At 57.4% G+C, this 115343-nt stretch carries 95 protein-coding genes (1 of these 95 cut by a window edge); 47 read left to right on the top strand and 48 right to left on the bottom strand.

Annotated features, from left to right (window positions below; genetic code table 11):
• Nucleotides 1–45, bottom strand: partial view of a DMT family transporter gene (locus tag BFG58_RS03750; protein ID WP_045910475.1) — the 5' end (the start) only. Its footprint begins 390 nt before the window's first position; only the first 45 of its 435 coding nucleotides appear in the window; its start codon is at nt 43–45; the stop codon falls past the left edge of the window.
• Nucleotides 46–140: 95 nt separating this feature from the next.
• On the opposite strand from BFG58_RS03750, the gene BFG58_RS03745 reads away from it, so the two are divergent.
• Complete coding sequence (locus tag BFG58_RS03745; protein ID WP_069719272.1) at nt 141–1073, top strand: LysR family transcriptional regulator; 933 nt, start codon at nt 141–143, stop codon at nt 1071–1073.
• 5 nt (nt 1074–1078) lie between these two features.
• On the opposite strand, the gene BFG58_RS03740 is transcribed toward BFG58_RS03745, so the two are convergent.
• The 4 genes from BFG58_RS03740 to BFG58_RS03725 form a co-directional block, all read right to left on the bottom strand.
• Nucleotides 1079–2107 carry a methionine synthase gene (locus BFG58_RS03740; protein ID WP_048030571.1) on the bottom strand — a complete coding sequence of 343 codons (1029 nt, stop codon included), beginning with the start codon at nt 2105–2107 and terminating at the stop codon, nt 1079–1081.
• A gap of 23 nt (nt 2108–2130) precedes the next feature.
• Nucleotides 2131–3105 carry a DUF1852 domain-containing protein gene (locus tag BFG58_RS03735; protein ID WP_023292484.1) on the bottom strand — a complete coding sequence of 325 codons (975 nt, stop codon included), beginning with the start codon at nt 3103–3105 and terminating at the stop codon, nt 2131–2133.
• Nucleotides 3106–3318: 213 nt separating this feature from the next.
• The gene (locus BFG58_RS03730; protein ID WP_069719271.1) at nt 3319–4002 is read right to left on the bottom strand and encodes a YrhA family protein; all 684 of its coding nucleotides are present in this window, start codon (nt 4000–4002) and stop codon (nt 3319–3321) included.
• A gap of 10 nt (nt 4003–4012) precedes the next feature.
• Complete coding sequence (locus BFG58_RS03725; RefSeq protein WP_069719270.1) at nt 4013–5128, bottom strand: DUF6883 domain-containing protein; 1116 nt, start codon at nt 5126–5128, stop codon at nt 4013–4015.
• Between the two features lie 389 nt (nt 5129–5517).
• Here BFG58_RS03725 and BFG58_RS03720 point away from each other — a divergent pair, with 389 nt between their 5' ends.
• Nucleotides 5518–6057 (top strand): DUF2058 domain-containing protein, encoded by a 540-nt coding sequence (locus tag BFG58_RS03720; RefSeq protein ID WP_008502315.1) that lies wholly within the window; start codon nt 5518–5520, stop codon nt 6055–6057.
• Nucleotides 6058–6064: 7 nt separating this feature from the next.
• Here the strand turns inward: BFG58_RS03720 and BFG58_RS03715 are convergent, their stop codons facing one another.
• Together BFG58_RS03715 and azoR are read right to left on the bottom strand one after the other, a co-directional pair.
• On the bottom strand, nt 6065–6751 hold the full coding sequence (locus tag BFG58_RS03715; protein ID WP_069719269.1) for an RluA family pseudouridine synthase: 687 nt from the start codon (nt 6749–6751) through the stop codon (nt 6065–6067).
• 90 nt (nt 6752–6841) lie between these two features.
• Nucleotides 6842–7447, bottom strand: coding sequence for an FMN-dependent NADH-azoreductase (azoR, locus tag BFG58_RS03710; protein WP_008502313.1), 606 nt, complete (start codon nt 7445–7447; stop codon nt 6842–6844).
• A 205-nt stretch (nt 7448–7652) separates the two neighbouring features.
• Between azoR and hrpA the strand changes: the two genes are divergently transcribed.
• On the top strand, nt 7653–11555 hold the full coding sequence (gene hrpA, locus BFG58_RS03705; RefSeq protein ID WP_048223098.1) for an ATP-dependent RNA helicase HrpA: 3903 nt from the start codon (nt 7653–7655) through the stop codon (nt 11553–11555).
• 81 nt (nt 11556–11636) lie between these two features.
• Here the strand turns inward: hrpA and BFG58_RS03700 are convergent, their stop codons facing one another.
• The 5 genes from BFG58_RS03700 to BFG58_RS03680 all read right to left on the bottom strand — a co-directional run bounded on the left by BFG58_RS03700 (nt 11637) and on the right by BFG58_RS03680 (nt 17976).
• Nucleotides 11637–12296 carry an O-methyltransferase gene (locus tag BFG58_RS03700; protein ID WP_069719268.1) on the bottom strand — a complete coding sequence of 220 codons (660 nt, stop codon included), beginning with the start codon at nt 12294–12296 and terminating at the stop codon, nt 11637–11639.
• 68 nt (nt 12297–12364) lie between these two features.
• Nucleotides 12365–13744: an efflux transporter outer membrane subunit gene (locus tag BFG58_RS03695; RefSeq protein WP_069719267.1), complete on the bottom strand. Its 1380-nt coding sequence runs from the start codon at nt 13742–13744 to the stop codon at nt 12365–12367.
• A complete protein-coding gene (locus BFG58_RS03690) occupies nt 13744–14823 on the bottom strand; it encodes an HlyD family secretion protein (protein WP_048223106.1) in 1080 nt (359 codons plus the stop codon). Before BFG58_RS03690 ends, BFG58_RS03695 begins: the two co-directional genes overlap by 1 nt.
• Nucleotides 14824–14845: 22 nt before the next feature.
• Nucleotides 14846–16498 carry an MFS transporter gene (locus tag BFG58_RS03685; protein ID WP_045910485.1) on the bottom strand — a complete coding sequence of 551 codons (1653 nt, stop codon included), beginning with the start codon at nt 16496–16498 and terminating at the stop codon, nt 14846–14848.
• A 158-nt stretch (nt 16499–16656) separates the two neighbouring features.
• The gene (locus tag BFG58_RS03680; RefSeq protein WP_046092563.1) at nt 16657–17976 is read right to left on the bottom strand and encodes an MFS transporter; all 1320 of its coding nucleotides are present in this window, start codon (nt 17974–17976) and stop codon (nt 16657–16659) included.
• A 327-nt stretch (nt 17977–18303) separates the two neighbouring features.
• Here BFG58_RS03680 and BFG58_RS03675 point away from each other — a divergent pair, with 327 nt between their 5' ends.
• The gene (locus tag BFG58_RS03675) at nt 18304–19098 is read left to right on the top strand and encodes a YdcF family protein (protein WP_069719266.1); all 795 of its coding nucleotides are present in this window, start codon (nt 18304–18306) and stop codon (nt 19096–19098) included.
• 62 nt (nt 19099–19160) lie between these two features.
• Here the strand turns inward: BFG58_RS03675 and gap are convergent, their stop codons facing one another.
• Nucleotides 19161–20162 carry a type I glyceraldehyde-3-phosphate dehydrogenase gene (gene gap / locus BFG58_RS03670; RefSeq protein WP_024908382.1) on the bottom strand — a complete coding sequence of 334 codons (1002 nt, stop codon included), beginning with the start codon at nt 20160–20162 and terminating at the stop codon, nt 19161–19163.
• Nucleotides 20163–20351: 189 nt separating this feature from the next.
• On the opposite strand from gap, the gene cybB reads away from it, so the two are divergent.
• Nucleotides 20352–20882 (top strand): cytochrome b561, encoded by a 531-nt coding sequence (cybB, locus tag BFG58_RS03665; RefSeq protein ID WP_045910487.1) that lies wholly within the window; start codon nt 20352–20354, stop codon nt 20880–20882.
• An 89-nt stretch (nt 20883–20971) separates the two neighbouring features.
• Here cybB and BFG58_RS03660 read toward each other — a convergent pair whose 3' ends face one another.
• Complete coding sequence (locus tag BFG58_RS03660; protein WP_069719265.1) at nt 20972–22039, bottom strand: oxidoreductase; 1068 nt, start codon at nt 22037–22039, stop codon at nt 20972–20974.
• A gap of 13 nt (nt 22040–22052) precedes the next feature.
• Nucleotides 22053–22796, bottom strand: a complete 744-nt coding sequence (locus BFG58_RS03655) for a DeoR/GlpR family DNA-binding transcription regulator (protein WP_023618764.1) — start codon at nt 22794–22796, stop codon at nt 22053–22055.
• Nucleotides 22797–23536: 740 nt separating this feature from the next.
• Between BFG58_RS03655 and BFG58_RS03650 the strand changes: the two genes are divergently transcribed.
• From BFG58_RS03650 to BFG58_RS03635, 4 genes are all read left to right on the top strand, one after another.
• Nucleotides 23537–24874, top strand: coding sequence for a TolC family outer membrane protein (locus BFG58_RS03650; protein WP_045910489.1), 1338 nt, complete (start codon nt 23537–23539; stop codon nt 24872–24874).
• A 121-nt stretch (nt 24875–24995) separates the two neighbouring features.
• The gene (locus BFG58_RS03645) at nt 24996–43001 is read left to right on the top strand and encodes an Ig-like domain-containing protein (RefSeq protein ID WP_069719264.1); all 18006 of its coding nucleotides are present in this window, start codon (nt 24996–24998) and stop codon (nt 42999–43001) included.
• A 72-nt stretch (nt 43002–43073) separates the two neighbouring features.
• A complete protein-coding gene (locus BFG58_RS03640) occupies nt 43074–45254 on the top strand; it encodes a type I secretion system permease/ATPase (protein WP_069719263.1) in 2181 nt (726 codons plus the stop codon).
• The gene (locus BFG58_RS03635) at nt 45251–46426 is read left to right on the top strand and encodes an HlyD family type I secretion periplasmic adaptor subunit (RefSeq protein ID WP_069719262.1); all 1176 of its coding nucleotides are present in this window, start codon (nt 45251–45253) and stop codon (nt 46424–46426) included. Before BFG58_RS03640 ends, BFG58_RS03635 begins: the two co-directional genes overlap by 4 nt.
• A 35-nt stretch (nt 46427–46461) precedes the next feature.
• On the opposite strand, the gene BFG58_RS03630 is transcribed toward BFG58_RS03635, so the two are convergent.
• Nucleotides 46462–47346 (bottom strand): hypothetical protein, encoded by an 885-nt coding sequence (locus BFG58_RS03630; protein WP_048223123.1) that lies wholly within the window; start codon nt 47344–47346, stop codon nt 46462–46464.
• Between the two features lie 276 nt (nt 47347–47622).
• Here BFG58_RS03630 and BFG58_RS03625 point away from each other — a divergent pair, with 276 nt between their 5' ends.
• Nucleotides 47623–49086 carry an EAL domain-containing protein gene (locus BFG58_RS03625; protein ID WP_069719261.1) on the top strand — a complete coding sequence of 488 codons (1464 nt, stop codon included), beginning with the start codon at nt 47623–47625 and terminating at the stop codon, nt 49084–49086.
• A gap of 31 nt (nt 49087–49117) precedes the next feature.
• Here BFG58_RS03625 and BFG58_RS03620 read toward each other — a convergent pair whose 3' ends face one another.
• From BFG58_RS03620 to BFG58_RS03610, 3 genes are all read right to left on the bottom strand, one after another.
• Complete coding sequence (locus BFG58_RS03620) at nt 49118–49390, bottom strand: YqjD family protein (protein ID WP_045910495.1); 273 nt, start codon at nt 49388–49390, stop codon at nt 49118–49120.
• Between the two features lie 119 nt (nt 49391–49509).
• The gene (locus BFG58_RS03615) at nt 49510–50178 is read right to left on the bottom strand and encodes an epoxyqueuosine reductase QueH (RefSeq protein WP_063621585.1); all 669 of its coding nucleotides are present in this window, start codon (nt 50176–50178) and stop codon (nt 49510–49512) included.
• Nucleotides 50179–50301: 123 nt separating this feature from the next.
• Nucleotides 50302–50778 (bottom strand): GNAT family N-acetyltransferase, encoded by a 477-nt coding sequence (locus tag BFG58_RS03610; RefSeq protein ID WP_048223127.1) that lies wholly within the window; start codon nt 50776–50778, stop codon nt 50302–50304.
• Nucleotides 50779–50868: 90 nt separating this feature from the next.
• On the opposite strand from BFG58_RS03610, the gene BFG58_RS03605 reads away from it, so the two are divergent.
• Nucleotides 50869–51867 carry a LysR family transcriptional regulator gene (locus tag BFG58_RS03605; protein ID WP_254665184.1) on the top strand — a complete coding sequence of 333 codons (999 nt, stop codon included), beginning with the start codon at nt 50869–50871 and terminating at the stop codon, nt 51865–51867.
• Here BFG58_RS03605 and BFG58_RS03600 read toward each other — a convergent pair.
• From BFG58_RS03600 to BFG58_RS22975, 3 genes are all read right to left on the bottom strand, one after another.
• On the bottom strand, nt 51849–52718 hold the full coding sequence (locus BFG58_RS03600) for a GyrI-like domain-containing protein (RefSeq protein ID WP_069719260.1): 870 nt from the start codon (nt 52716–52718) through the stop codon (nt 51849–51851). The two genes, BFG58_RS03605 and BFG58_RS03600, sit on opposite strands and share 19 nt — an antisense overlap.
• Nucleotides 52719–52781: 63 nt before the next feature.
• Nucleotides 52782–53285 (bottom strand): YbjP/YqhG family protein, encoded by a 504-nt coding sequence (locus BFG58_RS03595; protein ID WP_069719259.1) that lies wholly within the window; start codon nt 53283–53285, stop codon nt 52782–52784.
• Complete coding sequence (locus BFG58_RS22975; RefSeq protein WP_083261453.1) at nt 53285–53653, bottom strand: NlpC/P60 family protein; 369 nt, start codon at nt 53651–53653, stop codon at nt 53285–53287. The genes BFG58_RS03595 and BFG58_RS22975 overlap by 1 nt, the downstream gene beginning before the upstream one ends.
• A 230-nt stretch (nt 53654–53883) precedes the next feature.
• Here BFG58_RS22975 and BFG58_RS03590 point away from each other — a divergent pair, with 230 nt between their 5' ends.
• The 3 genes from BFG58_RS03590 (at nt 53884) to BFG58_RS03580 (ending at nt 57161) form a co-directional block, all read left to right on the top strand.
• The gene (locus BFG58_RS03590; RefSeq protein WP_008502288.1) at nt 53884–54159 is read left to right on the top strand and encodes a metal/formaldehyde-sensitive transcriptional repressor; all 276 of its coding nucleotides are present in this window, start codon (nt 53884–53886) and stop codon (nt 54157–54159) included.
• Between the two features lie 31 nt (nt 54160–54190).
• Nucleotides 54191–55309 carry an S-(hydroxymethyl)glutathione dehydrogenase/class III alcohol dehydrogenase gene (locus BFG58_RS03585; protein WP_069719258.1) on the top strand — a complete coding sequence of 373 codons (1119 nt, stop codon included), beginning with the start codon at nt 54191–54193 and terminating at the stop codon, nt 55307–55309.
• A gap of 160 nt (nt 55310–55469) precedes the next feature.
• Complete coding sequence (locus BFG58_RS03580) at nt 55470–57161, top strand: methyl-accepting chemotaxis protein (protein ID WP_069719257.1); 1692 nt, start codon at nt 55470–55472, stop codon at nt 57159–57161.
• 117 nt (nt 57162–57278) lie between these two features.
• Here BFG58_RS03580 and BFG58_RS03575 read toward each other — a convergent pair whose 3' ends face one another.
• From BFG58_RS03575 to BFG58_RS03560, 4 genes are all read right to left on the bottom strand, one after another.
• Nucleotides 57279–59660, bottom strand: coding sequence for a glucose/quinate/shikimate family membrane-bound PQQ-dependent dehydrogenase (locus BFG58_RS03575; protein ID WP_069719256.1), 2382 nt, complete (start codon nt 59658–59660; stop codon nt 57279–57281).
• A 255-nt stretch (nt 59661–59915) separates the two neighbouring features.
• Complete coding sequence (locus BFG58_RS03570) at nt 59916–60839, bottom strand: LysR substrate-binding domain-containing protein (RefSeq protein ID WP_045910501.1); 924 nt, start codon at nt 60837–60839, stop codon at nt 59916–59918.
• 180 nt (nt 60840–61019) lie between these two features.
• On the bottom strand, nt 61020–61904 hold the full coding sequence (locus BFG58_RS03565) for an SDR family oxidoreductase (protein ID WP_045910502.1): 885 nt from the start codon (nt 61902–61904) through the stop codon (nt 61020–61022).
• Between the two features lie 64 nt (nt 61905–61968).
• On the bottom strand, nt 61969–62358 hold the full coding sequence (locus tag BFG58_RS03560; RefSeq protein ID WP_045910503.1) for a YdeI family stress tolerance OB fold protein: 390 nt from the start codon (nt 62356–62358) through the stop codon (nt 61969–61971).
• Between the two features lie 138 nt (nt 62359–62496).
• On the opposite strand from BFG58_RS03560, the gene BFG58_RS03555 reads away from it, so the two are divergent.
• From BFG58_RS03555 to BFG58_RS03540, 4 genes are read left to right on the top strand one after another with little or no spacing between them, the layout of a single operon-like run.
• Nucleotides 62497–63000 carry a hypothetical protein gene (locus BFG58_RS03555; RefSeq protein ID WP_069719657.1) on the top strand — a complete coding sequence of 168 codons (504 nt, stop codon included), beginning with the start codon at nt 62497–62499 and terminating at the stop codon, nt 62998–63000.
• A 9-nt stretch (nt 63001–63009) separates the two neighbouring features.
• Nucleotides 63010–63456: a DUF421 domain-containing protein gene (locus tag BFG58_RS03550; protein ID WP_008502280.1), complete on the top strand. Its 447-nt coding sequence runs from the start codon at nt 63010–63012 to the stop codon at nt 63454–63456.
• Between the two features lie 11 nt (nt 63457–63467).
• Nucleotides 63468–63986 carry a 2-oxo-tetronate isomerase gene (locus BFG58_RS03545; protein WP_045910504.1) on the top strand — a complete coding sequence of 173 codons (519 nt, stop codon included), beginning with the start codon at nt 63468–63470 and terminating at the stop codon, nt 63984–63986.
• A gap of 17 nt (nt 63987–64003) precedes the next feature.
• Nucleotides 64004–64990, top strand: a complete 987-nt coding sequence (locus tag BFG58_RS03540) for an SDR family oxidoreductase (RefSeq protein WP_069719255.1) — start codon at nt 64004–64006, stop codon at nt 64988–64990.
• Here the strand turns inward: BFG58_RS03540 and BFG58_RS03535 are convergent, their stop codons facing one another.
• From BFG58_RS03535 to BFG58_RS03500, 8 genes are all read right to left on the bottom strand, one after another.
• On the bottom strand, nt 64991–66616 hold the full coding sequence (locus BFG58_RS03535; RefSeq protein ID WP_069719254.1) for an alpha-amylase family protein: 1626 nt from the start codon (nt 66614–66616) through the stop codon (nt 64991–64993). It abuts the gene before it with no gap.
• 8 nt (nt 66617–66624) lie between these two features.
• Entirely contained in the window at nt 66625–67635 is a 1011-nt protein-coding gene (gene cydB, locus BFG58_RS03530) for a cytochrome d ubiquinol oxidase subunit II (RefSeq protein WP_048030525.1), read from the bottom strand.
• Nucleotides 67635–69038, bottom strand: coding sequence for a cytochrome ubiquinol oxidase subunit I (locus BFG58_RS03525; protein WP_045910508.1), 1404 nt, complete (start codon nt 69036–69038; stop codon nt 67635–67637). Before BFG58_RS03525 ends, cydB begins: the two co-directional genes overlap by 1 nt.
• Nucleotides 69039–69105: 67 nt before the next feature.
• A complete protein-coding gene (locus BFG58_RS03520) occupies nt 69106–69978 on the bottom strand; it encodes a manganese catalase family protein (protein WP_008502274.1) in 873 nt (290 codons plus the stop codon).
• A 17-nt stretch (nt 69979–69995) separates the two neighbouring features.
• Nucleotides 69996–70502, bottom strand: coding sequence for a ferritin-like domain-containing protein (locus tag BFG58_RS03515; RefSeq protein WP_014883791.1), 507 nt, complete (start codon nt 70500–70502; stop codon nt 69996–69998).
• Nucleotides 70503–70527: 25 nt separating this feature from the next.
• Nucleotides 70528–70731, bottom strand: coding sequence for a hypothetical protein (locus BFG58_RS03510; protein WP_013096662.1), 204 nt, complete (start codon nt 70729–70731; stop codon nt 70528–70530).
• A 23-nt stretch (nt 70732–70754) separates the two neighbouring features.
• Nucleotides 70755–71249, bottom strand: a complete 495-nt coding sequence (locus BFG58_RS03505) for a ferritin-like domain-containing protein (protein ID WP_023311678.1) — start codon at nt 71247–71249, stop codon at nt 70755–70757.
• A gap of 94 nt (nt 71250–71343) precedes the next feature.
• Nucleotides 71344–71529, bottom strand: a complete 186-nt coding sequence (locus tag BFG58_RS03500) for a general stress protein (protein WP_004150795.1) — start codon at nt 71527–71529, stop codon at nt 71344–71346.
• 527 nt (nt 71530–72056) lie between these two features.
• Between BFG58_RS03500 and BFG58_RS03495 the strand changes: the two genes are divergently transcribed.
• A complete protein-coding gene (locus BFG58_RS03495) occupies nt 72057–73400 on the top strand; it encodes a VOC family protein (protein ID WP_045910509.1) in 1344 nt (447 codons plus the stop codon).
• A gap of 43 nt (nt 73401–73443) precedes the next feature.
• Nucleotides 73444–74949, top strand: a complete 1506-nt coding sequence (locus tag BFG58_RS03490) for a carboxylesterase/lipase family protein (protein WP_069719253.1) — start codon at nt 73444–73446, stop codon at nt 74947–74949.
• Here the strand turns inward: BFG58_RS03490 and BFG58_RS03485 are convergent.
• Nucleotides 74936–75778, bottom strand: a complete 843-nt coding sequence (locus tag BFG58_RS03485) for a LysR family transcriptional regulator (protein WP_069719252.1) — start codon at nt 75776–75778, stop codon at nt 74936–74938. The two genes, BFG58_RS03490 and BFG58_RS03485, sit on opposite strands and share 14 nt — an antisense overlap.
• A 114-nt stretch (nt 75779–75892) precedes the next feature.
• Here BFG58_RS03485 and BFG58_RS03480 point away from each other — a divergent pair, with 114 nt between their 5' ends.
• From BFG58_RS03480 to rimL, 4 genes are all read left to right on the top strand, one after another.
• A complete protein-coding gene (locus BFG58_RS03480; RefSeq protein WP_045910512.1) occupies nt 75893–77062 on the top strand; it encodes a pyridoxal phosphate-dependent aminotransferase in 1170 nt (389 codons plus the stop codon).
• A 22-nt stretch (nt 77063–77084) separates the two neighbouring features.
• Nucleotides 77085–77858 carry a transporter substrate-binding domain-containing protein gene (locus BFG58_RS03475; RefSeq protein WP_048030514.1) on the top strand — a complete coding sequence of 258 codons (774 nt, stop codon included), beginning with the start codon at nt 77085–77087 and terminating at the stop codon, nt 77856–77858.
• Nucleotides 77859–78100: 242 nt separating this feature from the next.
• Nucleotides 78101–79756, top strand: coding sequence for a glucan biosynthesis protein D (locus BFG58_RS03470; RefSeq protein ID WP_047075337.1), 1656 nt, complete (start codon nt 78101–78103; stop codon nt 79754–79756).
• 102 nt (nt 79757–79858) lie between these two features.
• Complete coding sequence (gene rimL / locus BFG58_RS03465; RefSeq protein ID WP_069719251.1) at nt 79859–80398, top strand: 50S ribosomal protein L7/L12-serine acetyltransferase; 540 nt, start codon at nt 79859–79861, stop codon at nt 80396–80398.
• On the opposite strand, the gene ydcK is transcribed toward rimL, so the two are convergent.
• Entirely contained in the window at nt 80393–81373 is a 981-nt protein-coding gene (ydcK, locus tag BFG58_RS03460) for a YdcK family protein (protein ID WP_069719250.1), read from the bottom strand. The genes rimL and ydcK overlap by 6 nt on opposite strands.
• A 135-nt stretch (nt 81374–81508) precedes the next feature.
• Here ydcK and tehB point away from each other — a divergent pair, with 135 nt between their 5' ends.
• Nucleotides 81509–82102: a tellurite resistance methyltransferase TehB gene (gene tehB / locus BFG58_RS03455; RefSeq protein ID WP_045910517.1), complete on the top strand. Its 594-nt coding sequence runs from the start codon at nt 81509–81511 to the stop codon at nt 82100–82102.
• Here the strand turns inward: tehB and pepT are convergent.
• The gene (gene pepT / locus BFG58_RS03450) at nt 82099–83328 is read right to left on the bottom strand and encodes a peptidase T (RefSeq protein ID WP_069719249.1); all 1230 of its coding nucleotides are present in this window, start codon (nt 83326–83328) and stop codon (nt 82099–82101) included. The two genes, tehB and pepT, sit on opposite strands and share 4 nt — an antisense overlap.
• A gap of 111 nt (nt 83329–83439) precedes the next feature.
• On the opposite strand from pepT, the gene BFG58_RS03445 reads away from it, so the two are divergent.
• The gene (locus BFG58_RS03445; protein WP_069719248.1) at nt 83440–85035 is read left to right on the top strand and encodes an ABC transporter substrate-binding protein; all 1596 of its coding nucleotides are present in this window, start codon (nt 83440–83442) and stop codon (nt 85033–85035) included.
• A 135-nt stretch (nt 85036–85170) separates the two neighbouring features.
• Nucleotides 85171–85845, top strand: a complete 675-nt coding sequence (locus tag BFG58_RS03440) for a DUF3313 domain-containing protein (protein ID WP_045910520.1) — start codon at nt 85171–85173, stop codon at nt 85843–85845.
• Nucleotides 85846–85879: 34 nt separating this feature from the next.
• On the opposite strand, the gene BFG58_RS03435 is transcribed toward BFG58_RS03440, so the two are convergent.
• Nucleotides 85880–86776 carry a DMT family transporter gene (locus BFG58_RS03435; RefSeq protein WP_008502257.1) on the bottom strand — a complete coding sequence of 299 codons (897 nt, stop codon included), beginning with the start codon at nt 86774–86776 and terminating at the stop codon, nt 85880–85882.
• 173 nt (nt 86777–86949) lie between these two features.
• On the opposite strand from BFG58_RS03435, the gene BFG58_RS03430 reads away from it, so the two are divergent.
• Nucleotides 86950–87822 carry a helix-turn-helix transcriptional regulator gene (locus BFG58_RS03430; protein ID WP_045910521.1) on the top strand — a complete coding sequence of 291 codons (873 nt, stop codon included), beginning with the start codon at nt 86950–86952 and terminating at the stop codon, nt 87820–87822.
• Here BFG58_RS03430 and BFG58_RS03425 read toward each other — a convergent pair.
• Entirely contained in the window at nt 87802–88968 is a 1167-nt protein-coding gene (locus tag BFG58_RS03425) for a benzoate/H(+) symporter BenE family transporter (RefSeq protein ID WP_069719247.1), read from the bottom strand. The genes BFG58_RS03430 and BFG58_RS03425 overlap by 21 nt on opposite strands.
• A gap of 92 nt (nt 88969–89060) precedes the next feature.
• Here BFG58_RS03425 and BFG58_RS03420 point away from each other — a divergent pair, with 92 nt between their 5' ends.
• On the top strand, nt 89061–89588 hold the full coding sequence (locus tag BFG58_RS03420; RefSeq protein WP_048030503.1) for a helix-turn-helix domain-containing protein: 528 nt from the start codon (nt 89061–89063) through the stop codon (nt 89586–89588).
• Between the two features lie 80 nt (nt 89589–89668).
• Entirely contained in the window at nt 89669–91633 is a 1965-nt protein-coding gene (locus BFG58_RS03415; RefSeq protein WP_023618976.1) for a U32 family peptidase, read from the top strand.
• Here the strand turns inward: BFG58_RS03415 and BFG58_RS03410 are convergent, their stop codons facing one another.
• The 3 genes from BFG58_RS03410 to ftrA form a co-directional block, all read right to left on the bottom strand.
• Nucleotides 91634–91864 carry a DUF2554 family protein gene (locus tag BFG58_RS03410; protein ID WP_045910627.1) on the bottom strand — a complete coding sequence of 77 codons (231 nt, stop codon included), beginning with the start codon at nt 91862–91864 and terminating at the stop codon, nt 91634–91636. It abuts the gene before it with no gap.
• 314 nt (nt 91865–92178) lie between these two features.
• Complete coding sequence (locus BFG58_RS03405; RefSeq protein ID WP_069719656.1) at nt 92179–92715, bottom strand: dihydrofolate reductase family protein; 537 nt, start codon at nt 92713–92715, stop codon at nt 92179–92181.
• A 33-nt stretch (nt 92716–92748) separates the two neighbouring features.
• Complete coding sequence (gene ftrA, locus BFG58_RS03400) at nt 92749–93756, bottom strand: transcriptional regulator FtrA (protein ID WP_045910525.1); 1008 nt, start codon at nt 93754–93756, stop codon at nt 92749–92751.
• Between the two features lie 73 nt (nt 93757–93829).
• Between ftrA and BFG58_RS03395 the strand changes: the two genes are divergently transcribed.
• The 8 genes from BFG58_RS03395 (at nt 93830) to zinT (ending at nt 101848) form a co-directional block, all read left to right on the top strand.
• A complete protein-coding gene (locus BFG58_RS03395) occupies nt 93830–94243 on the top strand; it encodes a rhodanese-like domain-containing protein (RefSeq protein ID WP_008502248.1) in 414 nt (137 codons plus the stop codon).
• Nucleotides 94244–94399: 156 nt separating this feature from the next.
• Nucleotides 94400–95503, top strand: coding sequence for a cobalamin-independent methionine synthase II family protein (locus tag BFG58_RS03390; protein ID WP_069719246.1), 1104 nt, complete (start codon nt 94400–94402; stop codon nt 95501–95503).
• A 202-nt stretch (nt 95504–95705) separates the two neighbouring features.
• Nucleotides 95706–96977 (top strand): urea ABC transporter substrate-binding protein, encoded by a 1272-nt coding sequence (gene urtA, locus BFG58_RS03385; RefSeq protein ID WP_023618714.1) that lies wholly within the window; start codon nt 95706–95708, stop codon nt 96975–96977.
• A gap of 24 nt (nt 96978–97001) precedes the next feature.
• Nucleotides 97002–98576, top strand: coding sequence for an urea ABC transporter permease subunit UrtB (gene urtB, locus BFG58_RS03380; RefSeq protein ID WP_069719245.1), 1575 nt, complete (start codon nt 97002–97004; stop codon nt 98574–98576).
• Nucleotides 98576–99649 carry an urea ABC transporter permease subunit UrtC gene (urtC, locus tag BFG58_RS03375; RefSeq protein WP_069719244.1) on the top strand — a complete coding sequence of 358 codons (1074 nt, stop codon included), beginning with the start codon at nt 98576–98578 and terminating at the stop codon, nt 99647–99649. The genes urtB and urtC overlap by 1 nt, the downstream gene beginning before the upstream one ends.
• The gene (gene urtD / locus BFG58_RS03370) at nt 99649–100446 is read left to right on the top strand and encodes an urea ABC transporter ATP-binding protein UrtD (protein WP_069719243.1); all 798 of its coding nucleotides are present in this window, start codon (nt 99649–99651) and stop codon (nt 100444–100446) included. Before urtC ends, urtD begins: the two co-directional genes overlap by 1 nt.
• A 9-nt stretch (nt 100447–100455) precedes the next feature.
• A complete protein-coding gene (gene urtE, locus BFG58_RS03365; RefSeq protein WP_048030494.1) occupies nt 100456–101154 on the top strand; it encodes an urea ABC transporter ATP-binding subunit UrtE in 699 nt (232 codons plus the stop codon).
• A 52-nt stretch (nt 101155–101206) separates the two neighbouring features.
• Entirely contained in the window at nt 101207–101848 is a 642-nt protein-coding gene (gene zinT / locus BFG58_RS03360) for a metal-binding protein ZinT (RefSeq protein ID WP_069719242.1), read from the top strand.
• Between the two features lie 46 nt (nt 101849–101894).
• Here the strand turns inward: zinT and ydeE are convergent, their stop codons facing one another.
• A complete protein-coding gene (gene ydeE, locus BFG58_RS03355; RefSeq protein WP_045910532.1) occupies nt 101895–103112 on the bottom strand; it encodes an efflux MFS transporter YdeE in 1218 nt (405 codons plus the stop codon).
• Nucleotides 103113–103306: 194 nt separating this feature from the next.
• Between ydeE and eamA the strand changes: the two genes are divergently transcribed.
• Nucleotides 103307–104212 carry an O-acetylserine/cysteine exporter gene (eamA, locus tag BFG58_RS03350; protein WP_069719241.1) on the top strand — a complete coding sequence of 302 codons (906 nt, stop codon included), beginning with the start codon at nt 103307–103309 and terminating at the stop codon, nt 104210–104212.
• 32 nt (nt 104213–104244) lie between these two features.
• On the opposite strand, the gene marB is transcribed toward eamA, so the two are convergent.
• From marB to marR, 3 genes are read right to left on the bottom strand one after another with little or no spacing between them, the layout of a single operon-like run.
• Nucleotides 104245–104463: a multiple antibiotic resistance protein MarB gene (marB, locus tag BFG58_RS03345; protein ID WP_008502238.1), complete on the bottom strand. Its 219-nt coding sequence runs from the start codon at nt 104461–104463 to the stop codon at nt 104245–104247.
• Between the two features lie 33 nt (nt 104464–104496).
• Nucleotides 104497–104877 (bottom strand): MDR efflux pump AcrAB transcriptional activator MarA, encoded by a 381-nt coding sequence (gene marA / locus BFG58_RS03340; protein ID WP_008502237.1) that lies wholly within the window; start codon nt 104875–104877, stop codon nt 104497–104499.
• 22 nt (nt 104878–104899) lie between these two features.
• Nucleotides 104900–105334: a multiple antibiotic resistance transcriptional regulator MarR gene (gene marR / locus BFG58_RS03335; protein ID WP_008502236.1), complete on the bottom strand. Its 435-nt coding sequence runs from the start codon at nt 105332–105334 to the stop codon at nt 104900–104902.
• Nucleotides 105335–105589: 255 nt separating this feature from the next.
• Between marR and BFG58_RS03330 the strand changes: the two genes are divergently transcribed.
• Complete coding sequence (locus tag BFG58_RS03330; protein ID WP_069719240.1) at nt 105590–106255, top strand: MarC family NAAT transporter; 666 nt, start codon at nt 105590–105592, stop codon at nt 106253–106255.
• Nucleotides 106256–106347: 92 nt separating this feature from the next.
• Here BFG58_RS03330 and BFG58_RS03325 read toward each other — a convergent pair whose 3' ends face one another.
• On the bottom strand, nt 106348–107544 hold the full coding sequence (locus BFG58_RS03325; protein ID WP_063621608.1) for a sugar transporter: 1197 nt from the start codon (nt 107542–107544) through the stop codon (nt 106348–106350).
• 177 nt (nt 107545–107721) lie between these two features.
• On the opposite strand from BFG58_RS03325, the gene BFG58_RS03320 reads away from it, so the two are divergent.
• From BFG58_RS03320 to BFG58_RS03310, 3 genes are all read left to right on the top strand, one after another.
• Complete coding sequence (locus tag BFG58_RS03320; protein WP_069719239.1) at nt 107722–108510, top strand: PhzF family phenazine biosynthesis protein; 789 nt, start codon at nt 107722–107724, stop codon at nt 108508–108510.
• A 27-nt stretch (nt 108511–108537) separates the two neighbouring features.
• Entirely contained in the window at nt 108538–109329 is a 792-nt protein-coding gene (locus BFG58_RS03315; RefSeq protein WP_069719238.1) for a PhzF family phenazine biosynthesis protein, read from the top strand.
• A 91-nt stretch (nt 109330–109420) separates the two neighbouring features.
• Nucleotides 109421–109903 (top strand): GNAT family N-acetyltransferase, encoded by a 483-nt coding sequence (locus BFG58_RS03310; protein ID WP_024908460.1) that lies wholly within the window; start codon nt 109421–109423, stop codon nt 109901–109903.
• Here the strand turns inward: BFG58_RS03310 and BFG58_RS03305 are convergent.
• Nucleotides 109857–110735: a LysR family transcriptional regulator gene (locus BFG58_RS03305; protein ID WP_032674777.1), complete on the bottom strand. Its 879-nt coding sequence runs from the start codon at nt 110733–110735 to the stop codon at nt 109857–109859. The genes BFG58_RS03310 and BFG58_RS03305 overlap by 47 nt on opposite strands.
• 98 nt (nt 110736–110833) lie before the next feature.
• Here BFG58_RS03305 and sad point away from each other — a divergent pair, with 98 nt between their 5' ends.
• The 4 genes from sad to BFG58_RS03285 all read left to right on the top strand — a co-directional run bounded on the left by sad (nt 110834) and on the right by BFG58_RS03285 (nt 115267).
• Nucleotides 110834–112222, top strand: coding sequence for a succinate-semialdehyde dehydrogenase (gene sad, locus BFG58_RS03300; RefSeq protein WP_069719237.1), 1389 nt, complete (start codon nt 110834–110836; stop codon nt 112220–112222).
• A 110-nt stretch (nt 112223–112332) separates the two neighbouring features.
• Nucleotides 112333–113922 (top strand): methyl-accepting chemotaxis protein, encoded by a 1590-nt coding sequence (locus BFG58_RS03295; protein WP_069719236.1) that lies wholly within the window; start codon nt 112333–112335, stop codon nt 113920–113922.
• Between the two features lie 62 nt (nt 113923–113984).
• On the top strand, nt 113985–114911 hold the full coding sequence (gene glsB, locus BFG58_RS03290; protein ID WP_045910537.1) for a glutaminase B: 927 nt from the start codon (nt 113985–113987) through the stop codon (nt 114909–114911).
• Entirely contained in the window at nt 114911–115267 is a 357-nt protein-coding gene (locus tag BFG58_RS03285) for a DUF4186 domain-containing protein (protein WP_069719235.1), read from the top strand. Before glsB ends, BFG58_RS03285 begins: the two co-directional genes overlap by 1 nt.
• Nucleotides 115268–115343: the final 76 nt, after the last annotated feature.

The following is a 115343-nucleotide window of genomic DNA, read 5'->3' as shown; positions in this document are numbered from 1 at the left end:
GCCCATCCCGCCAGCAATCACCAGTAAAATCAAAACAAACTGCATTCTTCTTCCTCCGTTTTCAGGCGAAGAAGATTACGTGGGTTGTTCAATGAGAAAAATGCCATAATGCAGTAAACACCTTTGCGAGAAATGCATTAATGGTTGACGCCAGCAACATCAACATCCGCGCGCTGCTGATCTTTATCGACGTGTATGAAGCGCAGAACTTCTCCGTCGTGGCGCGGCGGCAGGGGATATCGGCCTCGCAGATATCGCGCGTGATCCGCCAGCTTGAGGATGCGCTCGGGCAGCAGCTTTTCTATCGCAATACGCGGGCCGTCATTCCCACGGAAAGCGGTCATTTGTTTATTCGCTACGCCCGGTCAATGGCGGAAAACCTGGAAGAGGCGCGCCGGGAGCTGGACGCGCGGGCGGTGGAACCGTCCGGTGCGATCCGCATTAACGGACCGGTGTTTTTCGGCCAGAAACACATAGCCCCAGGTCTTCCCGGCCTGTCGGAACGCTATCCTCGCCTGAGCGTAGAGCTGACGCTGACCGATGATTTCATTGACCCCCACCGGGATGCGGCAGACCTTATCTTCCGCATTGGCGTACTGACGGACTCCTCGTTTCGGGCGCGGGTGTTCGGGCAGCAGGTGTATCATCTGGCCGCGTCGCCAGATTACGTGCGTAGACACGGTGCGCCTGAAGGGCCGGACGATCTGAATCGGCATCACTGTCTTGTCTATCGCGGATCGTCAGGGCCTAACCGCTGGCTGTTGCGCAGAGCGGGCGAGGCGTGGATACACTATCCCGTGACGCCATTGATGACCTCGAATAATGCGGAAGCGCTGCTGGCTGCGGCGCGGGGCGGGATGGGGATTGTGCTGTTCCCGGACTGGCTGGTGAGCGAGCCGCTTCAGCGCGGTGAGCTGATTCCGCTCCTGCCCACACTGGAGTGTGCCATCAATACGGAACAGCAGGCGATCGCGGCGATCTACCCTGATGCCCGACATCCGCCCCTGAACGTCAGGGCGGTGATTGATTATTACGTCGAGCGTTTTGGTACGCCGCTTTACTGGCAAAGGTAAGGGGATTACGCCCCAAGCTCTTTGCGGATAATCTCAGCGCCAGCGCTGAGTGCTCTCAGCTTGCCGTTGGCAACCTGACGGGAGAGGGGAGCCATGCCGCAGTTGGTTGACGGATACAGCTTGTCGGCATCGACAAACTGCAGCGCTTTACGCAGCGTATCGGCCACTTCCTCCGGCGTTTCAACCGTGTTGGTTGCTACGTCAATCGCGCCAACCATCACTTTTTTGCCGCGGATCAGCTCAAGCAGATCCATCGGCACGCGAGAGTTGTGGCACTCCAGGGAGATGATGTCGATGTTAGAGGTCTGCAGCTTAGGGAAGGCCTCTTCGTACTGGCGCCACTCGGATCCGAGCGTCTTTTTCCAGTCGGTATTGGCCTTGATGCCGTAGCCGTAGCAGATGTGGACCGCGGTCTCGCACTTCAGCCCTTCAATGGCGCGCTCCAGCGCGGCGATGCCCCAGTCATTGACCTCATCAAAAAAGACGTTAAACGCCGGTTCATCGAACTGGATAATATCCACGCCTGCGGCCTCTAGCTCTCGCGCTTCCTGGTTGAGGATTTTGGCGAATTCCCAGGCCAGCTTTTCTCGGCTTTTATAGTGCGCGTCGTACAGGGTGTCGATCATGGTCATTGGCCCCGGCAGAGCCCATTTGATCGGCTTGTCCGTGAGCTGGCGCAGGTACTTTGCATCGTCGACGAAGACCGGTTTCTGGCGCGCGACGGCGGAGACCACGGTTGGCACGCTCGCGTCATAGCGGTTACGAATGCGCACCGTCTGGCGGTTCTCAAAATCGACGCCGCTCAGGTGTTCAATAAAGGTGGTGACGAAATGCTGGCGGGTCTGTTCCCCGTCGCTGACGATATCGATTCCCGCACGGATCTGCTCATCCAGAGACAGGCGCAGCGCATCCTGCTTGCCCGCCAGCAGTTCCTGATCCTGCAATTTCCAGGGTGACCATAGCGTTTCAGGTTGCGCAAGCCAGGTCGGCTTTGGCAGGCTGCCAGCCGTTGAAGTCGGGAGCAATGTTTTCATAATAAAAGACCTTTTTTGATGTATTAAAGCGTGTAGTTATCAGACCACTGCTCAAGAATGTGTTTGTAAGGCTTAATGAAGTACTCTTCGGTAAATCTACCCTGTTCAATCGCCAGACGGCTTCGCTCTTCCCGGTCATACACAATTTTGGTTAATGAGTGATCCTGCTGGTTCAGATCCGGTCGGTAGCACAGTCCGGCCGCCGAGTTGGCGTTATAAATTTCCGGGCGATAGATCTTCTGGAACGTCTCCATCGTGCTGATGGTGGCGATCAGTTCGAGGTCGGTGTAATCACTCAGCAAATCCCCGGTAAAGAAGAACGCGAACGGCGCCACGCTGTGTTCCGGCATGAAGTAGCGCACGCTCAGGCCCATCTTCGCGAAGTACTGTTCCGTGAGCGATTCGCCATCCGGCTGATACTCAACGCCCAGCACGGGGTGCTGATTACCGGTGCGGCGATAGGTATCTTTGCTGGAGACGCTCAGGCAAATCACCGGTCCTTTTGTGAAGTTCTCTTTGTATTCCGGTGAACTCACAAAATGGCGGAAGATATTGCCGTGCAGTTCGCCAAATTTTTCCGGAATGCTGAAGTGCTGCTGGTTCTTGTTGTGCTCCAGCAGCAGGACGCTGAAATCATAATCCCGCACGTAAGACGAGAAGTTATTCCCGACGATGCCAGGGATACGCTGGTTGTTTTTCTTGTCGACAATGGTGGTTTGCAGTATCTCAATGGCCGGGAACGGTTTTTCCGCGCCAATATTCAAATCGACAGAGATGATTTCAAGCTCAACCGCATAGCGATCGGCGTTTGGGTTATCCCAGCGAGCTAAAGCGTTAAAGCGGTTGTTGATCATCACCAGGGTATTGCGCAGGTTCTCCTGACGCTTTTCCCCGCGCGCCAGGTTGGCGAAGTTGGTGGTCGTACGCGTATTTTCTGACGGGTTGTAATTCTCATCGAAGCAACTGCGCTTAAGGGTATATGTGAAAGCTTTGCTCATTGTGGTTATGCATCCTAAGTTCATGTTGCTAAGAAGTTACCAATGCATAATTTATGCCTGAGCCCGCGGCGCAGGGGAAGTGACTTAATTTCAATGCAACATGAGGGAAGTTCATGAACGGACTGCGATGGTTATCTGCTTCGTGATTGTTCGGGCGGCGCTGGGAAGAAATAGGCTGGTTGCAATTACAACCAGCAATGGATGTTGCGGATTTCAGTTCATTATATCAATCAGCGAGGACAACAATTCACTGAAGTTAACATGAGATTCAATGGCAAATTCGGTCGATGCCTTATCACGGATCTCGAAACAGTCATCTTTGAAGTTGTAGGCAAACACGGACATAGCATCTTCACCAATGAGTACCTTGTCAGTAAGGTTTGGATCAACATAGATGTCGTTGTCACGTATTTCAACGTTTCGAATGTAGATATTCGACCATACGGGTTCACCGTTTTTCGCCTGCGCCAGGCTGTACAGCGTCAAACCGTTATACTCAAGTCCATCCATGATTTCGAACATACCAGAGTAGTCAAGCCGGTTAATCATCAGGCGTTGGATATCCTCGTAAACTGTTCTCCTCTGAGCATCCCATTCAGCAGGGGCGGCGTTGCGCATCAAATCTGCTATTACGTCTGGATCTACTGGGTTGGCTACGGGGAAATTATTGTCAACCAGCAATGTTTTAAGGATATTTGGGGTGAAATAACTCTTCAACTGAGCGGGAAGCAAAGCAGGCATTGCTATTGTTCTTCCTTCTTCGTCGCAAAACTCGACAAGATAGGCCAGCGTCGGGGTATTGAACACCATAACAATCGTACCAATAGTCCCTTTTACCAGCCCTTCATTCGGTAAATCCTCTCCTAAAACCACAACGTCTAATTCGGCTCTTTTCATTTGTATTTTCTCATTTAACGAATAGGGTTGTCAGGCGAGGAACTAACGCGTCTGTTTCATACATCCAGCCAGTACGCACGATCGCTGTTTCACCGTTGACGCCTAAAATGGGCATTTCGACAGCCATTGTTTGACCGTAACTATTTGCCTGCAAAACTTTTGCTGGGGCCAATAATACGCCGTCCTGAATTCTTGCGGCTAAAACATCTGCATTAGTTGGGTTGTATCCCAGCGCTGACTCAAACACTCGGGCTTTGTGTCCTCCGGTAGGATGTGTTGAATCTAAAGCATAAGCCGCGAGTTTTTTCGGGTCGACAATCGCGTGTTCAGCATTCACTAGTGTGCCGCTCTGAGAGGTGAAACCTTTTACATATGGGCTCTCAAGTGCTGGTATTTTACTGAGCCCCGATATTTCATCTATTTCGCTTAAAGGATTTAACCTGCCCATTGTTAATCCTGCTGCAACGGAGGCGCTCGCAATGAATAACCCTTTCTTGTTCATGACTTGCTCATAACCTGCTGGAGCATCTCCGCCAAGCTGCAGCGCGGTTTCATGAAACCCTGTAATATTGCCGTTATAAATACCACCCGCGGCGAGCAGACGACCCACAGCTTTACTGTTCAGCGTTTTCTCCGACGGTGCAGTGGTTGGCGCGTAATAATCATAATGCATCCGTTGAGTAGGAGCGGGCTTCCTGCCTTGCCGATCGGCAATAACGTGCCGGTAGGCACTCAGGATTTCGTCCTTATACCATGCATGCCACGATGAGGAAGTAGGGGTGAAAATTAGCTCGCCGTTATTGTCGATATAAAACGGGTTCCGGTCACTGCTCCAGCGCCTGGAGGTATCCACACCAACAAGCCAACCAATTTTCAGCTCGTGTTTTACTTCGTCATAAATGGGATCTGCGCCGCTGCGATACCTGCGTTCATACGGTCTTTGATGTGGGGATACGCTATATTTTTTCTTGGGGAGACCAAAAGTAAGACTGTGACCGTTCGCTTCATAAGAGAGATCGTAATAAATACATGCCTCTCTCAGCGAGCCCGCAGGCGTCAGAATATATTGAAAATCTTCAGGGTCTAATCGCCGTGTTAATTCATGTGACCTGTAGAGTCGAAACATCTGAAATCCTTATCCTTTATTTTTGTGTGGATTCTCCGCCTCGACAGTTTAAAAATCAACCGATGAACACAGTGAATATTCAACAATTCAGTGCTGATCATGAATAGAAGCAGACAAAAAATGTAAATTACAGTCTCCTGAAATGCGCTATGAATATGCCAACGCCTGTAGTGGGTACAGATATAAACCTCACATCATATTTATGAACGGCTCATTTTTTAAGAAAATGACCTGGTGATTTTTAACCACTATTCACGCATTACCATTCGTAGAAGCTGCATGAAGAATGAACCAGACTCCGGCAGCAAAACGCCATGCCTACTTCTCTGGCACACGCTCTGCAATTCCCGCTATAATCCCCAAAATTTCCAACCGGTTTAGAAACAATCATGACAAAACTCACCTTACAAGAGCAGATGCTGAAAGCGGGCCTCGTCAGCAGCAAGAAAGCGGCGAAAGTGCAGCGTACGGCAAAGAAATCACGCGTTCAGGCGCGTGAGGCTCGGGAAGCGGTAGAAGAGAACAAGAAGGCGCAGATCGAGCGTGATAAGCTGCTGAGCGAGCAGCAGAAGCAGGCCGTGCTGGCGAAAGAGTTTAAGGCGCAGGTGAAGCAGCTGATTGAGATGAACCGCATCACCGTGGCGAAAGGTAACATCACCTTTAACTTTACCGACGGTACGCTGATTAAAAAGATTGAAGTCGATAAGCAAACGCAGACCCAGCTGATCAACGGCCGTCTGGCGATTGCGCGCCTGGTTCTCAATGCTAACGGTGACTGCGACTACGCGATCATTCCGGCAGTGGTGGCCGATAAAATTGCCCAGCGCGATGCCGACAGCATCGTGTTAAACAGCGCGCTCAGCCAGGAAGAGCAGGACGAAGACGATCCGTACGCGGACTTCAAAATCCCTGACGATTTGATGTGGTAAACCGCGTTCAGAACGGGGCGGCGTGACGGGCGTTAAACGGCTCGCCGCTCACGGGATGAATAAAATTCAGCTCGCAGGCATGCAGCATCAGCCGGGGCGTTTCCTCAGCACCCGGCACGTCAAGACCGCCATACAGATCGCAGCCCAGAATCGGGTGTCCCAGCTGCTGGCAGTGAATACGCAGCTGATGGGTTCGCCCGGTCTCCGGGATCAGTTTCACCCGCGTTAACGGTAATCCCGCCCCCTGATAAAACCGTTCCACAACCTGGTAGCGGGAGCGGGCGGGTTTACCGGTAATGGCGCAGATCGACATCAGCGGGAACAGCGCCGGGTCTTTGGCAATCGGCGCATCAATAACCCCTTCATCATTTTCCACGTGGCCGCAAAGCAGGGCGCTGTAGACTTTCTCCACGCTGCGCTGGCTAAACTGCTGGCACAGTGCCGCGTTAATGGCCTTATTGCGCGCAACTACCATCAGCCCGGACGTACCAAAATCCAGACGGTGCACCAGCGTGCAGCCCGGGAACGTCTGAACCAGACGATAATGGACGGAATCAAGGTTTTGCGGATTTTTGCCCGAGAGGCTGAGCAGGCCGGAAGGCTTATCGATCAGCAGCAGATGTTCATCCTGCCAGAGGACCTGAATGTCATCGTGACACGGTGGAGCAATAAAAGAATCAATGATCGCAGACATCAGGCCGCCCGGCTGGAGAGTGGGAGCGGATGATAGCGAAATGCGGGGGAAAAGAAAAACCCTCCCACCGGGCGGTGAGAGGGTGAAGTCTTACGCTGCAACCAGGCTGTCGATGGCGGCTTTCGCGTCGGTCTGCGCTTTGGTCGCCACTTCAGGACCGTAAGCGATACCTTCCGCGAACACGAAGTTCACGTCAGTGATGCCGATGAAGCCCAGGAACAGGCTCAGGTACGGCGCAACCAGGTCGGTTGGGGTGTCTTTATGGATACCGCCACGGCTGGTCAGTACGATCGCACGCTTGCCTTTCACCAGACCTTCAGGGCCGTTCTCGGTGTAACGGAAGGTTACGCCAGCGCGCGCCACCAGGTCGAAGTAGTTCTTCAGCTGGGTTGGGATGTTGAAGTTGTACATTGGGGCGTTGATGACGATAACGTCATGTGCCTGCAGTTCAGCAATCAGCTCGTCGGACAGGGCCAGGGCTTCCTGCTGGCGTGGAGACAGCGGTGCATCGCTTGGGCGCAGCGCGCCAACCAGCTCGCCATCCAGCACAGGAATTGGGTTTGCAGCAAGGTCACGCACGGTGATTTCGTCAGCAGAATGCTGTTCACGCCACTGTTCAACGAAGTAATCAGACAGCTGACCAGACTGAGAGTACCCTGCCAGAATACTGGATTTCAAAACTAATACTTTGCTCATGGGTGATTCCTGTTGTTGCATTTGATTGAAGGGGGTTGCCCCGTTGCTTGTTGACACTCTATTCACAATCCTGCCACAGAGATAGCGCAATATATCGAAGCCTATGTTCGAATTTTTTGAATAAGGCGCGAAAGGCGTCAGTGTGGTACTCTATAGCAATCATTAAAAAGAGAGTTTATCAGGGCGTGTACTGCCCTTTAACGCTATGACAGAACAACAAAAATTCACCTTCCCGATGCTCCTGCAACAGCTCGATTCTCTGACGCTGCGCGACAAACAGCGCTTCGCCCGCCGTCTGCACGGCGTCAAGAAGGTTAAAAATCCTGATGCACAACAGGCCATTTACCAGGAGATGGCGAAAGAGATTGAACAGGCAGCAGGGAAGGTTGTGCTGCGCGAAGCTGCGCGCCCGGCGATTACCTACCCGGAAAACCTGCCCGTCAGCCAGAAGAAACAGGACATTCTTGAGGCCGTCCGCGACCACCAGGTGGTGATTGTGGCGGGTGAAACCGGTTCGGGGAAAACCACCCAGCTGCCGAAAATCTGTATGGAGCTGGGACGCGGGATCAAAGGCCTGATTGGCCACACTCAGCCGCGTCGTCTGGCGGCGCGCACCGTTGCCAACCGTATTGCCGAAGAGCTGCAGACGGAGCCGGGCGGCTGCATCGGCTACAAGGTCCGTTTCAGCGATCACGTTAGCGACAACACCATGGTCAAACTGATGACCGACGGTATTCTGCTGGCGGAAATTCAGCAGGATCGTCTGCTGATGCAGTATGACACCATCATCATTGACGAAGCGCACGAGCGCAGCCTGAACATCGACTTCCTGCTCGGCTACCTGAAAGAACTGCTGCCGCGTCGCCCGGATCTGAAAGTGATCATCACCTCCGCGACCATCGATCCGGAGCGCTTCTCGAAGCACTTCAACAATGCGCCGATTATCGAGGTGTCAGGTCGCACGTATCCCGTGGAAGTGCGCTATCGCCCGATTGTGGAAGAGGCGGATGATACCGAGCGCGACCAGCTGCAGGCCATCTTCGATGCCGTTGACGAGCTGGGTAACGAAAGCGCGGGCGACATTCTGATCTTCATGAGCGGCGAACGCGAAATCCGCGATACCGCCGATGCGCTCAGTAAGCGCGACCTGCGCCACACCGAGATCCTGCCGCTGTACGCCCGCCTGTCCAACAGCGAACAGAACCGCGTCTTCCAGCCGCACAGCGGACGCCGTATCGTCCTGGCGACCAACGTGGCGGAAACCTCGCTCACCGTGCCGGGCATTAAATACGTGATCGATCCGGGTACGGCGCGCATCAGCCGCTACAGCTACCGTACCAAGGTTCAGCGGCTGCCGATTGAGCCCGTTTCGCAGGCGTCTGCTAACCAGCGTAAGGGCCGCTGTGGCCGCGTGTCGGAAGGGATCTGTATTCGTCTCTATTCCGAAGACGATTTCCTGTCGCGTCCGGAATTTACCGACCCGGAAATTCTGCGCACCAACCTGGCGTCCGTTATCCTGCAGATGACCGCCCTGGGGCTGGGCGACATCGCGGCGTTTCCGTTCGTCGAAGCGCCGGATAAACGCAACATCCAGGACGGCGTGCGTCTGCTGGAAGAGCTCGGGGCGATCACCACCGACGAGCAGGCGACGGTCTACAAACTGACGCCGCTGGGTCGCCAGCTCAGCCAGCTGCCGGTCGACCCGCGTCTGGCACGCATGGTGCTGGAAGCGCAAAAGCACGGCTGCGTGCGCGAGGCGATGATCATTACCTCGGCGCTCTCCATTCAGGATCCGCGCGAGCGTCCGATGGACAAACAGCAGGCGTCAGACGAAAAGCACCGCCGCTTCCACGACAAAGAGTCCGATTTCCTCGCCTTTGTGAACCTGTGGAACTACCTCGGAGAGCAGCAGAAGGCGCTCTCCTCGAATCAGTTTCGCCGCCAGTGCCGCGTAGATTTCCTCAACTACCTGCGCGTGCGCGAGTGGCAGGATATCTACACCCAGCTGCGCCAGGTGGTGAAAGAGCTGGGCATTCCGGTCAACAGCGAACCGGCGGAGTACCGCGAAATCCATATCGCGCTGCTGACCGGCCTGCTGTCGCACATCGGCATGAAGGACGCGGAGAAGCAGGAATATACCGGCGCACGTAATGCGCGTTTCTCTATCTTCCCCGGTTCCGGCCTGTTCAAGAAGCCGCCAAAGTGGACCATGGTCGCGGAGCTGGTGGAAACCAGCCGCCTGTGGGGACGCATTGCCGCGCGTATCGATCCGGAATGGGTGGAGCCGGTGGCGCAGCATCTGCTTAAGCGCTCGTACAGTGAACCGCACTGGGAGCGCGCGCAGGGCGCGGTGATGGCGACCGAAAAAGTGACCGTTTACGGCCTGCCGGTCGTCGCCGCGCGTAAGGTCAACTACAGTCAGATCGATCCGGCTCTGTGCCGCGAGCTGTTTATCCGCCACGCGCTGGTGGAGGGCGACTGGCAGACGCGCCACGCCTTCTTCCGTGAAAACCTGAAGCTGCGTGCTGAAGTGGAAGAGCTGGAGCATAAATCGCGCCGCCGCGACATTCTGGTGGATGATGAAGCGCTGTTCGAGTTTTATGACCAGCGCATCAGCCACGACGTCATCTCCGCTCGCCATTTCGACAGCTGGTGGAAGAAGGCCAGCAAAGAGACGCCGGACCTGCTCAACTTTGAAAAGAGCATGCTGATTAAAGAGGGCGCGGAGTCGGTCAGCAAACTCGACTACCCGAACTTCTGGCATCAGGGCAACCTCAAGCTGCGTCTGACCTATCAGTTTGAGCCGGGGGCCGACGCGGACGGCGTGACCGTCCACATTCCGCTGCCGCTGTTAAACCAGGTGGATGAGAGCGGGTTCGAGTGGCAAATCCCCGGCCTGCGTCGCGAGCTGGTGATTGCGCTGATCAAATCCCTGCCGAAACCGGTTCGCCGCAACTTTGTGCCTGCGCCAAACTACGCGGAAGCGTTTTTGGGCCGCGTCACACCGCTGGAGCTGCCGCTGCTGGACGCGCTGGAGCGTGAGTTCCGCCGCATGACCGGAACGACCATCGACCGCGACGACTGGAACTGGGATCAGGTGCCCGATCACCTGAAAATCAGCTTCCGCGTGGTGGACGATAAAAATAAAAAGCTGCTGGAAGGGCGTTCCCTGAGCGAGCTGAAAGAGGCGCTGAAAGGCAAAGTCCAGGAGACGCTGTCTGCGGTGGCCGACGACGGCATCGAGCAGAGCGGGCTGCACATCTGGAGCTTTGGCCAGCTTCCGGAAAGCTACGAGCAGAAGCGCGGTAACTATAAGGTGAAAGCCTGGCCTGCGCTGGTTGACGAGCGCGACAGCGTGGCGATCAAACTGTTTGATAACCCGCAGGAACAGCAGCAGATGATGTGGCGCGGGCTGCGTCGTCTGCTGTTGCTCAACATCCCGTCGCCGATCAAGTATCTGCACGAGAAGCTGCCGAACAAGGCCAAGCTGGGGCTCTACTTTAACCCGTACGGCAAAGTGCTGGATCTGATTGACGACTGCATCTCCTGTGGCGTGGACAAACTGATCCACGAGGCGGGCGGTCCGGTCTGGACGGAAGAGGGCTTTGCTCAGCTGCATGAAAAGGTGCGCGCGGAGCTGAACGACACCGTGGTGGAGATTGCCAAACAGGTCGAGCAGATCCTCACCACCGTGTTCAATATCAACAAGCGTCTGAAAGGGCGCGTGGATATGACCATGGCGTTGGGGCTGTCTGACGTGAAGGCGCAGATGGCGGGGCTGGTTTACCGCGGCTTCGTTACCGGCAACGGCTTCAACCGTCTTGGCGATACGCTGCGCTATCTGCAGGCGATTGAAAAACGGCTGGAGAAAATGGCTATCGACCCGCACCGCGACCGCGCGCAGATGCTGAAAGTGGAGAGCGTGCAGCAGGCGTGGCAGCAGTGGCTGAACAAGCTGCCGCCAGCGCGCCGCGACGATGAAGACGTGCAGGCGATCCGCTGGATGATCGAGGAGCTGCGCGTCAGCTTCTTTGCCCAGCAGCTCGGGACGCCGTATCCGATTTCGGATAAGCGTATCCTTCAGGCGATGGAGCAGATTTCCGGTTAAACCCTTGCCCGGTGGCGCTGCGCTTACCGGGCCTACGGGAGAACGGGTAGGCCGGGTAAGGCGTAGCCGCCACCCGGCTGGTTATCGTTCTACAATCGCCAGCGTAAACCCATCCCAACCCTTAATCCCCACCGTTTGCAGCGCGGTGGCGGTTAAGCGCGGGTTATCCCCCATCATCTCAATAAAACGCCGCACGCCCAGCACGCGCGCGTCGTCGCTTTCCCCGTTGATTACCTCTCCGTCACGCACCACGTTATCGCCGATAATTACCGTGCCGGGGCGGGAGTAGTGCAGCGCCCATTCCAGATAGCCGGGATTGTTTGGCTTATCGGCATCAATAAAGATCAGGTCGAACGGCGGAACCTCACCGAAATTCTCCAGCGAACTCAGGGCCGGGCCTTCAATTAATTCAATACGTTCGTCTAGCCCCGCGAGGTGAATATTCTGGCGGGCAACCCCGGCATGCGTCGGATCGGCCTCAAGCGTAATCAGCTTACCGTCCGGCGGCAGCGCACGCGCCATCCAGATTGAGCTGTAGGCACCCAGCGTCCCAATCTCAAGAATGCGTCTTGTCTGCGTCATGCGCACGAACAGCGCCAGCAGCTGCCCCTGATTGGCCGCGACATCGTGTTCGGGTAGCCCGGCGCGCTTGTTGTTTTCCAGCACCTGATTCAGTACGTCATCGTCAGGAATCAGCGAAGAAATCATGAAATTATCAACTGCAGACCACTGTTGTTGCATAGATTGTCTCCTGAGGGGGAATCGCCGGGTGGCGGCTGCGCCTTACCCGGCCTACGGGGTGAAATGTTTCAGGCACTGACCCAGCCGCCGCCCAGCGCTTTATACAAATCAATCTGCGCCAGCAGCAGGTTATTTTTCACCTGCACGACGCTGGTCTGGACCGAGAACAGCGTGCGCTGCGCGTCCAGCACGTCAAGATAGGAGGAATAACCGTTGCGATAGCGATTCTGCGCAATGCGCAGCGTCTCCTGCGCCACATCCTGCTGGGCAAGCAGCTCCGTCAGCTGTTCCTGATAGCGACTTATCGCATCAAGGCTGTTGTTCACTTCGGCAAACGCGTTACGCACGGTTTTTTCATAGGCGTACAGCGCCTGGTTACGCTGGGACTGGGAAATGTCCACCTGCGCATTCAGCGCCTGACGGTTCAGCAGCGGGGCGAGAATACTTCCCCCTGCGCTCCAGAGCTGAAGCGGGTTGTCCAGCAGGCCGGAAAGGGTGCGATCCTGAACCGATCCGCTGGCGGTCAGGTTGATCGACGGCAGCAGGCTGGCGCGCGACGCCGCGAGCGAGGCATCCGCCGCCACCAGCTGGCGTTCGGCCTGGACGATATCCGGGCGGCGGTTCAGGAGCGTAGAAGGCAGTTGCGACGGCAGCGTCAGCGGCGTCAGTGCCGCGAAGCTTGCGCTGCGCGCCACGTCGCCCGGGTTGCTTCCCAGCAGCAGGCTCAGGGCATTCTCCTGCTGTGCAATCTGGTGCTGCAGCACGGGCACCTGCGCCCGCGTCGAGCGCAGTTCGGAATCCGACTGCATCAGCTCCAGGCGCGAGCTGTAGCCCGTCTCAAACTGACGTTTCGCGAGGTTAAAGGCCTCCTCGCGCGATTTCAGCGTGGACTCGGTCACGCGCAGCTGTTCATCCAGCGCGAGGAGAGTGACATAGCCGGAGGCAACGGAGGAGGCAACGGTCAAATCCGCGGCCGCGGCGGCGGCTTTTTGCGCCTCCAGCGAGGCTTCGGCAGCGCGCGAGGTGCTGCGGTTGACGCCCCAGATATCCACGTCATAGCTTGCCGTCAGGCTCCCTTTGTACAATGTGCCGTAAACCGGCAGCCCGGTCGCAGCGGATTGTGAACGGGCGCGCGTCCCGGTTACGCCTGCATCAAGCGAAGGAAACAGGCTGCCGTCGGCCGCATAGACCCGCGCCTGATACTCGTTTATCCGTTCGCGGGCGATCAGCACGTCGCTGTTATGCTGCAGCGCCTGATCCACATAGCGGTTCAGGTGGTTGTCATGGAAATTACGCCACCAGAGCTGCTCCGTCGGGCTGGCAGGGCCGGAGACGGTGCGCCACTGGGTGGGGATGTGCAGCGTCGGCTGCGCCGGCTTGACGTCAACGGACTGGCATCCGGCCAGCATGACCGCCGCCACCAGCACGGCTATCGGGCGAAGGATCATTACTTCGCCTCCCGCGTATCAATGGTCACCTGTACCGACATACCCGGACGCAGCAGCGCGGAATCTTCTGGCTTACCGAGCACCTCAATGCGCACCGGAATACGCTGGGCTATTTTGACAAAGTTGCCTGTGGCGTTGTCCGGCGTGATGGCGCTGAACTCCACGCCGGTTGCCGGGGAGATGCTCTCCACGCGGCCCTGATACGCTTTGTTGTTCAGGGCATCAACGGTGAATTTCACCGGCTGACCGACGCGCAGCTCCGCGAGCTGGGTCTCTTTAATGTTGGCGATGACCCAGTGCTGCGGCGGCACCAGGGTGGTGAGGTGCGTCCCGGCGGTCACGTAGGCCCCGAGACGCACGGCGATCTGGCCGAGCTGACCGTCACGCGGTGCCACAATGCGGGTGTTTTGCAGGTCAATCTGCGCCAGCTCCAGCGCCGCTTTGGCGTTTTCAACATCCGCCTCCAGCGCACCGCGATTGACAATCACCGTCTGCAGATCCTGACGCGACATCTCAAGCGCGGCTTTCGCCTGGTCGATATCGGCGCTGCCCTGAGCGGCACTGGCCAGCGCCGCGTCGCGCTCGCGAATGGAAAGCGAGCCGTCAGACGTCAGCTCTTTCACCCGCTTTAAATCCGCCTGGCTTTTCAGGCTCTGGGCACGGGCATTTTTCAGCGCCGCGTCATTTTTGGCGATCGTTGCTTCGGCGCTTTTACGCTGCTGCAGGTTGTTATTCAGGGCGGCAATTTTCATCGCCAGCTGCGCCTCGGCCTGGTGCACGCGCTGACGGTAGATACGGTCATCAATCTGCAACAGCAGGTCACCTTTTTTGACCTGCACAAAGTCCTGAACCTTCACCTCGGTGATATAGCCGTTCACCTGCGGGCTGATAAACGTCGTCTGGCCGCGCACGTAGGCGTTATCGGTAAACTGCGCGTGACGGGTGAACGGCGGCAGTTGCCACGCATAAAGGATCACCAGCACGCCGACGATACCGATGGCGGCGGCGGTGAAAACGGAAACAATGCGCACATTTTTGCGGGTGTTGGCCTGCTCTTTGGCGGCATCCTGCTGACTCATAAACTCTCCAGAACTCTTTCAATTATTTGTTGCCGGTGGCGTTCTTCAGCGCCAGACGGGCAGTGATGCGCAGGCGCAGCAAGCGCCATAAAATCCAGACCAGCGTGGCGGCAGCGATGCTCGCCGTCAGCAGATAAGTATCGTTATAAGCCAGAATATTCGCCTCCAGCGCGGTGACCGTTTGCAGCTGCGTTATCGCCTGGGTTCCCAGCAGCGCGCTGTCGCCAATCAGGCTTTTGTACATCTGGGTATAAAGCTGAATTCGCTCGTTGACCAGCGGGTTGAGCGTGGTGAGCTGGTCCGCCAGCAGGCTGGAGTGGTACTTCTCGCGCCAGGTCTGGAAGGTGCCGAGGATCGCGGAGCCCAGCAGGCCGCCGAGGTTCTGGCTCATGCCAAACATTACCGAGAAGCTGACCAGGTTACGCGGGTCGGCGATCACCCCGCCAATGGCGGCCAGCATAGCGGGCGCCAGGAAGAAGGCGCTGCCGAAGCCCAGCAGGAACTGGCTTACCATCAGCTGATCCGGACGGGTCAGGTTGTTGGACTGGCTGTCCAGCAGCGAGGCAACAATCATCAGCGCCAGAGACGTGATGATTGGCCACGCCAGTTTCGTTGGCTTGATGGTGAGACAGCTGGTGACGATCCCACAGACGATCCCGGCGAAAATAGACCACGCCAGGTGCGTCATCTGCTCGTTCTGTAAGCCCACATACTGCAGCCAGCCGATGACGCCGGTGTTCTGCTCGGCCAGCACGATTCGGATCAGCAGCATAATTAGCCCCAGTCGGACGATGCTGCCGCTCGACAGCCAGCGGGTGTTCAGCAGCGGGTTGCTGCGGTTATGTTCAAAGACGATGGCTGCGACAATCAGCACCAGCGATAGCGCCAGCGACCAGCCGATCCACGGCGCTTCGAACCACCAGTCCAGACGGCCTAAAGAGAGCACGGCGCAGAGGAGAGCCATCCCGGGGGCCATTAAAAAGAAGGTGATAAAGTCTTTTTTCTCGAAGACCTTGCGCCGGTCGCCCGGCGGCAGTTTTAAGGCGATGACGCAGGCCAGGGAGATCAGCGCCAGCCCCAGTTCGAAGAAATAGAGCCCGCGCCACTCGTCCAACTGCAGCAGCTCGGTTGAAAACAGGCGGGCCAGCGGGATGGCGAGCGACGATCCGGTGATGCCGATGGTCAGTGCCTTCAGGCGGTGCTTCGCAGGCCAGGCCTGGATCTGATAGTAAATCCCCAGCGAGCTGAGCGCGGCGGCCACCATGCCGTGCGCGGCGCGCACCATCAGCGCCGAGCTGAGATCGTTTACGAAAAGATGGAAGAAGGTGACCAGTACGTACAGCACCAGAAAACCTTCCGTAAAGGCGCGCAAACCGTACTGCTGGCGGAATTTCACCAGCAGCAGGTTGATGGAGATGTTGGTCATCACATAGACCGCGGGCAGCCAGGCGATTTCGGTGGACCAGGCCCCGAAAGTCCCCTGCAAATTTTGCAGGTTGGCGGTCACCACCGCATTCCCCAGCGCCCCCGTCAGGCAGACCAGCAGGCCCACGACGCCGTAGGCAATGCGTTTTGGCGTACTGTGTTCTGGCGTGGAGGGCGAACCCAACAGGGCGGGTTTCTCATGTGGCTGCCACTCGCGAGGAGCATAAGGGTCGCGTTCGGGCAGGCGCATAACGTCGTTTACCTTAGAAATGATTGAATAATTAGCGGGCTAGCGATTCTACGACTCCCGCAAATGATAATTCAAGTGAATATGATTTACGCATGTTAATCAAATGGTGAAGGGAAATTTAAGGAAAAAGAGCGGCCCGCAGGACGGGCCGGGAAGGGTCAGAGACGTTCGGGCTGCGCCTGGATGAGAGTGGCGCGCTTAACGCGGCTGGCGCAGAAAATCGCGATTAAAGAAATGGTCACCGTGACGGCAAGATACCAGGCCACCGGTACCCAGTCGCCGTCGTATTTTGCCAGCAGTCCGGTCGCAATCAACGGCGCGGTACCGCCTGCCAGCGCGGCACCCAACTGATAGCCTAGAGTAATGCCGGTGTAGCGCACGTTTGCACTAAAGATTTCAGAGCACAGCGTGCCGAGTACCGCGGTGACAGGTGCCCACAGCACGCCAAAGGCGATGACCGTCGCGAGCACGATACCCCATGTGGTGCCGGTATTGAGCAGCATAAACCACGGTACGATAAACAGGCCCAGCACGAAGACGCTGATCGCGTACATGCGCTGACGGCCTACCTTATCGGAGAGCAGCCCCATTAGCGGGATCATAATGGTCGCCACCAGCGCACCCAGCGTCACGGCTTCCAGCGCCTGCGATTTCTGATACGTCAACGTGCTGGTGGCATAGCTCACCACGAAGGTTGAGAAGATGTAGAAGGGGGCGGTTTCAACCACCTTCAGACCGGCGGCAATCAGCACTTCGCGCCAGTGATGCTTCAGCGTATCGCGCAGGGGAGCCTTAGCCACCTGACCGGACGCTTTGACTCGCTGAAAATCGGGCGTTTCATCAATATCTTTGCGGATCCACAGGCCGAGCAACACCAGAACCGAGCTCAGCAGGAACGGGATGCGCCAGCCCCAGGAGAGGAAATCCGCCTCGCTGAACAGGGTCATCAGCGAAACGATAAAAGTTGCCATCAGCATACCGATGGTGACGCCCGCCTGCGGAATACTGCCGAAGAAGCCTTTACGTTTTTCTGGCGCATATTCATAGGCCAGCAGTAGCGCGCCGCCCCATTCACCGCCAATGCCCATCCCCTGAATGATACGCATCAGGATCAGCAGAGCGGGCGCCCACAGGCCAATCATCTCATACGTGGGCAGCAGGCCAATCATGACGGTTGCACCTCCCATCAAAGAGAGGGTCAACACGAGGGTTTTTTTACGTCCGATGCGGTCGCCAATGTGGGCGAAAAGTACCCCGCCAATCGGGCGAATAAAGAAGGTTAAGGAGAAAGAGAGATAAGAGAGAATGAGTCCGATCACCGGATCGACCATCGGGAAAAAGATCTTATTGAAGACCAGCGCGGCCGCCGTACCGTAGAGAAAATAGTCAAACCATTCAATGGCGCTCCCGGTAAGGCTGGCGATTAACACCTTTTTATTTTTACGTAACACCGTCGTCGTACTTTCATGTTCTGTCATGACCTGAAACCCCGCCACGTTGATGATGAGAGAGGTGTCACCTGGCGCGCTTCAGGTGCAACCTGTGATGATGAAAAAGGTTGTGAAATTGTTAAGCAACTTAGGGTTGGATGTTGCGTTTGGCAAGCGCAGGGGGGATAAAACTGGTCAGATCACGGTGAAATAAGTAGCGCTGGGTGCTTTTTCATGACGCCTGAACAATACAATGTTTTGTAGGGCTGGAAATCAAAAGCATAATAGGCAGGTGCAACCCGATGATTTTTGGATGTTTCTGGTTATTTCAGAAAAATGATAAATTCGGTGCTTCAACAACGTGAGGAGTTCACCATGGTTCAGCCCCATTTTCCCGTTCTGGCGAATGCCACGCTGGCGGCCATCAATACTGTCGGTGAATGGCTGGCGCAGGATGACCTGAGCGCGACGCGTCCGCTCCCGGAAGTCGATGCGGTAATTCTGGCAGGAAACGCGGTGATCCCAACCATTGACGCGGCCTGCCGGATGGCCTCTCAGCAAGACGTGCCGCTTCTGATTAGCGGCGGCATCGGGCATTCGACCACCTTTTTATACGACGCCATCCGCAGTCATCCGCGTTACCACACCGTACAGGTCACCGGGCGGCCTGAAGCGAGCATTCTTGCCGACATTGCGCGGGCGTTCTGGCAGATCCCCGAGGCGCAGCTGTGGGTTGAGGATCGCTCCACCAACTGCGGTGAAAACGCGCGCTTTAGCTGGAACTTGCTGAAACAGCATAATCGAACGACCGGGCGGATGCTGGTGGTGCAGGATCCGACGATGCAGCGCCGTACCATGGCGACGTTTGCCCGCGTTTGTCGGGATGAGCCCGTTTCACCGCAGTGGCTCAGCCATCCGGGGTTTACGCCGACACTGCAAAACGGAAACGAGGGCGTGGAATTCAGCGAGGGCAACACCGGCCTGTGGCCCGTTGACCGTTACCTTTCACTGGTTATGGGGGAACTGCCGCGCCTGTATGATAACGCCAACGGCTATGGCCCGGCCGGGCGGGATTATATTGCTCACGTTGAATTCCCCGAGGCCGTCACCGCCGCATGGAAACAGCTGCAGCAGGATCCTGTCCTGAAGGGTGCACGTAATATAATTTAGGCACGGAACAATCCCCTCGCCCCTTTGGGGAGAGGGTTAGGGTGAGGGGTAGGTGGGAAAAATCACAGCGCCGCAAACTTATCCAGCGTCCGCACCAGCTGCGTCACAAACCCATACTCGTTGTCATACCAGGCAACGGCTTTCACCAGCTGAAGGTCTCCCGCTTCTGACACCTCCGTCTGCGTGGCGTCAAACACTGAACCATAATGTGAACCAATCACATCTGACGACACGATCTCTTCATCGGTGTACCCGAACGATTTATTGCCTTGCGTCGCCTTTTTCAGCGCGGCGTTGATCTCCTCAACGGTCACTTTCTTGCCCAGAATGGCCACCAGTTCGGTAACGGAGCCCGTTTTAACCGGCACGCGCTGCGCGTGGCCTTTCAGTTTGCCGCTGAGCGCAGGGATCACCAGACCAATGGCTTTGGCGGCGCCGGTGGTATGCGGAATGATATTCTCTGCCGCCGCCCGCGAGGCGCGAAGATCTTTCCCGCGCGGGCCATCCACCAGCGCCTGGGTACCGGTATAGGCGTGAATGGTGGTCATGGTGCCCACCTTAATTTCAAACGCGTCGTTCAGGGCTTTCGCCAGCGGGGCGAGGCAGTTGGTGGTGCAGGAGGCGACGGAGATGATGGTATCACCGGCGTCAATGGTGTCGTCGTTCACGCTGTAGACGATGGTTTTCATGTCGCCCGCAGGCGCAGAGATCAGCACCTTCTTCGCGCCCGCGTCCAGGTGCGCCCGTGATTTTTCTTCAGACGTATAAAAGCCGGTGCACTCCACGACGATATCCACACCGGCGGTTTTCCACGGAATATGCTTTGCCTCTTTTTCGGCATAGACAGCTATGGTTTTACCGTCAACAATCAGCGCATCCTCGGTGAAATCCACGCTCCACGGGAAGCCACCGTAGTTGGAATCATGCCTGAGCAGGTAGGCCAGCACTTTCGGGGAGGTGAGGTCGTTGATGGCGACGACGGTATTACTGTCCTGGGTTTCAAGAAGGCGACGCAGAACAAGACGTCCGATGCGTCCAAAGCCGTTAATGCCAATTTTACTCATGGTGTTCTCCTGTAAACGTGTCGATGCGACAGTTTGAACTCATCCAGGCTTAGACCATCACGGGCAGGGCGGCAATTGAAGATGCTTCATGCGGGGGGAAGTATTTGAAAAACCATACAGAAAAGTTAATGAATTTTTAAGGAAAGGGGATTATGTTGGCGCGGTAACTGTTTTTAATCGAGAAATCACATGCGCACTAAATATACAAGCCTGCAAATCGGCATCCACTGGCTGGTGTTTCTGTTAATCATCGTCGCCTACTGCGCGATGGAGTTCAGAGGTTTCTTCCCGCGCACCGCGCGTCCGGCGATCAATATGATCCACGTCTCATGCGGGATCGGTATTCTGGTGCTGATGGTGACGCGTCTGCTGGTTCGCCTGAAGTTCCGCGCGCCGCCGATTCAACCGAAGCCAAAAGCGATGGTGACGGGGATGTCTCATCTGGGGCATCTGGTGGTGTATCTGCTGTTTATTGCGCTGCCGCTGATTGGCATTGTGATGATGTATAACCGGGGCAGCGACTGGTTTGCCTTTGGCCTGGCGATGCCGCATGCGGCGGAGTCCAATTTTGACCTGGTGGATACGCTGAAGGCATGGCACGAGACGCTGGCAAACCTGGGCTATTTTGTGATTGGCCTGCACGCGGCGGCGGCGCTGATGCATCACTATTTCTGGAAAGATAATACTCTTCTGCGCATGATGCCGAAAAAGCGTTCGTAGTCTTCTCGCCCGGCGGCGCTTCGCTTGCACGGGCCTACAAACGGCTCTGAATCGTAGGCCGGGTAAGCGCAGCGCTACCCGGCTTGTTTTTAACCCAACAGAGCACGCTCTTCGGCACTTAATGCCAGCACCTGGGTTGACCCCGTCTCAGACGACTTCACCGCCGCTTCCAGCACGGCCATGACTGCCAGTGCCTCAACCGGGTGGACCGGATTGGCGATTTTCCCAAGCAACGCGTCACGCACACTGATGTAATACTGGCGCTGATCGCCTTTCGGGGTAGGGATCGTCTGCGATGCGCCGTCAGCGCCAAAGAACACCATACTGTCGCTGTCTTCGCCCCAGGCTTCACTCCCAGGGATAACCCCGGAGAGCAGCTGTGCTTCCTGCTGATCGATTCTGGCCTTCACCACGCTGCCCTTGTCCCCGTGGACGGCAAAGCGCGCCGTTCCGCCTGCCACCAGCATGCTGGCGTGCAGAATCACCTTATGCTCCGGATAGTTTAAGACCACGTGCGCCCAGTCGTTGATTTCTGCGCCGTCGCGCAGCGTCGCGATATTCCCCTGAACCGACTGCGGCAGACCAAAGAGCTGTAGCGTCTGGTCGATAAGATGAGGCCCCAGGTCAAACCACAGGCCGCTCCCGGGGACATTCTGCTCACGCCAGCGCACGCGCACTTCCGGGCGGAAGCGGTCGATATGCGACTCCAGGTGCTTAACCTTGCCGAGCGTGCCTTGCTCAATGACCTGCTTAATGCCGAGGAAATCGCTGTCCCAGCGGCGATTGTGGAAGACAGAAAGCAGTCGCTGCTTTTCATCCGCCAGCGCAATCAGGTCGCGGGCTTCCTGCATGTCGAGGGTGAAAGGCTTATCCACGACCACGTGTTTACCTGCGTTCAGGGCCAGCGTCGCCAGCGGGGCGTGCGTGGCGTTGGGGGAGGCAATCACCACCAGGTCAACATCAGGATGCTGAATAGCCTCTTCAGGGGTGGCGACCACCTCTACGTCCGGCAGATCGCGTTTCACCTTCTCTTCATCACGAGAAGAGACCACGGCCAGCTTAAGCCCGTCCACAGACTGGATTAACGGGGCATGGAAAGTTTTGCCCACAAATCCATACCCGATCAGCGCAATGTTAATTGTTCGAACTGTACTCATGAACTTCTCCACGTTAATTCGCGCACACCGTGACCTGCAATGCGCCAGGGTCCCCAAGCTCAGGCCAGGGACGATCTAAAAAGAGTTGTTGAATGTTAGATAACCCGGAAACCAGATACGGTTCGCAGCGGTTGACTTTCAGGTGGTCGGCAACAATCCAGTGCGCATGGCTTGCGTCTAGCATCGCGCGTTTAACCTCGGCATCCGCTTCTTTACCGGCGCTCAAACCGAGTTCAGCATGAATGGCGCACGCCCCGAGGATGGCAATATCTGCCCGATAGCGGGACAGCAAGGACAAGGTGGCGCTTCCGGCAAACAGGCGCTGCTTATGGTCCCATTTACCGCCGAGCAGGATCAGCTCAACGTCTTCCCGGTCGCTAAAGTGCTGGGCGATATCCAGCGACGTGGTAATGACGGTGAGCGGCCCGCGAAGAAAGGAGGCGACAGCCATCACCGTGCTGCCCGCATCCAGAAACAGGGTAGAACCCGCAGGAACCTGCTGTGCGACCTGTTTTCCCAGGCGTTGTTTGGTTTCCGGCAGCAGCGTATTGCGGCCCTGGCGATTCATGGCGGAAAGATTCAGCGCGATGGCCCCACCGTGGTTCTTCTGCGCCAGCCCCTGGTTTTCCAGGTCGGTCAGATCCCGACGGATGGTATCGGCTGAAACCTGCAGCTTTTCTGCCAGCTCGGTGATGCTGGCCTGGCCTTGCTCGCTCAGGATATCCAGAACGTGGCGTTGTCGTGCGGTTTTGTGCATCGGTCTGCGTTCCTGCAAAATGTCGCAATAGTTTGCATAATACAGCATTTTAACGCAGAGAGAAGGGCAACGTGGTTTTGATGTCGTGGAGTGAGGTAATGATTCAGATGCGTGATTATTAAAATTTTATTAAGCAGGTATAAGTAAGCCGTTTTGAATGTTAACCACAATGTTATTGTTATGTTTTATTTAACGATTTGGGTTATGTAACCACTGCATTCCTATTGTCTGGCTTTTTATTCTGTTTAATGTTGCTAGTGTGGTTTTTGATTGCTTTAATTAGTTTATTAATGGCATTAAATTCTAATTTGTCTGGTTTAGCTACTTAAATTGACACTTCTTTGAAAATCTTTGTGTCTGACCCGCCCGGAAATTAACGCAAAAATGTGCAGGTGACGAATTAAGAATTTTCCTTAAATAACAGTCGGTTTATATGTTTCATCTGAAAGGTCATTTTAAGAGTTTTGTCCAGAAACCCCATCTTTTTTCTTAATTGTAACACCACATTAACATTGGGGGTGTAGTGGCTTATAACGCATTTTGTTATGCTGCTAACCACTTTAGGAAATAAGTAAATTCTTAATTTAAATAAGACGCAGGCAGATCTCATCTCCAGAGGAAATGGGTATGGGGAGTTTTACCTAAAATTCGGCAAGGATGCGAAATAAGATATTTGTCTAATTATCTATACCTCTTTTTGGGTAATTGCTTCAGTGTCACTCAGAGTCAGGGAGATAAAAATGACGATATTGCGAAAGCCTATGTTACGTCGATTTACAGCAGCACTGGCATTCATTTCATTAGCCATAAATACGGCGTACGCCAATAGTAGTCAGGTGGGTATTGCCCCGGTTGCCACGACAACCTTAAAAGAAAGTATTCTTTTTGCTATCGATCGCGATCCGTCGATTAGTCAGCAGGCCGCGCAACTCGGTATTGGTCAGGCGCAAATAGATGAAGCGCGCAGCGGCTGGATGCCGCAAATATCGCTGAACGGCAGCACGGGCCATAGCCAGACCACCGATTCCAGCGGGTCGCTGAAGAATTCAGCCGCGTGGGGGCTGAGCCTGACGCAGCTGATATATGACTTTGGCAAGACCAATAACAGCATCAGCCAGTCTTCCGCCCAGCGCGATAGCTATCGCTACCAGCTGATGAGCACACTCTCTGACGTGGCGGAAAAAACGGCGCTGAGCTATGTCGAGGTCAAACGCTATGCCGATCTGCTGCAGGCGGCAAAGGAGAACGTTCAGGCGCTAAAAAATGTTGAGCAACTGGCAAAGCTGCGCGCCGACGCGGGCGTGAGCTCGACCTCCGATGAGCTCCAGACCCGCACGCGTATTGCCGGCATGCAGGCGACGGTCGCGCAGTATCACGCCGCCTTAAACAGCGCCCGCGCAAGGCTCGCGGTATTAACCGGAATGCAGGCCGATAACTTTTCGCCTGTACCCGCAAATCTCGCGGTTGAGCCTGATTCTCTCAACCGCATTGATTATTCGCTGATACCGGCGGTTATGGCCGCGCAAAACATGGAGCGCTCTGCCCAGTATGGCGTGGAAACGGCGAAGTCCCAGCACTGGCCGACCCTAAGCCTGAAGGGCGGACGTACCCGTTACGAGTCGGACAACCGTTCGTACTGGGACGACCAGATCCAGCTCAACATTGACGCACCGCTTTATCAGGGCGGCGCGGTCTCTGCACGCGTGCGGCAGGCTGAAGGAGCACGGGCGATGGCTTCCTCTCAGGTCGATCAGGCGCGTTTCGATGTCCTGCAAAAAGCCTCCGTCGCGCAGGCGGACTGGACCGGTGCACGGGGAAGAATGGAGGCCGGGAAACAGCAGCTGGAAAATGCCCTGCGCGCCCGTGATGTCTATAAAAATGAGTACACCCTGAGCAAGCGGAGCATTAACGATCTGCTCAGCGTTGAGCAGGATGTCTGGCAGGCCACCTCGGCGAAAATAATCGCTGAGTATGATGGCTGGAGTTCGGCAATTAATTATGCTTCCGCGGTTGATAATTTAATGCCGCTTATTGGAATAGAGAAAAACGCTGCCGCAAAACTACCCGATTTGAGTTAAAAAAAGACGCGTATTGTCGCGCAAAATAAGTCTGAAAATAATGGGTGTTTTTTCCCAGGGATAGCTACATCCGTCTGGTGGACATATCCACAGGAATCCGTACACCTGCAAGGAGAGAAATATGAGTAACATAAAGGTTGTTGATGTCATCATTCGCAAAACGGCGGAGAAAACGAAATTAACCGGCGAAGGGAATTTGTCGGTCTCTATTTCATCCCCGAGCGTGATTGAAATCCAGGGTTCTGCTCAGGATGTGGCGCGTTATGTCCGCCAGGGAAAAGACCTCCTCATTTATATGAAAGATGGCAGCGTGATTCGCTGCAATAACTATTTTGTTGAAGATCCTGAAACGCATACTCAGTCAGAGCTGGTATTCAACGATCGTCAGGAACTGACGCATATTTCTTTTGCCGATGCCGGGGAAGCATCAGGCGTGGCGGTGACCGAGTTAACCGCGCAGGCCACACCGATTAGCAGCATTCAACCTTTCCTGGAGCAGGAAAGCGTCTTAAGCGATGCGCCGTGGGGCTGGATTGCGGGAGCTGCATTAGGCGGCGGTGCCATCGGGGCGCTGCTGGCAAACGGCGGCGACGGCGATACTAAAACAAAAGTTATTGATAATACGAAAGAGGTGGAAAGCGCCACGCCAACCTTCCTGCTGTCGGATAAAGCGGGCGACAAGCAGGGCGTGCTGACAGCAAACGCGATCACGGATGACAACACGCCAACCTTTAGCGGTACCGGTCAGCCGGGCGCGACGATCCAGATTAAAGACAGCAGCGGCAGCACCATCGCCAGCGCCATGGTGAGTAAAGAGGGCACCTGGACGGTAAAATTACCGACCCAGACGGACGGGGAACACACCTGGTCGGTGGTGCAGATCGACGGCAGTAAGACTACCGATGCGGGCAATATCACCGTAACGGTCTCGACCGCCGAGGCCGCCATTACGCTGGCCACCACGGCGGGCGATAACGTGCTTAACGCCAGCGAGCAATCCGCAGGCTTTACGCTCTCCGGCGCCAGCAAGAATCTGGCGCAGGGCACCGAACTTACCGTGACGCTGAACGGTAAAACCTACGGGGCCGTGGTGGGCGCTGACGGGACGTGGAGCGTTAACGTACCCGCGGCCGACGCGCAGGCGCTGGGCGATGGCACCTGGACGGTCAACGTCAGCGGCAAAGACGCGGCGGGTAACACCGTGAGCGGCAGCCAGACAATCGGCGTGGATACCGTCGCGCCAACCCTCTCTGTCGATACCCTCGCGCAGGACAACATCATTAATGCCGCCGAGCACAGCCAGCCGCTGACGCTGACCGGCAAAACGAATGCGGAAGCTGGTCAGATCGTCACGGTCACGCTGAACGGTAAAAACTACAACGCCACGGTGGGCAGCGACGGCACCTGGTCCGTCACGCTTGCCGCGAACGACGTGCAGGCGCTCAGCGAGGGCAATCACACCCTGACGGTGAACGTCAGCGACAAAGCGGGTAACGGCTCGTCTGTCACCGCCGATTTTGCGGTGGATACCACCGCGCCGGTCGTCACCATCGATACCGTGGCGGGCGACGATATTCTCAATATCAGCGAGCAGGGTCAGGCGCAGATTATCTCCGGGCAGGCAAACGGCGCCGCCGCGGGGGATGTGGTCACCGTGACCGTTGGCGGCCAGTCCTTCACCGGCGTGGTGCTGGCGGACGGCAGCTGGAGCGTAGGCGTTCCGGCGTCCGTGCTGGGCGCGCTGGGGGAAGGTAACCATACGATTTCAGTTTCCGTGACCGACGCGGCAGGCAACACCGGCAGCGCCACACATGGCATTACGCTGAGCGGCAACCCGCCAGAATTTACGATTGATGCCATTAGCCAGGACAACGTGTTGAATGCTCAGGAGGCAATGCAACCGCTGAGCCTGACCGGCACCAGCAACCTGCCTGACGGCAGCGCCATCACCGTGACGCTGAACAACGTCAGCTATCAGGCCACCGTTGAAAACGGCATCTGGGCGGTCCAGGTGCCGGTTTCCGACGTCCTGAATCTGGCGAACACCCTTTACACCGTCAGCGTCAGCGGTACTGACAGCGTGGGTAACAGCGGCTCTGCCGCGGCGACGCTGCTGGTGGATACCGTGCTGCCGCAGGTGATCATCAACACCTTTGCGGGGGACAACCTGGTCAATAACGCCGAAGCGGGTGTGGATCAAACGCTCAGCGGTCGCGTCACCGGCGCGGCGTCGGGCGATACCGTTTCTGTCACCGTGGGCGGCAAGAGCTACACCGCCACGGTGGGCAGCGATCTGACCTGGAGCGTAAAAATCCCGTCAGCGGATCTTCAGGCGTTCGGCGACGGCGATTTAACCTTCACCGCGTCGGTGACCAATTCGCACGGCAATACCGGCACCGGCGAGCGCGATATCAACATCAACGCGCAGCTGCCGGGTCTGCGCGTGAACACCATTTCCGGCGATGACGTGGTCAACGCCATTGAGCAGCAGCAGGATCTGACCGTCACCGGCTCCAGCACCCATCTGGCTGCCGGCACGCAGATTACCGTCACCATCAATAACGTTGAGTACGTTACCGCGGTGAACGCCAGCGGCCACTGGCAGATCGGCGTCCCGGCCGCGGACCTGCAGGCCTGGACCGCGGGAGAGGTGAAGGTAAGCGTCAGCGCTGAAGATGCCTGGGGCAATACCGTTGCGGCTGAACACCCGATTGAACTCGATCTGAACGCCGTGGCGGTCACCATTGATACCGTCTCCGGCGACGACCTGCTGAATGCTGCAGAAAAAGGCGCCGATTTAACCCTTTCCGGCCAGACGCAGGGCGTGGAGGCGGGGCAGACCGTGGTGGTGAAATTCGCCGACCAGACCTTTACCGCACAGGTGCAGCAGGACGGCTCCTGGAGCCTGACCGTGCCTGCCAGCGCCATGGAAACCCTGATCGACGGACGCGTGCAGGTGAGCGTCAGCGTCACGAACGTCAACGGCAACAGTGCCGACGCGTCGCGCGTGGTCACGGTGGATACGCTGCCGCCAGCGATTACGCTCGATAATCTGACCGCCGACAACATCATCAACGCGGCTGAGGCGCAGCAGGATTTAGCCTTGAGCGGCACCAGCAGTGCGGAAGCAGGCCAGACGGTCATCGTGACGCTGAACGGTAAAACGTATCAGACCACGGTCCAGACGGACGGTTCCTGGCAGCTGATCGTACCGGCGGCTGATGTCGGCGCCCTCAACGATGGCATCGTGACCGTGACGGCCACCGTGAGCGACGTGGCGGGCAACAGCAGCAGCGCCGACCGCGTGGGTCTGGTGGACGCGACCGTGCCGCAGGTGACCATTAACGACTTTGTCACCGACACTAACACTGTTAACCAGCTCGCCCATTCACAGGCGCAGATCCTGAGCGGCTCCGTCACCGGTGCTGCAGCGGGCGACCTTGTGACCATTACCATTAACAGCGTCGATTACACCACCGTGGTGGATGCGGCGGGCAACTGGAGCCTTGGCCTGCCGGCGTCTGTCGTTCAGGGGCTGACGGACGGCACCTGGACCATTGACGTCTCCGTGACCGACAGGTCCGGTAATACTGGTAGCACTTCGCTGGATGTGGTGGTGAATACCGTGACGCCTGTTATCAGTATCAACACGCTGGCGGCAGACGACGTGATCAACGCGGCAGAGAAAGGCGAAGCTCTGCAGATTTCCGGCACCAGCAACCAGCCGGAAGGCACGACCATTACGGTGACCCTGAACGGCATTCACTATACGGCCACCGCTGACGCCAGCGGCAACTGGAGCCTGACCGTTCCGGCAGCAAACGTCTCGGCGCTGGGCGAAGCGAATTACACCGTGACGGCGAGCGTCACCGATAGCGTGGGCAACAGCGCCTCAGCCACACACGATGTGCTGGTGGACAGCTCGCTGCCGGTGGTGACGATCAACACGCTGGCGGGCGACAATATCGTTAACGCGGCGGAAGTGGCGGCAGGGCAAACCCTGTCCGGTAAGGTGACGAACGCGGTGGCAGGTGACACTGTCACGATTATCCTCGGCGGTCTGACATACACGGCTACCGTGCAGGACGATCTCACCTGGAGCCTGCCGTTAACGGAGAGTCAGTTCACCGCCCTCGGCAACGGCGATCTCACCGTATCGGCCAGCGTGACCAACGGCCACGGCAATACCGGCTCTTCTTCTCTCGACTTCACCATCGACGCTGAGCTTCCGGGGCTGCGTATTGATACGGTCGCAGGCGACGACGTGATTAACGTGATTGAACACGCGCAGAACCTGATTGTGTCCGGCACCAGCACCGATCTGGCGGCGGGCAGCGCCGTGACCGTGACCATCAACGGCAAAGCGTATTCCGCAACGGTGCTGGCGGACGGTACCTGGCAGGCGGCGGTACCGGCGGCGGACGTGTCCCAGTGGGCGGATGGCTCGCTGGATATCAAGGCAAGCGCGCAGGATGCCTCCGGCAACCCGGTAACCATCGGGACCGTCGTGGACGTCGATCTCGCGCCGGTCGCCATCACCATCAGCAGCGTGACCGACGACAACGTGCTTAACGCGGCGGAAAAAGGCCAGGATCTGGTGCTGTCCGGTACGACATCCAACGTTGAAGCGGGCCAGACCGTCACCATCACCTTCGCAGGGAAAACGTATACCACGACGGTGGATGGCAATGGCGACTGGACCTGGACCGTTCCGGCTGCCGATCTGAGCGGCCTGAAAGAGGGCGACGCCAGCGTGCAGGTCAGCGTCACCAACGTGAACGGCAACGCGGCTTCTTCGGCGCAGGCATTCAGCGTTGATACCGTCGCGCCGACGGTGACCATTAACACCATCAGCGGCGATAACATGCTGAATGCGGCTGAGGCGGCGCAGGATCTGACCCTGAGCGGGACGTCTACGGCCGAAGCAGGCCAGACGGTCACCGTGACCTTCAACGGCAATCAGTACAGCGCGCAGGTGCAGGCGGACGGCAGCTGGACGCTCGACGTGCCTGCGGTGGATCTGGCAGGCATTACCGATGGCAGCGCGGCGGTCACGGCGACCGTGTCCGATAAAGCAGGTAACCCGGCCAGCGCGGGATCCTCGGTGCTGGTGGACACCACCGTGCCGCAGATCACCTTCAACATCGTTGCCGGCGACGACATCGTGAATATTGCCGAGCACGGTCAGGCGCTGATCGTCTCCGGTAAGGTGACGGGCGCGCAGGCGGGCGACGTGATTACCGTGACCCTGAACGGTAAAGACTACACCGCCATGCTGGACGCGTCCGGCAACTGGAGCGTGGGCGTTCCGGCGGCGGACGTGGGCGCGCTGGCCAATGGTGACCAGACGATCTCCGCGACCCTCACCGACAAAGCCGGTAACAGCGCCAGCGCGACGCACGAATTTGACGTCTCCCTGACCGCGCCGGTCATTGCCATCAATACCCTGGCGGTTGACGACGTGATCAACGCGACCGAGAAAGGCCAGGATCTGCAGGTATCCGGCACCAGTAACCAGCCGGACGGAACGACCATTACGGTGACCCTGAACGGAATCAGCTATACGGCCACCACCGACGCCAGCGGGAACTGGAGCGTGACCGTTCCGGCGGCAAACGTCTCGGCGCTGGGCGAAGCGAGCTACACCGTGACGGCGAGCGTGACTGACGCCGCGGGCAACAGCGCGAGCACCGGCCACAGCGTGCTGGTCGACAGCGCGCTGCCGCAGGTCACCATCAACCCGGTCGCCACGGACGATGTCATTAACGCCGCGGAAGTGGCTGCCGGACAGACCCTGAGCGGGAAAGTGAGCGGTGCGGCGAGCGGTGACACTGTCACCATTTCAATTGGCGGCAATACCTATACCGCGACGGTTCAGGACGATCTGAGCTGGTCGGTCAACGTGCCGTCCTCGGTCTTAACCGCCATCGGTAACGGCGATCTGACAGTGTCAGCCAGCGTCACCAACGGCCACGGCAACACCGGAACCGGCGAGCGTGACATCAGCATCGACGCAAACCTGCCGGGCCTGCGCGTCGATACCGTGGCAGGCGACGATGTGATCAATAGCATCGAGCACGCTCAAAACCTGATTATCACCGGCTCCAGCGACGGTCTGGCAACGGGCGCGGCGCTGACGGTCACCGTCAACGGCAAAACCTACGCGGCCACCGTACTGGCGGACGGCACCTGGACGGCGGCCATTCCGGCGGCAGACGTCAGCGCGCTCGGCGCGGGCACGGTTACCGTGACCGTGGAGGGCCAAAGCGCGGCGGGGAATCCGGTGACCATCAGCCATGACGTGAAGGTGGATCTGGCGGCAGTCGCCATTAGCATTAACCCGATTGCCTCTGACGACGTGATTAACGCGGCGGAGAAAGGCGCGGACCTGGTGCTGTCCGGCTCCACCACCAACGTGGAAGAAAACCAGACCGTTACCATCACCTTCGGCGGCAAGTCGTACACCGCGACGGTCGATGCCGACGGCAACTGGACGGCTACCGTACCGTCTGCCGACGTGGGCAGCCTGAAGGACGGCGATGCCAGCGTGCAGGTGAGCGTGACCAACGTGAACGGCAACAGCGCCTCGGCGGGCCGTGAGTACAGCGTGGACGCGACCGCGCCGACGGTGTCTATTGAAATCATCAGCGACAACAACATCATCAATGCGGCTGAAGCGCAGCAGGATCTGGTGATTAACGGCGTCACCAACGCCGAAGCGGGCCAGACCGTCACCGTGACCCTGAACGGTGTGGACTATACCACCACCGTGCAGGCTAACGGCAGCTGGAGCGTGACCGTGCCGTCCGCGGATCTGAGCGGTATTACCGACGGGAACTACACCGTCAGCGCCGAAGTATCGGACAAAGCGGGCAACCCGGCCTCCGCGGATCGCGACGTGCTGGTGGATACCACCGTTCCACAGTTGACCATTCACACCGTGTCCGACGACGACGTGATCAACAGCGCCGAGCATGCGCAGGCCCTGATTGTCACTGGTTCCGTGACGGGCGCGGCGGCGGGCGACGTGGTCACGGTCACCCTCAACGGCAAATCGTACACCGCCACCCTGGACGCCTCCGGCAACTGGAGCGTGGGCGTGCCTGCGGCGGACGTCACCGCGCTGGCCGCCGGGGATTACACTATTACCGCGGCGCTGACCGATAAAGCGGGCAACAGCAACAGCGCCACGCACGGCGTGGCGGTGAACCTGACCGCGCCGGGGCTGACCATTGACACCGTTTCCGGTGACGATGTGATCAACAGCACCGAGAAAACCCAGGATCTGACCCTCTCCGGTACGGCTTCCGGCCTGGCGACAGGCGCGGTAGTGACCGTGATGCTGAACGGCAAAGCGTACAGTGCGCAGGTGGACGATAACGGAAAATGGACCACCACCGTTCCGGCGAGCGAGGTCGGTCAGTTGGGCGAGGCGCTTTACACCGTCACCGCCTCGGCGACGGACAGCGTCGGTAACAGCACCAGCGCGTCGCACACGGTAAACGTGGAGTCCGTTCTGCCGGGCGTGATCGTCAACACCATTGCGGGCGACGACGTCATTAACGCGGCGGAGCTGGCAGCCGGCCAGACCATCAGCGGTAAGGTGGTGAATGCCGAAGCGGGCAACACCGTGACCGTGATCATTGGCGGCAACAGCTACACCGCAACGGTGCAGGGCGATCTCACCTGGTCCGTTAATGTGCCGTCGGACGTGCTGACTGCGCTGGGTAACGGCGATTTAACGGTGTCGGCCAGCGTGACCAACGGCGTCGGCAACAGCGGATCCGCTGAGCGCGATATCACTATCGACGCTAACCTGCCGGGCCTGCGCGTGGATACCGTGGCGGGCGACGACGTGATCAACAGTATCGAACACGGGCAGAACCTGATTATCACCGGCACCAGCGACGGGCTGGAGGCGGGCGCGGCGCTGACCGTGACCGTCAACGGCAAAACCTATCCGGCGACCGTGCTGGCGGACGGCACCTGGCGCGCGGCGATCCCGGCTGCGGACGTGGGTGCGCTGAATGCAGGCACGGTCACCGTGACCGTGGCAGGCCAGAGCAGCGCCGGTAATCCGGTCTCCATCAGCCATGATGTGACGGTGGACCTGGCGACCGTTGCCATCAGCATCGATGCGATTGCCGCAGACGACGTGATTAACGCTGCCGAGAAGGGCGCGGATCTGGTGCTCTCCGGGGCGACCTCGAACGTTGAGGAAAACCAGACCGTTACCATCACCTTCGGCGGCAAGAGCTACACCGCGACCGTAGGCGCTGACGGCAAATGGACGACCACGGTGCCAGCCGCCGACCTGGCGGGTCTGAAAGACGGCGACGCCAGCGTGCAGGTGAGCGTCACCAACGTGAACGGCAACAGCGCCTCGGCGGGCCGCGAGTACAGCGTGGATGCGACCGCACCGTCCGTGACCATTAACACCCTGGCGACGGACGACATTCTGAATGCCACCGAAGCGAAGAGCGATCTGATCGTGTCCGGTACCAGTACCGCCGAAGCGGGCCAGACGGTCACCGTATCGCTGAACGGCAAAGACTACACCACAAGCGTCAGCGCGGATGGCAGCTGGACGCTGAACGTTCCGGCGGCCGATCTGGCAGGATTAACCGACGGCAGCGTCACCGTGACCGCAAGCGTCAGCGACAAGGCGGGTAACCCGGCATCGGTTGATCACAACCTGACAGTAGATTTCACCGTGCCTGCGGTGACCATCAATACCGTGGCGGGCGACGATGTCATTAACATCGCAGAACACGGCCAGGCGCAAATCATCAGCGGCACCGCCACCGGCGCGGCAGCGGGCGATAAGGTGACCGTCACCATCGGCGGCCAGACGTACACCACCGTGCTGGACGCGGCGGGGAACTGGAGCGTGGGCGTACCGGCCAGCGTCATTTCCGGCCTCAGCGACGGCACCGTGACCGTCACGGCGTCGGTCACCGACGCGGCGGGCAACACCGGCACCGGCAGCCATAACGTGACCGTCGATACCGGTCTGCCATCGGTCAACTTCAACGCCATCAGCGACGATAACGTGCTGAACGCGGTGGAGAAGGGTCAGGATCTGAGTGTCAGCGGCACCAGCGCCAACCTGGCGGAAGGCACCGTGGTGACCGTGACCCTGAACGGCAAAAACTACACGGCGACAACCGCGGCAGACGGCACCTGGAGCCTGACGGTTCCGGCGGCGGATCTGGCCGGTCTGGGTCAGGCCAACTACACCCTGAATGCGACCGCCACCAACGGGGTGGGCAACAGCGTGAGCAACACCGCGAACCTGCTGGTAGACACCGCGCTGCCAACGGTCACCATCAACACCGTGGCGGGTGATAACGTCATTAATGCGGCGGAAGTGGCCGCAGGCCAGACCCTGAGCGGTACCGTGGCGAATGCCGAAGCGGGCAACACCGTGACCGTGACCATTGGCGGCAACAGCTACACCGCAACGGTGCAGAACGATCTGACCTGGTCCATCAACGTGCCGTCTGACGTGCTGACCGCGCTGGGCAACGGCAGCCTGAGCGTGACGGCGACCGTCACCAACGGCCACGGCAACACCGGCACCGGCGAGCGCGAGATCGCGATCGACGCTAACCTGCCGGGCCTGCGCGTCGATACCGTCGCGGGCGACAACGTGGTCAACAGCATTGAGCATGCGCAGAACCTCATTGTTACCGGCTCCAGCGACGGGCTGGCACCGGGCACGGCGCTGACCGTCACCATCAACGGCAAAGACTATGCGGCCACGGTGCTGGCGGATGGCAGCTGGAGCGCGGCGATCCCGGCTGCTGACGTGAGCGCGTGGCCGGAAGGCACCGTCAAAATCAGCGTCACTGGCGACAGCGCTGCGGGCAATCCGATTACCATCAGCCACGATGTGACGGTAGATCTGGCGACCGTTGCCATCAGCATCAATGCGATTGCCACCGACGACGTGATTAACGCGGCGGAGAAGGGCGCGGATCTGGTGCTGTCCGGTGCGGTCATCAACGTGGAAGCCGGGCAGACCGTGACCATCAGCCTGAACGGCAAAATCTATAGTGCGACAGTGGACGACAGCGGCAACTGGACCTGTACCGTACCGTCTGCGGATCTGGCTGGCCTGAAGGACGGCGACGCCAGCGTGCAGGTGAGCGTCACCAACGTGAACGGCAACAGCGCCTCGGCGGGCCGCGAGTACAGCGTGGATGCGACCGCGCCGAGCGTGACCATCAACACCCTGGCGACGGACGACATTCTTAATGCCGCCGAAGCGAAGAGCGATCTGACCGTGTCCGGCAGCAGCTCTGCCGAAGCGGGCCAGACGGTGACCGTGTCGCTGAACGGCAAAGACTACACCACCACCGTCAGAGCGGACGGCAGCTGGACGCTGAACGTTCCGGCGGCCGATGTTGCGGCCCTGACGGACGGCAGTGTGACCGTGACCGCAAGCGTCAGCGACAAGGCGGGTAACCCGGCGTCCGTTGATCACAACCTGACGGTGGACGTCACCGTTCCGGCGGTGACCATCAATACCGTGGCGGGCGACGATGTCATTAACCTCGCAGAACACAGCCAGGCGCACATCATCAGCGGCACCGCCACCGGCGCAGCCGCGGGTGATAAGGTCACCGTCACCATCGGCGGCCAGACGTACACCACCGTGCTGGACGCGGCGGGGAACTGGAGCGTGGGCGTACCGGCGAGCGTGATTTCCGGCCTCAGCGACGGCACTGTGACCGTGACTGCGTCCGTCACCGACGCGGCGGGCAACACCGGCACCGGTACGCATAGCGTGACCGTCGATACCGGTCTGCCATCGGTCAGCTTCAACGCCATCAGCGACGATAACGTGCTGAACGCGGTGGAGAAAGGTCAGGATCTGAGCGTGAGCGGCACCAGTGCCAACCTGGCGGAAGGCACCGTGGTGACCGTGACCCTGAACGGCAAAAACTACACGGCGACGACCGCGGCAGACGGAAGCTGGAGCCTGACGGTCCCGGCGGCGGATCTGGCGAGCCTGGGCGAAGCCAACTACACCCTGAGCGCGGCCGCCACCAACGGCGTGGGCAACAGCGTGAGTAACACCGCGAATCTGCAGGTGGATACCGCGCTGCCGGGCGTCACCATCAACACCGTGGCGGGCGATAACGTCATTAACGCGGCGGAAGTGGCCGCGGGCCAGACCCTCAGCGGCAAGGTAACGAACGCGGAAGCGGGCAATACCGTCACCGTGACCATTGGCGGTAACACCTACACCGCGACGGTGCAGAGCGATCTGACCTGGTCCGTGAACGTGCCGGAGTCCGTCCTGACGGCGCTGGGCAATGGCGATTTGACCGTGTCAGCAACCGTCACCAACGGCCATGGCAACACCGGGACCGGCGAGCGCGACATCGCGATCGACGCTAACCTGCCGGGCCTGCGCGTTGATACCGTGGCGGGCGACGATGTGATCAACAGCATCGAACATACTCAAAACCTGATCGTCTCCGGCACCAGCGACGGGCTGGCGGCAGGCACAACGCTCACCATGACCGTCAATGGCAAAACTTATGCGGCCTCCGTGCTGGCAGACGGTTCCTGGAGCGCGGCGATCCCGGCGGCAGACGTCGCGGCCTTCGCAGCAGGTACGGTCACCGTGACCGTTGCAGGCCAGAGCGCGGCGGGCAACCCGGTGACCATCAGCCATGACGTGACCGTCGATCTGGCGGCGGTGGCTATCAGTATCGATGCGATTGCCACCGACGACGTGATTAACGCGGCGGAGAAAGGTGCGGATCTGGTGCTCTCCGGCAGCACCTCGAACGTGGAGGAAAACCAGACCGTTACGGTTACCTTCGGCGGCAAGACGTACACCGCGAAGGTGGATGCTGACGGTAACTGGACGGCCACCGTGCCGTCCGCGGATCTCGCGGGCCTGAAAGACGGTGACGCCAGCGTGCAGGTGAGCGTCACCAACGCGCACGGCAACAGCGCCACGGCGGGCCGGGAGTACAGCGTGGACGCGACTGCGCCAACCGTGACCATTGATACGGTCGCAGGCGATAACGTGATTAACGGCAGCGAAGCGGCTGCGGGCGTTGCTATCTCCGGCACCACCACGGCGGAAGCCGGGCAGACGGTCACCGTGACGCTGGGCGGTAAGAGCTATACCGCGCAGGTGCAGCAGGGCGGCGTCTGGAGCGTGAACGTTCCGGGCAGCGATCTGGCCGCACTGGCGGATAGCGGCTACACCGTGCAGGTGAGCGTGAGCGACGCGGCGGGGAACCCGGGCAGCGCGGGTAAGACGATTACGCTTGATACCACGCCGCCGACCGTCAGCTTTAACGTGGTGGCGGGCGATGACGTGATTAACAGCGTGGAGCACGGCCAGGCGCAGATCGTCAGCGGGTCGGCAACCGGCGCGAACGTCGGGGATAAAGTGGTTATCACCCTCGGTTCGCACCAGTACACCACTACCGTTGACGCCAGCGGCAACTGGAGCGTGGGCGTTCCGGCCAGCGTGATTTCCGCCCTGACCGACGGCACCGTGACCCTCAGCGCGACCATTACCGACAGCGCGGGTAACAGCAGCACCCAGACCCATGACGTGGTGGTCAACACCGCCTCCGTGGCGCTGACGGTAAACACCGTTAGCGGTGACGACGTCATCAACGCGGCTGAAGCCGGTTCGTCACTGGTGATTAACGGCTCCAGCGCGCAGTTCGCCAGCGGGACTCAGGTCACCGTGACTCTGAACGGCAAGACCTATACCGCCACGATTCAGAACGACGGCACCTGGACGACCACCGTACCGGCCGCCGACGTGGGCGCCCTGGCCGATGGCGCACGCTATCAGGTGTCCGTGTCGGCACAGGACAGCGCGGGCAACAGCGCGTCGGCAACGCACGGCATCAGCGTGGATACCACTGCGCCGGTGGTGAGCATTGGGACGCTGTCGGTTGACGACATGCTGAACGCCGCGGAAGCGCAGCAGCCGCTGACCGTGCACGGATCTTCCAGTGCGGAGGCGGGTCAGACCGTTACCGTGACGCTGGGCGGCAAAACCTACACTGCGCTTGTCGGCAGCGACGGCACCTGGACGCTCGACGTGCCGGCAGCCGACCTGGCCGCCCTGAGCCAGGGCGCGCTGACGGTCACTGCCTCGGTCAACGATAAAGCCGGTAACAGCGGCCAGACCACGCACACCTTAATAGTGGATACCGTTGCGCCAACCGTGACCATCAGCACTGTGGCCGATGACGATATCGTCAACAACGCGGAGCAGCTGGCGGGCCAGACCATCCGCGGCACCACCACAGCGGAACAGGGCCAGACGGTGACCGTCTCCTTCAACGGGCACAGCTATCAGGCGACCGTCGGGGCAGACGGATCGTGGTCGGTCTTCGTGCCGGGCCGTGATTTCCTCGGCCTGAGCGACGGGGAGTACACCATCACCGCGTCGGTGAGCGACAAGGCGGGCAACCCGGGCAGCGCAACGCACGACGTGACGCTGAACGGCGATGTTCCAACCATCACCATTAACACCTTTGCGCAGGACGACATCGTCAACGCCGCCGAGCACGGCACGCCGCTGGTCATCAGCGGCACCACCGATGCGCCGGCAGGCCAGACGGTGACCATCACGCTGAACGGTAAAACCTATGCGGCTACCGTCCAGAATGACGGTACCTGGAGCTACACGGTGGGAAGCGCTGACGTGACCGCGCTGGCAGACGGCGGCTCGTACGTGATTAACGCGCAGGTCAGCAATACCATCGGCAACAGCGCCAGCGATAACCATACCGTCACGGTCGATCTGACCGCGCCGTCGATGGGGATCGCTATTGATTCGCTGCAAAACGACACCGGCCTGAGCGCAACGGATTTCATCACCAACGACAGCCAGGTCGTCGTCAACGGCTCGCTGACCGCGCAGCTCGGCAATAACGAGAAGGCGCAGATCAGCCTCGACGGCGGCGTCACCTGGATTGACCTGACCGTGACCGGCACCACCTGGCGCTACGCCGATGGCCGCACCCTGACGGACGGGACGTATCAGTACCAGGTCCGCGTGATTGATAACGCGGGCAACGTGGGGGCCACGGACAGCCAGGACGTGGTGATTGACCTGACGAAGCCTGCGGCAACCACCATTACCGTGGATTCCATTACGCAGGATACCGGCCTGTCCGGCAGCGACTTTATCACCAGCGACAACCAGATCAGCCTGAAAGGGACGCTGGGCGCGGCGCTGGGCAGCGGCGACCACGCGCAGATCAGCCTTGACGGCGGCGTCACCTGGACCGACGTCAGCGTCAGCGGCCTGAGCTGGACGTATGTCGATGGCCGTACGCTGGCCGACGGGGATTACAACTACCAGCTGCGCGTGATTGACGATGCGGGCAACATCAGCGCCAACGCCTCTCAGGTGGTGACCATTGATACCGTTGCGCCGGACGCCAGCAAAACGATCGCCATCGACAGCATCAGCGACGATACCGGCCTGAGCAGCAGCGACTTTATCACTCGCGACACGTCCCTGACGTTGCACGGCTCGCTCGGCGCGACGCTGGCCGACGGCGAATACGCCCAGATCAGCATCGACGGTGGCGTCACCTGGCAGAACGTGATCGTCACCGGCAACACCTGGTACTACGTCGATAGCCGCACGCTGGGTAACCAGACCTATGACTACTACGTCCGCGTGGTGGATGCCGCCGGTAACGTGGGGGCCAGCGCCCATCAGCAGGTGACTGTCGATACGGTCGCCCCGGATGCGGCGATTACGGTGACCGTGGATAACATTACCGTGGATACCGGCTTCGACAATAACGACTTCCTGACCAGTTCGACCTCGTACACGCTGCACGGAACGCTCGGCGCAGAACTCGGCGCGGGTGAATTCGTGCAGGTGAGCATGGACGGCGGCACGACCTGGGTATACGCCACCGTAAGCGGGACGCAGTGGAGCTACAGCGACACGCGTACCCTGACCGACGGCAGCCATAACTACCAGGTGCGGGTCGTTGACCAGGCGGGTAACGTCGGGGCCACCACCTCGCAGGCGGTGACAGTGGATACGCAGGCGCCGCAGTACGGCGTCACCATCGACAGCATCAGCGAAGATACCGGCCAGTCCGGCAGTGATTTCATCACCATGGACACCACGCTGACCATCAACGGTTCGCTGGGCAGCGCGCTGGCCAGCGACGAGCGCGTACAGATCAGCCTCGACGGCGGGAATACCTGGCTTGATACCACGGTCACCAACCAGCGCTGGAGCTACACCGATACTCGCGATCTGCCTGACGGGGACTACACCTACCAGGTGCGGATTATCGACCAGGCGGGCAACGTGGGTTCCACCGCGTCTCAGGTCGTCACGGTAGACACCACGCCGCCGACCACGGTTGGCACGGTTGTGAGCTACACCGACGGCGAAGGCGAGCGTCAGGGCACCTTTGGCAGCGCGGTGGCAACGGACGATAACTCGCCGCTGATCAACGGGACGCTTAACCGCGCCCCGGATGACGGCGAGATCGTGCAGCTTTACCGTGACGGGGTCCTGCTCGGCCAGGTGACCATGAACGGCAGCGCAAGCTGGTCCTTCCAGGACAACGGCCTGAGCGACGGGAATCACACCTACATCGTGCGCGTCACCGACAGGGCCGGAAACTACACGGAATCCGACGGCTTCGTGCTGAACGTTGATACCAGCATCCCGACCACCACGGCGGCGATTACCGCGCAGACCATGTCTGATACCACGCCGATCGTCACCGGTACCGTCTCCGCTGACCTGGTGAACGGTGAATATCTGGTGGTGACGGTGAACGGCAAAACCTACACCTCGCAGACCGGCGGTGCGGTGGTGGTCGACCCGGATCACAACACCTGGTATCTGCAGATCCCGGACGGCGATGCGCTGGGCGTGGCGAGCTACAGCGTGACCGCGCAGGTGAAGAGCAGCGCGGGTAACGGCAATACCACGGGTACGGCGACCGGTAGCCTGGTGATTGATACCACCTCGGTGAACACCGACTGGGCAACCACGGCGGGGAACAGCAACAACTCCACCATGACCCTCGGCATGAACAGCAGCGGTCTGTGGAATATCATCGCTAACGGCCAGTCTTACTCCAGCAGCGATAGCTCGACCTATGCCGGCAATACGCTGACTAACACCCGCAACTACTACGTGGTGAGCCAGACCGCCGCCGACTTTGACCGTAACGGCACTCAGGATGTTTTCGCCACGGAGACCACCTACTCAGGATCCACGCAGGTGATGTGGACCTACGATGGCAGCACCTATAACGCCAGTCAGCTGGCAATGGGGACCACCATCTGGTACGGCGGCGTGATTGCGTACGATAAAACCGGGGATGGGTATCTGGATCTGGCGTACGGTGACTCCGGCGCGGACTCCATTACCTATCTGATCAACAACAACGGGGTACTCTCGCCTGACGGCACCTACGGCGGCGCGGGGTTCTGGGGACAGTTCACCACCATGCGTGAAATCTCCGGCGTCGATATTAACAATGACGGCACCGTGGATGTGGTTCAGCACACCAACCGCAGCGGCGCGTACTCGTTAACCGTGATCAACAACAACGGCAACGGGACGTTATCCATCGGTCAGAACCTGACGAACGTGTTTGTGGCCAACGCCTCGAATACCACCACGGCGGCGTCCATGACGTGGGCGGACTTCAACGGCGATGGCTACATGGATCTGTACCTGGGCAGCAGCTACAACAACAACGGCGGGGTGATCTACTACAACGACGGCACCGGGAAACTCTCGGCCACCAAGAGCGCGGTCGAGGCCTCTAACGCAGCGGCGGGCTATCTGTCGGTGGCGGTGGACTGGAACGGTGACGGGCAGATGGACATCATCAAGCTCAGCACCTACGGCGGCTCGCAGACGGCGACGCTGTTCACCAACAACGGCTACGGCTCCACCTGGACCTCAAGCCAGCTGGCGTCCGGCATTGCTTACGCCACCGGCGTGGCGGCAGTGGACTACAACTGGGACGGCGCGCAGGATCTGCTGGTCTCTCAGCAGAACGGCAAGGTGGTGCTGGTGCAAAACAGCAAAACCATTGCTGATGGCACCGCGATGCATCTGCACATTGTCGACAGCGAGGGCATCAACGCCTACTACGGCAATACGGTCAACCTGTACAACGCCGCGGGCGTGCTGGTGGCCTCGCAGATCATTAACGCCCAGTCCGGTATCGGGTCGAACGACACCTCCGCGCTGGTGAGCTTCTACGGGCTGGATCCGAATGAAACCTATTCGGCCGAGATCCTGAAGATCACCAACGGCGTGTCGGATAACGTCACCTGGAGCGGTCTGGAAGCGGGCAACGGCAAAGAGGGCTACGTCCTGACGGCCGAAGCGGCCACCGGCGGCCACAGCGGAACCATTACCGGAACCGGGTATAACGACACCTTTATCGCAGAGCAGGGTACCTATACCTACAACGGTTCCGGCGGCTGGACTACCCATTCCGACCATGACACCTGGAGCAACACCGGTGGGATGGACGTGGTGGATTACCGCAATGCGACCTCTGGCGTGACCGTTGACCTGCGCCTCTCAACCGCGCAGGACACCGGCTTCGGCACCACGCGTCTGCTGAACATTGAAGGGATTAACGGCTCGGATTACGACGACGTCATCACCGGCAACAGCGGTGATAACCGGTTCGAAGGCCGCGGCGGAAACGACACCTTCAACATCGGCAGCGGCGGTCACGATACGCTGCTCTACAAGCTGATCAACGCTTCGGATGCAACGGGCGGTAACGGTCACGATGTGGTGAACGGCTTTACGGTCGGCACCTGGGAAGGGACGGCGGACACGGATCGTATTGACCTGCGCGATCTGCTCTCCGGCAGCGGCTATACCGGCACGGGCTCGGCGAGCTATGTGAACGGCGTGGCCACGCTGGACAGCAGCGCGGGCAATATCAGCGATTACATCCGTGTGGTGCAGAACGGCAGCAATACCGAGATCCAGGTTGACCTGGACGGTACCGGCGGTCAGTTCTCGCCAACCACCCTGGTGACGCTGAACGGCGTGCAGACGGATCTGGCGACGCTGCTGGCGAACCATCAACTGTTAATTGCGTAAAACAACGCCGCGGGGAGCGATCCCCGCGGCCTTTTGGCGTTTCTTTACACGAATTGCGTTAACCCGGAGATTATGAAGACACATCCACAGTACGAACCCTGGCTGCAGGGCATGCTCATCATCGCGAAGCACTACCGGCTGGACTTTTCGGTGGAGCACGTTCGGGTCACGATTAACCATGAAAGCCAGTCGCCTCGCCAGCTGGTGCTGGAGGAGATGGCGCGCCAGCTTGGGCTGGGGATGCGTGTGGTGGCGGCGGAAGCGGTCTCCCTCGATCCGTGGCGTCTGCCGCTGCTGGCGGAATTCACCGGCGGGCAGATTGCGGTGATCAACCGCATGGACAACGAAGGCAACGTCAGCCTGCAGTTCAGCGGCGACGGCGGCCTGGAGACGACGCTGACGCGCGAGGCGCTCGGGTCGCGATTAAAGGGCCTGATGGTGCTGCGCCCGCTCGAGTCCACGCCGGATGCCCGCGTGGATGACTACATCAAACCGTATGAGAAAAACTGGTTCTGGCAGCTGGCGCTGAAGGACTGGCGACGCTACAGCGACATTATGCTGGTGGCGCTGGTCGCCAACGTGCTGGCGCTTTCCGGCATGGTCTTCTCCATGCAGGTCTACGACAGGGTGGTACCGTCGCAGTCAGAAGCCACGCTGTGGGTGCTGTTTGGCGGCGTGATGATTGCCATCGTGTTCGAATTCATCATGCGCATGCTGCGCGTACACATTTCTGACGTGGTGGGGAAGCGCGCCGATCTGCGCATCTCTGAACGCGTTTTTGCCCACGCGCTGCGGATTAAAAACGGCGCACGCTCGAAATCAACCGGATCGTTTATCGCGCAGATCCGCGAGCTGGAGTCGGTGCGCGAGCTGATCACCTCGACGACCATTGCGGCCCTCTCCGATCTGCCGTTCTTCCTGCTGTTCGTCTTCATTCTGTGGATGATTGGTGGTCCGCTGGTGCTGGTGGTCCTGCTCGCCGTGCCGCTGCTGCTTATTCCGGGCCTGCTGGTGCAGCGCCCGCTGGGGAAACTCTCCAGCGAAGGGATGCGTGAATCCGCCATTCGTAACGCCACGCTGGTGGAAGCGGTGCAGGGCATTGAAGACATCAAGCTGATGCGCGCCGAGCAGCGTTTCCAGAATCAGTGGAATAACACCAACGACGTTGCCGCCAGCGTCGGCATGAAGCAGCGTTGGCTGACGGGCCTGCTGCTTACCTGGACCCAGGAGGTGCAGTCCATTGTTTACGCAGTGGTGCTGCTGGTGGGCTGCTATCTGGTCATCAGCGGCGACATGACCACCGGTGCGCTGGTGGGTACCTCGATTCTGGCGTCGCGGACCATTGCGCCGCTGTCACAGATCTCAGGCGTGCTCTCGCGCTGGCAGTCGGCAAAAGTGGCCCGTAAGGGGCTGGACGACCTGATGCAGCGGCCGATTGACGATCCGCAGCACGGCAAGAAGGTGCACAAAGCCCACCTGCGCGGCGACTATGCCCTTGAGGACGTCGGGTTTTACTACGACGAGGAAGAGAAACTCACCGTGCTCAACATCAGCAAGCTGCAGATCCGCGCCGGAGAACGCGTGGCGGTGCTCGGGCGCAATGGCTCCGGCAAAAGCACGCTGTTACAGCTTCTGGCGGGCATGCAGGAGCCACAGCAGGGCACCATTCTGCTGGACGATATTGCCCTCAATCACCTTGATCCGGCCGACGTGCGTCGCGACATGCAACTGCTGAGCCAGCAGGCCCGTCTGTTCTTTGGCTCCGTGCGGGACAACATCCTGATGGGGAACCCGCTGGCGACCGACGATGAGATTCACCAGGCGCTGGTCAACAGTGGCGCGCTGGAGTTTGTGCGCAAACAGAAAATGGGGCTGAACACTATCATCAACGAGGGCGGAACGGGACTCTCGGGCGGACAGCGTCAGGCGCTGCTGCTGGCGCGCGCCCTGATCACCTCGCCGACTATTCTGCTGCTGGACGAGCCTACCGCCTGGCTGGACGAAATGAGCGAGAAGCAGTTTATTCAGCATCTTCACACATGGCTGGGTAAGCGCCGCACGCTGGTGGTGGCGACGCATCGCCTGCCGATTCTGGACCTGGTTGACCGCATCATCGTGCTGGAAAACGGCAAGGTGGTGATGGACGGCCCGCGCGACGCCATCCTGCACCAGCATGGTATGGCGCCGCAAAAGACAGCGCAGCGCACCGTGACCATGAAACCGGCGGCGGCTGCTGAGGAGGGCGCGGCATGAATGATTTCTCCCGTTTTAATAGCCGACTGAAGGAGCCGCGCCTTCCGCGCTCTACCCTGGTGGCATGGTCCCTGTTCGCCCTGCTGGTGGTGTTTATCGCCTGGGCGAGCCTGTTCCATCTTGATGAGGTGACGACAGGCAGCGGCAAGGTGATACCGTCTTCGCATGAGCAGGTCATCCAGTCCCTGGAAGGCGGCATTATCCACAGCCTGATGGTGCGCGAAGGCGACATTGTTGAACGCGGTCAGCAGCTCGCGCAGCTTGATCGGACAAAAACCGAGTCGAGCGTGCTGGAGAGTGAGTCGCGTCTGAATGCGGCGCTGGCCACGGCGGCACGCCTGAAGGCCGAAGTTAACGACACGGAGCTGACGTTTCCCGAGGAGCTGGATGACGACGTTGAGCTGGTTAAGCAGGAAGCGGCGCTCTATCAGTCCCGTCGCGAGAGCCTTGAAAAAGGGCTGGCTGGTTTACGTCAGGGTGCCGAGCTGGTGCAGCGTGAGCTGTCGTTGACCCGTCCGCTGGTGACCCAGGGGGCGGCCAGCAAGGTGGAGGTGCTGCGTCTTGAGCGTCAAAAAAATGAGCTTGAGAATAAAATCACCGAGATGAAAAACCAGTATTACGTCCGCGCCCGCGAAGAGCTGGCGAAAGCCAATGCGGAGATCGAAGCCCAGCGTTCGGTGATGAAGGGGCGGGAAGACTCTCTGACCCGACTGACCTTCAATGCGCCGGTTCGCGGGATCGTGAAGGATATTGACGTCACGACCGTGGGCGGCGTCATCCCGCCGAACGGCAAGCTGATGAGTCTGGTTCCGCTTGACGATCAGATGGTGGTAGAAGCGAAAATTTCACCGCGCGATGTGGCGTTTATCCATCCCGGCCAGAAGGCGCTGGTGAAAGTGACGGCCTATGACTACTCCATTTACGGTGGGCTGGAAGGGGAAGTGACCATGATTTCGCCGGACACCCTGCAGGATGAGGTGAAAAGAGATGTTTATTACTATCGCGTCTATATTCGTACCGACAGTAACCATCTGACCAATAAGCAAGGACAGGAATTTCCGGTCTTTCCGGGCATGATTGCCACCGTTGATATTAAAACCGGCAGCAAAACCATTCTGGATTATCTGTTGAAACCGCTGAACAAGGCAAAAGAGGCGCTGCGGGAAAGATAAGTGAAAGGCGTTCGGGATACCGAACGCCTGGTGGATTATACGGTTGACGTCACGTTGTGAACGTGGCGTCGCTCTTTAGGAACAACGTTGATGTAATGCGTAACATACGCAAAATATAACCCGGCATAATTTTCGACGAGTTCGATAAACGCCGGATAGACCGATAGCCGACCATCACCCCGATCTTTCAGATAGCCTGCCTCCTGAGCCGATTTGATAATCCGGTTGACGTGGATACGCGATACAAAAAATTCTTTTGCGAGCGTGCTGGCTGAATAGTCGATAACGGCACCATGGGCAGATTTATTTTTCATAGCCTGCAGGTAAAGATAAAGCATAATCATACGTCCACCATCTTTATCGATAAATAATCCCACTTCAGGCAACACTTTTCTGAACGTTAATCCCCGAAAAAGATATTCTGCCGCGCGGCGGAAGAAATTATTTCTCAAAATGTCATTATCCAGCAGGTTCACGTTAATATTGAATGTCGGATAAAGAATACTGACGGGCAAAAAAGCGCCGGACATATATCGCTTAAGTTCATTCAGGCCTTTTTCGGTTGGCGCGATTCTCGTTTTGCGTCTGTCTTCCGTACAGCGCCAGGTCCTGATGCGCCCGGTGGTTCTGAGTATCGTAATGATCGCAATAACGCTGTTGGGGCTGGCTATCTTATAGCGAGAGCATAACTCTTTAATTTCTGAGACTGACTCGGCCTGATTTCCAAAAATAAAACAACACATGGAGAGGATAATGTTGAACCGTGATTCCTGCAGCATTGTCTTGTAGAACAAAGGTTGTTTTTTGTAGATGGTGTCATTAATTGTGTAGTGCTCTAATATTGCCTCACCGAATCGTGGATTGCTCTTTATGACATCCCTTCGATGTAGCAAGGCCCTGGATGAGATATGATTATCCATAGCATTTTTCTCGTATTTGAATGAGCCGATAGATGAAGTATCCAGTCTTCTTTTTCGGAATTTTCATTATACCCTGAGAATAAAAGATTTGCCGTGGTTATTTGAAAAGAAAAGTATATTTAAACGCGGGTGATTAACGCAAAGATGTTCCGGTGAATTAGGTTGATAACAGTTTCTTAACCCTGGGTGCTACTGTAAAATTATACTTCGCAACAGATGCAATAAATTTTACGCATACTCAAATGGAAATGGCGCTTTGGTGCCCAGGAGCAGGTTATGACCCACAAAATTTCTCTCAGAAATGGGGCGTGCGATGAACATAAGTTTGTCATCTCAGCCTGCGGTTTCACATTCCAGGGATATTGTTCGATCCTTAATAAATACGGAGTCCATGCTACCCGGATCCACTTTAACGGAGATGAGGCATCTCAACAGGATATTGAAAATATCCTTAAAAATCAGGATGCGCATATCGTGGTGTTTCTCGGGAAAGGCGTGGTCAACCTCCTGGAAAGCCTGAAGCGACTGGCATCCATACTCAATGCACTGCCCGTCATTCGGCACGTCACCCTGTATGGTGATATTCCCGATGGCTGGCTGTACCGCACGCTGGGCAGTCTTTTAAATAACCGCTATCAACTATCATTGATTCGCGTAGCCAGCGTTTCTGATGTAATCGCCTGCTTTCATACCCATTACAAAAGTTTTAAGGATCGCTCTCGCGCATTACGCGAACGCTACATGGATATTTCCTCGCAAGAAAATCTCAAGTGGTTAACACGAAGAGAAATTGACGTATTATTAAGTTTCTACCGCGGCATGTCCGTAAAAGAAATGTGCGATAGAATGGGTTTGTCGAATAAAACGGTGTATACCCACCGTAAGGAAGGTGTGCTTAAATTACACTTAATTAAGCGTTGGCTACACGATCCGCATAATTTTAAAGCAGAAATGCCTGCTAAACACCCACGTCAAAAAACGGGGCTCACGGAGAAGGAAACCGACATTTTTAATGCTCTACGAAATCGCGAAATATTTCCGGCATATCAGATCATTACCGATCGGGATAAAAAAGGTGTTGGGTTTGAAATACTGATTCGCTGGAATAAAAACGGTAAAATTGTCAAGCCTGCCAGTTTTTTAACGGATATTACCAATCATGAAATATGGTTGCAAATAACGGCGTTGGTCATCCATGCTGCCGTTTCAGGGATTAATAAGTATAACGGGAAATATTATTTTTCTGTGAATATCCCGCCTCGTCTGGCTTCCGGAAATGCCTTGCCTGATATGGCACGAAAGGCCATCGATATGCTGCTTAAACCGCAGTGGGCGGAAAAGCTGGTCTTTGAGTTTGCAGAGGATATTGACGTGACGAAGGATAAAAGGATCCCTGAAACCATGCGGCATTTACGCAAAACGGGGTGTCGTTTATTTCTGGATGACTGCTTTTCTAACCATCAAACCATGTTCCCGGTGCGCCAGGTTCATTTCGATGGACTCAAACTGGATCGGGACATCGTCGATCACTTTGTGGCAAATGACAATGACTACAATTTGATAAAAGCGATTCAGATTTATAGCGACATGACCGGCACTGACTGTATTGCAGAAGGGGTTGATAGCGAAGAAAAGTTCGAGAAACTCGTCGCGCTGGGCGTTAAAAACTTTCAGGGATATTATCTTTCACGTGCCGTGAAAGAGGATGAGTTAGACCGCATGGTACGGTTATTTAGCTGATGACAAAAATAAAGCCCCGAAGGGCTCTGATTTATTTTCGACCCAGCAACAGGCCGAGAACAATACCGACAGCACCCGCGGCGATGAGGCCGGTGAGGGGATTATTTCTGACCGCTTCTGTGACGTCGGAAACGGCATCGCTAGCCTGAGCGGCGTATTTTTTCGCGGCACCTTTTACCTGATGTTTTGGTGAATCGACGAATTCACCAAACTGCTGCTGCGCTGAACCTGCAAGTTCATCAAATTTATTTTTTGCCTTGTCTTCAGCAAACTGGGTGTTTTTATCAGTACCGATATCAGACATTTTTGCCTCCTTTTGTTGATAGTTAAAGGATAGCCGCTCTTTGCGGATGTGGGAGACGCAAGGCTAAATTCGGCACCTGACAGGGCGGTTTTCGGATATATCTCTATACCGGGAACCCGTTATTTCTCATTGTCATCCTGACCGTAATACAGCTTCCCGATGCGGATCAACGGGCGACCCTGAGACTTACGGTGCAGGTTACTGTCCCTGAGCGAATAAACGCACCCGCAATATTCCTGCTGGTAAAACTGTTCCCGCTTGCTGATCTCAATCATGCGTGAGGAGCCGCCCTGTTTGCGCCAGTTATAGTCCCAGTAAACCATACCCGGATAGCGCGCGGCCGCACGCTGGCCGCAGTCGTTTATTTGCTGCATGTTCTTCCAGCGGGAGATCCCCAGCGAGCTGCTGATGACGCTGAATCCATTTTCTGCCGCATAGAGCGCCGTGCGCTCGAAACGCATATCGAAGCACATGGTGCAGCGGACGCCGCGCTCGGGTTCCCATTCCATGCCTTTCGCGCGCTCAAACCAGTTATCGGTGTCGTAATCGGCATCAACAAACGGCACGCCGTGCTTTTCCGCAAAGCGAATATTTTCCTCCTTACGAATGAGGTATTCCTTTTGCGGATGGATATTGGGGTTATAGAAGAAAATGGTGTACTCAATGCCCGACGCCTGGATAGCCTCCATCACTTCACCCGAGCAGGGTGCGCAGCAGGAGTGCAGCAGCAGTTTGTCAGCGCCGTTGGGCAGGGTGAGTTGAGGGCGGATAAAGGGGGCTGTCGTCATGGCGTTCTGCACTATGTTGATGAAATTTATGGAAGGGTAGCATAAATTCAGAAACTGTTGAGACGGGAGCGATGCAGGAAAGCGCGATCCCGCGGGGCGGGATCTTCTCGGGTAGGCGTGCCGCTATTCGGCAAAGTTCAGCAGCGCTTCACCATCCAGACGATAACGTACCCACTCGGGCTGCGGCAGCGCGCCAATGCTCAGGTAAAAGTCGATGGCGGGCTGGTTCCAGTCCAGCACGCTCCATTCAAGACGACCGCACTGTCGTTTCACTGCCAACTGCGCGATATGTTTCAGCAGTGCTCTGCCTGCACCTTTCCCGCGATACGCCGGAGAAACGTACAGGTCTTCCATATAAATCCCGTTGCGTCCGAGCCAGGTCGAATAGCTGGTGAAGAACACGGCATAGCCGGCGATCTTGCCTTCACACTCCGCGATCAATGCCTCGGTTTTAGTACCTGCGCCAAAGAGCGTTTCCCGGATCTCCTCCGGCGTGGTAACCACTTCTTCCGGGGCTTTTTCATACACCGCCAGCTCGTAAATCATGGCGTAAATGGCCGCCGCATCTTCGGGACGGGCCTGACGAAGGGTGATGCTCATTGTTTTTCCTGCTTTTTAGCGTGTGTCCTGATTGATGGCATTAAGCATACGGCGTATTGTCCGAAGAATTAAGTGCAATGAAATCAACATATGATGAATATTATGCATCCGATACTGAGACGGCTTGATTTAAACCTGCTGCCCGTTTTCGACGCGATATACCGCCACCGTTCCGTTCGGCTAGCCGCTGACGAGCTGGCGATGAGCACATCCGCGCTCAGCCATGCGCTGTCGCGCCTGCGCGCCACCCTGAATGACCCGCTGTTTTTTCGTGAAGGGCATCGCATGTCCCCCAGCGTGTATGCTTCTCAGCTCGCGCCTTCGATTGCTTCCGCACTGTCGTTCCTGAATCATGAGCTGACCCCGCAGCCGGAGTTTGATGCAGCCAGCACTACGGAGAGCCTGCAGATTGCGATAACGGACTTTACCGCGCTTTGCATTTTTCCGGCTCTGATGCACAGGCTGCAGCTTACAGCCCCGGGTTTACGCTTTGAATTGCGCTATCTGCCGCACAGCCCGGCGCTGACGGAACTGCTGGCGGGCGAGGTGGATCTGGCGCTGGGCTTCAGCACGCCGGAGGATATCCGTCATCCGGAACTGGAAGAGATCGGCTGGTTTGAAGATGAGTATGTGGTCATCAGCAACGCAAGCCGGACCCGGCTGACGCTGGAGGATTATCTCGCGGCCCGGCACCTGGTGGTTACGCCGTGGAATGAGAAGCAGGGCGTTCTGGACGTGCGGCTTGAGCAACTGGGCTATACCCGACAAATCGCGATCAAAACGCCGTCGATGCTCAGCGCACCGTTTATCGTAGCGGAAAGTGACCTGCTGATGGCGATCCCCCGCTATGCCGCGGAGAAGCTGATTAAGACAGCGGATCTCCGGATTTTTGCGTTACCGTTTCCGATACGCACGTTTGAAGTGAAAATTTACTCGCATAAACGCAGCGGCCAGCGGGGCGCGACCCGCTGGCTGAAGGAGGAACTGCAGATGATGGCGCAGGCTGTAGGGGACGGTAGGCCGGGTAAGCGCAGTGCCACCCGGCAGAAAGGACGGTCTGTAACGGATCGTCAATTTAACGGCAGGTAGATATCCGTTTGCAGCGCGTGTTCCGGCACCTCGTGAATAAAGTTGAGGTAGTGGAAAAATACCGGGGCATCGCGCAGCGTTTCGCCGCTGGCCGGTAGCCAGTCGCGAAACATCGACCACACCGTGGCGGAAATGGTATCCAGCGAACCGGTGTGGCGCCCGACGGCGTAGCGTCCGCCGTCAATTTCACCACTGGAAACGCCAAATTCATTCTCTGGTATCGGTTCCGGGATACTGCCGCAGATATCGAAACGAAAGGCGTCTGCTGGCGTAGTTGCCGGGTCATCCCAGGCAATGCCAAACGTGCTGCTTTCGTGTACTGGCGATAAGCCCGTGGTTTTACGCCAGGCAATAAACTTCGCCGCGCTGTCATTAACCCGATCCGGACTGCCACGGTGCTGCAGCATTGCCACTTGGGTCTGTGGGAAATCGACAATCTTAATTTCCATCGTTTTTTGCTCCTGAAAGGTCATTTTCGGTACGCGTTGATGCCATTTCAGCCAGTCCGGCTGTTGCCGAAACTGACGGGGGCTTTTTCCAAACGCGTTTCTGAAGGCGCGACTGAACGATTCCGGGCTCTGGAAACCGGCATCGAGCGCAATATCAATCACCTTATCCTGAGGATTAAACGCCAGTCGCCAGGAAGCATGACGCAGGCGTAGCCACTGGATATAGCGATACAGAGGCTGACCGCTAAATGCCAGAAACTGCCGGTGAAAATGATAAGGCGAACAGCAGGCTATCGCGCTGAGCTTCTCCAGCGTGAGTGGCTCATCGAGATGGTGGGCAATATAGTCGCACACCATCGTGAAGCGCTCGAGGTAGGTCGTTGTTTTGATTGCATCGTTCATTGCATCCTCCTGATGACCCACTTTGCCTCATTGAATGGTCATAATCCTGACCGATCTTGCTAATTATGGTGAAGTTATACTGGCCGCATATCGTTGTGCCGCAGCAATCGCCCTCTCGTCAAAAATATACTGTTCGAAATGATGGCTCGCATCGGTGACGCGATATATTTTCCATTTACCGTCTTCATTGCGCAGATACACTTTTAGATGTAGTTTCCGCTCATTACCCACACCCAACTGAACGTTAACAACTTTCCCGGACGCAGAGTTAATCGCATTGCTTACGCTTAGGTCAGGGATCCACGCAGCCGCATAGTCCTGCGTATAGGTAAAATAATCAGAACCGATAATTTCTTGTTCATAGAGAGAGGAAATTTTTTGCAGTCGGGAGAGCGTGTCTTGCGCAATATAGTCACGCATTTTTGGTGAATCGAGATTATCTTCTTTGCTGTCTGTAACGAAAGCAGTGAGGTAAAACGTGTAAAAGTCATGAGTACGTTTTTCCGGCGCATCCATTTGCGTTGAACATCCCGATAGTAACAGGCACATCAAGAGAACGTAACGCATCAGCTTTTCCTGTAAATTTTGTAAGCAGGGCGTAAGGAGCGATATCCCGGGCCACCCCACATATCTCTTTGTCTGAAGTCAGAGTACCAGGTAGTGCCGTCATAAATTGCCATGTGACCCGCAGGATTACCGCCTGCATAAGGCTGAATAACAACCACATCGCCTTCCTGTAATGTTTCACCTTGCCCTAAAACTCGAAAACCTGCCCGTTCAAGGTTACTGCCATAGTCTTTTGCGTTAGGTGCATTGCCAATATCCACGCCACCTGCACGTATTGCCTTACGCGTATATTCTCCACAGCGTTTTTGCGATGAAGTCCCTGCATTTTGGCGTGCATGCAGGGCCGCTGCGTGTTTGTTCCATGCCATGTGTTAACTCCTGTTGTATATGAAATCGTCACTAAACAACGGAAGCTACAATCGGGTTAGGCAAATAATGTCATTAAAAAATTATATATTTCAGAGCATTATCTCTTTTTGAAGTTTTATTCGCTTGGTTGATGATATGCGGTAGATACGCTGATGTTGCAACGGAAACAGAAGGTTTACATCGAGATAAAAGTTAAATACCATACCCCCCTATAGTATCAGGAGGGCGTATGCCGCATTCACCCGAAGATAAAAAACGTATTCTTACCCGCGTCCGTCGCATTCGGGGCCAGGTTGATGCCCTTGAACGTGCGCTGGAGTCGGGCGACCCTTGTCTGGCCATCCTGCAGCAAATTGCCGCCGTGCGCGGGGCTGCCAATGGCCTGATGGGCGAAATGGTTGAAATTCACCTCAAAGATGAGCTGGTTGCGGGGGACACCACGCCGGATCAGCGAGCCGTACGCATGGCGGAAGTCGGCCATTTACTGCGCTCTTATCTAAAATAAATCCACATACCTGACAAAAAAGGGAAGGCATATGAAATCTCGCGCTGCAGTTGCATTTGGCCCCGGCCAGCCGCTCAAAATCGTTGAAATTGACGTGGCACCGCCGAAGAAAGGCGAAGTGCTGATCAAAATCACCCATACCGGCGTGTGCCATACCGATGCGTTTACGCTCTCGGGCGATGACCCGGAAGGCGTCTTCCCGGCAGTGCTCGGTCATGAAGGCGGCGGGATTGTGGTGGAAGTGGGCGAAGGCGTGATCAGCCTGAAGCCGGGCGATCACGTGATCCCGCTGTACACCGCGGAATGCGGCGAATGCAAGTTCTGTAAATCCGGCAAAACTAACCTCTGCCAGGCGGTGCGCGCCACCCAGGGGAAAGGGCTGATGCCGGACGGGACGACCCGTTTCTCTTACAACGGCGAGCCGGTTCATCACTACATGGGCACCAGCACCTTCAGCGAATACACCGTTTGCGCGGAGATCTCGCTGGCGAAGGTGAACCCGCAGGCGCCGCTGGACAAAGTCTGCCTGCTGGGCTGCGGCGTGACCACCGGTATTGGCGCGGTGCATAACACGGCAAAAGTCAAAGAGGGCGATACCGTGGCGGTGTTCGGTCTCGGCGGCATTGGTCTGGCGGTGATTCAGGGCGCGGTGCAGGCGAAGGCCGGGCGTATCATCGCGGTCGACACTAACCCGGAGAAATTCAGGCTGGCGGGTGAAATGGGCGCGACCGATTTCGTGAACCCGAAAGATCACGAGAAGCCGATTCAGGACGTTATCGTTGAGATGACCGACGGCGGCGTGGACTTCAGCTTTGAGTGTATCGGCAACGTGAACGTGATGCGTTCCGCACTGGAGTGCTGCCACAAAGGCTGGGGCGAGAGCATCATCATTGGCGTGGCCGGTGCGGGCCAGGAAATTAAAACCCGTCCATTCCAGTTGGTCACCGGGCGCGTATGGCGCGGTTCCGCGTTTGGCGGCGTGAAGGGGCGTACCCAGCTTCCGGGTATGGTTGAAGATGCCATGGTCGGCAAGATTCAGCTCGATCCGTTCATTACCCATCGCTTACCGCTGGAGCAGATCAACGAGGCGTTTGATCTGATGCACGAAGGAAAATCCATCCGTACCGTTATCCATTTCGGCGACAAGTAACTCTTCTGCCAGCGGTTTTTCGCCGCTGGCGTTTCTTTAATAATCTTCTCTAAAGTGTGACCAGTGCGGCGTTTTTAGCCGTAATCTAAATCTCTGCCGTGCCGATGACTATTTAACAGGCGTGTTTTTACGCATCTTACCTACAAGAGAGTCGACGGTCATGGACAACACTACTTCGATGCTGGCGCAGCGCAAGCTGAGCTTCTTGCATCACATCAGGCTGGTTCCGCTGTTTTCCTCCATTCTCGGTGGCATTATTCTTCTGTTTGCCTTGAGCTCGGGTCTTGCGGGTTATTTCCTGCTGCAGGCCGATAACGATCAGCAGGATGTCACAGCTGAAATTCAGGTGCGTATGGGGCTGTCGAACAGCTCAAACCATCTGCGAACCGCGCGTATCAATCTGATCCACGCCGGTGCGGCAAGCCGTATCGCGGAGATGGACGCCATGAAGCAGAACATCAGCGAGGCGGAAACACGCATTAAGCAGTCCCAGGAGAGCTTTACCGCCTACATGAATCGTGCCGTGCGCACCGCCGAGGGCGCAGCGCTGGACGCGGATCTCAAGGCGCGTTACGACGCCTATATCGCTGGCATGCAGCCGATGGTCAAATTCGCCAAAAACGGCATGTTCGAAGCGATCATCAATCACGAAAACGAAACGGCGCGTCCGCTGGATGACGCTTATAACGCCGTACTGCTGAAGGCGATTAAGATCCGTACCGACCGTGCCAATGCGCTGACGGCGCAGGCGCACAGCCGCACGCAGTTGGGCCTGATGTTTATGGTGGGCGCGTTTGCGCTGGCGCTGGTGCTGACGGCGATGACCTTTGTCGTGCTGCGCCGCACGGTAATCAATCCGCTGCAGCGAGCAGCGAAACGTATCGAGAATATCGCTAAGGGCGACCTGACGATGCCGGACGACGTGGCGGGGCGCAGCGAAATTGGTCGCCTGACGCGCGATCTGCAAACCATGCAGCACTCGCTTGAAAAAACGGTCGGCACCGTGCGTCAGGGGGCGGAGGAGATTTACCGTGGCACCAGCGAAATTTCTGCCGGTAACACCGATCTCTCTTCCCGCACCGAGCAGCAGGCTGCCGCCATCGAGCAAACCGCCGCAAGCATGGAACAGCTGACCGCGACGGTGAAGCAGAACGCCGATAACGCCCATCATGCCAGCAAGCTGGCGGAAGATGCTTCCGGCAAAGCCACCCGCGGCGGCCAGATGGTCTCCGGCGTGGTGAAAACCATGGGCAATATCTCCAGCAGCTCGAAGAAGATCTCTGAAATCACCGCCGTGATTAACAGCATTGCCTTCCAGACCAATATCCTGGCGCTTAACGCGGCGGTAGAAGCGGCCCGTGCGGGTGAACAAGGGCGCGGATTTGCCGTGGTGGCAAGTGAAGTGCGCACCCTGGCAAGCCGCAGTGCGAATGCCGCAAAAGAGATCGAAAGCCTGATCAACGAATCGGTATCGCTGATTGACCAGGGCTCCGGCGAGGTTGTGGCCGCCGGTAACACCATGAATGAGATTGTCGACGCGGTGAAACGCGTTACCGACATCATGCTGGAGATCGCCGCGGCGTCCGATGAGCAGAGCCGCGGTATTGTGCAGGTGAGCCAGGCGATTTCTGAGATGGATAAAGTGACCCAGCAGAACGCCTCGCTGGTGGAAGAAGCCTCCGCGGCGGCGGCGTCTCTGGAAGAACAGGGCGCGCGTCTGACCGAGGCGGTTGGCGCGTTTCGGTTGAATAGCGCAAAGCAGGGCCGCGTGGTGACGGCTGCACCGTTGGCGCAGAACGTACCATTGCGCCCGGCGGCGACGGTTTCCGGGGATAACTGGGAGACGTTCTGAGTGGCGTGTTGCGTCGGGTGGCGGCCTCGCCTTACCCGACCTACGTATAACGGTAGGCCCGGTAAGCGTAGCGCCACCGGGCAAAAAAAAGGGACCTTTCGGTCCCTTTTTCACATCTTATTTCTTATCAGGTAATGCGTACGCGATAACGTAATCACCGCGGTCCGGCGACTGGCGGGCGCCACCGGCGTTAATGATGATGTACTGCTTACCGGTTTTCGGCGACACGTAGGTCATCGGGCCGGATTGGCTGCCAACCGGCAGGCGGTCTTTCCAGATCTCTTTCCCGGTGGCGGTATCAAACGCGCGCAGGTAGAAATCCTGGGTACCGGCAAAGAACAGCAGACCGGACTGGGTAGAGAGCGACGCGCCCAGGGTCGGCATACCGATCGGGATTGGCATGTGCATGCGAATGCCCAGCGGGCCGGTATCTTCCACCGTGCCGACAGGGACCTGCCACACCAGCTTGCCGGTTTTCAGATCAACGGCTGACATGGTGCCAAACGGCGGCTTCTGGCACGGAATACCCAGCGGTGACAGGAAGCGTTCACGCATCGCGCCGAACGGCGTGCCGTCCATTGGAACAATCCCCATCTCGATGCCGCTGGCATTTTTCGCCACGTTCGCGCGCGGCACCATATAGTTCGCCAGACCCAGGCGCATATCGTTGACGAACATCAGGCTGTTGTTCGGGTCAACGGAGACGCTGCCCCAGTTCATCCCGCCGAGTGAGCCAGGGAACTGCAGGGAACGGTCGAGACCAGGCGGGGTAAAGACGCCCTGATGACGCATCTCTTTAAACTGAATGCGGCACAGCAGCAGGTCAACAGGCGTCGCGCCCCACATGTCGGACTCGGTCAGCGTCTGGTTGCCAATCATCGGCATGCCAACGGAGTACGGCTGGGTTGGGGAGTAGCGTTCACCTTCAACGTTACCCGCCGGGACAGGGCGTTCCTCTACCTTCGCCACCGGCTTGCCGGTTTCGCGGTTAAGCATGAAGATCATGCCCTGCTTGCTGGTCTGCACCAGCACCGGCGTGGTGCCGCCTTTACCGTCAGGCAGGTCGTACAGCAGCGGCTGGGAAGGCAGGTCGAAGTCCCAGAGATCGTGGTGGGTGGTCTGGAAATGCCAGCGGACCTGGCCGGTGGCCGCGTCGACGGCGACGATGGAGGAACTGTACTTATCGTCCAGCGCGGTACGCTCGCCCGCCCAGAAGTCTGGCGTGGCGTTGCCGGTTGGCAGGTAGATCAGGTTCAGTTTGGCGTCGTAAGACATCGCAGACCAGACGTTCGGTGTACCGCGGGTGTAGGTCTGGCCTTCCGGCGGCAGGCCGGTCAGGTTCGGATTACCCGGATCCCACGCCCAGGCCAGTTTACCGGTGTGAACGTCGTAGGCGCGCACCACGCCCGGCGGTTCACCGGTAGAGTAGTTATCCGCGACGCGACCGCCAACGACGACAACGTTCCCGGCAACCAGCGGCGTGGAGGTTTGCTGATAATATCCGGGCTTGATCTCGCCCATGCCGACGCTCAGATCCACGATGCCATGGTCGCCAAAGTCGTCGCAGACCTTGCCGTTATCCGCGTTGATGGCAATCAGACGGGCATCGGTGGTGGGCAGGAACAGGCGGCGAGGGCATGCCGCTGGCGATGTTCCGGTCTGTGACGCTGTCACGTTTGCGTGATCTTCAAAGTAGCCCAGACCGCGGCAGCGTTGCCAGTTCGGCGCGGTCGCTTTCGAATCATAACGCCATTTTTCTTTACCGGAATCCACGTCCAGCGCCAGCACTTTACTGTATGGCGTACAGACATACAGCGTGTCGCCAATCTGCAGAGGGGTGTTCTGATCTTCCGCACCCGAGCCGTTGCTCTGCGGAATATCGCCGGTGTGCGCAACCCACGCGACTTTCAGCGAGTTGACGTTTTGCTTGTTAATCTGGTCCAGCGCGGCGAAACGGTCGCCGTGGGTGGTGTTGCCCCAGTGTTCCCAGTTCTTTTGCTGCTCGCCGGGTGCAACGGGTTTCACCGGAACGGGCTCGTTCGCTGCCACGAGGGTTTGCGGCTTAAACATCCAGCCCAGGCTGACCAGCATGGCCACCGCGAGCAGGGCCGCGACGCCAAAAGCGGGGGCTTTGTTCGGCGCAGTGTGGTTTGCTGCGCTCAGGAAGGGCCAGACGATGGCGCAGAGGAACGCCAGCACGGCAAAGGTAAACAGGCGGGAGAAGAGCGGCCAGAAATCCCAGCCTGCATCGCTTACCGCCCAGAACAGCGAGGCAATAAACGCGATGCCGTAAAGCAGGATCCCGCTGGTGCGGTTGAGGAAAATCAGGATCGCGGCAATCACCATCACCACGCCCATTATCAGGAAGTAACTACTTCCGCCCACGGTGGCGAGCTTAAAGCCCAACCCGCCGACCGCCAGACCGATGAGCATCATCAGTCCGGCAAGAAGCCACTGCAGAATACGAGGTATCCCGCGTGGCGCGCTGCCAAATGCCATTTCTGTCTCCTTAGATCCCCCGCCGTGTCGGGTATGTACCAGTTGGGTAATAAATGCGGTGGGATTGATGGTTAATGCCGGTGAATTCGTTTCTGTCAAATAATTAGCGAACCATTTGGTGAATTCTCCGCTATGATAAAACTGTTAAATTGTTTTACGCAATTGTTAATGATTTATTCCGCATTATTTGATTAACGCACAGGACAGCCCCCTCGCCCCTGAGGGGAGAGGGTTAAGGGGAGGGTCGAAAAGGTTTTAAACCGGCATTGATTTGCGGATGGCGCTCAGCAGCGTCTGCGCGCCTGTGGAAAGTGGAGTATCTACCCGGGTCAAAATACCAATAGGTTCACCAGCGCCGGGGGCCGTTACCGGGAGAGCGGTCAGCGTGCCCTGGCGCAAATCATCTTTTACCGCCCCGGAGGGAACGAACCAGACGTAGTCATAGTCGAGCGTGAGCTGGCGTGAAAGCGAGGCCGACAGCGTTTCGATGCACCCTGATGGCAGCGTACACCCCTGCATTTGCAGCAAGGTTTCGGCGGTCTGACGGGGGACGGTCCCTTTCGGACACACCACCACCGGCCACTCCATCACGCGGCTTAACGTCACCGTATCCTGCAGCAGAGGGTGATCGGGACGAACCACCAGCTTCAGGGATTCCAGGAACAGCAGTTCGTAATTGAGACCCCCCATCAGTTCAGGATCGGACATGCGGCCGATACCGATATCCAGCTCGCCCGATTTCAGCCCCGCGAGCAGCATGGTGTTATTCATGGTGGCAACCTGGATCGTGGTATGCCGTTGCTGCTTGTGGAACTGGCCAATCACCGGCGGAAGAATGCCCAGCGCGGCGGTAGGCAGGGCCCCGACGCGGACGACCTCGCTGCTGTGCTCTTCTTTTCGATGCAGGGACTGGCCTGCGGTATTGAGCGCATCCAGCACCTTAACGGCGTGCGTCAGGAACTGTTCGCCGACGATGGTAAGCTGCGCGCCCAGCCGACCGCGGTCAAAAAGACGGGCGCCGGTCAGCTGTTCCAGCTCGTTGAGGGTTTTCGAGAGCGCAGGCTGGCTCAGGTTAAGAGTTTCAGCCGCACGCCCCAGCGTTCCCTGTTGAGCGACGGCCACAAATGTATGCAAATGGCGCAAGCGTATGCGCTGACTGAACAGACCATTTTTTTCCATAGGCGATGTTAAAAACAGAGCGATGCGGGTGACAAGTTAAGTTGTTTAATTTTGATAACCTGATAGCAAAATATTTTTAACATTTGATCTGTTTGAGTTACAACATGTTTTTCGGCAGGGGAATAAGAGCGAACATCCTTGTTCATTTATTGCTCATTGCTGAGGGGAAGGGTTATGCGGTTAGATTACCCCGTCACCGCCGTCAGAACACCACACCTGGCCGGACGTAAATGAACATTCATCCGAGGCCAGCGTGACGTACAGCGGGGCAATCTCGACGGGCTGACCCGGACGTCCCAGCGGCGTATCTCCGCCAAACTCCTTCACTTTTTCCATCGGCTGGCCGCCGCTGGACTGCAGCACCGTCCAGTAGGGACCGGGAGCAACCGCGTTGACGCGAATGCCTTTCGGACCCAGCTGCTTGGCTAAGGATTTGGTAAATACCGCCAGACAGGCTTTCGTCTGGGCGTAGTCCAGCAGCACCGGGCTGGGCTTCACCGCCTGGACGGAGGAGGTATTAATGATCACGGACGAGGCTTTCAGATGGCGCAGAGCCGCCTTCGTGATCCAGAAAGGCGCGTACACGTTAGTTTTAAACGTCGCGTCAAAATCTTCGGTGGTCAGCTCTTCAAGCGATTCACGGAACTGCTGGCGACCGGCGTTGTTGATCAGAATATCCAGCCCGCCCAGCTTCGAGACGGCTTCTTCGACCAGATTCTGGCAGAAGGTTTCGTCCCGGACGTCCCCCGGCAGCGCGACGGCATTCCGCCCTTCGGCTTTGATCAGGTCGATAACCTCAGCGGCGTCTTTTTCCTCTTCAGGCAGGTAGTTAATCGCCACGTCCGCGCCTTCACGGGCATAGGCGATGGCTACAGCGCGACCGATACCCGAGTCACCGCCGGTGATCAGCGCTTTTTTGCCCGCCAGGCGGCCATGCCCTTTATAGCTGGTTTCCCCGTGGTCGGGTACGGGCTGCATTTCGGATGCCAGTCCCGGTGGCGTTTGTGGCTGTTCCGGGAACGGGGGCTGCGGGTAAGCGTTCGTACGTTGTTTAGTATCACTCATAGCTGACTCCTTAAGCCAAGGGGTGAGATTTGATGGATAACTGCAGCGTTAACGCTTCGCTGAATTATTTCTGCAAACGATCAACACGGACGACGGCAGGGGATGATTTTTTATCAAGCGAACCGTTGATACTGATCATCTGGTCGGGTTTTACCGTTCTGCCGTCGAAGACTGCCTGGGGAATAATAACGTCGATTTTTCCGGTTTTATCCTGAAATACAAACTTATCGCCGCTACCATCAATAAGATTACCGCGTAATGAAATGGTCGCACCGTCGTGCAGTTGTTTTGCCTGATCGATGGTCATAATACGCGCATCATCGGTTCCTCGATATCCGCTATCCAGCGCATGGGGTGGCGGCGGAGCTTCACCTTTTTGTAACCCGCCGTTATTATCTGCGAAGGCGGCCGGAACCAGAAATATCATAAAAGCGGAAATAAGCGATAATTTCATCGGATATCCTTCATTTTGGGTGTCTTGACTTATTAAGTATTGTTGCTATTTCTTTATGTGGCAAATGTGATAAGTCCTAAAAACATTCGCGTGAAAAATCAAACTTATCGGATAATAAGCGAAACGGTGACGATGGCCATGAAGCGTGAAAATGAAAAGTTGCCCGGGATAGATGAGAGTTATCGCTTGCTGACGTTTGAATACGCGTTTCGTCAGGTGGGTTTTATTGTTCTGTTGGCTATTATCATCGCAGCCATTGCCGGTCTGTTTTCAAGCGGATGGGTCAGCGATACGGTTAAAACCAATTCCGCTAAATCACTGACCATAAGCTATGAACGGTTTGGCCGCCGGGAGACGGAGACGCGAATGGAGCTGGCGTTCCCGGTGCGAACAGAGGGAAAGTATGTTCTCAGTATGGCCAGCGAGAGCAGCGATGTTTACGAGCCTGGCAGCGTCTGGCCGCAGCCGGACAGCATGTTCAGCCGTGGCAAGACCCTCTATTTTGTCTATAACAACCTGAAAAAGTCAGACCGCTTCGCGGTGTTACTCTTCACCACGCCTTCGAGAGCCGGTAAATGGAACACGGCCGTTCGTGTAAACAACGAGCCGGAGATAACCCTCTGGCAATTTATTTACCCCTAGGAGGCCGATATGGATATGGTCTTTCGTGCGCTGGCGATTTATCTGTTCCTCGTGGTGGTATTTAAAGTGGCCGGGCGGCGTGCGCTGCTGCAGATGACCAGCTTCGATCTCATTCTGCTCCTGATAATTAGTGAAGCTACGCAGCAGGCGCTTCTCGGACAAGATTTTTCCGTCACCGGTGCGATGATTACGATTACCACCCTGGTGGTGGTGGATATTATTTTTGGCCTTATGAAGAAGTATTTTTCCCCGGTGGAGAATATTCTGGACGGCACTCCCGTGATTCTGGTGGAAAACGGCGTACCCCTGGCGGATAAACTCAAAAAGGTCGATGTCTCTTGCGATGATATTCTGGTGTCAGCGCGTCAAAATAATGGTATTACCGAAATAAGCCAAATTAAATATGCCATACTTGAGCGCAATGGACATATTTCAATCATTCCTTTTGAGAAATAAGAGGCGAAAAGATGAGCAATCTTTTTCACGACAACAATTATACCGTGGGTGAACTGACGAAAAAACTGGCGAGCAAACTAACCGATCTCGGGCTTCGCTTAACCACGGCGGAATCCTGCACCGGCGGAAAACTATCGGTAGCACTTTGCGCCGAAGAGAACACGGCCGATTTTTATGATGTTGGCCTGGTCGTATTCAGCGACGAAGCCAAAGCGCGGATCCTCGGCGTTCGTCCTGAGACGCTCGCGCGCTATACCGCCGTCAGTGAGCAGACGGTGACCGAGATGGCCGCCAGCATCCGCGACATCGCCCAGGCGGATATCAGTATCGCCATCAGCGGCTATGCTGGCCCGGAAGGGGGCGACGATGGCACGGCGGCGGGGACGGTCTGCTTTGCGTGGAACATCCAGGGCGAGACGCAAACCCGCACCGTGCTTTTCTCCGGCGACTGTCAGGACGTGGTGGAAAAAGCGGTGCATTTTTCGCTGGCCGAGCTGGTGACAGCATTGTCGGACGGGCATAACGGTTGATTTCGCGTGGAGGTTCTATGGCTGTCATAGTAATTACCGGTGGGACGGCGGGCGTGGGAAAAGCCACGGCGCTGCACTTTGCAAAAGCAGGTTACGATGTCGGCCTCATCGCCCGCGATGAGGCAAGCCTGCACTCCACCCAGGAAGAGTTGCGCCGCTTCGGCGTGAATGCACACGCCGTGCAGGCTGACGTCGCCGACAGTCAGGCGGTGGTGGACGCGGCTAACGACATTGAGTATCGCCTCGGCGCGATTGATGTCTGGGTTAACAATGCCATGGGGGCTGTGCTGGCGCCGTTTCGCACCCTTACGCCGGACGAGTTTCGACGCGTGACTGAGGTGACGTACCTCGGCTACGTGAACGGTACCCGCGCGGCGCTCGAGCTTATGGTTCCGCGCGACAGGGGCGTGATTATCCAGGTAGGGTCCGCGCTGGCCTACCGTTCCATTCCCCTGCAGTCCGCCTACTGCGGGGCCAAAGCGGCGATCCGCGGGTTTACCGACGCGGTACGTACCGAGCTGATGCATGAGAACAGCCGGGTTCAGCTTTCGATGGTGCAGATGCCGGGGCTTAACACGCCGCAGTTTGAATGGGCAAGGAACAAGTTCGCGTGGGCGATGCGGCCGGTACCGCCGGTTTTCGAGCCTGAAGTCGCCGCCAGCGCCATCTTCAGGGTGGCGCAAAAGCCGGTGCGTGAGCTGTGGGTAGGCAGCAGCACCATCCAGTCGATTGTCGGGCAGTTCCTCTTCCCGGGGTTTCTGGACCGGCTGATGGTGAAGAAAGCCTGGGAAGGTCAGATGACGGACGATCTGAACGCGACGGACCGCCGGGATTATCTCGACCAGCCGGTTAACGACCTGCACAGAATCCATGGCCGTTTCACTGACGAAGCGAAAACCCGCGCGACGTCCGTGACCTCCGGTATGCCGGGCAAAGTGGCGTTAGGGGGGCTGGCGGTGGCGGGAATTGTATTAACGCGTTTGCTCACCCGCCGGAAACCGTAATCAGCGCAGCGCGCTGCGGTGCGTCCAGAACCAGCGATAGCCGTAGCCGCCAAGGCTGAGCTCGACGGTTTTACCGCAAACCAGCGCGTCATCGTAGCGTTTGTCCGCAAGACAGGCGGTCCAGGTGGCGTTGCGGATCCCCTTGACGGTGAACCGTACCGGCTGGTCGCTGAAGTTAACAAAGGTCAGGATGCTGCGTTCTTCGGTCTCGTAATAGATCCCCAGCACCGCGTCACTATCGATCGTGAGGAGCCGAAAGGGCGCAACGGCGATTTCGGGGAACTCCGAGCGGGTATTGGTGATATCAATGATCCGGTGCAGAAGCGAGTTGCGGTGGAGCAGCGAATCGGCGACGTTGATTTTCTGATAGCGATAAGGGCCGCGGTCGATAATCGGCGCGATAAATTTTTCCGGGTCGGCTGCCGAAAAACCGCCGCCTTGCGATCCCGCCCACTGCATCGGCGTGCGGACGGCGTAGCGCTCCTCCAGATCGAGGTCATCCCCCATGCCGATCTCATCGCCATAGCGCATCACCGGAACGCCAGGCAGGGAAAAGAGTACCGCGTGGCAGAACGCCAGCCGCTTCAGATCGCCGTTGAGCATCGGGGACAGGCGACGGCGGATCCCGCGCTGGTAGACGTTCATCTCGTCGTCAGGGGCGAAGGTATCGAGGACAAACTGTTTGTCTTTCTGGCTGATGCCCTCCAGATCCAGTTCGTCGTGATTGCGCAGCCAGTTGGCAAAACAGCATGAATCGGGCGGGACGATCATCTTCTTCACCGCGTTGCGCAGCGGACGGGCGCTTTTGCGGGCCAGGCTGACGTAAAAATACTTGTTGAGCCAGAAATTGAGCACCAGATTCAGGCGGTCATTATTGCCAAAGTAGTCCTGATAGGCCTCCACCTCGACGTCCACTTCACCCAGCAGGATCGCCTCCGGATTATGCTCCTCAATAAGACGGCGCATATGCTCGAGGATCCACAGACCCTTTTTTTCATCACCATTTCCCGCCTGCGTGGTCAGGTGGGAGGCGGCATCCAGGCGGAACCCCGATACGCCCAGCTTGAGCCAGAAGAGGATGATGTTCTCAATCTCTTTCAGTACCGCGGGCGAGGTCAGGTTCAGGTCCGGTTCGTGGCGATAGAACATGTGCCGGTAGTATTGTCCCGCCTCGTCGTCCCAGCTCCAGATGCTCTCCTCCACGCCGGGAAACATCGGGGGCGTATCGTCCTCGTCGGTATCTGACCAGAGGTAGTAATCCCGGTAGGGTGACGCCGGGTTACGGCGGGCCTGCTGGAACCAGGGGTGCGCGTCGGAGGTGTGCTGGATCAGCAGCTCAATAATGACCTGCATGCCCAGCTCGCGGGCCTGTTCGATAAGGGCAATAATATCGGCCAGCTTTCCGAAGCGGGGGTCCACCTGGAGATGGTCGCTGACGTCATAGCCTTCATCGAGAAAGGGGGTGAGGTAAAACGGGGTGATCCAGATAACCGTCGCCCCCATCCGGCGAATGTAGCGCAGCTTGGCCGCTATCCCGGCGATGTCCCCGCAGCCATCGCCGTTCAAATCATAAAAGAGTGCGGTATCAATCTGGTAAATAATGGCCCGTGTATGCCAGTCCGTCATAGCGTTCCTCAGTGATAGCCTTCAGTATCCGAGACCTTGCCCCGGAAAACGTAGTAGCTCCAGGCGGTGTACACCAGGATCACCGGAATAATCAGTAACGTCCCAACCAGCATAAACAGCTGGCTGGCAGGCGGGGCTGCGGCCTCCCACAGGGTGATGCGTGGCGGAATAATATTTGGCCAGAGGCTGATGCCCAGCCCGCTAAACCCGAGGAAAATCAGCCCCAGCGTCAGCAGGAAAGGGCGAGAGTGGCTGTCCGGATTGCGGGTCAGGCGCCAGATCAGCACGCTGAAGATACCGACCAGCAGAGGAACCGGCAGGAACCAGAAGAAGTTGGGCAGGGTAAACCAGCGGTCGGCGACATACTGCCAGCCGAGCGGCGTCCAGACGCTGACTACCGCGATAACCACCATCAGGGCCAGCAGCACGTGGCGGGTCAGCTCACGCATGCGTTGTTGCAGCGCGCCTTCGCTTTTCATAATGAGCCAGGTGGTGCCCAGCAGCGTGTAGGCGACGACCAGACCGATGCCGCAGAAAAGGTTAAAGGGGGTGAGCCAGTCCAGCGCTGAGCCGACAAAGCGTCGGCCCTCCACGTCAAAGCCGTTGATCACCGCCCCCACCACCACGCCCTGGCTAAAGGTGGCGAGCAGGGAGCCGCCGGCAAAGGAGTAGTCCCAGAACCGGCGGTGTGAGGGTGTGGCTTTGAAGCGGAACTCAAAGGCGACGCCGCGAAAAATAAGGCCGATCAGCATAGCGGTGAGGGGGATCGTCAGCGCATCTATAATGACCGCGTAGGCCAGCGGAAACGCGCCGAACAGCCCCGCACCGCCGAGCACCAACCAGGTCTCATTGCCGTCCCAGACGGGCGCTACGCTGTTGACCATCACATCGCGCTCTTTCGCATCGCCCACGAAGTTAAACAGCAGGCCAATGCCCAGATCGAAGCCATCCATAATGATGTACATCAGCGTGGCAAACACGATGATGGCAAACCAAATCACTGAGATATCGACGCCCATCAGATTCTCTCCTCTTCCGGAACAGACTCAGCGGCAGACAGCGGACGGGCAGGCGTGCCCGAGGTGTTTGACGTCAGCGTATCGACGGGCTGAGGTCCTTTCTTAATCAGCCGGATGAGATAAACATAGCCCACGCCAAACACGGATGAGTAGACGACGAAGAACGCCAGCAGGCTGATGCTCATCTGTAGGGTACTGTGCAGCGATACCGCGTCGATGGTGCGCAGGTAGCCATAGACGACCCACGGCTGACGGCCCACTTCGGTGGTCACCCAGCCGGCAAGCAGCGCCAGCAGCCCGGCAGGCCCCATGCAGAGGGCAAACCACTGGAACGGACGCGAGTGGTAAAGTCGATGGCGATAGCGTAGCCAGAGGCTGACCAGACCAAGGGTAATCATCAGCAGTCCCATCCCGACCATCACGCGGAACGACCAGAAAACGATGGTCGAGTTTGGGCGATCCTCTTTCGGGAAGTCTTTCAGCGCCGGGACCTGCTTGTCCAGACTGTGCGTCAGGATCAGGCTGCCGAGCGCGGGGATTTCCAGGCCGTATTTGGTGCGCTCTTCCTCCATATCCGGCAGACCAAACAGCAGCAGCGGGGTGGCTTCACCGGGGGGATTTTCCCAGTGACCCTCAATCGCGGCAATTTTTGCCGGCTGATGTTCAAGCGTGTTAAGGCCGTGCATATCGCCCACTACCGCCTGAATGGGCGCGACCAGCAGCGCCATCCACATCGCCATCGAAAACATGGTGCGAACGGCGGGCGTATCGTTACCGCGCAGCAGATGCCATGCCCCCGATGCCCCGACAAACAGCGCGCTGCTCAGAAACGCGGCGATAGCCATATGAATAAGACGGTAAGGGAAGGAGGGGTTAAAGACGATGGCCAGCCAGTCCTGCGGGATCACCTGGCCGTTCTCGATAGTAAAACCCTGTGGCGTGTGCATCCAGCTGTTGGAGGCGAGGATCCAGAAGGTCGACATCAGCGTGCCGAGCGCCACCATGCAGGTCGAAAAGAAGTGCAGCCCCGGGCCGACTTTGTTCCAGCCGAACATCATGACGCCAAGGAATCCGGCCTCCAGGAAGAAGGCGGTTAACACCTCATAGGTCAGAAGCGGGCCGGTAATGCTGCCCGCGAACTGGGAGAACCCGCTCCAGTTGGTGCCAAACTGATACGCCATCACCAGCCCGGAAACGACGCCCATGCCGAAGTTAACGGCAAATATCTTTAGCCAGAAGTGGTACAACGATCGCCAGACGTCGTTTTTGGTGCGCAGCCACATGCCCTCCAGCACCACCAGGTAGCTGGCGAGACCGATGGTGATCGCGGGAAACAGGATGTGGAACGAGACGGTAAAAGCGAACTGAATTCTGGCCAGATGAAACGCATCGAGTTCGAACATGGTCCGTACCTCTGAGACGATGGGGCACGCGAATTGCCGGGCAGTTCAGGCCTGCCCGGCAAACCGATTACGGTTTAGTCTTTCCGGCACCCAGCTCGGCACCGGTCAGCGGGTCGGAATGTGGATCGGATTTCGTGCGGGCAGACATCGCCTTAACCAGGGTTGCCTGCTCGGTTGTGAGCGTGACGCTGGCACTGCCATCGCCGCCATCCACCGCAGGCTGGGGGGACTCAACGTAATCGAAGTGTTTATCGCTGTTCCAGCTTCCGCGAACCTCTCCACCTTCAGACATATTGTAGTACTTGTTGGTGAATTCCTCGATTGGCGGCAGTTTTCCCGGCGGGAAATTATTACGGATGGACTGCAGCGCCTTCTCAAAGGAGAGCTGATGCGCCGCCTCACGCGTCATCAGAAACGCCAGGGCATCTTTAACGCCGGGATCGTCAGTCACGTTGATCAGCCGTTCATAGATGATTTTGGCTCTGGCCTCGGCCGCCACGTTTGAGCGCAGGTCCGCCGTCGGCTCGCCGATGGTGTCGACGTAGGCCGCCGTCCAGGGCACGCCCGCCGAGTTGGTGAGCGGGGTACCGCCGCCGTAGAGCAGGGAGGTGATGTGGCTGTCATTGCCGTTTTCGGTCATGGAGCGATACAGCTCGGCCTCATTTTCCACCCCTTCCGCCAGCGCGCCCTTGGCACCTTTATTCAGCATACCGACCAGGGTACCGATGATTTCGAGGTGGCTTAACTCCTCGGTCGCGATATCCATCAGCATGTCTTTACGGCCCGGATCGTCATCGCTCAACCCTTGCGTAAAGTAGCGGCAGGCGGCGGCCAGTTCACCCTGCGGCCCGCCAAATTGTTCCAGTAAAAGGTTGGCCAGGCCGGGATTCGGTTCGGCGACGCGAACCGTGTATTGCAGCTGTTTGACGTGTCGAAACATAGGCACTCTCCTGTGGATTATTTTTTCGCTTCGACACCCGATGCGTCTGAGCGCAGCAGGAACTGTTCCGTCGTTTGCGGGATATGGCGAATCAGCCAGTCGGCCATTTCGCGCTCTTCTGCGAGGATCGTCTCAATAGCGGGTATCGAAGCGGTGTCCCCGGCTTTTTTGGCCGCTGCCAGCAGGGAGGTATAACAGGCGATTTCAAACTGTTCGAAAACATAGCCGCTGATCGAGCCCTTCACGATTTCGTCTGAAGGGAACATGCCGCCGATGGATTGCCCCAGCGCCGCCATTTTGCTCATCGAGTCTTTTAAGACCGAACGAGAAATATCATTACGGTCGAGGATTTCCTCCAGCAATGTGATTTGCCGTTTTGTCTCATTAATATGCTGTTCAATTCTGGCGCGAACATCAGGATAATTATCGATACGGCTGGCCATGGATTCCAGCATAGATTCGGCTTGCTTTTCCATCGCATGGGCATCGCGTAGCCAGTCATGGTAGTGTTCTACGTGATTCATCATTGTATCCTCATTAGGGGTTCGCTTATTTGGTCTCACTTTCAGCAGCCTGATCGGCACGTGCGGCACTGTAGCCAGATAAATGGCCGACAATATTGGCATAGATACTGATGATAATGACCCATAGCACGCTGTTCTTCCACCATATTACGGAAGGGATAGCGAGTATGAACCATATTATAGCTGCCGTTAAATGGCACCGTTTAATTGTCCTGGGACTGATGCTCATTTTATTTAACCTGTGTTATTGCGTCATTTCTGCGCTTTTTGGTTAATATTTCCAACGGCCAGGTCGGTGAGTTTAAGGTCGGTCTCTTTTTCTTCTTCCAGCGTTTCGGCAAGAAGTTTAACGGCTTTTTTATAGCCCAGTTGTTCTGCTAATGTGGCAAGGGTACCGTAGCTGGCTATTTCATAATGCTCAACTTTTTGTGCAGCAGCAATTAACGCGGCATCACGCACTTCATTTTTTTCCGTGCTTTCGATAACTTCGTTGGCTTCTTCAATTAAGCCTTCCATCGCCACGCATTTCATGCGTTTGATCTTAATACCGTCTTCCTGCTCGACGATCTGGTCGATACGTTCAATCTGACCCTGCGTCTCTTCCAGGTGTGCGGTAAAAGCGGCACTTAGCTTCTCGCTGGAGGCGGCACGGGCAAGTTTACTTAACGCTCGGGTAAGCTGCTTTTCCGCGCTGTAGGTATCCGACAGAAGATGAATAAATACATCCTCAACACTTTTCATATTCATAATAATTACGCTCCGGTAAAATAAAGAAAGGGTACTGCGAGCTTTTCAGCCCGCAGCATGCTCTCTGGTTTTATTAAAAGAGTACTAAATAAGATCAGGAGTTATCAGACTTACGGCCTCCGCCGTGACTGTTCTGTCCCCCTTTCTTACCCGCTTCAGATGCGCGTTGCGGATCGTTTTTAAAATTACCACCGCTGTGCTGGCCACCTTTACGTCCAGCTTCTGATGCTTTTTCACGGTCTTCAGCGAAATTACCGGAACCACCACGATGCTCTGCCATATTAAACCTCATAGTCATATATTGGTTATGTCAGTACGATACGAAAATATTCCGTATCACTCGTCGTTCGAGTAATAACTCTAGTCGCTGTGCGTCATCCGTCAAATGCGTTTTGCTATTTGCGGCTGCGTTATTTTTAAATATTTGTAAATTTACGCTTCGCTTAAAATGGAAATATGGATAGGCAGGAGGGACTTGTAAACAACCATTCGGATTAATCCTAACTTCGAACTAAAAATTTGAAAGGTGAGGAAAAAATAATGGCGCGCTCAAATTGGTTAATTTGCAGTCAGGAAAAAAGCAAAAAATACTCCTTTATAGCTAGCAAGCGGAACCCTAAATAATTATAAGGAAAATCCTGGATAAAAGCGTTCAGGTCGAAAGGGCGGTTTCGTTAAGGCTCGTTCAGGGGCTAGTAGCACACGGTTTGACCACTGTCGTCTTAAGATCACAAATCAGAAATTCTTCCCCCCGGAAGGAACGGGTTTCTCTACACTCCAGGTAATATTCACTGGAGGCATGACATCATGGCGAACACCATCACGGCTGATGACATTCGGGAACACTTTTCGCAGGCTATGTCGGCGATGTACCAGCAGGAAGTTCCGCAGTACGGCACCTTGCTCGAACTGGTTGCGGACGTAAACCTGGCGGTGCTGGAAAATAACCCACTATTACATGAACAACTGGCAAACGCCGATGAGCTTGCGCGCCTGAACGTGGAGCGTCACGGGGCGATCCGCGTTGGCACAGCACATGAACTTTCAACCCTGCGTCGTATGTTTGCCATTATGGGGATGTACCCGGTCAGCTATTACGATCTCTCCCAGGCGGGGGTGCCGGTCCACTCAACGGCGTTTCGCCCGATCGATGATGCGGCGCTGTGCCGTAATCCGTTCCGTATCTTTACGTCGCTGCTGCGCCTTGAGCTGATTGACAACGTCGCGCTGCGCGAACGGGCGGCGGAAATCCTCTCTCACCGGAACATCTTTACCCCGCGCTGCCTGGCGCTGCTCGATCTGTATGAATCTGAGGGGCAGTTTACTGACGAACAGGCGCACGAATTTGTGCAGGAAGCGCTGGAAACCTTCCGCTGGCACCGTCATGCGACGGTCGATCAGGAAACCTATCAGGCGCTGCATAACGAGCATCGCCTGATTGCCGACGTGGTCTGCTTCCCGGGCTGCCATATTAACCACCTCACGCCGCGCACGCTGGATATTGACCGGGTGCAGGAGCTGATGCCGAAGTACGGTATCGAGCCGAAAATTTTGATTGAAGGCCCGCCGCGTCGCGAGGTGCCCGTCCTGCTGCGTCAAACCAGCTTTAAAGCCCTGGAAGAGCCGGTGCTGTTTGCCGGGGAACATAAGGGCACCCACACTGCGCGCTTCGGTGAGATTGAGCAGCGCGGCGTGGCGCTGACCCCGAAAGGGCGTGAACTGTACGATAGCCTGCTTTCCCAGGCCGGTACCGGCAAAGATAACCTGACGCATCAGCTGCATCTGCGGGAGATCTTTAGCGCCTTCCCGGACAGTGAACTGCTAATGCGCCGTCAGGATCTGGCGTATTTCCGCTACCGTCTGACGCCTGCGGGTGAAGCGCATCGCCATGCGTTCCGGCCGGGCGATGATCCGCAGCCGCTAATAGAGCGCGGATGGGTGGTCGCTCAGCCGATCACCTACGAAGATTTCCTCCCGGTTAGCGCCGCGGGGATTTTCCAGTCCAATCTCGGGAATGAAACCCAGGCCCGTAGCCACGGCAACGCCAGCCGCGATGCGTTTGAAGACGCGCTGGGCTGCCCGGTGTATGACGAGTTCACGCTCTACCAGGAGGCAGAAACCCGCAGCAAACAGCGTTGCGGTTTGCTCTGAAATCGTTACTCTGCTGGGGTGTGATGGAAAAAATAAGGTCGTTATGCAAAATCCTTCCGCCCCTGTGGTTGAAACGCGCCAGGGCGCACTGTCTGGTTTAACCGATGAAAATGTCCACGTCTGGTGCGGCATTCCCTACGCCGCACCGCCCGTGGGCGAGTGGCGCTGGCGCTCCCCGCGGCCCCCTGAGCCGTGGGATGGCGTTCGCGAGGCCACAGCCTTTTCGGCCTCAAGCTGGCAAAGCAGCGAATATTGTCAGGAGCTGGGCGGGGGCGATCCCGGTCAGTTCTCGGAAGATTGTCTTTATCTGAACGTCTGGTCCCCCAAAGAGCGCGCCGGGGCGCTTCCGGTTATGGTCTGGCTGCACGGGGGCGGGTTTACGATTGGCGCAGGCGGCCTGCCGCCTTATAACGGCAAATCGCTGGCCACACGCGGGGTGGTTGTGGTCACGATTAACTACCGTCTCGGCCATCTCGGCTTTTTCGCCCATCCCGCGCTGGAAGGCGAGGAAGATCGCGTGGTGCATAATTTTGCCCTGCTGGATCAGATCGCGGCCCTCGAATGGGTTAGGGACAATATCGCCGCATTTGGTGGCGATCCTGGCAATGTGACCCTGTTTGGCGAATCCGCCGGTGCGCGCAGCGTACTCTCTCTGATGGCATCGCCCCTGGCGGCTGGCTTGTTCCACAAGGCGATTGTGCAAAGCGGGTATACCTTGCCGGACACGCCGCGTGAACAGGCGCTGCAAAAAGGGGAGGCGCTGGCCGCCCATTTTGGCCTGGAGAAGGCGACTGCTGAGCAGCTGCGCGCCATTCCGCCGGACGCGTTCTGGCCGTTAACCGCGCCGCTGAACGTCGCCCCGGTGCCCATCGTCGGGGACTGCGTTCTGCCCGAAGCGATGCTGGACGTCTTTTTCGCTGCCCGCCAGCATCCCGTACCGGTGATGATTGGGTCGAACAGCGATGAGGCCAGCGTGATGGCGGTGTTTGGCATCGATCTCGCCGGGCAAATTCAGAAGCTCCGCCGGGAGCGACGCTTCGGGCTGGGGCTGATTAAGCTGCTCTATCCGGGCGTCAAGGGCGATGAGGAGTTGGGCAGGCAGGTGTGCCGCGACATGGCGTTCACCACGATGGGCTACGTCGTGATGCAGGCGCAGCAGCGCGTCGGCGGACTGTGCTGGCGTTACTGGTTTGACTATGTCGCGGAAGCGGAACATGCCACCTATATCAACGGCGCCTGGCACGGCAATGAGGTGCCCTACGTCTTCGATACCCTCGGCCAGGTGGAGCCTTCACGCCAGTATGTCAACGAACGGGATTTACAGTTTGCTGCCCACGTGGCCGATTACTGGGTGAGCTTTGCGCGAGATGCAGGGCCTCGTGAGATCCTGCCAGGGCCGACGCACTGGCCCGCATGCCGAAAAGGGCGGGACGTTTTGTTACGCATTGGTGTGAATAAACATGCAGGATTCCGGCTTGAAAACCGCTTTATGCGCGCCCGCATGAGCCTCTTCAAACGGGTAATGAAGCACCACGTCAGCCTCGATTAAGCAAACAGGCGCGAAACGCCGCCAGTCCATTTTCCTCCCCTGGCGTTTCGCGCAGCACCAGCCGGTAGCTCGCGCCGGTTTTTATGCTGGTTTCATAAGGCCGCATCAGTCTTCCCGCGCGGACATCTTCGGCCACCAGCGTTTCGTCGGCAATGGCCACGCCCAGCCCCTGAATGGCGGCCGTAATGGCGAGATCCATCGTGTCGAAGTGTTGATTTTTGTGCATGGCAAAGCCCGGACCTTCCTGTTTCGTCAGCCACAGCGACCAGTCTGTCTTATCCCTTGTGGGGTGCAGGAACGTCAGCGATCCCAGCGCTGCACCCGCCCGCACCGGGCTTATCACCGGGGTGAGCGCCTCTTCGAACAGCAGGTCGCCTGCGCTCATGTGTGTGCCGAACACGATGGCCGCGTCGTAAGATTCGGTTTTGAAATTGACGTTGTGATCGGTGGTGGTGGTCAGGGCGATCTGCAGATCCGGCTGCTCACGCTCCACCTCCAGCAGGCGCGGCACCAGCCAGCGCATGGCACAGGTGGGTGCCTTGAGCCGGATCACGGTCTGCTGGCTGCGGGCCTGGTCGGCCACGGTCAGTAATTGTGCGAAAGCAGACTGCAGTTCCGGGAGAAGGGCGCTGCCCTGCGAAGAGAGGCGCAGGCCGCGTGCGTGGCGTTCAAAAAGCGGAAAGCCAAACCAGGCCTCAAGGGAGGCTATTTTGCGGCTCACGGCCCCCTGTGTCAGGCAAAGTTCTGCGGCAGCATGGGTCAGATTCAGGTGACGCGCGGTGACTAAAAATGCGTCGATGGCATTGAGCGGGAGCGAACGGCGCGACATGGAAACACCTCAGCTATGCATTTTTCTCATGGCTATTATGACAACAATTCGATTGTCCCGACAACAGAGATGTTGTTTGAATAGTTATGCAATGTCCATGAGAAGGGAAAGAGGATGACTTTACGAACGCCAGTGCAAACGCGCTCTAAACTGCCCGATGTGGGCACCACCATTTTTACCGTTATCGGCCAGCTCTCGGCGCAGCATAACGCGATTAACCTTTCTCAGGGCGCACCGAATTTTTCCTGCGACCCGAAGCTTGTTGCGGGCGTTACCCGCGCAATGGAGGCGGGGCATAACCAGTATGCGTCGATGACCGGTCTGCAGCCGCTCAAAGAGCGTATTGCCGATAAAATTGCCACCCTATACGGCACGCGATATGACCCGGCCAGCGAGGTGCTGGTGACCGCCAGCGCCAGCGAAGGGCTCTATTCGGCAATCAGCGGGCTGGTGCACCCGGGTGATGAGGTGATCTACTTTGAGCCGTCATTTGACAGCTACGCGCCGATTGTCCGTCTGCAGGGGGCAACGCCGATTGCCATCAAGCTCACCGTGCCGGATTTTGCCGTCAACTGGGACGAAGTCCGGGCTGCCATCTCCCCGCGCACGCGCATGATCATCATCAATACGCCGCACAACCCGAGCGGCCAGGTTTTTTCAGCCAACGACCTGCAGCAGCTGGCGGCGCTGACGCGCAATACCGACATCATCATTTTGTCTGACGAAGTGTATGAACACGTGGTGTTTGACGGTGAGCCGCACCACGGGATGGCCACGCACCCGCAGCTGGCGGAGCGTAGCGTGATTATTTCTTCTTTCGGAAAAACCTATCACGTCACCGGCTGGCGCGTGGGTTACTGTGTTGCACCGGCGGTGCTGATGGACGAGATTTGTAAAGTCCATCAATTTTTAATGTTTTCTGCCGATACGCCAATGCAGCACGCGTTTGCTGAACATATGGTCGACCCGCAAACCTGGCTGTCGCTGTCGGCGTTTTACCAGCGCAAGCGCGATCTGCTGCAGAGTCTGCTGGCCGATTCGCCGTTCACGCTGCTGCCCAGCGCCGGATCGTTCTTCATGCTGGCGGACTACAGCCAATTCAGCAACGAGCGCGACAGCGAGCTGGTGAAACGGCTGATCGTTGAGTACGGTGTAGCTACCATTCCGCTGTCGGCGTTTTATGCGGACGGTACGGATAATAAATTGATTCGTCTCTCTTTTGCGAAAGATGAGGCGACGTTACGGGCAGGTGCCCAAGCCCTGTGTCGGGTTAAACCACGCTGAGATAGGCTCTGAGGAGTTTGAAATGAAAATACGCGCGCTAGTTGTCGGCATGGGATTGCTGTGTACCTTTTCCTCCTTCGCGGCGTCCGAGCTGCGTTACGGTCTGGAAGCCGAGTATCCGCCGTTTGAAAGCCGCAATGCAGCAGGCGAACTGGAAGGGTTTGACGTTGAGCTGGGGAATGCCATCTGCAAAGCGGCAGCGCTGAAGTGCAGCTGGGTTGAAACCTCGTTTGATGCGCTGATCCCGGGCCTGGTGGCGAAGAAATTCGACGCCATCAACTCGGCGATGAATATCACCGAGCAGCGCCGCAAGAGCATCGATTTTACCCAGCCGATTTACCGTATTCCGTCGCAGCTGGTGGGCAAGGCCGGCACGGCGGTCGAGGCAACCCCAGAAGGGCTGAAGGGGAAAACCATCGGCGTGCTGCAGGGATCCATTCAGGAAACCTATGCCAAAGAGCACTGGGAAAAGCAGGGTGTCACCGTGGTGTCGTATAAAGATCAGAATATGGCCTGGGGCGATCTGCTGAATGGCCGTATCGACGCCTCGCTGGTCATGTCCGCGGCCGGGCAGGCAGGTTTCCTCAGCAAGCCGCAGGGGAAAGGGTTTGGCTTCATCGGCAAGCCGGTGTCTGACGACACTATCCTCGGCAGTGGGATCGGCTTTGGTTTGCGTAAAGGTGACGAGGCCACCAAAAAGCAGCTTGATGCCGCAATTGATAAAGTACGTGCCGACGGCACGATCGCCAAACTCGCTGATAAGTACTTCCCGGGTATCGATGTCAGCGTAAAATAACCGCCTCATTCGCCCCGTCAGCTGATGTCCTGACGGGGCATTTTTATACACATTTTCCAGGCTTTCTTTACACCACTTTCGGGCCGTTCTGGTCGACAGAAAATATTTCTCACTTTGTTCAGATAATCACCGGCCAACAATTGGATTCTTAACCATTTTTGTTTAGGCTGTGCGTTCTTTCTTGCCGTCATTTCGCCGAGCGCGAAACACATTCACACGACCATAAGGACGTTTTTCCAGGCATGAATCGCAGACGTTTTCTAAAAGGCTCGCTGGCAGTGGCAGCCCTGAGCGGCACATCCGGCCTTGCTTCCCTGTTTTCCAAAGCGGCTTACGCTGCTGACTCTGACATTGCTGACGGCCAGAGCCGTCGTTTTGACTTCTCCGTCCTGCAATCCATGGCGCATGACCTGGCGAAAACCCCGTGGGGTGGTGCGCCGCGCCCGCTGCCGGAGACGCTGGCCACGATGACGCCGCAGGCGTACAACGCCATCCGCTACGATGAAAAACAGTCACTGTGGAACAACATTGAAGGGCGTCAGCTGGACGTGCAGTTCTTCCATATGGGAATGGGGTTCCGCCGTCGCGTGCGGATGTTCTCACTGGACCAGTCCACCTCTATGGCGCGCGAGATCCACTTCCGTCCGGAGCTGTTCAGCTACGGTGAAACGGGGGTGGATACCAAACAGCTGGAAGGGCAAAGCGATCTCGGCTTTGCGGGCTTCCGCGCGTTTAAGGCGCCGGAGCTGGCGCGTCGCGATATCGTCTCTTTCCTGGGCGCGAGCTATTTCCGCGCAGTGGATGACACTTACCAGTACGGCCTTTCCGCCCGCGGCCTGGCGGTAGATACCTTTACCGACACGCCGGAAGAGTTCCCGGACTTTACCTCCTTCTGGTTTGAGACCGTCAAGCCCGGCGACACGACCTTTACCGTCTATACGCTGCTGGATAGCCCGAGCATCACCGGTGCCTATAAATTCGTGATCCACTGCGAGAAGAGCCAGGTGATCATGGAGGTGGAAAACCACCTCTACGCGCGTAAGGACATCAAGCAGCTCGGCATTGCGCCGATGACCAGCATGTTCAGCTGCGGCAATAACGAACGCCGCATGTGTGACACTATTCACCCGCAAATCCATGACTCCGACCGCCTGGCGATGTGGCGCGGCAACGGGGAGTGGATCTGTCGTCCGCTGAACAACCCGCAGAAGCTGCAGTTCAATGCCTATATGGACAAAAACCCGAAAGGGTTCGGTCTGCTGCAGCTCGATCGCGATTTCTCGCACTATCAGGACGTGATGGGGTGGTACAACAAGCGTCCAAGCCTGTGGGTGGAACCGCGTAACGACTGGGGGAAAGGCGCTGTTGGCCTGATGGAGATCCCGACCACCGGTGAAACGCTGGATAACGTGGTCTGCTTCTGGCAGCCGGAAAAAGCCGTCAAAGCGGGCGACGAGCTGGACTTTAAATATCGCCTCTACTGGAGCGCGATGCCGCCGGTGCGCTCCCCGCTGGCCAACGTCTATGCCACCCGTACCGGCATGGGCGGCTTCCCGGAAGGCTGGGCGCCGGGCGAAAACTACCCGAAAGTGTGGGCCCGTCGCTTTGCCATCGACTTCGTCGGTGGCGACCTGAAGGCCGCTGCGCCAAAAGGCATCGAGCCGGTGATTACGCTCTCCAGCGGTGAAGCGAAGCAGGTGGAGATCCTCTACGTTGAGCCGTTTGACGGCTATCGCATTCTGTTTGACTGGTATCCGACGTCGGATTCGACGGAACCGGTGGATATGCGCCTGTTCCTGCGCTGCCAGGGCGATGCCATCAGTGAAACCTGGCTGTACCAGTATTTCCCACCGGCGCCGGATAAACGTCAGTATGTTGACGACCGGGTAATGCGTTAACTTTTGTGGGATTGTGCCGGGTGGCGGCTTCGCCTTACCCGGCCTACGTTTCAGTTCTGTAGGCCCGGTAAGCGCAGCGCCACCGGGCGATGACGAGGCACCATGACATCTGAAATCATCCCCGTTTCACAACACATCGAACTACGTTCCGTCGAAGAGCGCTACACCGCCGACCTGCACAATCTCGTCGTCAAAAACAGAGCCTTTCTGCAAACCGCCTTTGACTGGGCGCAGCACGTGGGCAGCGAAGAGGATACCCGCCGCAACGTGCAGAGTAACCAGATGCTGCACCAGCGCGGCTACGCCAAAATGTTTCTGATCTTCAAGGATGATGCGCTGGTTGGCATCCTGTCGTTCAACACGATTGAACCGACCAACAAAGCCGGCTACATCGGCTACTGGTTGGATGAAGCCCACCAGGGGCAGGGCATTCTCTCTCAGTCACTGCAGGCGTTTATGCGCTACTACGCTGAACGCGGTGAGATCCGTCGTTTTGTGATCAAGTGTCGGGTGGCGAATCAGCACAGCAACAGCGTTGCCCTGCGCAACGGTTTTACGCTGGAAGGATGCCTGCGGGAAGCGGAATACCTGAATGGCCGCTTTGACGATGTCAATATCTACGGCCGGATCTATACCCTATAACGCGCCCAGCAGCGGAGTGCGGGTGATGCGCTGGTCGCCGTTAATCACTTTTTCGCCGCGCAGGTGAATGCTCTCGCCGGCAAACGCTTCAATGACCGCATCGTCGGTGATTTCAACCCGGTGTTCGATAAGCACATCTCCGCTGATGCGCGCGCGCCCCTGGATCACCACTTTATCATCCAGCATGATTGGCCCGCCGCGCAGCCAGGCCTGCCCGCCAATCAGGACGTGATGCTTAATGACGCAGTTGCCTTCGACCACGGCATTCTCCGCAATCTGAGAGCTATAGCGCACCGTGGGGATGGCATCGTCGTCAAACCCGGCTATCACGCGGGCGTTACCATAGACTTTTGCGCAGTCGCACACCCAGACGTTGTTGAGTTCGTTACCCTCCAGGATCGCGTTGTCAAAGACCTCGGCCCGGTGTTCAACAAAGGCAAAATTGACCATCGCCTCGCCGTAGATTTGCGCCTGGTGCACAATCCGCGACTGGCTCACCGTCGCCTTGTCGTAGATTTGCAGGATCTGTTCATGGTCCGGCGTCAGCCCTTTGGCGGCAATGACCACACTGTGATGCAGCACGCGCGCGTCGCCGTAGATATGACACTCGCCCCGTACGCAGGATTGCTGAATGGTGACGTTGTCACTTATTCGCGCCCCGTGACTGACCTCCGCGCCGTCCAGCCAGCAGCTGTCGCCGATATGCGCGTTATGGCTAATGATGCACGGCAGGGTAAGACGCGCGTTGCCGGAGACGACTGCCCCCGCGAACACCACGCTGTTTTCATCGTAGATCCAGCAGTCGCCGTCCTGCGCGAGGGCGCGCTCATCGTCAATCCAGCCGCCTCTCGTGCCGACCGTTACGTCGTTAAAGTCCGCCGTGGCGATAATCTGCCGCAGCGTGGTGGCGTGGGTGGTTTCGCCGTTTTTCCATTGCCAGAGGCGGGTCTCGTCGCTAAGGCGATATTTGTTCATCTTCATGTCTCTGATAAGCGTCTTCACTAAACGTAGCAAAGTTTTCGCATTTCGAGCGGCTTGGCAACCAGACGGTAAACGCCTTAAAATAGCATGTAAAATGCACTTTCACTTTATGCGAACGCAGGAAAAATAATGACCGTCGATGAGAATTACTTCACAGAGAAATATGGCTTAACCCGAACCCATTCAGAGGTGCTGTACAGCGCGGAGATTGTGAAGCCCGGTAAAACGCTGGATCTGGGCTGCGGCAACGGCCGTAACAGCCTGTACCTTGCGGCCAACGGGTACGATGTGACCGCGTGGGACAAGAACCCGATGAGCATCGACAATATCGAGCGCATCAAGGCGGAAGAAGGGATCGCTAATCTGCATACCGCGATTAAGGATCTCAACAACCTGAGCTTTGACGGCCAGTACGATTTTGTTCTCTCTACCGTGGTGATGATGTTCCTGGAGGCAAAAACCATCCCGGGCCTTATCGCCAATATGCAGCGCTGCACGACGCCGGGCGGTTACAATCTGATCGTTGCCGCCATGGATACGGCAGACTACCCCTGCACGGTCGGCTTCCCGTTTGCCTTCAGGAGCGGTGAGCTGAGCAACTACTACGAAGGCTGGGAGTTGCTCAAATACAACGAGGACGTTGGCGAACTGCACCGCACTGATGAAAACGGCAATCGCATCAAGCTACGCTTTGCCACGATGCTGGCACGCAAGCCCGCTTAACGGGCTGCCAGCAGGCAGATCTGCAGGGCAGTCTTATAAGACGCCTCAAACGACGACAGCGGCAGGAATTCAAACTTCGAGTGGAAGTTATGCGCCCCGGTGAAGAAGTTCGGGGTGAGTAGCCCTTTAGCCGAGAGCGCCGCGCCGTCGGTGCCGCCGCGCATCGGCGTCGGTTTCGGCGTGATGCCGAGCGATTCCATTGCCTCGAACATCAGATCGATGGCGCGCCGGTCTTCGCCAATCGCATTGCTGATATTGCTGTAGGTATCTTCAATGCGATAGTCCACGCTGGCCGTCGGATATTGGGCGGCAATCAGTGCGGCTACGTCGGCAATCTGCTGCTTGCGCGCGGCAAAGCTCTCCTTATCAAAGTCGCGTATATTGGCCTTAAGAACGGCCTCGTTCTGTCCGGCCTGAATGCCGTTAAACCAGATATAGCCTTCACGTCCCTCGGTGCACTCTGGCGTTTGCTGGCGGTCAAAATGGCTGATGTAATCAGTCGCCATCAGTAGGGGATTCACCAGCACGCCTTTGGCGGACATCGGGTGCGCCGTCACGCCGGTAAAACGGATTTCCGCGGCTGCCGCATTAAAGTTCTCGTAGACAATCTCACCCAGCTCGCAGCAGTCAATGGTCCAGGCAAAATCGACGTCGAAGCGCTTAAGATCCAGCGCCTTGGCACCGTTCAGGCCGATCTCTTCGTCAGGCACAAACGCCACGACGATATCCCCATGCTGATGTTCCGCCGTCAGGTTTTCCAGCACCGTCATGACCACCGTGACCGCCGATTTATTATCGGCGCCCAATACGCTGGTTCCGTCGCTGAAAATAATCTCCTCGTTCGGATAAGCCAGAATTTCGGGATGCTCGTTTACCCGTAGCCAGATGTCTTTCTCTTTATTCAGACAGAGATCTTCACCGGTAAACGTTAATATTTGTGGATGAATATCCGGTGAAAGTCCCACGTCGACGGTATCAATATGGGTAATAAAGCCGATGCGCGGCGCACCGGGCACGTTGCCTTTTTTAACCGCCGTCACCGTGGCGAATTCATCTATCACAATGTCGTCTAACCCCAGCTGTGCCAGCTCCTGCGCCAGCTCGCGCGCCATGTCATGCTGGCCCGGCGTTGAAGGCAGGGTTTTGACTCTGGGATCGCTCTGGCTGGTGATCGCGAGATAGCGGAAAAAACGGTGCGTTAATTGTCTGGAAAGCGGCGAGCCCATAGTGATTTATTCCTTATTTATTTTTCAGGTGTTTGCCACATCACTTTAATGTTATTTATGAAATGGCAAAAGAATTAATTAGCCGTCGAATTAAAAAGACAGGAATAAATGATGACAAGCAAACTCACAACTTTCACATTGGCGCTCGCGGCACTCACGGTCAGTTCCGCTGTCGCTGCGAAAACGCTGGTGTATTGCTCCGAAGGATCGCCGGAAAACTTTAACCCTCAGCTTTACACCTCGGGAACCAGCGTCGACGCCAGCGCCGTGCCGGTCTATAACCGTCTGGTCGATTTCAAACCTGGTACCACGGAGCTGGTGCCGAGTCTGGCGGAGCGCTGGGAGGTGAGCGACGACGGCAAGGTTTACACCTTCCATCTGCGCAAGGGCGTGAAGTTCCAGAGCAACAAATCCTTCACGCCAACCCGTGACTTTAACGCCGACGACGTGATCTTCTCGTTTATGCGGCAAAAAGACGTGAATCATCCCTACCACAACGTCTCTAACGGCAGCTATTCCAACTTCGAAAGCCTGGAGTTCGGCAGCCTGATTACCGCCATTGATAAAGTCGATGACCACACCGTGCGCTTTACCCTGGCGCACCCGGAAGCGCCGTTTGTCGCCGATCTGGCCTGGTATTTTGCTTCGATCCTTTCAGCGGAGTATGCCGACGCGATGCTGAAAGCGGGCACGCCGGAGAAGGTGGATATGGAGCCCATCGGCACCGGACCGTTTAAGCTGGCGCAGTATCAGAAGGATTCCCGGATCCTGTTCACGGCGTTTGCCGACTACTGGCAGGGGAAATCGAAGCTGGACAGGCTGGTGTTTAGCATCACCCCGGATGCCTCCGTGCGTTTTGCCAAAATTGAGAAGAACGAATGTCAGGTGATGCCGTTCCCGAACCCGGCCGATCTGCCGCGCATGAAGGCCAACAAAGATATCAACCTGATGAGCAAGGCCGGACTGAATACCGGCTTCCTGGCGTTCAACACGCAGAAGCCGCCGCTGGATAACGTGAAGGTCCGTCAGGCGCTGGCGATGGCCATCAACAAACCGGCCATTATTGATGCGGTGTTCCACGGTACCGGCACTGTGGCGAAGAATCTGCTGCCGCCGGGCGTCTGGAGTGCCGACAGCGAGCTTAAGGATTACGACTACGATCCTGAAAAAGCCAAAGCGCTGCTGAAAGAGGCCGGCTTTGCCAGCGGCGTCAGCATCGATTTATGGGCGATGCCGGTCCAGCGTCCCTATAACCCGAATGCGAAACGCATGGCGGAGATGATTCAGGCGGACTGGGCAAAAATTGGCGTACAGACCAAAATCGTTACCTACGAATGGGGCGAGTATCTGAAACGCGTGAAGGGCGGAGAGCATCAGGCCGCGCTGATGGGCTGGACGACGGCCACCGGCGATCCGGATAACTTCTTCGGCCCGCTCTTTACCTGCACCTCGGCGAACGGCGGGTCAAACTCGGCGAAATGGTGCTACAAGCCCTTCGATAACCTCATTGCCGAGGCGAAATCGATAACCGATCATGATAAACGCGTGGCGTTGTATAAAGAGGCGCAGCAGATGATGCATGATCAGATGCCTGCGTTGATGATTGCGCATTCAACGATTTTCGAACCGGTACGCAAGGAGGTGAAGGGCTATGAAATCGACCCGTTTGGCAAACATCTGTTCTGGCAAGTGGATATAAATCAGTAATTTTTCACTGCCCGGCATGCGTCCGGGCAATCTTTTTGCAATTTGTGCTCACCGCATCATTTTTTGTCACAACAAACCCGCCAGTCTTTTGCTATAACTTCAAATGCATACTTGCAGATAACATGGAAAACTATCATGCGTACTCAAACTTTTTTTAAAGTTGCAGTGCTTACTGGTCTGTTGGCGTTGGCGGGCTGTTCTTCAAAAGTCGCCGCTCCAGAACAATACTCCGGCTTTTTAAAAGACTACTCAGGCTTGCAGCAGACAACGTCTGCGACGGGTAAACCAACGCTGCGTTGGGTTGATCCTTCTTATAATGAGGCTAACTACGACAGTATTCTCTGGACACCGATTACCTATTACCCAACGCCAAAACCGACCACGCAAATTGGTCAAAAAACGCTTGATGAGTTGTTGAATTACACCAATAACAAAATGAAAACGGCGATTGGTACGCGTAAGCCGGTTGTGACCACGCCGGGTAAACATAGCCTGATTTTCCGCGGCGCGATTACCGGGGTGAGTTCGCAGAAAGAGGGGCTGCAGTTCTATGAAGTGGTGCCTGTTGCGCTGGTGGTTGCCGGTACGCAGATGGCGACCGGACACCGCACCATGGATACGCATCTCTTCTTTGAAGGCGAGCTGATCGATGCGGCCACCAACAAACCGGTCATGAAGGTGGTACGTAAAGGCGAAGGTAAAGAGCTGAATAACGAAAGCACGCCAATGACCTTTGCGACGCTGAAGCAGGTTGTTGATGATATGGCGACGGATGCCACCATGTTTGATGTGAAAAAGACCGCAAAATAAAATAAAACGGCCTGCGTAATGCAGGCCTTTTTATTTACGCCATCCGTAAGCGTCTGAACCAGGTTTCCGGTTTGGTAAACATCACCATATTTCCTCCCAGGATCAGCACTAATCCCACGATACCGTTGACATGCCAGACGTAGCCTTCATAGACCGTGGAGATGGAGAGCGCCACCAGCGGAAAGAGCAGCGTGCTGTAGGCCGCTTTGCCTGGGCCAATACGTCCAACCAGCGTGAAGTAGGCGCCAAAGGCAATCACCGAGCCAAACAGGGCCAGATACACCAGCGCGCCGAGATAGCTCACCGTCCATTCCGGCACAAAGCTATCGCCTCTGAACAGCGCAATGCAGCCCATCACCAGCGTGCCATAGAGCATCGCCCAGGCGTTGGTGGTCATGGTTTCCAGGCCTCTGCGCTGATGGCGCATGCTGATCATATTGCCCAGCGAGAAGCCGTAGGTACCGAGTGCGGAAAGCCCAATGCCGGTCAGGAGTGACGCGCTCCAGCCGCTGGCCAGCAGATCGTCCCAGAAGAGGGTGACAATCCCAACCAGCCCCAGTGCCGCCGCCGTCCAGAAACGCGCGGGCGGGCGCTGTCCGAAGAAAATAAAGCTGTTAATGGCGTTATAGAGCACCGCCATGGAGAAGATCACCGACTCCAGCCCGGTATTGATATGTGCCGCTGCCGTGTAAAAACACCAGAAGTTAAAGCAGAAAACACAGCATCCCTGAAGCAGGCAAAAAAGATGATCCCGTAGTGCCAGCGTGCGCAGGCGACGCAGGGCGAGTAACACCACCATCATCGTTAAGCTGGCGACGGCGAAGCGCCAGAAAATCGACACCGGCGCCGCGACGGGGCCCTGCTGCAGGAAAATCGCAATCCAGGTGGTTCCCCAGATAATGACCACGAGTCCATATAATAATGCGTTCATAGTTGTCTCTTCTCAAACCGCGGAAGCCCGCAGTATGGCGCTGAACTGCGTAACGGGCTTTCACCTGCTTGCGGGTGACTTGCAAAATCTTGCGCTTTTTTCTTCCCTGGGGTCTGGCAACGGGGGACAACTCTTTTTAGACTGATATTCCGATCATTCATGCGCTAACGGTTATGTCTCACGCTTACGATACCTTTGAAACGCTTTGCCAACAGAATGCAGTCCTGCGGGAAACCGTCTCGCTGAATTCGGGTATTCAGCTGGCAGCGTGGTACAACAAGCACGACACGATAACCGTTAAAAGCAACCATCATACCCTCAGCCTGTACGTGGCGGACGGCTACGAAAGCTATCAAAAAACGCCGGGCGGCTGGAAGAACGGTGGGGGGCCGGACCGTTTCTGCCTGATGCCCAAAGAGAGCGAATCGACGTGGGACATCCGTGATGACCTGTCGTTTGTGCATCTCTACTGCACCGATGAACACCTGCGCGACGTGGGTGAGAAAATCTGGGACAAGCGACCGCTTTCGCTGACCCTGGACGAGCGCATTTTTGGCAGCGATCCGAAGATCACCACGCTGTATCGCCAGTTTTTACTGGGCTGTGACTGGCAGCAGCACGCCAACCAGCTGACCCTGAGCACGGCCTCCACGCTGCTGCTGACCCATCTGCTGCAAAATTACTCAAACGTGCAGTGGAAGCTGCCGGTTGTCACGGGAGGGTTGTCGCCGTTTGTGCTTCGCAACGTCCTCGCCTTTATCGAAGAGAATCTCGGGCAGCCCCTGACGCTGGCCGAACTGGCGGCGCAGGCTGCCCTCAGCGAATACCATTTTGCCCGCATGTTCCGCCAGTCGACGGGGCTGGCGCCGCATCAGTATGTGATGCAGAGGCGAATGGATAAAGCGAAAGCCCTCGTCCAGCATACGACGACGCCGCTGACGGAGATCGCGCTTGCCTGCGGGTTTAACTCCGCCAGCCACTTCAGCAACCGCTTTCGCAGCGCGACGGGCATGACGCCTTCGCAACTACGCGCGGCGAGCGCGTGAAAACAGGGCGTAGCATACTCCGCCCAGCACCAGCCCCCAGAATGCCGAACCGATGCCCAGGATTGTCACGCCGCTTGCGGTCATCAGAAATGTGACGATAGCCGCGTCGCGCTCCGCTTCGTGACTCAGCGCCTGATATAAACTCCCGCTGATGGTGCCCAGCAGTGCCAGACCGGCCAGCGTCTGGATCCAGCTGAGCGGCAGCGCGGCCATCAGCCCGGTAATGGAGCCACCGAAAATTCCCGCCAGCAGATAAAACCCTCCCGCAGCGATGGCCGCCAGCCAGCGTTTACCCGCATCCGGGTGTGCATCCGGGCTTTGGCAAATGGCGGCGGTAATGGCCGCAATGCAGATTGAAAAGACACCAAACGGAGAAAACAGCAGCGCTATTCCCCCCGTAACGATAATGAGCGGTGAGACCGCCAGCGGGTAACCGGAGGCTTTCATCGTGGCGAACCCCGGCGCGTTTTGTGAGGCCATGGTGACCAGGAAGAAGGGTAAGCCAATACTCACCAGGCTGGTGAAGGTGAAGGCGGGCGCAATAAATTCGGGCATCACCAGTGAAAGCGTGAGCTTATCCGTGACAACGTCACCACCGACCCATGCCACCATACCGCCCACCAGGAGTGTGACCACGATGGCATAGCGCGGCGACAGCGCTTTGGCGATCAGCCACGCCGCAATCATGCTGCCGCACAGCAGAAAGTGCCCCTCCAGATGCGCAAACGCGTGGAGGCCAAACTGCAGCAATACCCCGGCCAGCATGGCGGCAGCAAGCGAATGGGGGATCAGCTTCATCAGACGGGCGAAAAGCCCGGTAACGCCGCAGAGCAAAATAAGCGCGTTCGCAAAGATGAACACGCCAATGGTTTCCGCCAGCGTGACGCCGTGCAGGCTGGTGGCGAGCAGCGCCGCGCCGGGCGTCGACCAGGCGGTCAGTACGGGCGCTTTGTACCACCAGGAGAGCGCCAGCGTGCTGACGCCCATCCCAATCCCCAGCGCGGTCATCCAGCCCGCAATCTGCTGCGCGCTGGCGCCTGCCGCGGCGGCGGCCTGCCAGATGATGGCTGCCGAGCTTGCGTAACCGACCAGCACGGCGACAAATCCAGCCAGTGCAACTGGAATAAGATGAGAGGAAGGGCGCATGAAAACTCCGTTGTGCGTTATAACGTCCGAAGTAAGGTAGCACTGTGCGCTATAGCGTACAAGTGGTATGCTGAATGTCACCAGGAGGGAACATGGACATCACACGACATCTTGCAACCACATTGAAAACGCTGCGCCAGGCACGCGGCTGGAGTTTGTCGAAGCTCGCGGACGAGACCGGCGTGTCAAAGGCCATGCTCGGGCAAATCGAGCGAAATGAATCCAGCCCCACGGTGTCGACGCTGTGGAAAATTGCCACAGGACTGAACGTGCCGTTTTCCGCCTTCATCACGCCTGAGGCGGACCGGCAGGCGGTGTTTGACCCACAGCAGCAGGCGATGGTCGTCAAGCCGCTCTTTCCGTGGGACGAGGCGCTCCGGTTTGATTATTTCTCCATTACCCTGGCCCCCGGCGCCCTGAGTGAATCCACGCCGCATGAGGCGGGGGTGATTGAACATGTGGTGGTGGTCAGCGGCGAGCTGGAGATGAAGCTCGAGGGCAAGTGGCAGACGATTTCTGCCGATTCGGGCGTCCGCTTCGCCGGCGATAAACCGCATGCCTACCGCAACAGCAGCGACCGGACGGTGCATTTTCACTCCCTGATTCATTATCCCCGCTGAGGCTACGCAAAACTGTTTCGCTGACGCAGACTTCTGACTACAATAGCCGCCATTTTGACCATAACGGATAACGACGAAGTATGCGCCTGCAATCCCATCATCTTGAACTTTTAAGCCCGGCCCGTGACGCCGCCATTGCCCGTGAAGCGATCCTTCATGGCGCAGATGCCGTCTACATTGGTGGTCCTGGCTTCGGTGCCCGCCATAACGCCAGCAACAGCCTGAGCGATATTGCTGAACTGGTGCCGTTCGCCCACCGTTTCGGGGCGAAAGTGTTCGTGACCCTGAACACCATTCTTCATGATGATGAGCTGGAGCCTGCGCAACGTCTGATTACCGATCTCTATCAGGCCGGGGTGGATGCCCTGATTGTTCAGGATATGGGCGTGCTGGAGCTGGATATTCCGCCCATTGAACTACACGCCAGTACCCAGTGTGATATCCGCACGGTAGAGAAGGCGAAGTTTCTCTCTGACGTCGGCTTTTCGCAGATCGTCCTGGCCCGCGAGCTGAACCTGAATCAAATCCGCGATATTCACCAGGCGACAGACGCGACGATTGAATTCTTTATCCACGGCGCGCTGTGCGTCGCCTATTCCGGTCAGTGCAACATTTCCCACGCGCAGACGGGGCGCAGCGCCAACCGCGGCGACTGTTCACAGGCCTGCCGTCTGCCGTATACCCTGAAAGACGATCAGGGCCGCGTCGTGGCATTTGAAAAACACCTGCTCTCGATGAAGGATAACGATCAGACCGCCAACCTGGGTGCGCTGATCGACGCGGGCGTGCGTTCCTTCAAGATTGAAGGGCGCTATAAAGATATGAGCTACGTGAAGAACATCACCGCGCACTATCGCCAGATGCTGGATGCCATTATTGAGGATCGCGGTGACCTGGCGCGCGCGTCGGCCGGTCGTACCGAGCATTTCTTTATTCCGTCGACAGACAAAACGTTCCACCGCGGCAGCACGGACTATTTCGTGAATGCCCGTAAAGGGGATATCGGCGCGTTTGACTCACCGAAGTTTATCGGCTTACCGGTTGGCGAAGTGCTGAAAGTGGCGAAAGATCACCTTGATGTTGCGGTGACGGAGCCGCTGGCGAACGGTGATGGCCTTAACGTGATGATTAAGCGTGAAGTGGTGGGTTTCCGCGCCAACACGGTCGAAAAAACCGGCGAGAACCGTTACCGCGTGTGGCCGAATGAAATGCCGGCCGATCTCTACAAGGCGCGACCGAACGCGGCGCTTAACCGTAACCTCGATCATAACTGGCAGCAGGCGCTGCTGAAAACCTCCAGCGAACGTCGTATCGCGGTGGATATTGAACTGGGCGGCTGGGAAGAGCAGCTGATTCTGACCATGACCTGTGAAGACGGCATCAGCGTAACGCATACGCTTGATGGCCTGTTCGAGGTGGCAAACAACGCGGAGAAAGCGCTCAACAGCCTGAAGGATGGCGTCGCGAAGCTGGGTCAGACGATTTACTACGCCCGCAACGTTGAGGTCAACCTGCCGGATGCCCTGTTTGTACCGAACAGTTTGCTCAACCAGTTCCGCCGTGAAACCGCCGAGATGCTGGATGACGCGCGCCTGGCGAACTACCCGCGCGCTAGTCGTAAAGCGGAAGCCGTTCCTGCGCCCGTCTACCCGGATACGCATTTATCCTTCCTGGCCAACGTCTATAACCATAAAGCACGTGAATTCTATCATCGCCACGGCGTGCAGCTGATCGACGCGGCCTATGAAGCGCATGAGGAGAAGGGCGATGTGCCGGTGATGATCACCAAGCACTGCCTCCGTTTCGCGTTTAACCTGTGCCCTAAGCAGGCAAAAGGCAACATCAAGAGCTGGAAGGCTACCCCTATGCAGCTCGTAAACGGTGACGAAGTACTGACCCTCAAATTTGACTGCCGTCCGTGCGAAATGCATGTGATTGGCAAGATGAAAAACCACATCTTCAAAATGCCGCAGCCCGGCAGTATTGTGGCGTCCGTCAGTCCGGACGATCTGATGAAAACGCTGCCAAAACGCAAGGGCAGCTAATTACCGAACGTGCGTGTCCGGTTTGCGCGATTTCTGCCACAGGTGGTGTTCGCGCAAACCTTCCGCCGACTCCTCCGCCGCACTTCGCAATTCATCGCTGTCGGCTTCATGACGCAGTTGATGCTCCACATTCTTTACCCACAGATATTCATGTCCTTTGTGCCCGGCCATAAGCTGGCCTGAAAAAAGGGCACAGATCAGCATCACGAGAGATAAACCTTTTTTAACCATAAAGTCACCGCCGAATAATATTGCGGCTTGATCATGCCGATTATTTATTATGGTTATTATTCAAAACTTCAAATTAGCGCAAAGGAAATGTCAAAGAGTATGATTTCGGGCGCGCTGCATGTCATGAGAGAGCTTTACCCATGCGGGTTAAAAAAGGCTGTTTAACCTTTGTTAAGACAACGGGTGTTAGCTTGTATGGGATCCGCAGCTCGGCCATGTCGTGTCGGGACGTAGAGACCAAAATACAAATCTATCCATGCAAGCATTTACCGCCATTTTTGGCGGTTTTTTTTTGCGCAGTGTTTACCGTGGTTTTACGGCATCAGTCGGTAGTGCGACTGCACCAGACCCGAAGGGAAGCTGCGGCTGGAGACCAGTGTCAAGTCGATATCCCCGGGCAGGGCGCCAAACAGTGATTTACCCGAGCCGAGCAGGACAGGAACGGTCGTGATCACCATATCGGCGACCAGTCCTTCCCGCAGAAACGACTGTATCACCTGCCCACCATCGAGATAGACGCGATGGACGTTCTGCATCGTCAGATCGTCGAGCACCTCCTTTGGCGTGCGGCCTGAAAACTGTACTTTGCCCCTCAATGCGTCGGGCACCGGCGTGTCGGCCAGCCGTCGGGAGAGGACCAGCACGGGCCGGTCATAGGGCCAGATGTCAAAAGTCAGCACCTTCTCATAGCTCCCCCGGCCCATCACGATCCACTCTTTGTCCGCGATGAATGCCGCATAGCCATGATCCTCAGTCGGGTCATCGCGCTGCAGCAGCCACTCGATATCGTCATTGTGTCTGGCGATGTAGCCATCAAGACTGGTTGCGATAAAAACGTGTGTGGTGACCATCAGGTGCTCCGTATTAACCATAAAACTAACGCCTCAGCGGGCAGTACCGGAATGAGAAAATTGTTTACGGTACTGGGCCGGGGAAATCGCGAACTGCTGGCGGAAATGATGACGCAGCGTCGATGCCTGACCAAACCCGGTCTGTTCCGCGATGCTGTCGATGCTTAAACGGCTGCTTTCCAGATAATCTTTCGCCCGCAGCAGGCGCTCATTGAGTAACCAGCGGGCAGGCGTCGTTCCCGTTGCCGCTTCGAAGCGACGAAGAAACGTGCGCTGACTCATACCGACGCGGCGCGCCAGCGAGTCGACGCTGTGCGGCTCGGTAAGATGCGTGTGCAGAAAATCAAACAGCTGACCAAGGCGCTGGCTTTCGCGCAGCTGCGCCACCGGGCGACTCAGCTGTTGCGGCTGAGAGCCATCCCGGTGAGGGGGAATGACCAGCCGACGCGCCACACTGTTGGCGGTTTCCATCCCATAATCTCTTCGTACAACGTGAAGGCAGAGATCGATCCCCGCCGCGCTGCCTGCGGAAGTCAGTATATCGCCTTCATCCTGGTAGAGCACATCCTCGACCACGTCGATGTCAGGAAAGCGGGTTTTTAGCGTCTCAATGTAGCGCCAGTGCGTCGTGGCTTTACGTCCGTTCAGCAGCCCCGAGGCGGCCAGCACAAATACGCCCGAGCAGATGGAGAGCAGCTGACAGCCTCGCGCGCTGGCCTGACGTAATGCGTTGCAGAGCGCGTCCGGCACCGGCGAGTCCAGCCCACGCCAGCCCGGCACCACGATCAGATCGGCAGACTCAAGCAGGGAGAGATCGCCATCGGTAATGATACGGATCCCGCCTGTCGCCCGAAGCTCACCGCTGTCAACGCTTGCCACGGCAAAACGATACCAGTCGTCGCCCAACTCGGGGCGCGGCAGGCCGAAGATTTCCACCGCCACCCCAAACTCAAAGGTACACAGACCGTCATACGCCAGCACCACCACCTTAGGGCGGGCAATCTGTCTTAACGTTGTCATCTTTTTGCTGTTTTCTGGCATAAGCGAGCGCATTCACGGGCTGAATTTGTGGATAGAGTAGTGTTAACACAAACCCCAAAAATGAGGAAGGATCATGAGCTATGTTACTGAATTTCCGGCTGCCGAGCCGCAGGAAGCCGTTACCCATTTCCTGCGCCGCCTGAGCGTCGAAACCGACTGCGCCGATGTGCATCATGCCATCACGCATAATGAGCAGGACTTTGTTTTACTGCACGTTGTGGGAAGCCCGGAGCAGTTTGCCCGTCGCCATGTGCCGGGCGCTCTGCATATGCCGTGGAGCCAGATGACCGCTGAGCGCATGGCCCAATGGCCTGAAGGAACGCTGTTCGTCGTCTACTGCGCAGGGCCGCACTGTAACGGCGCGGACAGAGCCGCGCTGAAGCTGGCGCGTCTCGGGCTGCCGGTCAAAATCATGCTCGGTGGGATCACCGGCTGGGAAGATGAACGCTACGCGTTTGCCAGCGAGGCGTCCGTGGCCGCGCTGTGAAGATGAATTTTTTTCAACACCCGTGAAATTTTCTCGTTTGCCGGCATCGGTGAGGTATGACATTGTTTTTGGACATTTAGACATCCAGAAGTCTAAAACTTCAAATGATGAATTATCACTGCGGGCAATTATTGCCGGCAGGCTGAGGAGATTTCCATGCAACGACACCACGCCCCGTTCCGCGCCGATGTAGTCGGCAGTTTTTTACGCCCGGATGCCATTAAGCAGGCTCGCCTGAAATTTGCCAGCGGTGAGATTGATGCCGGGCAGCTTCGCGCGGTAGAGGATGAGGCCATTCGCCACGTCGTCGAGCAGCAGTGTGCGTGCGGCCTGCATGTGGTGACCGACGGAGAATTTCGTCGTGCCTGGTGGCACTTCGACTTCTTCGATGGTCTACAGGGCGTTGAGCGTTACGATTCGCAGCAGGGCATCCAGTTTAACGGCGTGCAAACCAAAGCCCACGGCGTGCGCGTCACCGGCAAGCTGGGCTTTGGCGAGCATCCAATGCTGGAAGACTTTCGCTATCTGAAAAGCATCAGCGGGAACGCCCAGCCGAAAATGACCATTCCCAGCCCGAGCGTGCTCCATTTCCGCGGCGGTCGCAAAGACATTGACGCGACCGTCTACCCGGACCTGAACGTCTATTTTGATGACCTGGCGACCACCTGGCGCGACGCCATTCGGGCCTTCTACGATGCGGGCTGCCGTTATCTGCAGCTGGATGACACCGTCTGGGCCTATCTCTGTTCGGACGATCAGCGCCGTCAGATCCGCGAGCGCGGCGACGACGCCGATGAGCTGGCGCGCATCTATGCCCGCGTGCTGAACAAGGCGCTGGAGGGCAAGCCGGACGATCTGACCATCGGGCTGCACGTCTGTCGCGGCAATTTCCGATCCACCTGGATTTCCGAAGGCGGCTATGAGCCGGTAGCGGAAGTGCTGTTCGGAACCGTTAACGTTGACGCCTTCTTCCTCGAATATGATAACGACCGCAGCGGGGATTTTGCGCCATTGCGCTTTGTCCGCCCGGGCAAGCAGCAGGTGGTGCTGGGTCTTATTACCACGAAAAACGGCGAGCTGGAGAACCCGGAGGGGATTAAAGCCCGTCTGGAAGAGGCGGCGAAATACGTGGCGAAAGAGCAAATTTGCCTTAGCCCGCAGTGCGGCTTTGCCTCTACCGAAGAGGGCAATAGCCTGAGCGAAACCCAGCAGTGGGACAAAGTCCGTCTGGTCACGCAGATCGCCAGCGAAGTCTGGTAAAACCTTCCTCCTCAGCGCTGCATTATAAAAGTGCAGCGCTGTGCCATTGTGAGACGTTCTCTTTACATCCGGCGTTCCCCTCCCAGAAATAGCGCTATCTCCATTCTGGCATTCTTTTTGCTCCTGCTTCGCTGACACATTTTTTCCGCGTCCACGCCGTAACGGACGTTTTCGCACAGCGTTCTTTTTCAGGAGTGAAAATATGCACCGTCGTACTTTACTAAAAGCCTTCGCGTTGTCAGCGTCCGTCGTGGCGATGGGGATGAGTTTTGGCGCGCAGGCGGCCGATACCATCAAAGTGGGGATCATGCATTCTCTTTCCGGCACGATGGCTATCTCCGAGACCCCGCTGAAAGATGTCGCCCTGATGACCATCGACGAGATCAACGCCAAAGGCGGCGTGCTGGGCAAGAAACTGGAGCCGGTGGTGGTGGACCCGGCCTCAAACTGGCCGCTGTTTGCCGAGAAGGCCCGTCAGCTGCTGAGCCAGGATAAAGTGGCGGTGGTATTCGGCTGCTGGACCTCGGTTTCGCGCAAATCCGTACTGCCAGTCTTTGAGGAACTGAACGGCCTGCTTTTCTATCCGGTGCAGTATGAGGGTGAGGAAATGTCGCCAAACGTCTTCTATACCGGCGCGGCGCCGAACCAGCAGGCGATCCCGGCGGTGGAATACCTGATGAGCGAAGACGGCGGCGCGGCGAAACGCTTCTTCCTGCTGGGAACCGATTACGTCTATCCGCGCACCACCAACAAGATCCTGCGCGCGTTCCTGCATTCGAAAGGGGTGGAGGATAAGGACATCGAAGAGGTGTATACCCCGTTTGGTCATAGCGACTACCAGACCATCGTCGCCAACATCAAAAAATTCTCTGCGGGCGGCAAAACCGCCGTGGTGTCGACCATCAACGGCGACTCCAACGTACCGTTCTACAAAGAACTGGCTAACCAGGGGCTGAAAGCGACCGACGTGCCGGTGGTGGCCTTCTCCGTCGGTGAAGAAGAGCTGCGCGGGATTGACACCAAACCGCTGGTGGGTAACCTGGCGGCGTGGAACTACTTTGAGTCCGTCGATAATCCGACTAACCAGGCGTTCGTGGCGGATTACAAAGCCTATGCAAAGGCGCACAAGCTGCCGAACGCCGACACTGTGGTGACCAACGACCCGATGGAAGCGACTTACGTGGGGATTCATATGTGGGCGCAGGCGGTGGAAAAAGCAGGCACTACCGATGTGGACAAAGTGCGTGCGGCGATGGCCGGTCAGTCCTTTAAAGCGCCGTCAGGCTTTACGCTCACCATGGATGCCACCAACCATCATCTGCATAAGCCGGTCATGATCGGTGAAATCGAAGGCAACGGTCAGTTTAACGTGGTGTGGCAGACCGAACAGCCGGTACGCGCCCAGCCGTGGAGTCCGTTCATCGCCGGGAATGACAAAAAGCCCGACCAGCCGATGAAAACCGCCAGCAACTAAGCCATCACCGCAGGGAGAAACGTCATGAACGCCATGCGCCTGTTCATCGCTCTTGTATGGCTTTCCGGACTGCTGCCAGGGATGGTGCAGGCATCGGATGCCGATCGTTTTGTTGCCGCCAGCCGCAGCCAGCAGGCGGATTTGTTGACCCAGTGGGCCGCCGCGCCGGATGCGTCAAGACTGCCGCTCCTTGAGGCGCTGCAGAAAGAAAATCTCTACGTCGATACGCAAAAGCACGCCTTTGCACAACGCAATGGTAACGTCATCCCGCTGGGGGAAAGTCAGACGGCAGAGGGCCCAACCAAAGCCGTTCGTCTGACGAACCGGCTGCGCGTGCTGGCCGCGACCGCCATCGCCACGCATCAGCTGGTGAGTGACAGTGTCACCGAAAGGCGAGCGGCGGCGCGTCAGCTGCAGCGCGATGCCCGGCCCGACATGCTCACTTTTCTGGAAAAGCGAGTGAGCGATGAAACGGATGCCGTGGCGCGTCAGGCACTGCTGCTGGCGGTCGCGAATCTCCAGCTGGCAAGCCCACAGGCCGAGGTGCGCCGCAAGGCCGTGGCGTTGTTAGGCCAGTCCGACGATCCGGACGTACAGTCCAGACTCACCCCGTTTACCCAGCCACAGACGGAGCCGGATAGCGGCGTTCGCGCGGCCGCAGAAGAGAGTCTTAGCCAGATCCAGCACCGACTGATGTGGGGCGATCTACTGGGCCAGGCGTTTATGGGGCTGTCCCTCGGATCGGTACTGCTGCTGGCCGCGCTGGGGCTGGCTATCACCTACGGCCTGCTGGGCGTGATTAACATGGCCCACGGCGAGATGCTGATGCTGGGGGCATATGCCACCTGGATGGTACAGCAGGCGATGGCCGGGCTTGCGCCCCAGTGGCTGGCGCTCTATCCCGTTATCGCCTTGCCGGTCGCGTTCTGCCTGACGGCGGGCATTGGAATGGTGCTGGAGCGCACGGTGATCCGTCATCTGTACGGTCGTCCGCTGGAAACGCTGCTGGCGACGTGGGGCATCAGCCTGATGCTTATCCAGCTGGTGCGCATGACCTTTGGCGCCCAGAACCTCGAGGTGGCGAACCCGGCATGGCTCTCCGGCGGGGTGCAGGTTTTTGCCAACCTGACGCTGCCGTGGAACCGCATTGTGGTGCTGGGCTTCGTGCTGCTGGTGCTGTTCTTCACCTGGCTCATTCTGAATAAAACCCGTCTGGGGCTCAACGTGCGGGCGGTGACGCAAAACCGCAGCATGGCCGCCTGCTGCGGGGTACCGACAGGGCGCGTCGATATGCTGGCGTTCGGGCTTGGCTCCGGGATTGCGGGGTTAGGCGGCGTGGCGCTATCGCAGCTGGGTAACGTCGGGCCGGAGCTGGGTCAGGGCTATATCATCGACTCCTTCCTTGTGGTGGTGCTCGGAGGCGTAGGCCAGCTGGCAGGCAGCGTGGCCGCGGCGTTTGGTCTGGGCATTTTCAATAAAATTCTTGAACCGCAGATGGGGGCGGTGCTGGGCAAGATCGTGATTCTGGTGGCGATCGTGCTGTTTATCCAGAAACGCCCCCAGGGACTGTTTGCGCTGAAAGGGAGGGTGATTGACTGATGAGCCAGCCGCTGACCTTAACGCTGGCGCGCAAAGCGCCACGCACAACGCAAATTGCAGGCAGCCTGCTGGTGGTGTGTCTGCTGATATTGCCGTTTTTCGCCTTACTGCCTGCGACGCATCCGCTGGCGCTGTCGACCTGGATGCTGACGCTGATTGGCAAGATCCTCTGCTATGCCATCGTTGCGGTGGCGCTGGATCTGGTGTGGGGCTATGCCGGTATGCTGTCGCTTGGGCACGGGATCTTCTTCGCGCTGGGCGGCTACGCGATGGGCATGTACCTGATGCGCCAGGCTGCAGGTGACGGTCTGCCTGCGTTTATGTCGTTTCTCTCCTGGAGCGAGCTGCCTTGGTTCTGGTGGGGCACCCAGCATTTTGCCTGGGCGCTGGTGCTGATTGTGCTGGTGCCGGGGCTGCTGGCGCTGGTATTTGGCTGGTTTGCCTTCCGCTCGAAGATCAAAGGGGTCTATTTCTCGATTATGACCCAGGCGCTGACCTATGCCGGGATGCTGCTGTTCTTTCGCAACGAAACCGGCTTTGGCGGCAATAACGGCTTTACCGGCTTCACCACGCTGCTCGGGTTTTCAGTAACGGAAACGACGACCCGTATCGCGCTGTTTCTGGCCACCGTGCTGTTGCTGCTCCTGGCTCTGGGCACAGGGTTTGCGCTGGCGAGGAGCAAGTTTGGCCGCATTCTGACCGCCGTTCGCGACGCCGAAAACCGGCTGACGTTTTGCGGCTACGATCCGCGCGGGTTCAAGCTGCTGGTGTGGACGCTCTCTGCCGTACTGTGCGGTCTGGCGGGGGCGCTCTATGTGCCGCAGGTGGGCATTATCAACCCGGGCGAAATGTCGCCGACAAACTCGATAGAGGCCGCCATCTGGGTGGCGCTGGGTGGGCGCGGCACGCTGGTGGGGCCGGTGATTGGCGCGGCGCTGGTGAACGGGGCGAAAAGTTTCTTCACCGTTGCGATGCCGGAATACTGGCAGCTGTTTCTGGGGCTGATTTTTATCGCCGTTACGCTGTTTTTACCGCGCGGCGTCTACGGACTGTTTCGTAAGGGAGAAAAATAATGCAGCCAGCCGAAGGGTTATTCACCCGCCAGCTACCCGGCGATCGTTACCGCGAGCAGACCGACCCGGTCCTGCAGCTTGAGGCGATTAACGTCAATTTTGATGGCTTTCAGGCCCTGACCGATCTCTCGCTGAATATCGGCGTGGGTGAGCTGCGCTGCGTGATCGGTCCCAACGGGGCCGGTAAAACCACGCTGATGGACGTCATCACCGGCAAAACGCGGCCAAAGAGCGGCAGGGCGATTTACGACCAGTCCATCGACCTGACCGAGCTGGAGCCTGCGGCCATTGCCCGCCAGGGCATCGGGCGTAAATTTCAGAAACCCACGGTCTTTGAGGCGCTGACGGTGTGGGAAAACCTGGAGATCGCGATGAAAACCGATAAATCCGTCTGGGCGAGCCTGCGAGCAAAACTCAACGGCGAGCAGCGTGACCGGATCGACGAGATGCTGGTTTTGCTGCGCCTTAGCGCGGAGCGCGACCGACGGGCCGGGCTGCTTTCCCACGGGCAGAAACAGTTCCTGGAGATCGGCATGCTGCTGGTGCAGGACCCGCATCTGCTGCTGCTGGATGAACCCGCCGCTGGAATGACCGACGCAGAAACGGAATACACCGCAGAGCTGTTCAAAACGCTGGCAGGCAAACACTCCCTGATGGTGGTGGAGCACGATATGGGCTTTGTTGAAACCATCGCCGACCATGTGACCGTGCTGCATCAGGGGCGGGTGCTGGCGGAAGGGTCGCTTCGCGAGGTGCAGGCCAACGAGCAGGTGATTGAGGTCTATCTGGGACGTTAAGGAGAGGGAATGTTACAGGTCAACGAACTGAATCAGTATTACGGCGGCAGCCATATCCTGCGCGGCGTGAGCTTTGAGGCCATCACCGGCGAAGTCACCTGTCTGCTGGGTCGCAACGGCGTGGGGAAAACCACGCTGCTAAAGTGTCTGATGGGGCTGATACCGGCGAAAACCGGGGAGGTCATCTGGCAGGGAAAAACGATCACCCACAGTAAACCGCACCAACGGGTGCAGTCTGGTGTGGCGTATGTCCCGCAGGGACGGGAGATTTTCCCGCGCCTGACCGTGGAGGAGAACCTCCAGATGGGACTGTCGCGATTTTCCGCCCGCGAGGCGAAGCAGGTGCCGGAGGAGATCTGGCAGCTGTTCCCGGTGCTCAAAGAGATGAAGCATCGTCGCGGGGGCGATCTCTCCGGCGGGCAACAGCAGCAGCTGGCGATTGGGCGCGCGCTGGCGAGCCGTCCGCAGCTGCTGATTCTGGATGAACCGACCGAAGGCATACAGCCTTCCGTTATTAAAGAGATCGGCCACGTGATCCGCACCCTGGCAAACAGAGGTGACATGGCGATCCTGCTGGTGGAGCAGTTTTACGACTTTGCCGCCGAGCTTGCCGACAGCTATCTGCTGATGTCCCGCGGCACTATTATTCAGCGCGGGCGGGGCGAAAACATGGAGCAGGAGGGCGTGCGCGGCCTGGTTGCGATCTGAAATGTTATAATATAACATCCTCATTCTTATAAAACGGAATGAGGGCGTTACTTTGGCTGCACATATTGGAAAATTTGCCATGACTCTGGGGGCGCTGCTGGTCAGCGGCCAGCTGTTTGCTCACTCGCACGGCCATCAGATGACCGAAGCGGAACAGAAGGCGGCGAACGGCGTGTTTGAGGATAAAGACGTGAAGGACAGAGCGCTGTCTGACTGGGACGGGACCTGGCAGTCGGTCTATCCGTTCCTGCTCGATGGTTCGCTGGATCCGGTCTTTAAGCAGAAAGCGCAGAAGGATAAAAGCAAATCCTTTGATGAGGTGAAAGCCTACTACCGCACGGGATATGCGACGGACGTGGATGCCATCGGCATCGAAAATAACGTGATGGAATTCCATCAGGGCAAAGCGGTCAGCCGGTGTCAGTATGATTACAGCGGCTACAAAATTCTGACCTACGCGTCAGGTAAGAAAGGCGTTCGCTATCTGTTTGAGTGTAAGGACGTCGCTAGCAAGGCGCCGAAGTTCGTGCAGTTCAGCGACCATACCATCGGACCGAAGGCCTCGTCTCACTTCCATATCTTCATGGGCAACACCTCTCAGGAGGCGCTGCTGAAAGAGATGGACAACTGGCCGACCTATTACCCGAACGAGATGTATAAAGAGCAGGTGGTGGAGGAGATGTTGCACCACTAGTTTTTTGCTTTTGCCGGGGGGCGGCTTCGCCTTACCCGGCCTACGATTAGGGTTTTGTAGGTCGGGTAAGCGCAGCGCCACCCGACACGCTATCTTCACTTTTCACGCTCATCCCGCGCAAAATCATCAGCCAGGCCATGGCGATGGCGACCATCATGATCACAAACAAGGACCAGTGCGGCAGGTTGGTCAGGATGATACCGGTGATCATCGGGTTTGCCGCCGCGCCGAGCCAGCCCAGCGCCTGCGCGGAGAAATAGCTCGCCTTCATTCCCGGTGGCGCAATGTTGTCGATCAGCATGTATTCACCCGGCGCATAGATAATCTCACCCAGCGTGAAAATGGCGGCAGCGATGCCCCAGTAAACCAGGTTTTCCCCGGAGAGCATAAAGCCGCCCAGTCCCACGATAAAAAACAGGGTGGCAAGGGTCATCAGCGGGCGGATATTGCTGGCTGAGATTTTGCGGCCCAGCGCATATTGCAGCGTCACCACCACGGCAGCGTTGACCGGGAGCACCACGGCCACCACCTTTTCGGCGAAATCACTGTCCGCATGTGCGGCCAGAACGTATTGCGAAATACAGCTCGCGAACGATCCACCCACGTAGGACGCCAGCAGGCCAGAGAGCGTGTACCAGAACAGTGCGCGGTCTTTCAGCAAGACCGACGGCTGCCAGGGCGTCTTCTCCTCTGCGGTATCTAACGCCACGCTTTTTTGCACAAAGAAATGGATAAAGCCCAGCGGCAGGGCGGCACAGAAGGCTGCCAGCCAGAACGGCAGCTGCAGGCTGTACATCACCAGCAGGGTGCCAATCGGCGGGCCGACCGTCCAGCCAATGTTCAGGAAGCTGTAGTTCAGCGAGAAGACCCGCGCCTTCTGGCTGGACGTCAGTACGTCGGAGAACCAGGCTTTCAGCACCGTCGAAAAGACGGAGTAGGCGCAGTTAATCAGCGCAAAGAACAGCACCACCAGCGTAACGTTATTGACCAGCGGGATCGCCACAAAGCCGGCGATAAACGCCACAATCGCGATCAGCATGTAGCGTTTTTTATCAAACTTATCGGCCAGAATGCCAAATCCCAGGCTGAATACCACGCCAATGGTCAGCGCCACGGTCAGGGCATAACCAATATTCTCGACGCTCATGCTGTAGACGCGCGTGAGATAGATGGTCATGAACGGCAGCGTTGCCCCTCTACCGATGGTTAACAACAATGACGATGCCAGCAGCGCTGCGGTTGAGCGCCTGAGAGATGGTTTCATATTCCTGCCCGACAGTTGCTTATGCTTTTATTAGATGTGTGTTAACAGGATTACCATGACATAAGGGGCTTGTATAGCACCTGATTTATCCCTAAGTGCTTCAGCTGCCTGCCAGAAATAATGATCTTCTCGTGACGTACTTTTTTCTGTTACCTTGAAGTGTTAACAAATTATTAATAATTCAGGGGCGGGATATGACGCGGAAAGACGGGCTGCTGGCATTGCTGGTGGTCGTAGTATGGGGGCTCAACTTTGTGGTCATTAAGCTGGGGCTGCATAACATGCCGCCGCTGATGCTGGCCGGTTTACGCTTTATGCTGGTCGCTTTCCCGGCCATCTTTTTTGTGGCGCGTCCAAAGATCCCCTTTAAACTGCTGCTGGGCTACGGTCTGACCATTAGCTTTGGCCAGTTCGCGTTTCTCTTTTGCGCCATCAATTTCGGTATGCCGGCGGGTCTTGCCTCGCTGGTGTTACAGGCGCAGGCGTTCTTTACCATTATTCTCGGGGCGTTCGTGTTTGGCGAGCGTCTGCAGGGCAAACAGCTGGCGGGGATCACCCTGGCGGTGTTCGGCGTGCTGGTGCTGATCGAGGCCAGCCTGAATGGTCAGCATGTGGCGCTGCTCGGGTTTATGTTGACGCTGGCGGCAGGGCTGAGCTGGGCCTGCGGGAATATCTTCAACAAGCTGATTATGCAGCACGAGGCGCGCCCGGCGGTGATGTCGCTGGTGGTGTGGAGCGCACTGATCCCGGTTATTCCGTTTCTGCTGGCGTCGAGTATTCTGGACGGTCCGGCGGTGATGCTGAACAGCCTGGTCGACATCGATATGACCACGATCCTGTCTCTCGTCTATCTGGCCTTTGTCGCCACCATTGTGGGCTACGGGATCTGGGGATCGCTGCTGGGGCGGTATGAGACCTGGCGCGTCGCGCCGTTATCTCTGCTGGTACCGGTGGTAGGGCTTGCCAGTGCGGCGATATTGCTGGATGAAACGCTAAGCGCGCTGCAGCTGTTGGGCGCCGTGCTGATCATGGCCGGGCTGTACATTAATGTGTTTGGTCTGCGGGTTCGTCGGACGACGCGGGTAAGCGAAAAGGCATAAAAAAAGCCCCGCATCTGCGGGGCAAAAACGAATCAGAAGCCGTGCTGATTATAATAAGGCACGCCTAATTCGTCGGATTTGTCGCTACCAGCACCCATGTGGTTGAAATCATAAGGCGACTGGTCATGTGCTGACGGCAAAATCATCGTATCAGGATTATTTTGCTGCGTTGCACGAGGGGTTTGCTCCGCGAAGGTCTGGCTGGAGAACAGCACCAGCAAGGCGAGGGCGGCGGAGGCGATAACTTTCATGATTTCCTCGGTTACGTCTGTTACAGGCGATGATTAACTACAGTGTTTTAACGGATACAGGTATCGGGATTCGCCCGGCACGCTGGTGATTCGGTACTTATGAGGCGGCACGTCAAAATAGTTCTTGAACGTACGCGTCAGGGTTTGCTGCGATTCAAATCCGTAACGCTCCGCCAGATAAAGGATCGGCTCATTGCTTTCTTTCAGTTTCTGGGCAATTTCCGTCAGCTTGCGGCTGCGAATATATTGACCTAATGAATGACCGGTCTCTTTTTTGAACATCCGTTGCAGGTGCCATTTGGAGTAACCCGAACGCTCTGACACTTTTTCAAGGGAGAGCGGCGATTCCAGGTTATCCTCGATCCAGTCCAAAATGCTATGAATGGTGATAGCGTCAGTATTGCGTCTGGACATCGTCATACCTCTTTTTTTCTGTTTACGGCAGGATTTTCTTCAGCAGAAGCTCAAGGGTTGCCACTTCATCTGCCGTTAAGTTTTTTGTTAGTTCCTGATGCAGTGTTTGTCCTACTAATTGATGACATTGCTCGCACATGGCCGCGCCATCGCTGGTTAGCTTCACCAGTACGCCGCGTTTGTCATTCGGGTTAGGGCTTCGTTCTATCCATCCTTTGCAGACGAGACGATCGAGCATGCGGGTTAACGCACCCAGATCGACAGAGAGCACCTTTTTCAGCTCAACCGGCGTGATACACACTTCGCAGCGAATGGAACACAGCACTTTGAACTGTGTTGCGGTGATATCCAGCGGTGACAGGTAGTCATTGAGCAGGCGATCTTTTTTCTGATTGACCATATGAATAAGACGACCCAGCGGAACAACGTCGTTAAAGATATCACTGGTGCTTTTCACAATGGTTGCCCTGGCAAGTAGTTAGTCACGGCAGATATTATTGCTCAGGCAAGTATAAGTCAACTGAATGAATCAGCCGATGCCACGAATTGCTAAAACGTTTCATGAACTTTTTTTGAGGTCTTTCAAATCATAGAGATAACTGACAGTTATCTTTTCTGAAGGAAAATAATCGTTACGTTGCCCCCATGGCTGAATGCCACACTTTCCCCCTATAATTGCTGTGTTAAATATGGATAAGGACGACAACGCACTATGTTGGATTTAATTAAAGCAGTCAGCCTCGGGCTGGTGGTCTTGCTGCCGTTGGCTAACCCGTTAACGACGGTGGCGCTTTTCCTCGGGCTGGCAGGGAACATGAACAGCGCCGAGCGCAACCATCAGTCGATGATGGCCTCGGTGTATGTGTTTGCCATCATGATGGTGGCTTATTACGCCGGACAGGTGGTGATGAATACCTTCGGGATTTCCATCCCTGGTCTGCGTATCGCCGGGGGGCTGATTGTGGCCTTTATTGGTTTCCGCATGTTGTTCCCGGCGCAAAAAGCGCATGAGTCGCCGGAAGCGACCAGCAAATCGGAAGAGCTGGAAACCGAACCGAGTGCGAATATCGCCTTTGTGCCGATTGCCATGCCGAGCACGGCGGGGCCGGGGACTATCGCGATGATCATAAGCTCCGCGTCAACGGTGCGTGACAGCGCAACTTTCCCGGACTGGGTACTGACGGTTGCGCCACCGCTGATTTTTGCGATTATCGGTCTTATCGTGTGGGTGTCGCTGCGCAGCTCCGGCGCCATTATGCGCTGGGTAGGTAAGGGCGGTATCGAGGCAATTTCCCGTCTGATGGGCTTCTTACTGGTCTGTATGGGCGTGCAGTTTATTATTAACGGCGTGCTGGAGATTATTAAGACCTATCATTAAGTTCATTGCCGGGGGGCGCTGCGCTTACCCGGCCTACAAATCGTAATAACGTAGGCCGGGTAGGCGAAGCCGCCACCCGGCACCAACAACCCTCACCCGTGCTGCCCCTGTTCCTCCAGCGCCACCGGCCACTTACGGAAGATGAGTACCGACCAGATCAGCGCCACCAGGGCCGGAATAGCCCCCAGATAGCCAATGGCCGACATCGACACGTGCAGTATGACCTGATTTCCCACCAGCGCCCCCGCGCCAATGCCCAGATTGAAAATCCCCGAGAACAGCGACATGGCGACGTCCGTCGCATCCGGCGCCAGGGCCAGCACTTTCACCTGCATACCCAGGCCAATAATCATGATCGCCACGCCCCAGAACAGGCTGAGGATCGCCAGATGGCTTTCACTGCCCGCGGCGGGCATCAGCAACAGCAGACAGCCCAGCAGCAGGCCGATGGCGCTGCTCACCAGCAGGGAGGCGTGCCGGTTACCCAGCTTGCCAAACAGTACGCTGCCAATAATGCCCGCGCCGCCGAGGATCAGCAGTAAGACGGTGGCAAAGTTGGCGCTAAAGCCCGCCACCACCTGCACAAACGGTTCAATGTAGCTGTACGCCGTGTAGTGTGCCGTCACGACGATGGCGGTCAGCAGGTAGATGCTCAGCAGCGCAGGGCGACGCATCAGCAGCGGCAGGCTTTTCAGCGAGCCGGAATGTTCGCTTGGCAGCGCGGGCAGCAGTTTAATCAGGCATACCAGCGTCACCAGCGCGCCCATCCCAATGGCGAAGAAGGTCGTGCGCCAGCCGAAGTATTGCCCCACGATGCGGCCAATCGGCAGACCCAGCACCATCGCCAGTGCGGTACCGGTAGCAATCAGGCTCAGCGCCTGCGCGCGTTTACCCGCCGGCGCCAGGCGAATCGCCAGCGACGCGGTAATCGACCAGAACACCGCATGGGCAAAGGCGATGCCGATACGGCTCATGACCAGCACCGTAAAATTCCACGCCATAAACGACAGCACATGGCTCGCAATGAACAAGACAAACAGACCGATCAGCAGCCTGCGCCGCTCCATCTGGCTGGTCAGCAGCATAAACGGCAAAGACATCAGTGCCACCACCCAGGCGTAGATGGTCAACATAATGCCCACCTGCGCCGTTTCCATCTGGAAACTGTCAGCGATGTCCGACAACAGCCCAACCGGCACAAATTCTGTGGTATTAAAAATAAACGCGGCAACTGCCAGCGTGACCACGCGTAGCCACGCGACCCTGCGGGAAACTGTGTTCGTTGTCATAGGGATGTCTGAGATTCGTTGCTGAAAAGAAGAGGAGACGATCTTAAAACGTCGAACGGCGAAAACTCAACCATTATGTGACGCAGATCTCAATATTTACCTTATGAAAGCGGTAGCCGGGGACGCTGTTTTCATTGAATATAAAAGAACAACACAATAAAAACAGGCGGTAAGACAATGCAGGAGATTGATTTTTATCTGGTCGATGCGTTCAGCGATACCACGTTTGGCGGTAATCCGGCCGCCGTGTGCCCGCTGAAAGCATGGTTACCCGATGAGATCTTGCTGAAGATGGCGCAGCAGCATAATCAGTCGGAAACGGCGTTTTTCGTCTGCAGCAAAGGGGGCATTGAGCTACGCTGGTTTACCACGCTTAGCGAAGTCAATCTCTGCGGTCACGCTACGCTGGCGGCGGCGCACGTTCTGTTTACCGAGCTGGATTACCCGGACGCGCGGATCCACTTTGATACCGCCTCTGGCCGCCTGACGGTCACCCGGGAGGGGGAGTGGATGACGCTGGACTTCCCGGCATGCCCAACCCATGAAGAGACGCCCCCGCCGGAGATGCTTTCGGCGCTGGGTATCAGCCGCTACGTTGAAGCCCGTAAAGGGCGCGCCTGGGTCATCGTTCTGGAAAATCGCCAGCAGGTCGAGGCCCTCGCCCCGGACTTTTCGGCGATGACGCCGGGCGAGCATAAGGTGAGCGTGACGGCGCGCGGTGAGGGGGAATACGATTTTGTCAGCCGCTTTTTCTCCCCCGGCGTTTCCGTACCGGAAGATCCAGTCACCGGCTCCGCGCACACCATGCTAATTCCCTGGTGGAGAGAAAAATTGGGGAAAACAGCCATGCTTGCCCGTCAGGTTTCCACGCGCGGCGGCGACGTGCGCTGTGAACTGAAAGGCTCGCGCGTGCTGATGAGCGGACAGGCTTCACTTTATCTGAAAGGCACAGTTTTTCTGCGCTAAATACCCATAACAAGAGAGGAAGAGACAATGCAGGAAATTGATTTTTATCTGGTGGATGCCTTCAGCGACAAAACCTTTGGCGGCAACGCGGCAGCGGTATGTCCTCTGGAGGAGTGGCTGCCGGACGAGACGCTGCTCAAAATGGCGCAGCAGCATAACCAGTCTGAAACCGCCTTTTTCGTCCGTACCGACGGTGGGTTTGAGCTGCGCTGGTTTACCACGCTGGATGAAATTAACCTGTGCGGCCATGCCACGCTTGCCGCATCGCACGTTATTTTCGAATACCTTGACTATCCGCACACTGAAATCACCTTCACCACGCGCTTCGTGGGCGAGCTGACGGTTAAACGCAGCGGCGACTGGCTGACGCTGAACTTCCCCGCGTGGTCAACGGAGGTGATCGAGAACCCACCTGCGCTGTTGTTTAGCGGTCTGGGCATCACAGAGGCAAAAGAGGTGCGCGTTGGACGTGATTACCTGGTGGTGCTGGAGAGCCAGCAGCAGGTAGAAGCGTTAACGCCGGATATTGGGGCAATGCTTCCGCTGGATAAAATGATCTGCGTGACGGCGCCGGGCGATAAATATGACTTCGTCAGCCGCTTTTTCTGCCCGGGCGAAGGGGTGCCCGAAGATCCGGTCACCGGATCTGCCCACAGCATGCTGATCCCTTACTGGAGCGAAAGGCTGGGTAAAACGTCACTCAATGCCCGCCAGGTGTCACACCGTGGCGGGGATCTGCGCTGCGAGCTGAAGGGCGACCGCGTGCTGATCGGCGGTCAGGCCACCCTGTATCTGAAAGGGCGTGTCTTTTTGCGCTAACAGGGCGGAGCGATAAGTTAATACTATGAAGCACCCTGGCAGGCCTGCGCTATGTTGAAATTTAGCCTCATAAAAAAGCAAGGAGCCTGCCATGTATTCCATTACCTCTGAATCTGCACGTCACCCGGACATTCTTAGCCTGATCGCGGCGCTTGACCGCTATCAGAGCGAACTCTATCCCGCTGAAAGTAATCATCTGCTCGATCTGGCTGCGCTGCCGGAAGCCTCGCTGATCCTGATGATCATTCGCGACCAGCAGCTTCAGGCCGTTGGCTGTGGCGCTATCGTGCTCAACGGCGACGGTACGGGCGAGATGAAGCGGGTCTATATTGACCCGGCCCATCGTGGCCAGCATCTGGGAGAGACGCTGCTGGCCGCCCTGGAAGATGAGGCTCTGAGCCGTCATTGCCATACGGTACGGCTGGAGACGGGCATCAAGCAGCATGCCGCGGTGCGTCTTTATGAACAGTGCGGATACGATTTGCGCCCGGCGTTTGCCCCGTACGTTGACGACCCGCTCAGCCTGTTTATGGAGAAGGCGCTGGTTGAAGACGTTCGTTTAGCAGCGCTATAAAGGCCTCCAGCTGGCGGGTCATCGCCCCGCGTCGCCACACCAGCCAGGTGGTGAGCCAGCGCCAGTTTTCTGCCAGCGGCCAGGCTTCCACCTGATGATGCCCAGGCATACTCTCCAGCATCGAGCGCGGCATCAGCGCGATGCCCGCGCCCGCAATAACGCAGGCGAGCATGCCGTGATAGGATTCCATCTCATGAATGCGGCCGGGCGCGGCGCGGTCAGCGTGAAACCAGCTCTCCAGGTGTCGGCGATACGAGCAGTTGGCGCGAAAGGCATACACGTCGCTGCCGCTGACCTGCGCGGCGCGCGTCACCTCCACATGCCCGGCAGGCGTGACCAGCATCATCTCTTCCCGGTAGACCGGCATTCCTTCCAGCTCCGGGTGCGACAGCGGCCCGTCGACGAAGGCGGCGCTGAGGGTTCCCTCCAGTACGCCATCAATCATCGTCCCGGATGGCCCGGTCGAAAGGGCAAACTGAATGCGCGGATAGCGCTGGTTAAACTGTGCCAGCGTTTCCGGAATGCGCACGGCGGCGGTACTTTCCAGCGCGCCGAGGGCAAATAACCCCTGCGGCTCATCCCCCGCGACAACCATGCGCGCTTCATCCACCAGCGCGAGGATCTGCTTGCTGTAGCGCAGGAAGTTATGCCCGGCCGGGGATAAACGCAAACGCTGGTTCTCACGAATAAACAGCTCAACGCCGAGATCGGCTTCCAGCTGGCGAATGCGGGTCGTCAGGTTAGACGGCACGCGATGCACCTTTTGCGCCGCCTGGGTGATACTGCCCGTCAGCGCGACGGCGTTAAACATCTCAAGCTGGGTTAAATCCATAGTGTTCTCGTTTCGTGAATAAGGTGGTTAGTATTATTCATTTTTAAGAAATAGCAGAGTGGGCCACAATTAATCAACCGAAAAACGTGGAGAACACCATGACTTATTCCTCTGCAACACATGCCTTCTCTGTCAACCCGGCCACGGGTGAAACCCTCGCCGCGTATCCGTGGGCGACGCCGGAACAGGTTGAACGCGCGATTTCTCAGTCCGACGCGGGCTATCGCCAGTGGCGTCGCGAAAGCGTCTCCCACCGGGCGCAAAAGCTGCGCGATCTTGGCGCCGCGCTGAGTCATCGCGCTGAAGAGATGGCGCAGACGATCTCCCGTGAAATGGGCAAACCCATTCAGCAGGCGCGGGCCGAAGTGGCGAAATCCGCCGGCCTGTGCGACTGGTACGCCGAGCACGGCCCGGCGATGCTGCGTGCGGAACCCACGCAGGTGGAAAACCAGAACGCGGTTATTGAATACCGTCCGCTGGGACCGATCCTCGCAATAATGCCGTGGAACTTCCCGCTCTGGCAGGTGCTGCGCGGCGCGGTGCCGATTCTGCTGGCAGGGAACAGCTATCTGCTCAAACACGCGCCCAACGTGCTCGGCTCGGCGGATCTTATCGCGCAGATTTTTGCGGACGCGGGTTTCCCTGAAGGCGTGTTCGGCTGGGTGAACGCCACCAACGACGGCGTCAGCCAGGCGATTAACGATCGTCGTATTGCGGCGGTGACCGTCACCGGCAGCGTGCGTGCCGGGGCAGCCATTGGTGCTCAGGCGGGGGCCGCGCTGAAGAAATGCGTTCTTGAACTGGGCGGCTCAGACCCGTTCATCGTTCTCAACGATGCCGACCTGGATCTTGCCGTGAAGGCGGCGGTAGCAGGCCGCTACCAGAATACCGGACAGGTGTGCGCGGCGGCAAAACGCTTCATTGTGGAAGAAGGTATTGCGGACACCTTTACCCAACGCTTTGTCGATGCGGTTGCGGCCCTGAAGCTGGGTGCGCCGGACCAGGAAGAAAACTATCTGGGCCCGATGGCGCGTTTTGATCTGCGCGATGAACTGCATCAGCAGGTACAGGCGACGCTGGCAGAAGGGGCAACGTTGCTGCTGGGCGGTGAGAAAATCAGCGGCGAGGGGAATTATTATGCGCCAACCGTGCTGGCGAATGTCACCCCGTCGATGACGGCGTTCCGTCAGGAGCTGTTTGGTCCGGTCGCGGCCATTACGGTCGCGAAAGACGCGGAGCACGCCCTGATGCTGGCCAACGACAGCGATTTTGGTCTGTCAGCCACGGTCTTTACCGCCAGTGATGCGCTGGCAGAGACCTTCTCCCGCGAGCTGGAGTGCGGCGGGGTGTTTATCAACGGCTTTAGCGCCAGCGATGCGCGCGTAGCCTTTGGCGGTGTGAAGAAAAGCGGCTTTGGCCGCGAGCTTTCCCACTTTGGCTTGCACGAGTTCTGTAATGCGCAGACGGTGTGGAAGGATCGCGTGTAATCCTTAATATCGGCCCTCATCGCGAGGGCCGTTGTCACTATTCTGCAATGGTTCTGTCATTTTCATTTCGTAGACTCGCTCGCGTCTAACGCCTTGTAAATGAAGTAATTATGAACCTAACGCAAATTTTTCGCCGTATTGCGCAGCGTCTCACCCCCCGTCACTTTGGCCTGCTGACGGGTATCTTTTGCATCATTGGCCTTTTCTCCGCGCTGCAGCTCTCCTCGTCACTTCTGCTTAATGCCTCCCTGAACGAAGCCCAGCGCAACGAGCAGCACAACCTGTTGGCCTGGCAGCAGCAGAGCAAGCTGGATTTGGCTCGCGTCTCTCTGCTGGCCGCAAGCGATCTCCTTAACCGCTCCGGCGTCTGGTTTATGCAGGATAAAGAGACCGGCTCCGACGGAAGCTGGCATAGCCTGATGGATGACGCGCAAAAGGCGCTGACGGTTTCGCAGCAGGCATGGAAGGCCTGGCTGGCGCTGAATCCGCCGAAAGACGACGCGCTGGTGAACAGCTATCAACTTTTCTACGGTGCGATCAAAGAGCAGGCGGAAGGTCTGGTTAAAACCAACACCATCGACGCTTTTTTTGCCGTCCCGGCGCAGGCGTTTCAGACGGATTTTAACGACAACTATGCGCGCTATCAGCAGGCAAGCGAGAAGCAGGCGATGCAGGGGCGTCAGAGCCTCATGGCGCAGCTCTCCGACCTGCAAACGTTATTCCTGTTTGCGCCGGTGCTGTTAGTCGCCATCGCCGCTGTCGTCTGGTTCGGTATGTCCCGATGGGTGATTACACCGCTGCGTCGGCTCATCGCGCATATCAACCGGCTGGCAGCAGGGGATCTCTCCGGCACGCCGCCGAACGTTATGCGTTTCAATCGCGAGATTGGGCAGCTTAGTGACAGTATTGCCACGATGCAGCTTGGCCTGCAGCAACTGGTGACGCAGGTCAGCCATGCCACGGCGACCATGGTGGAGAACATTGATGCCCTGGCACAGGGTAACCAGAAGCTGTATCAGCAGTCGGCACGTCAGGCGAAAGAGCTTGAGGATGTGACGGCGCATATCGCGGCGCTGGAAAGCCACGTTGAAGGCAATACCGGGTATGCCAGACTCGCCAGCGCCCGGGCCGATGAAGCGCGCCAGGCAGCCGTGGGGGGAGACCAGATGATGTCGACCGTGAACGCGTCCATGCAGGCGATCGTCGACCGATCGTCAGAGATGCGCGGGATCGTGGCGATGATCGACAGCGTGGCGTTTCAGACGAACATCCTGGCGCTGAATGCCGCTATTGAGGCGGCCCATGCCGGAAATCAGGGGCGAGGGTTTGCCGTCGTTGCCCGGGAGGTTGGGCTGCTGGCCAGAAAGAGCAGCCACTCGACGCAGACCATTCAGGAGCTGATCAACCGCTCGGTGCAGGGGATTGAAGACGGTTCTCGTGCCGTCACCCTGATGGAAGAGAATCTGCAGCAGGTCACCGGTCTGGTGGGCAATTTAAGCAGTTTGCTTAATGAGATCTCCACCGCCACGCTCAGTCAGGGAGACAGTATTCACCAGATGACGCGTCAGCTTCAGGCGCTGAACCAGGTCTCCCGTCAGACGGATTTGCTGGTCTCTGACGCCTCGGATGCTTCTGAACGTCTGCAAAAGCAATCCGATCTTTTATTGCAGGCCGTTTCGCGTTTTCGTCTTAGCGCCTGACGCAATACATAAGCCTCTGTTATACTCGCAGCCCGTTTTAGCCTGAGGGCAAGGAGCAAAGTGTGGCTGCGGTCATCCATAATGAGATGTTGGACGAGATTCTGGCGCAGGTTCGTCCGTTAATTGGAAAGGGGAAGGTTGCCGACTATATTCCGGCCCTTGCCTCGGTCAGCGGGAATAAGCTGGGCATTGCTATCTGTACCATCGACGGACAGCGATACCAGGCAGGGGATGCAACAGAACGTTTTTCCATTCAGTCCATTTCGAAAGTGCTCAGTCTGGTTGCGGCGATGCGCCAGTATGAAGAAGACGAGATCTGGCAGCGGGTGGGCAAAGATCCGTCCGGCCAGCCTTTTAACTCGCTGCTTCAGCTCGAGATAGAACAGGGTAAACCGCGAAATCCCTTTATCAACGCCGGGGCGCTGGTGGTCTGCGATATGCTGCAAAGCCGCCTCAGCGCGCCGCGTCAGCGTATGCTGGAGATCGTGCGGCAGCTTTCGGGCGTCGACGACATTGCCTACGATCCAGTGGTGGCCCGCTCGGAATTCGAACATTCCGCCCGTAACGCGGCCATCGCGTGGCTGATGAAATCCTTCGGCAATTTCCATAACGACGTGGCGACCGTCCTGCAAAACTACTTCCATTACTGCGCCCTGAAGATGAGCTGCGTTGAGCTGGCTCAGACGTTCTTGTTCCTGGCGCATCAGGGGCACGCGCCGCATCTCGATCAGGAGGTGGTTTCACCTCTGCAGGCTCGCCAGGTTAACGCGCTGATGGCGACCAGCGGGATGTATCAAAACGCCGGCGAGTTTGCCTGGCGCGTTGGTCTCCCGGCTAAATCGGGCGTCGGTGGCGGAGTCGTGGCTATTGTGCCGCATGAAATGGCGATTGCGGTCTGGAGCCCGGAGCTGGATGAAACCGGAAATTCGCTTGCCGGTGTGGCGGTTCTGGAGAAACTGACCCAGCGTATGGGACGTTCAGTCTACTGATGTCTGACCTGGATCCTCTTTTTTCCCGTCTGGCGCGATCGACGTTTCGCTCGCGCTTTCGCTTAGGCGATAAGGAACGGCAGTACTGCTGGGACAAAGGCCCGGATACCATTGACCAGCATGCCGCGGATTTTGTTGAAAAGCGTCTTGCCCCTGCACAACCTGCAAACGACGGGAAACAGACGCCCATGCGCGGTCACCCGGTGTTTATCGCCCAGCATGCTACCGCCACCTGTTGTCGGGGCTGCCTGGCAAAATGGCATAATATTCCACCGGGTGTTCAGCTCACCGCGCAGCAGCAGCAGTATATCGTCAGCGTCATTCACCACTGGCTGGTACTGCAGATGAACGCCTAAATTTGACGAGTTATGATTCCGCTGTATTTGTGTTATAGATGCATCTTAAGTGAGCTTCGATCGTGCTGACGACCGC

It is taken from the genome of Enterobacter sp. ku-bf2 (assembly GCF_001742765.1).
Lineage (GTDB): Bacteria > Pseudomonadota > Gammaproteobacteria > Enterobacterales > Enterobacteriaceae > Enterobacter > Enterobacter quasiroggenkampii.
This window is presented reverse-complemented; position numbering and strand designations above follow the sequence as displayed.

Bases quoted from the DNA above. Each gene is read 5' to 3' on its own strand.
- BFG58_RS03480 (WP_045910512.1), top strand. From the start codon at position 75,893: ATGACTTTACGAACGCCAGTGCAAACGCGCTCTAAACTGCCCGATGTG.
- BFG58_RS03675 (WP_069719266.1), top strand. From the start codon at position 18,304: ATGGTTCAGCCCCATTTTCCCGTTCTGGCGAATGCCACGCTGGCGGCC.
- BFG58_RS03575 (WP_069719256.1), bottom strand. From the start codon at position 59,660: ATGGCATTTGGCAGCGCGCCACGCGGGATACCTCGTATTCTGCAGTGG.
- BFG58_RS03500 (WP_004150795.1), bottom strand. From the start codon at position 71,529: ATGGCAGAGCATCGTGGTGGTTCCGGTAATTTCGCTGAAGACCGTGAA.
- BFG58_RS03285 (WP_069719235.1), top strand. From the start codon at position 114,911: ATGTCTGACCTGGATCCTCTTTTTTCCCGTCTGGCGCGATCGACGTTT.
- BFG58_RS03585 (WP_069719258.1), top strand. From the start codon at position 54,191: ATGAAATCTCGCGCTGCAGTTGCATTTGGCCCCGGCCAGCCGCTCAAA.
- BFG58_RS03695 (WP_069719267.1), bottom strand. From the start codon at position 13,744: ATGATCCTTCGCCCGATAGCCGTGCTGGTGGCGGCGGTCATGCTGGCC.
- BFG58_RS03540 (WP_069719255.1), top strand. From the start codon at position 64,004: ATGGCTGTCATAGTAATTACCGGTGGGACGGCGGGCGTGGGAAAAGCC.
- hrpA (WP_048223098.1), top strand. From the start codon at position 7,653: ATGACAGAACAACAAAAATTCACCTTCCCGATGCTCCTGCAACAGCTC.
- BFG58_RS03635 (WP_069719262.1), top strand. From the start codon at position 45,251: ATGAATGATTTCTCCCGTTTTAATAGCCGACTGAAGGAGCCGCGCCTT.
- BFG58_RS03645 (WP_069719264.1), top strand. From the start codon at position 24,996: ATGAGTAACATAAAGGTTGTTGATGTCATCATTCGCAAAACGGCGGAG.
- BFG58_RS03420 (WP_048030503.1), top strand. From the start codon at position 89,061: ATGGACATCACACGACATCTTGCAACCACATTGAAAACGCTGCGCCAG.
- BFG58_RS03520 (WP_008502274.1), bottom strand. From the start codon at position 69,978: ATGTTTCGACACGTCAAACAGCTGCAATACACGGTTCGCGTCGCCGAA.
- BFG58_RS03550 (WP_008502280.1), top strand. From the start codon at position 63,010: ATGGATATGGTCTTTCGTGCGCTGGCGATTTATCTGTTCCTCGTGGTG.
- BFG58_RS03445 (WP_069719248.1), top strand. From the start codon at position 83,440: ATGACAAGCAAACTCACAACTTTCACATTGGCGCTCGCGGCACTCACG.
- BFG58_RS03745 (WP_069719272.1), top strand. From the start codon at position 141: ATGGTTGACGCCAGCAACATCAACATCCGCGCGCTGCTGATCTTTATC.
- BFG58_RS03495 (WP_045910509.1), top strand. From the start codon at position 72,057: ATGGCGAACACCATCACGGCTGATGACATTCGGGAACACTTTTCGCAG.
- ftrA (WP_045910525.1), bottom strand. From the start codon at position 93,756: ATGCCAGAAAACAGCAAAAAGATGACAACGTTAAGACAGATTGCCCGC.
- azoR (WP_008502313.1), bottom strand. From the start codon at position 7,447: ATGAGCAAAGTATTAGTTTTGAAATCCAGTATTCTGGCAGGGTACTCT.
- BFG58_RS03295 (WP_069719236.1), top strand. From the start codon at position 112,333: ATGAACCTAACGCAAATTTTTCGCCGTATTGCGCAGCGTCTCACCCCC.
- BFG58_RS03740 (WP_048030571.1), bottom strand. From the start codon at position 2,107: ATGAAAACATTGCTCCCGACTTCAACGGCTGGCAGCCTGCCAAAGCCG.
- urtC (WP_069719244.1), top strand. From the start codon at position 98,576: ATGAGCCAGCCGCTGACCTTAACGCTGGCGCGCAAAGCGCCACGCACA.
- BFG58_RS03610 (WP_048223127.1), bottom strand. From the start codon at position 50,778: ATGAGCATCACCCTTCGTCAGGCCCGTCCCGAAGATGCGGCGGCCATT.
- BFG58_RS03405 (WP_069719656.1), bottom strand. From the start codon at position 92,715: ATGGTCACCACACACGTTTTTATCGCAACCAGTCTTGATGGCTACATC.
- urtD (WP_069719243.1), top strand. From the start codon at position 99,649: ATGCAGCCAGCCGAAGGGTTATTCACCCGCCAGCTACCCGGCGATCGT.
- BFG58_RS03410 (WP_045910627.1), bottom strand. From the start codon at position 91,864: ATGGTTAAAAAAGGTTTATCTCTCGTGATGCTGATCTGTGCCCTTTTT.
- gap (WP_024908382.1), bottom strand. From the start codon at position 20,162: ATGAGTAAAATTGGCATTAACGGCTTTGGACGCATCGGACGTCTTGTT.
- tehB (WP_045910517.1), top strand. From the start codon at position 81,509: ATGACCGTCGATGAGAATTACTTCACAGAGAAATATGGCTTAACCCGA.
- BFG58_RS03320 (WP_069719239.1), top strand. From the start codon at position 107,722: ATGCAGGAGATTGATTTTTATCTGGTCGATGCGTTCAGCGATACCACG.
- BFG58_RS03655 (WP_023618764.1), bottom strand. From the start codon at position 22,796: ATGCACAAAACCGCACGACAACGCCACGTTCTGGATATCCTGAGCGAG.
- BFG58_RS03430 (WP_045910521.1), top strand. From the start codon at position 86,950: ATGTCTCACGCTTACGATACCTTTGAAACGCTTTGCCAACAGAATGCA.
- BFG58_RS03390 (WP_069719246.1), top strand. From the start codon at position 94,400: ATGCAACGACACCACGCCCCGTTCCGCGCCGATGTAGTCGGCAGTTTT.
- BFG58_RS03620 (WP_045910495.1), bottom strand. From the start codon at position 49,390: ATGTCTGATATCGGTACTGATAAAAACACCCAGTTTGCTGAAGACAAG.
- BFG58_RS03605 (WP_254665184.1), top strand. From the start codon at position 50,869: ATGATGAATATTATGCATCCGATACTGAGACGGCTTGATTTAAACCTG.
- BFG58_RS03590 (WP_008502288.1), top strand. From the start codon at position 53,884: ATGCCGCATTCACCCGAAGATAAAAAACGTATTCTTACCCGCGTCCGT.
- BFG58_RS03595 (WP_069719259.1), bottom strand. From the start codon at position 53,285: ATGCGTTACGTTCTCTTGATGTGCCTGTTACTATCGGGATGTTCAACG.
- BFG58_RS03570 (WP_045910501.1), bottom strand. From the start codon at position 60,839: ATGGAAAAAAATGGTCTGTTCAGTCAGCGCATACGCTTGCGCCATTTG.
- BFG58_RS03415 (WP_023618976.1), top strand. From the start codon at position 89,669: ATGCGCCTGCAATCCCATCATCTTGAACTTTTAAGCCCGGCCCGTGAC.
- BFG58_RS03475 (WP_048030514.1), top strand. From the start codon at position 77,085: ATGAAAATACGCGCGCTAGTTGTCGGCATGGGATTGCTGTGTACCTTT.
- BFG58_RS03305 (WP_032674777.1), bottom strand. From the start codon at position 110,735: ATGGATTTAACCCAGCTTGAGATGTTTAACGCCGTCGCGCTGACGGGC.
- ydeE (WP_045910532.1), bottom strand. From the start codon at position 103,112: ATGAAACCATCTCTCAGGCGCTCAACCGCAGCGCTGCTGGCATCGTCA.
- BFG58_RS03510 (WP_013096662.1), bottom strand. From the start codon at position 70,731: ATGAGCATCAGTCCCAGGACAATTAAACGGTGCCATTTAACGGCAGCT.
- BFG58_RS03700 (WP_069719268.1), bottom strand. From the start codon at position 12,296: ATGCAACAACAGTGGTCTGCAGTTGATAATTTCATGATTTCTTCGCTG.
- BFG58_RS03470 (WP_047075337.1), top strand. From the start codon at position 78,101: ATGAATCGCAGACGTTTTCTAAAAGGCTCGCTGGCAGTGGCAGCCCTG.
- ydcK (WP_069719250.1), bottom strand. From the start codon at position 81,373: ATGAACAAATATCGCCTTAGCGACGAGACCCGCCTCTGGCAATGGAAA.
- BFG58_RS03535 (WP_069719254.1), bottom strand. From the start codon at position 66,616: ATGACGGACTGGCATACACGGGCCATTATTTACCAGATTGATACCGCA.
- BFG58_RS03720 (WP_008502315.1), top strand. From the start codon at position 5,518: ATGACAAAACTCACCTTACAAGAGCAGATGCTGAAAGCGGGCCTCGTC.
- BFG58_RS03625 (WP_069719261.1), top strand. From the start codon at position 47,623: ATGACCCACAAAATTTCTCTCAGAAATGGGGCGTGCGATGAACATAAG.
- urtB (WP_069719245.1), top strand. From the start codon at position 97,002: ATGAACGCCATGCGCCTGTTCATCGCTCTTGTATGGCTTTCCGGACTG.
- BFG58_RS03435 (WP_008502257.1), bottom strand. From the start codon at position 86,776: ATGAACGCATTATTATATGGACTCGTGGTCATTATCTGGGGAACCACC.
- BFG58_RS03325 (WP_063621608.1), bottom strand. From the start codon at position 107,544: ATGACAACGAACACAGTTTCCCGCAGGGTCGCGTGGCTACGCGTGGTC.
- BFG58_RS03545 (WP_045910504.1), top strand. From the start codon at position 63,468: ATGAGCAATCTTTTTCACGACAACAATTATACCGTGGGTGAACTGACG.
- BFG58_RS03560 (WP_045910503.1), bottom strand. From the start codon at position 62,358: ATGAAATTATCGCTTATTTCCGCTTTTATGATATTTCTGGTTCCGGCC.
- BFG58_RS03730 (WP_069719271.1), bottom strand. From the start codon at position 4,002: ATGAAAAGAGCCGAATTAGACGTTGTGGTTTTAGGAGAGGATTTACCG.
- BFG58_RS03525 (WP_045910508.1), bottom strand. From the start codon at position 69,038: ATGTTCGAACTCGATGCGTTTCATCTGGCCAGAATTCAGTTCGCTTTT.
- BFG58_RS03310 (WP_024908460.1), top strand. From the start codon at position 109,421: ATGTATTCCATTACCTCTGAATCTGCACGTCACCCGGACATTCTTAGC.
- urtE (WP_048030494.1), top strand. From the start codon at position 100,456: ATGTTACAGGTCAACGAACTGAATCAGTATTACGGCGGCAGCCATATC.
- BFG58_RS03630 (WP_048223123.1), bottom strand. From the start codon at position 47,346: ATGGATAATCATATCTCATCCAGGGCCTTGCTACATCGAAGGGATGTC.
- marB (WP_008502238.1), bottom strand. From the start codon at position 104,463: ATGAAAGTTATCGCCTCCGCCGCCCTCGCCTTGCTGGTGCTGTTCTCC.
- BFG58_RS03685 (WP_045910485.1), bottom strand. From the start codon at position 16,498: ATGCGCCTGCCCGAACGCGACCCTTATGCTCCTCGCGAGTGGCAGCCA.
- BFG58_RS03515 (WP_014883791.1), bottom strand. From the start codon at position 70,502: ATGAATCACGTAGAACACTACCATGACTGGCTACGCGATGCCCATGCG.
- BFG58_RS03660 (WP_069719265.1), bottom strand. From the start codon at position 22,039: ATGAGTACAGTTCGAACAATTAACATTGCGCTGATCGGGTATGGATTT.
- BFG58_RS03565 (WP_045910502.1), bottom strand. From the start codon at position 61,904: ATGAGTGATACTAAACAACGTACGAACGCTTACCCGCAGCCCCCGTTC.
- BFG58_RS03680 (WP_046092563.1), bottom strand. From the start codon at position 17,976: ATGACAGAACATGAAAGTACGACGACGGTGTTACGTAAAAATAAAAAG.
- BFG58_RS03490 (WP_069719253.1), top strand. From the start codon at position 73,444: ATGCAAAATCCTTCCGCCCCTGTGGTTGAAACGCGCCAGGGCGCACTG.
- BFG58_RS22975 (WP_083261453.1), bottom strand. From the start codon at position 53,653: ATGGCATGGAACAAACACGCAGCGGCCCTGCATGCACGCCAAAATGCA.
- BFG58_RS03580 (WP_069719257.1), top strand. From the start codon at position 55,470: ATGGACAACACTACTTCGATGCTGGCGCAGCGCAAGCTGAGCTTCTTG.
- sad (WP_069719237.1), top strand. From the start codon at position 110,834: ATGACTTATTCCTCTGCAACACATGCCTTCTCTGTCAACCCGGCCACG.
- BFG58_RS03735 (WP_023292484.1), bottom strand. From the start codon at position 3,105: ATGAGCAAAGCTTTCACATATACCCTTAAGCGCAGTTGCTTCGATGAG.
- pepT (WP_069719249.1), bottom strand. From the start codon at position 83,328: ATGGGCTCGCCGCTTTCCAGACAATTAACGCACCGTTTTTTCCGCTAT.
- marA (WP_008502237.1), bottom strand. From the start codon at position 104,877: ATGTCCAGACGCAATACTGACGCTATCACCATTCATAGCATTTTGGAC.
- BFG58_RS03600 (WP_069719260.1), bottom strand. From the start codon at position 52,718: ATGAACGATGCAATCAAAACAACGACCTACCTCGAGCGCTTCACGATG.
- BFG58_RS03640 (WP_069719263.1), top strand. From the start codon at position 43,074: ATGAAGACACATCCACAGTACGAACCCTGGCTGCAGGGCATGCTCATC.
- BFG58_RS03555 (WP_069719657.1), top strand. From the start codon at position 62,497: ATGAAGCGTGAAAATGAAAAGTTGCCCGGGATAGATGAGAGTTATCGC.
- urtA (WP_023618714.1), top strand. From the start codon at position 95,706: ATGCACCGTCGTACTTTACTAAAAGCCTTCGCGTTGTCAGCGTCCGTC.
- BFG58_RS03425 (WP_069719247.1), bottom strand. From the start codon at position 88,968: ATGCGCCCTTCCTCTCATCTTATTCCAGTTGCACTGGCTGGATTTGTC.
- BFG58_RS03690 (WP_048223106.1), bottom strand. From the start codon at position 14,823: ATGAGTCAGCAGGATGCCGCCAAAGAGCAGGCCAACACCCGCAAAAAT.
- BFG58_RS03615 (WP_063621585.1), bottom strand. From the start codon at position 50,178: ATGACGACAGCCCCCTTTATCCGCCCTCAACTCACCCTGCCCAACGGC.
- BFG58_RS03440 (WP_045910520.1), top strand. From the start codon at position 85,171: ATGCGTACTCAAACTTTTTTTAAAGTTGCAGTGCTTACTGGTCTGTTG.
- BFG58_RS03650 (WP_045910489.1), top strand. From the start codon at position 23,537: ATGACGATATTGCGAAAGCCTATGTTACGTCGATTTACAGCAGCACTG.
- rimL (WP_069719251.1), top strand. From the start codon at position 79,859: ATGACATCTGAAATCATCCCCGTTTCACAACACATCGAACTACGTTCC.
- BFG58_RS03505 (WP_023311678.1), bottom strand. From the start codon at position 71,249: ATGAATATGAAAAGTGTTGAGGATGTATTTATTCATCTTCTGTCGGAT.
- BFG58_RS03395 (WP_008502248.1), top strand. From the start codon at position 93,830: ATGAGCTATGTTACTGAATTTCCGGCTGCCGAGCCGCAGGAAGCCGTT.
- cydB (WP_048030525.1), bottom strand. From the start codon at position 67,635: ATGGGCGTCGATATCTCAGTGATTTGGTTTGCCATCATCGTGTTTGCC.
- BFG58_RS03315 (WP_069719238.1), top strand. From the start codon at position 108,538: ATGCAGGAAATTGATTTTTATCTGGTGGATGCCTTCAGCGACAAAACC.
- BFG58_RS03485 (WP_069719252.1), bottom strand. From the start codon at position 75,778: ATGTCGCGCCGTTCGCTCCCGCTCAATGCCATCGACGCATTTTTAGTC.
- cybB (WP_045910487.1), top strand. From the start codon at position 20,352: ATGCGCACTAAATATACAAGCCTGCAAATCGGCATCCACTGGCTGGTG.
- eamA (WP_069719241.1), top strand. From the start codon at position 103,307: ATGACGCGGAAAGACGGGCTGCTGGCATTGCTGGTGGTCGTAGTATGG.
- BFG58_RS03725 (WP_069719270.1), bottom strand. From the start codon at position 5,128: ATGTTTCGACTCTACAGGTCACATGAATTAACACGGCGATTAGACCCT.
- BFG58_RS03330 (WP_069719240.1), top strand. From the start codon at position 105,590: ATGTTGGATTTAATTAAAGCAGTCAGCCTCGGGCTGGTGGTCTTGCTG.
- BFG58_RS03715 (WP_069719269.1), bottom strand. From the start codon at position 6,751: ATGTCTGCGATCATTGATTCTTTTATTGCTCCACCGTGTCACGATGAC.